This window comes from Streptomyces sp. NPDC056452 (assembly GCF_042796085.1).
In the GTDB taxonomy this organism is placed as follows: Bacteria; Actinomycetota; Actinomycetes; order Streptomycetales; family Streptomycetaceae; genus Streptomyces.
Genome location: NZ_JBHTRI010000012.1, coordinates 58,592 through 172,144, shown reverse-complemented (window position 1 = coordinate 172,144; position 113,553 = coordinate 58,592). Strand labels below are relative to the sequence as shown.

The window sequence follows — 113,553 nt, the reverse complement described above, 5'->3', positions numbered from 1 at the left end:
ACGTGACGCAGCTCGGTCATGGCTGCCCGCCCGCCGGCCTCGACGGCGAGCAACGCCTCACCGGCCTGCTCGGGAGAGGTCTGCATGATCTTGCGGGCGGCGCCGGCCTGGATGATCATCACGCTGACGTTGTGCGTGACGACGTCGTGCAGTTCGCGGGCGATCCTGGCCCGCTCGCGCTCGACGGCTCGGCGCAGTGCCTCGGCCTGTTCCCGTTCGAGGGCGGAGAGCCGGGTGCGGCCCTCGTCGGTTCGGAGTTTCCAGGTACGGAGGCCAACGGCGGCCACCGCCATCGGGACCAGGATCAGCAGGGCGATGTACTCGTTGGGGACGATCGGTGTCACCGAGTTCCCCGAGGTGCCGACCAGAACGACGGACACGGGCAGCGCCGCCAGGGTTGCCACCCGGTACGGGCTGTACACGGCGGCGCTGTAGACGGCGATGACGAACGCGTAGAAGGTCAGCCGCAGGACACTCTGCGGTGTCGCCAGTGTCGCGGCCGTCACGACGCACAGTACGGCGAGCGGGAAACGGCGGCGCAGCACCAGGGCACCCGAGGCGATGGCCGCGAGGGTCACCATGAAGGCCATGCCGGCGGGGCCGTTCGGGCGCGGCACGACGCGCTCCACACCGGGTGCGATCTCCCGCACCACGACGTTGTCGGCGTTGTCGATGCCGTAGTAGACCGTGGCGATTCCGAGCGTCAGCGCCACCAGCACGTCGAACTGCCAGGCGCGCACGGTGAGCCGCGGCGGCGGTCCGCCGGGAAGCCTGGCCTCGCGGACCGTCTGACGCGCGGCGACCCGCAGCCGCTCCAGCGTCGTACGTACGTTCATCACCGGCTCATTGTCGCCGCCGCCCGCCCTTTCGGAGTCCGCCTCAGTGGTCGTTCCCGGCGCCTCGCCTACATCGGGCGCCTACATCGCAGGGATGACGCTTCGGCAGATCATCCCGGTGCGGTACGGCAAAGGGTCCGGGCGGGCGACGCGCAGGGGCCGGGCGCGCTCCTAGCGTCCGAGGAGTCCGATGCCCGTATCGAAGGAGCCCCTCCATGACCACGCCGGTGATCGAACTACGCGGGGTGAGCCGCCGCTACGACGACGGTCCGCCCGCTCTGCACGAGGTGTCGTTGACCGTGCAGCCGGGCGAGGCCGTCGCGATCCTCGGTCCATCCGGCAGCGGGAAGTCCACGCTCCTCAATCTGATCGCGGGGCTCGACCGGCCCGACACGGGAACCGTCACCGTGGACTCCGTACGGGTGGACCGCCTGGGCGAGGCAGGATCGGCGCTCTACCGGCGGTCGAAGGTCGGCATGGTCTTCCAGTTCTTCAACCTGCTCGACGATCTGACGGTCACCGACAATGTCGTCCTGCCCGCGCGGCTCGCGGGCATGGCACGTGGGGAGGCGGATCGCCGGGCGGCGGAACTCCTGGAAACCCTCGGCATCGACCGGCACGCCCGCGCCTACCCAGGGCGGCTGTCCGGGGGTGAGCGGCAGCGCGTCGCGGTGGCCAGGGCTCTGATGAACCGGCCCCCGCTGCTCCTGGCGGACGAGCCGACCGGGGCCCTGGACACGGCAGCCGGACAGGACGTCAGCAGGCTGCTCACCGACCTCAATGCCGAGGGCCAGACCCTCCTCGTGGTCACTCACGACCCGGCTCTGGCCCGATCCTGCACGAACCGTACGGTCCGCATTGCCGACGGCCGGGTCACCGAGGACGTCCGCTCGCACGCCGTCGCCCGGGAGGCCGTCCGATGAGCGCGCTCGGCAAGGTGGTGCGCTCGGGGGTGGGACGACGCCGGGTACAGACGCTGGTGATCGGGCTCGCCACGATGATGGCGGTGGCCGCGTCCGTCCTCGGCGGGTCACTCCTGGTGGTGTCCGGCGCGCCCTTCGACGATGCCTTCGCGCGGCAGAACGGCGCGCACCTGTCCGTACAGTTCGACGCCGACAAGGTGAGTGGTGGGCAGCTGTCGAAGTCCAAGGAGGCCGAAGGGGTGAGCGGCGCAGCGGGGCCGTTCCGCACGGCGACGGTCACCCCGCGGGCGGGTCTGTCCGGCCCCGGCTGGCCGATGACGGTGGTCGGCCGGGGCGATCCCGGCCGGGACGTCGACGAGGTGACGCTGCTCGACGGGCGGTGGCCCACCCGCCCCGGCGAGATCGTCCTGTCCGCCGGAGCCGCGCTCATCCCGACCATGGGCATGAAGGTTGCGTTCCCCGCGCTGCCGGGCGACCCGACGCTGACGGTGGTCGGTCTGGCCCGCTCGATCACACAGACCGCCGACGCCTGGGTGGTCCCGGCCCAGATGCCGGCACTCACGTCGCCCGGCAGCGGCGGCTACCAGATGCTCTACCGCTTCACAGAAGCCGGCACCGCGGCACAGATCACCGCAGGCGGCACGGCGGTGGCGGAAACCCTCCCTTCGGGAGCGGCCGTCGGCGAGCAGTCCTGGCTCACCGTCAAGGAGGGTGCCGAGCGCGACACCGCCCTCTACGTCCCGTTCCTCATCGCGTTCGGCGCTCTGGGCCTGGTCATGTCGGTACTCACCGTGGGCAATGTCGTCGCATCGGCTGTCGGCACGGGAACGCGCCGCATCGGCATCCTCAAGGCCGTCGGCTTCACCCCGGCCCAGGTCGTGCGGGCCTACGTGGCCCAGGCGCTGGTCCCGGCCGTGGCCGGCACGGCACTCGGCGTCCTGGCCGGCCACCTGCTCGCCGTCCCCGTACTCGCCGAGACCGGGGAGGCCTACGGCGCCTCCTCGCCGGCCATCGCCCCCTGGGTCGACCTGACCGTGATCGCAGGGGTCATCGGCCTCGTGGCGGCGACCGCGTGGGTGAGTGCCTGGAGGGCCGGCCGGCTGCGCTCGGTCGACGCGCTCACCGTCGGGCATGGCGCGTCGACGGAGCGCGGCCGGTGGGCGGCACGCTTGGCGGGCCGGCTGCCGCTGCCCCAGCCGGTCGCCCTGGGCCTGGCCCGGCCGTTCGCGCGGCCCGCTCGCGCGCTGGCCATGGGCATGGCGGTCCTGTTCGGGACCATCGCCGTTACGTTCACCGTGGGAATGGGCGCCTCGCTCGGCGAGGTGATGAAGGCGAAGGCCCACGACGCCGCCGATGTCACCGTGGCAGCTCCCCGGCCGGGGTTCGGCCCCCAGGGCCCCGGCCTCGAGAAACAGCCGAGGACCGATCCCGCCGCGGTCGCCGCGGCCATCGAGTCCGGCGCCGGAACCGGGAAGTACTACAGCGCGGCGACCGTACGGGCGACCGTGTCAGGTCTGACCGGCCCCGTCGACGTGATCGCCTTCACCGGCGACGCCTCCTGGGGCGGTTACACGATGGTCTCGGGTCGCTGGATCGACAAGTCCGGAGAGGCCATGGTGCCCACCCAGTTCCTGGCCACCTCCGGCGTCCGGATCGGTGAGGCCGTCACCATGAACGGCCTCAGCGGTTCGGCCGAGCCGGTCACGGTCCGGATCGTGGGTGAGGTCCTTGACCCCCGTAACGACGGCATGCAGGTCTTCACCGACGCCGCGACCCTCGCGGCCGCGCATCCCGACCTGACGGAGACGAGCCATCACATCGCGGTCACGCCAGGCGTCGACGTCACCGGCTACGTCGACGCGCTGAACAAGGACCTCGCACCGCTGGGGGTCGGTGCGCGAGCAGGAGGGCTCGGCACCGGCAGCGACATGGTCGTCACGCTCAACGCGCTGTCCGCGACCCTCACGTTGATGCTCGTCGCCGTCGCAGCACTCGGTGTGCTGAACGGCGTGCTGCTCGACACCCGCGAACGCGTCCGGGAGATCGGTGTCCACAAGGCGCTCGGCATGACCCCCCGGCAGACCATCGCGATGGTCCTCACCTCGGTCTCCCTGACCGGACTTGTCGCCGGCGCTCTGGGCGTGCCGCTCGGGGTCACCCTGCACGGCTGGGTGCTCCCCGCGATGGGCGCCAGCGCGGGGCTCCGCCTCCCCGACTCAGTCATCGCCGTCTACCACGGGGCCGAACTGCTCCCGCTCGCACTCGGCGGCCTGCTCATCGCCACCCTGGGCGCGCTCCTGCCCGCCGGATGGGCCGCGAGGTCCCGAACATCTGCGGCTCTGCGCACCGAATAGGTGACCCGGCCGGATCGAGCCGCTGATGCCGGCCGGTCCGGTCCGTGGGCGGCGGTGGGCCTACCGCCGCCGTCCGTTGAGGCCATCGCGTGGAAGCACGGCGCACCTGCCCGCCGGATCACTCTCACGGGTGTGCGATAAGTTGCCCGGCATGACTGGACTCGGACCCGTCGCCTGGCCACCTGCTCCGATAAGAACCGCACGGCTCGTGCTCCGCGAGTCCGAGGCCCGGGACCGTGCGGCGTTCATCGACCTGTTCGCCTCGCAAGAGGTGCACACCTACCTCGGTGGCCCGCGACCGCGCGATGAGCTCGAACGCGCGGTACCGGAGATACCGGGGCGGCGCCACGGCCTTTTCGTGATCGATCTCGACGGAGCGATGATCGGCATGGTCGCGCTCGATCGTCGCGACGCAGAACGTCCGGGGCACATCCGTCCGGAGGCAGGGGAAGCCGAGCTCGGATACACGTTCCTGCCGGAAGCATGGGGATTCGGGTACGCCGCCGAGGCGTGCGCAGCGGCACTCGTGTGGTTCGCCGGTGCACTCCCCGGCGAGCCGGTGGTGCTCTGCACCCAGACCGCCAACGGCCGCTCGATGCGCCTCGCGGCCAAGTTGGGGTTCAGCGAGGTGGAGAGGTTCGAGGAGTACGGCGCCGAACAGTGGTTCGGCGTGTGGCCCTCAGTCACGGCGTCGGGCTGAACGTGGTGCAGGATGCGCCCGAGGGGGTTGGGAACAAGTCGGCCTTCGTAGAAGTCGGCCGGTGCCGGTGAGGCGGTGACACGCGGCGGAGACTCGAATGAGTGAGGGTCGGCGCCCCGGCCCTGTCCACGGTGTTCCCTGGTCACGCACGCGCACCGCGTAGACACGCCCGACCAGGAGGCCCCCGTGATCGACCCGGCCCAGCTGACCGACCCCGCCGTCCGCGCTTTCGTCTCCGCCGTCAACGCCGGGGACAGGGAGGCCTTCGAGGCACTTCTCGCCCCTGGCGCGACCATGTCCGACGACGGCTCGGACCGCAACCTCACTGAGTGGGCGGACAAAGAGATCTTCTCTTCCGGCGGCCACATGGCGGTCGCGTCCGAGTCCGACGGCGGTCACAGCCTGATCGTCGACTATCGAAACGACACCTGGGGCGAGATGCGTACCGCCTGGCGGTTCGATGTGACGACCGACGGCCGCATCAGCCGGTTCGAAACGGGCCAAGCCTGAGAGGGTGTCTCATGCGGCACGTTTCGCGAGCTTCTTGTAGCAGGTCAGGGCGGCCGGCTCCCAGAGTTCATCAGGAACCGGACGCTTCGATGGATCAGCACCCACGACCGGCAGTGGGCCGCGCGAACATCACGTCACGTGAGACAACCTCTAGGCCGTGATCGGTGCGGCCGACCTGGCGGCCTGCTCGATCTTCGCGCAGTAGGCTGCGCGGGCTTCCTCGTCGATCTGCTGCTCGTGTTCGGCGCGCAGCCCGGTCCGGCCGTCGAGGCTCTCGCGCAGGATGTCGGCGTGCCCGGCATGCCGGATGGACTCGCCGAGGACATGGACCATGACGGCGAACAGGTTCGTGCTGGGATAAGGCTCCGGCCACCACGGCACGTGGCCGGGGGCGTCGAGGGGTAGCTCGTTGATCGTCGCGTCCGAGTGTTCCCACGTCCGCCGGTAGAACCCGATGATCTGGTCGCGGGTCTCGTCCTCGGTCGCCCACTGATCGCTGCCGTCGGAGTCCTGCCACCGGGACAGCGGTTCCGGGGAAGGGCGGTCGAAGACCTCTCCGAAGTATCTGGCCTCGACGGTGGCCACGTGTTTGACGAGGCCGAGCAGGTTGGTCCCGGTCGCTGTCAAAGGTCGGCGGGCGTCGTATTCGGACAAGCCGTCGAGTTTCCAGAGCAGCGCCTTGCGGTCCCGCCGCAGTCTCTCGTGCAGGCTGTCCTTGGCGAATTCATCGATCATGCGGCATGAGCCTGCCATGGGCTGCTCGTGGTCTCAAGATCCCGTACGTGCACGCAACGACCGGCAGAGCCGAGGCCTGGCCATGGCCGCCGCCCTGCCCTGCCCTGCTGCAGAAACCTCGCGAAGCTTGCCACGTGGGACAACCTCCAAGAGCCAACAGGTCGGCGAGGCCCCCCGATACCGACGCGAGTGCTCACAGTCCGCCTCCACACCCGTCGAGCCGAAGCCAGGGTTCCGGACGCAGACCTGGCCCGTCGGTATCGGACCCGTACGACGACTCAGGAAGGCCGGAGGGTTCCGTTGCTGGGCGAGGTGCGGGCGAACCAGGTCCGCGTCTCGTCCGCGGTGAGGGTGCGGGTCAGTACGGCCGTGCCCGGGAGATGCGGGAAGAAGCGGTCGGCGTTCCAACTGCGCTCGTACATGGGCTCGTCGAGCACGAGCAGGCGGCGTCCCTCCACCACGGGGATGTCGTCGGGCAGCCCTTCGTTCCAGATTCGCGTGCCGTCCGGGGCGAGGAGTTCGAAGGTCCCGGTCGCAACGGTCTCGGTCCGTCCCCGGGCGGGCTCGGGGTCCGTGGCCAGACGAACGCTCTCCGCCGAAGGCGTCGTGCCGGGCACGTGTCCGCCGCCCACGAGGACATGGGCGAGCAGCGTGTGCAGCTGGAAGTTGTCCCCGATGCCGCCGATGCGCACCTCGAACCCCCTCCCGGTCGGCCCGTGCAGCACCAGGAGGGGCTCGTCGTCCAGAACCGCCAGCGCGTAGGACAGGCACTTGAGGTCGTGCCGCTCCAGGGCCTCCACGTCGCGGCAGTCCGGAAGGATCGCGGATGCGTACCGATGGCGCACCTCAGCGCTGCGGCACAGCACGGCCAGCGCGGGAGGCTGCCACTCCTCGGCCGAGCACCAGGCCAGCGCCAGCCGCGTGGCCTCGTGCGCGTCGCCGCCCAGGCGAGCCAGCAGCGCGTCGTCGATGATCTTCTGGTCCGGCTCCGGCAGTTCATCCTCGGCCCCGCCTCCGGCGGTCCAACGGCGGGCGAACTCCAGGGCGTCGAGCAGGTCCTTGTGAACGGCGCTGAGGATCGGCTCCGCGCACGCCGCCGGATCGGCCCCGCGCTCGACGCAGAATCCGGCAGCCATCGCAAGCGTCGGCCGCGGTCCTGTGGGCGGGAAGGAGGGAATCAGCGCCGCCAATCGAGGCCCGGCCGGCATCAGTTCAGCATCCGACGCCGACTGCGCAGCGCTCATCATGGCAGTAAAGGCACGGCCGGTACGGTCACCGTCGCGAGCGGCAACCGCATCCTCCAGCTCGGACACGGCGGCTGCGAGGCGCGCGCCCTTCTGCTTTCTCCTGAAGATCACCGGCACACCCTAATGTCGAAAGCGGCCGATGAGAACGGTCGGGTGCTCGGGGCTGGTCCAGAATGCTCGGATGGTCACGCTCAAGACTTCCCGCCTGCTCCTGCGCCGCTGGCGCGCGCAGGATGTTGCCCCCTTGGCCACCGTCAACGCTGACCCCGACGTCATGCGGTGGATCGGTGACGGCAGCGTCCGTGACGAACAGCAGACCCGCAGCGGGGTCGAAGCAATGGAGCGAGAGTGGGAAGTAGAGGGCTTCGGCCTGTTCGCCGTGGAGATCCGCTCCACCCGCGAGCTGGCCGGGTTCACCGGCCTTTCGGTTCCTGACTTCCTGCCGGAAGTGCTGCCGGCGGTCGAGGTCGGCTGGCGGCTGGGGCGGGCCCACTGGGGACAGGGCCTCGCCACCGAGGCCGCCGCGGCAGCGGTTCGGTTCGGGTTCGAGGACTGCGCGCTGAAACGGATCATCAGCATCGCCCAGGTGGGCAACGATGCGTCCGAACGCGTCATGGCCAAGCTGGGGATGCAACCGTTTCACGAGACCGTCGATCCAACGTGCAGGCGACGAGTACGCGTCTTCGAGCTGACGTCGGACAGATACCGCGAACAGGGTGAAGGCGGATTTCCCACCGGCTCGAGCCGCCCGGACCGGCACCGGGGGTAGGGCTAACCACAGGTAGAGCCGGTTGCGGGCACCAGTGCCCTCGCGGCCCCGGCCGAGGAAGGTGATCAAGCAAGAAAATCACTGATCCTGGGAAGGGACCCGCGTGCGCAGCGAGCGACAGCCGATCACGGTCCGAACGGCCCGGTGGTTCGCCACCCATCCCTGGCGGGCGATCGTGGGATGGGTGCTCTTCGTGGCCCTGTGCCTCGGTGCGGGCATGGCTGTGGGTACCAACAAGGGGACGTTCGAGGACTTCTGGGTCGGCGAGGCAGGGCGGGCCGAGGCAATGGCCGCGCGGAGTGGTCTCACACCCGCCCCCGAGGAGCAGGTACTCATCACAGCTCCGGCCGAGGGCGGCCGCCTCGACGAATCCGCCGCTCTCACCGCAGCGGGTGAGATCCGGCAGCGGATGGCCTCCCTGCCGTCCGTCGTACGGGTCGCCGATCCGCTGTGGGCCGGCGACGGTGGCGCGCTGCGGGTGGCCATCACCCTCCGCGGGGACAAGGAGACCGCGAAGGACGACGTCGAGGCTCTCCTCGAACAGACAGAGGCGGTGCAGGGGGCGCACAAGGAGCTGCGGATCGAGCAGACCGGCAGCGCGTCGATATCGACTGCGGTCAACGACAAGATGGGCCAGGACCTCCAGCGGACCGAGGCCATCAGTCTGCCCGTCACCTTCCTCATCCTGTTCGTCGTCTTCGGCGCAGTGCTGGCCGCCGGGATTCCGGTCGTGCTCGCCCTGACCGCTTTCGCGGGAGCCGTCGGTCTGTACAGTCTGGCGTCCTGGGTGTTCCCGGACGCGGGCGGCGCGGCGATCAGCGTGATCTTCATGCTGGGCATGGCCGTCGGCGTCGACTACTCGCTCTTCTATCTCAAACGGGCCCGCGAGGAGCGCGAACGGTCGGGCGGAAGGCTCAGCCATGTGGCTGCGGTCGAGGTGGCCGCGGCCACCTCGGGTCGGGCCGTCGTGGACTCCGGGCTCGCCGTGGTTCTCGCGCTCGGTGGTCTCTACCTGGTGGACGACGTGATCTTCTCGTCCATCGCCACCGGCGCGATCCTGGTGACGCTGGTCGCGGTGGCCGGCTCCCTGACCGTACTGCCCGCTCTGCTCGCCAGGCTGGGCCACCGCATGGACGGACGGCGGAGCCGGCGCGCGCCGGACATGGACCGGGACGGGAGCAACGGCAAGGGCAGGACCGGGGACGGAAACAAGGCGTGGACCGCCCTCCTCGGACCGGTGGTTCGCCGCCCGCTGGCCGCCCTGCTCCTCGGCACCGCAGCAACAGCAGCGCTCGCCCTGCCCGCACTGAACATGGAGCTCGGGACGGAGGGCAAGGAGACCTTCCCCGACAGTCTGGTGGCGGTGTCCACGTACGACCGGCTGACGGCCGCGTACCCGTCCCAAGGGCCCGCGCACCTCGTCCTGGTGCGGGCCGACGACCCTGCTGCCCTGCTGCGGGCACTCGCCGAACGGACCAGGGGCGACGGGCTCTTCGCCCAGGACGGAAAGCCGGAACTGACCGTGGCCGAGGACGGGCGTACGGCCATGCTGAAGGTTCCCGTTCCGTTCGCCCAGAACTCGGCGGAGGCGACGCGCTCCTTGGAGCGGCTGCGTACGGAGTTGATACCGGACACCGTGGGCAAGGCGGCAACGGGTGTGGAGGTCGCGGTCTCCGGTGAGATCGCCGGCGGGGTGGACTACGCGGCGCACCAGGAGGACCGGCTGCCCTGGGTGATCGTCTTCGTTTCGCTGACCACCCTCGCCATCATGTTCGCCGCGTTCCGCTCCGTTGTCCTGGCGGTCCTGGGCGTGCTGCTCAACCTGGCTACGGTGACGGTCTCCTGGGGTGTACTGACCCTGGTTTTCCAAGGGACCTGGGCCGAGAGTGCGCTCGGGTTCGAATCCCTCGGCTTCGTCGGATCGCGAACGCCCCTCATGGTGTTCGCGATCCTGGTGGGGCTCTCCACCGACTACCAGATCTTCGTGGTGAGCAGGATCCGGGAGGCCGTACGCAAGGGGGTGCCCACCCGGCAGGCCGTGGTCGAGGGCATTGCGGGATCCGCGAGTGTGGTCACCAGCGCGGCCGTCATCATGGTCTCGGTCTTCCTCAGCTTCCTCTTCATCGACCGGATCGAGATGAAGCAGATCGCGGTCGGCCTCACCGTCGCGGTGCTCTTCGACGCGGTGGTGCTGCGTGCGCTGGTCCTGCCGTCCGTGCTGGCGCTGCTCGGCGACCGCTCCTGGTGGCCGGAGCGGCCTGCGGCCGATCAGGAGTCCTTGGCAGACGGGCCGACACCTCGACCGCTGCCTGGTGCTGCTGCGACCTGAAGCGATCACTCGATTGGTATCGACGGAATCACCGCTTCCGCTCAGGCGTCGTAGCTTCGGCCCCGCGCGTATCGAAGGAGACCGGGCCGACAGGGCGTGCTCCCGCACGTGTGCGGTGGCCTTCGGGCCCCGCCCTGCCGGCTCTTGTCGTTTCAGATGAGGGCGGCGTGGATGCTCACGAGAGCTTCCTCGAGCGTGTCGGCAGTGTTCTCGTGGCCGGAGAATCCGTCGTCCTCGACGGGGTCGATGCTCCAGCCCCAGCCGCTCTCCGTATGGCCGTCGATCGTCGCCGCGTGGTCGCCCTTGGTGATGGTGATCGACAGGTTCCCGGCGGGGAAGGTCTCGATGTCGATGCCGGCGACGTCGCCGAGGGCGTGCTGGATGGCGGCGCGGGCTTCTTGCTCGGTGATCACGGGCTGCTCCTGAATGGTGAGAACGGCTGGGCGGCCGTCGGGGTCGGGGTCGGGGTCGGGGTCGGGGTCGGGGTCGGGGTCGGGGTCGGGGTCGGTGAGAATGTGCCGGCCCGGGTTGGGGGCGGGTGGTGCCTGCGCAGCGTGTCGCCTCAGTGCGGGACCACTCGCGCGAGCGGCATCCTGAGATCATGCGGGTGATCAGGGATCACATCGCGGAGAGACGCGCAAAGTCCGTCCATCCGGGAGATCGGCGAATGTGTCCGCCTCTCAACCAGCGGGTCGGTCGCCGACCGGCTGGGGGTGGTTCCGGATGCCCCGCCCGAACGAGAGCCGGTCCCCTTCGTAACGGAGATCGGGCTACTTATCTTCGCTGCCGACCCGTCGGAGGTCCGCGTTCGGCCGTGCCCGCACATTCGACTCACTGGGCAGCGAACGGGCCGAGCTGGGCCCACGCCGCTCGTTGAGCTTCTCCCTGCCCGACACCATTTGCAACACGGCGGATCGCCATTCATCCGCACCCGATTCGACGACCTGCCCGCTGACACGTCGCGGCATGAACAGCCCGGGTAGGGGTGCGCAGGCAGGCACAGGGTGGTGCGCGCACTCGCGGCGAATCGGACGGCACGCCGCACCGACACCCGCACCTGGGGTGCGGGGCTCGCCACCGGCGGTTCCGCGATTGTCAGCCCTATCGAGCACCCATCAACTCACCTAGGGAAAAACGCATTTGATGCACCCGCCCACCCGCACCTTGCCAGCCGGCCGCCCCACGTCCCTGGCAAGGGATACGGACCGGACACCTCGGCCGCACAGTTCCACGCAAGGGACGTGCCGACTTCGGAGGAACGATCGGCTGTGACGAGAACGGTCGCACATCCCGAACATTGTCGAGGTCACGTCACCGGCTGATGCGGCTTCCACACGGCTCTGGGCCCGGGCAGCAAACTTTGCCATGGTAATGACCCGTCAGGTGTCGCAGGCGACAGCCGACGTACGAGAAGCACGCCAGGCCCTGATCGGCCCACTCGGGTCGGCGTGCCACAACAGGAGAAATACGGGGGAATCATGTCTCTTAGCAGCCGACTCACACGCCGGGCACAGGTCACTCTCATAGGGGTCGCCGCCGGAGGTGTCGCGGTCGCAATCGCCGTCGTACCGTCGCTCGCCGACAGCGGCCCCGCGGAGCCGACGACGGCCGCCGCCCAGGAAACCGCCGACTACGGGCCCGAACCCGAGGCCGACAGCAAGCTCGTCACCCAGGTCGGCGAGATGTCGACCATGGCCACGGCCACGCTCTCGCGCGACACGATGATCAACCGGGCCCGCACCTGGCTCACCGCCAACAACGGCGGACCGGTCCCCTACAACATGGAGCGCAATTGGAAGGACGGTTACCGCCAGGACTGCTCCGGCTATGTCTCCATGACGCTCGGGCTGGGGAAGCCCGGCTTGAACACCGTCGGGCTGGCCGACTCGCGAAACGGCGTCACCACGCGGCTCAGCAGCACGAGTCAGCTCCAGAAGGGTGACCTGCTCATCGACTACAGCACCACTGACGGCGACTTCCGTCATGTGGTGATCTTCGAGAAGTGGGCCAACACGTCGCACAGCGCCTACTGGGCGTACGAACAGCGCGGTACGTACGGTACGACCCACCGGCAGCTCACGTACGGAATCGGCAGCGACAACTACGACCCCTTCCGCCCGGTCAAGCTGGGTGGGGGCGGAGGCGGTGGGCAACTGCCGTCCCCGGGTGTCTCCTGGCCGATCCTCCAGAGCGGTTCCAAGGGCGCGGACGTGCGGTCCGCCCAGCAGTTGCTGACCGCGCGGGGCTACACGGTCGAGTCCGACGGCATCTTCGGCGCGAAGACCCGCTCCGCGGTGATCAAGTTCCAGACGTCCCGGTCCCTGGCCGCTGATGGCGTCATCGGCCCGAACACGTGGTCCAAGCTGATCAGTACGGTGCAGTACGGCACGTCCGGCCAGGCGGTGAAGGCCGCCCAGACACAGCTGAACGTCTATGGCTACGGCCTCACCGTCGACGGCGGGTTCGGCTCGAAGACGAAGTCGGCAGCCCTCGCCTTCCAGAAGAACCACCGCTTGCAGGTCGACGGCGTCGTCGGCCCGGAGACGTGGCGCGCCCTGCTCGGCACCCGCTGACCCGAGCGCTCCCGGCGGCCGAACGGATGGTTCCTCCCTCTGCGCCTGCAGCGGGAAGGAACCATCCGCCCTGGCATGGACGACGGCCCGGGTTTGCCGTTGTATGCCGGACTCAGTGCGGGCGCGTCCACCGGGACGACGTTCCGGTGGACGCGGTGGCAGCTGGTGGAGGGGTCAGAGCTGGATGGGCATCGTCCAGCAGTTGGAGTTGGCCGTCTTCCCGGAGAGGCGGTCGGTCAGCCAGGAGATCGCGTCGCCCTGGTCGGTGATGAGCGGTACAAGGTGGTTGGTGAGGATCTTGTCGCCGAGGTTCGGCAGGATGATGGCGTCGTAGGTGACGTTGGCGCCCTTGTTGCACCAGTCGAGGGCGAGCTGCCGGACCTGGCCGTGGGGAACGATGTCGTCCTGGATGCCGGTGGCCAGGCGTACCGGTCCGGACGGCTTGAGCGTGCCGATGCGCTGCTTGTCCAGGGCGGCCTTCGCGCGGGGTTCGGCGGCGATGATGTCCCCCATGGACTTGCCAGTGGTAGTCCACTTGCTGCTCTTGGTGAAGCCGTAGCCGAACAGCGCGTCGCCGACGCACATGGTCGATGCGTCCGCGAGGGCGGCCTTTCCGGTGGCGCTGATGTTCGCGTCGACGACCGCGCGCAGGTCGGGGTCGGCCTGGGCGAAGCCGCTGATCGACCAGGCCAGCGCACCGGCGAGCGCGCTGCCGTCGATGCCCTTCATGACCGAGGTGAGATCCGCAGGGGGTGCGCCGGCGTAGGTTCCGGCGAGCGGGACGTCGGGCGCGTAGGAGGGCTGGAGTTCCGCGGCGGCGGCGCTGGCACCGCCGCCCTGGCTGTAGCCGTACAGGCCGGTCCTGGAAGCCGGGGTGATCGATGCGCCGGGTACGGCGCGGGCTGCACGGGCTGCGTCGAGCAGGGCGTGGGCCTGGTCGAGGCGGTTGACGTAGGTGTGCAGGCGGTCGGTGGCGCCGAGGCCGACATAGTCGGTGACGACGACTGCCGCCCCGGTGGAAAGGAGACGGTAGATCGCCAGGGCCTCGTAGCCCACGGACACGGTGTCGCCGTTGAGGGTGAGCGGGTTCTGCAGGGCGAAGGACGGGGCGCACTGGTCGCCCTGGCCCATGGTGCCCGAGGCCACCGCGACCAGGGGACGCGGGCCGGTTCCCTTCCAGGCCGCCGAGGGCTCGATGTACGCACCGGTCACGGCGACGGGCAGCCCGGCCGAGTCGGTGGACTTGTACATGAGACGGGTCGCGGTGCCCGGCATGGCGCGGCCGTCCAGGCCGGGGATGCTCAGTCCGAGCGGCATGGCCTCTGTGCGGATCAAGGCACCGTTGGCGGAGGGGAGTTCGGTCGGCGGGGTGTAGAAGGCGGGGATGGTGACCCCGCGGGAGACGACGGGTTCCGGTGCGGCGGCGGAGGCCGGTACCGCTGTCAGGCCGGCGCAGACGGTGCCGGCGGCGACAACGCCGGCCAGGAGGCGCAGTCCGGCCTTGTCGCCACGGCCGGTCGCCGGGGTGGGGGCGGCGGGGGCGGGGAGGAGGGCGGAACGGGAACGGGTTCTCTTGCGGCTCATGGTGTGCTCCTCGCTCTTCGGTCAGATGATCGTGTCGATGTCGTGCGCGGTGATCGCGTCCATGGCCCGTTCGGCCACGGCGGCGATGGTCATGGAGGGGTTGCAGGCGCCGGTCGTACCGGGGATCAGGGCGCCGTCGAGGACGTAGAGACCGCGCTGTCCCAGAACGCGGCCTTCGAGGTCGCAGACGGTGCCCATCGGGGCACCGCCCAGCGGGTGCCAGGTGCTGTTGACCAGGGCGTTGGTGTCCGTGAGGACGCCGAGGCCCTTGGACACCCTGGTCACGCGCCGATGGATGGTGCGGTGGCTGGCGGCGTCGCCGCCCAAGGGCCAGTGCAGCGACACGGAGTCGGTGGAAGCGTTGTAGCGGAACCGGCCGCGGTCGGCGCTCACCCCGAAGCCGACCAGCATGGTCGTCCGTGCGTCGATACCGAGCGGCGGGAGCGACGCCTGGATGATCGTGTTCGCCGTCCCGGGGTCGTCCCACTCCTTGCTGCCGTAGACGACCGGACCTCCCTGCTCGGCTCCGAAGTCCTCCTGGAGATTCGTCCAGGCGTAGATACGGTCGCCGTTGGTTCCCCACCCTTCGCCGAGGCCTTCGGGCAGATCAGGGATGGCGCCGGTGGCCCCGGCGCGGACCAGGAGTTTGCTGGTGTTGAGGCTGCCGGCCGCCATGACGAGGGCTCGCGTGGAGAGGATCTTCTGCTCCAGCACGGTTCCCGCGTCGTCGGTGCGGTCGACATGCACTTCCCACCGGCCGTCTGCCGCCCGCGCCACGGAGGTGACGTTGTGGTGCGTTTCGACGGTCACCTTCCCGGTCGCTTCGGCCTGTCGGAGGTAGGTCACGTCGACGGAGTGCTTGCCGCCGTTGTTGACGCCGAGCGCGCAGTCGCCGTTCGTGTAGGACGGCTGCATCTCGCCGCGCAGCTCGGCCAGGGCGTAGTCCCAGTCGATCGGCATGGGAATCTTCTCCACGCCGTACCCCGCCCGGCGGACCCGTTCGGCGAAGACCCGCGCCGCGTAGTAGTGGGGTGAGCCGACCAGTGCGTCGGGCGCGGTCGCCGCCCGGAGCATGCCCGCGACCCGCGGGTAGTGGATCTCGTTCATTCGCCGGAAGTCGAGCGCCTGGGGCAGCCAGGTGTTGAAGACAGCCTCGGAAGGCTGCAACGTCATTCCCTGGTAGACGAGGGATCCACCGCCCACCCCGGCAGCACAGACGCCCAGGATGTTCTGCCCGAGTATCGGCTCCAGGAGACCCACGTAGGGCGCGAAGTCCAGTGGTGCGCCGATCAGTTGCGCGAGCGGACGGACGGCCGCCGGGAGAGCTCCGTACCAGAGCGCACGCTTGTCGAGGCCGGACACCCGAGGGAAGGTCTCCGCGTTCGGCCCGGTGGGCCATCGCCGTCCGCGCTCCAGCACGGTCACCGGTACGCCGGCCTGAGCCAGCCGCAGCGCGGTCACGCCACCACCGAAGCCCGAACCGATGATGACCGCCCGGTGCTCCTCCCTGGCAAGTCTCACCCTGGCCGGAGCAGCCGCTGCGGGGGTTGGCGACAGGAAGCTCGCGGCTGCGAGTCCGGCAGCACCGGTGAGCAGGGCGCGTCTGCTGGCAGTGGGCATGAGCGGCTCCTTGTGTGTGGGGGGGGGCAGGTTGGTGCCGTCAGAACGATGTGGCCGACCGAGCTGCCGGGGCGGGCCGATCCTTAGCGGTCGACGACGCCTGAACGCTTCAAAGCAGCCTGTGCATGACAAGTCCCGCGCAAAACAGCACAGTTACTCGCTGGTCACTTACGGCAGCGTAGGTCTGGGTGTCACTCAGTGACAAGACGTCTGCGTACGCCACTTTTGAAGGGCTCGCTATGCTGCGGTGCTGGGACGAGAGCCGGGGGTGCGAGGGTGCACGAAGCGCCATCAGCGGTACGTGGGCAGATGATTGGGGCAGACGTCAGGCCGTCGCTCGCCGAACGACGCAAGGCCGCTCTCCGCGTCGAGATCGCCGCCGTGGCCGTCCGCCTGTTCGCCTCACACGGCGTCACCGGCACGACGGGCGAGCAGATCGCCAGGGCCGTCGGCATCTCCTCCCGCACCCTGTGGCGCCACTTCCCGACCAAGGAGAGTTGCGTACTGCCACTTCTCTCCGCAGGGCTCGAGTTCGCCATCGAACAACTGCGCCAGTGGCCGGCGGACATGGGCCTGCTGGACTTCGTCACGCGCTCCCTGCGCAGCGGCGAACTGCCCGACGTGGCCCCCGCCATCCTCGACCTGATCCGCATGACGTCCACCGACCCGGCCCTGCGCGCCGTCTGGCTCCAGGCCCACGACGACGCCCTGCCCGTCCTCGGCCAACTCCTCGCCGACCGGTCCGGCGTCAGCGCGGACGACCTACGGATCCGAGTGCACGCGGCAACCTTCAACGGCGCACTCCGGGCCGCCTCGGAGGACTTCGCCCGCCAGTACGCGGAGGAACCCGGGGCATCCGGCAGCGAAATCGCCACGTGCCTCCTCGCCGCCCTGCGCGCGGCGTCGGAGGGGCTCCCCTACTGACGACCCACCCCTGCGTCGACTCGACGTGGCCGGCGCCGGCCCGCGGTTAGGGCAGCCCGATCGGGGCGGCCTTCAGTGGGAGACCATTCAGTTCACCACAGCCCTCTTCGTCCCACCACATCCCACCTTGCGTGGTGAGGTAGGGGTGCAGCCCCCGGACGTCTCCACCTTCATGAAGCGCTTGCGCGACCGTGTGGAGAAGGCTGGCCAGATCAGGCCAGGAATCGGTGAAGTCGCCACCACCGCTGTGACCTGCCCAGCCGAGACGCCCCTCTTCAGGGCCAGGACGTTGGTCGATGACCTGCGCCGCGCCATCCGCACTCTCAGCCCAGGGAACCCAGAGAGGGTGCCACCAGGGATCATCTTCCCAAGCGCAAGGGGTCAGGCCGTCGTTCTCCGCCGCGACGTCCATGCAGGTCTGCCAATGGTCAACGATCCCGCTCACTGCGAGCGGGGACTGCTCCGGCAGGACGGTCGCCCAAGCACTCACGCCGTTGTGGCACTGCAGGGACGCAGCGAGATCACTGGGCAGTCGGGCGCCGAGGATACGTTCCGCGTGTCGAATCTCGTCCGGCGTCGCCGGCGGATTGAGAAGCGCGAAATCGGAGGCAACGTGCGTCGCCAGCCAGGCGTCGATCAGGCGCCAGGACTCCGACGGGGGCAAGATCTGCTGTGCCATGGCGCCATCCTGCCCCACACCTCCGACAACGCGGATCGAGGCCTCTCCTGCCACCGGACTGGGCCACCTGGAACCGTCGGCGTCGGACCGCCACCGTCTGCAGGGAACGAGCGCACTCGGGGCATCCGCACCCCCGACCGACGGGCGTGCCTCGCAGGGCAGCGAACTGCCGCACAGCTCATACAATCCTTCACCGGCGGAGAATTCTTGACCTCACCAAACCCGGAAAGGGACAAAATGGGAGAGAATGCCGAACAGAGGAAGGCGAGAGAAGATCGTTATCTGGAAATAGCGCACGACATGGAGTGGGGTATCCGGTACAACGACTGGCTTGACGGGACTCCCTATGGTGCACCGATCTTCACCGAAGAGGAGACGAGGGACCTCTTCCCTGACATGACGTCCGGTGAATACTTCGCGGCATTGCGCCATCTTCAAAGTATTCACCTGATCGCGCAAAATAATCAGGGCGAGTTTCGCATAATTCATAACCCCCACCCCGATGTTGACAAGAAAGAGATCTGCTGAATTGGTTGCTCAGCAGGTCAGGTGACCTCTTCATCGATCGGAGGGCGCCCTGGGCACGGAGGTCCGCAGCCGGGATGATGAGCGAGCTGGACACGGCGATCGCCCATGGGGAGTGACAGCGGATGAGAGCGTGTGTGGTCGGGGCCGGCCCCGGAGGAATCGTCACCGCCAAGGTGCTGCTGGAGAACGGCTTCGACGTCACCGTCTTCGACAAGTACCGCCAGGTAGGCGGGATCTGGTCATCAGAGGGCTGCTACGACGGGCTGGCCAACCAGTCCGCGCTCCGCCTCTTCGAGTTCGCGGACCTGCCCAACCGCTTGCACTTCGCCGGCGCGGTGGACACGCAACGCTACCTGGAGAACTACGCCGAGACCTTCGGTGTACTGGACCGTGTCCGGCCCGGGACAGAGGTGATCTCCATCCGGCCGGTGGAGGGGCCCGGGCGCGTGGGTGCGTCCGGCTGGTTCGTCGACTCCCGGCCCGCCGGGGGCAACACGGCGGACCTTCATCGCGAGACATTCGACTATGTCGTTGTCGCCAGTGGAGCTCATCACCATCCCCAACTGCCCGAGCTGCCCGGGCGTGACCTGTTCCGTGGGACCGTGCTTCACTCCAACGAGGTGCGGGCCGGGACATTCACCGGCAGGCGCGTGGTCGTCGTGGGCGGCGGAAAGTCCGCATTGGACCTGGTCACCCGTGCCGCACCCGAGGCCGCCTCGGCCACGATCGTGCAGCGCAAGGTCAACTGGATGATCCCCGAGCGGCTTCTTCTCGGTCTGGTCGGCTACAAGTGGATCCTGTTCACCCGGCTCGGTGAGGCGCTCCTGCCCCGCTACCACGATCCGGCCTGTGTCCCGCCGATCGACCGCATCGACGAGCGGGTCAAGCGGGCCCTGTGGTGGCTCATCACCCGCGACATGCTGCTTTCCACCGGGCTGTACCGGCTGCCGAGGCAACTGAGGCCCGCTCACGCTCTCCCCTTCCATCTGGCCCACGCGGGAGTGATGCCACGCGGCTACGTGCGGGCGGTTCGCCGAGGTCTGATCGCCTCCAAGGTCAGTGCCGTCGAGGCGTATACCGACAACGGGCTCCGCCTGGCGACCGGCGAGGAGGTGGCCGCGGATGTCATCGTGTTCGCCACGGGGCACCACAAATCATTCCCGTTCCTGGACCCGCACGTGCGCGTGCACGATTCCGACGGGCGGCTACGTCTCTACCGAGGCATCGTGCCACTCGGAGCCGACCGGCTGGGGTTCGTCGGCTTCCGGCAGGTCTTCAACAACATCATGGGCGTGGAACTCACCGCGCACTGGCTGACCGGTTATTTCCGGGATGCGCTGCGCACCACCCCGGGCGAGCACGAGATGCGGGAGGAAACCGAAGCTCGCCTGGCCTGGCAGGAGCAGGTGCTGCCGGGCTCCGGCGGCTACGATTTCGGCCCTTACGACATCCACTGTGCGGATGAACTCCTGCACGACATGGGGTTGCCGTCCCGCCGCGCCGGCAACCTGTTGGCCGAGTACCTGCTTCCGGGCGGAGTGGCACACCGTTACGCGGGCCTGAACGCCTCGAGCTCGGCGACATAGCCGGACGTCACCCAGCACCTTCCGAACGGTCTGAGGGCATCGCGCAAGGCCTTGACTGCCCCTGGCAGCTCCAACGACGGACCCGTCCCATCCCCGGTCGGCTAATGTCCGGGCCTGTCCACGTTCCACTTCCGAGGTAGATCCGCCTCGCAGAAAACGCAGACGAAGTCTTCCTCCCGCACGATGTTGAGCTGGCAACAGGCGAGGCAGCGCCGAAAAACCACCTCGTGGGTGAACCCGGACGGGTGTCCGATTCCGGCTGAGTCCAGCGCGTACGCGACGGCCGGCCACGAGCTGATGTCCGGGCAGTATCCGGTCGACTGGTTACTGACCTCAGCGACCACCCACTGTCCGGACTCGTCGCCCACACTCATCTCGCCGGCACCCAGAACCGTTCCACCACCAGCACACACCACGTGCTCGCTCCGACGCGGGGCAACCCGCAGCACACCAGCGGCATCGATAACGAAGGTGAAAGGCTCGGCCAGTTCCTCGAGTGTCAGAGCCGAAGCCCAGTCGTCGAAGTCTGATGCCGAGCGAATGCGCCGGCCCTCGCCCCCTGGTCGGACCAGAGCCCTCACATCAACCGGCCCCACGTACCGATACTGCCGCCCCCGCACGCTCATGCCGGTCAACCTAACCTCGCCCGAGGCCAGAGCCCGGAGAATTACGTGAGATCAGCAACGGGGAATTTCGCGGGGGCCCACACCAGCAGATGAAGCTGGAACAAGGGACCTGGGCTACAGCTGTAGGTCCGAGAGCACGAGGAGCCGAAGATGCTGGTGTCCTCGTACGCCGCGAAGAACCGCCGCCTTCTGGCCGCCCTCACCGACCGCCACGGGACCACACAACTGGTCAAACATGGTCTCCGGGCAGCTCTTCGGCGACCCCCTGGCCACCGCCATCGGCATCCCCCTCTGGGTGGCCTGCACCTCGCGGGCGGCTCAGCCCCATCCGGGTTGAGGCGACAGGCCAGCGCATTTTGCGGAACCTTTGCCTGGAGACAGCCGTTGGTCCGGTGTACGCGCGAGCGGATTCGCGACCGATGACTCAGGGAATACCGAGGTGACGTCCATGGCTATGTGGGACCGACTCAAGGACCAGGCCAAGACTCTGCAGCAGGCCCAGGGCAGCCGCGGGACAACACACGGACCGAGCCGCGGCGCCGGGTCCGGCGGTGGTCCGCGCGCCCAGTTGGTGAGTGCGCTGAAGACGCAGCTCGGTTCCCTCAAGACCGAGCTGAAGAGTGGCGCGTACCGGGACGCGAGCATGGCCATGTGTGCACTCGTCGCCGCCGCGGACGGGCGTGTGGACCCGGCCGAGCGACAGCACGTCGAGTCGATGATCCTCAGCAATGACGTACTGCAGAACTTCCCTCCGGAGCAGTTGCGCCAGCGCTTCAACAAGCATGCGGACCAGCTGACCCACAACTTCCAGCAGGGCAAGGCCGAGGCGATGCAGGACATCGCCAAGACCGCGAAGAAGCCGACCGAAGCGAGGGCGGTGATCCAGACCGGCATCGTCATCGCCGGGGCTGACGGAGATTTCTCCCATGCCGAGCACATGATCATCCGAGAGGCCTGCGCAGCGCTGGGACTGTCTCCCGCCGAGTTCCAGCTCTGAGACACCCCTCACGGCCGCTGGCTTGGCTCTGGCACCGGGTGCAATCGGGGAGTTGAGCGTCAGACAGCTCGGTCAGCATGGTTGTGGCGGGCGAGCCGGGGCGTCCGGGAGCGTTCCGGGCATCACCTCGGTCCCAGTCCGGCTCGGGGGCCCGGGTGAAGGGTCGCCGGGCAGGCTCGTGGTGGTCTGCGGGGCACACCGCGCACGGAGCAGGACTGGTGGGGCTCCCGAGGGCTCGTCGCGTCTTCCAGGTACGCGAGAGGCAGCAGGAAATGGCGCCCCGTGCGAGGAGCACCTGACGGCCGCCGCCCCTTGGACAGTTCGCGAGTTCCACCCAGGGCCCGAGGCCTTGCTCGCGTCACGTGCGCGGGCGTGTCCATGTCCCCGAACCACCCGCCGCCAAGTGGTGGGTGCAGGTACCACGAAGCCAAAGCCGGCGGGTGGCCGATCGGGGCGTCAGAGGATGAAGACGCTCCCGGCAGTCTCGGAGTGGTACGTCTTGCCCGGATAGACGAGTTCCTCCACCAGCCCCGTGCACTTCGGGCCGGAGTGCACCTCGGCGATGGCATCGGTGTGGTTGGTCACCGACGACGGGTACCAGGTGATGGAGTAGCAGCCGGACGGGTCCTTGTACTCACCACCGTTGATGATCAGCACACCTTCGGCTGCGTATGCGGAACTTGGGACGGTGAGGGCCAGCGCTGCGGCGGCCGCGAGCGCCCCCAGGGTTGTGGCCATGCGTCGCTTCATGCGCGTCGTTCCTTTCGATGCCGCGAGCCGCCTCTGCAACGCCCCGCTGTCATCACGCAAAGTATCGACAATCCAACGGCTGGTGAATATGGCAACGCCTCCCAGAAGCCGGCAAGTTGCGTACAAGCCGGACTTTGTGAGTTCGCTGCCCCTCTTGATGACCTGCTGGCTCAATCGAAGTGGCGCCCGTCGTCGGGCGCGGGAGCCGACCACCATCGCACGAGGGCACCTGGCAGCAGTGCCCACAAGTCCAGGAACAAGAACCCTGACGGCTATGGCAGCATCGGCAGTACGGAGCCGGGCCACGCCTGCCGGCACCGCCTCGTCGTTCCCTGCGCCGAATGTGCCGGCTCATGATCGAGGGCGTCGCTGCGGGACACTGACTTGGCGTCAACCCGTCTCCCATGCTTCCTTTGGAATCGATCACCTCTCGACAGGGCGAGGCCACATGGTGCACGTGCTGAGCAGTAGAACCCTCCTTCGGCCCACCGATCCCGAGCGCTCGCGGGACTTCTACGGGACGAAGCTGGGGCTCGAGGTCTACAGGGAGTTCGGCACCGGGCCCGAGCGGGGCACCGTCTACTTTCTCGGCGGTGGCTTCCTCGAGGTTTCGGGCCGCTGCGACACCCCACCGTCCCCAGGCATGGAACTGTGGCTACAGGTCGGAAACGCACAGGTGGCTTACGAGCAGCTCGCCCGGCAGGGTGTCGAGATGCTACGGCCGCCCGAAAGAGAGCCCTGGGGACTGATCGAGATGTGGGCCGCCGATCCGGACGGCGTAAAGATCTACATCGTCGAAGTGCCCAAGGATCACCCGATGCGCTACCGGCCGGGCATTTAGGCACGGGCTTTTCGGCCTGGCGCCGGCGTGTGGTGAAGGGCAGACAACGCCTGGTGAGGATGAAGCTCACTGAGCTTCTTCAGCGGTGCCGCTCCAGTGTGAGGATGGCCTTGGCGATTGACGTCATGCGGTTGGGGCTGCATCGGGACCTACGGAAGATTCGCCAGGACCTCAGCCTCGCGACACCGCGCTCGACGGGTGCTCGTGCCGCGGCCAGTGCTTGATTGAGACTCTTCTCGGGTGGGGGTGAGTTCCTGCAGGGGTCTGCGTTTGATGCCGGTCGTCAGCCATGGGCCAGCACCTTGGTAGGCGAGATCGGCCACGATGGCAACGCCCTGGCGCTCGCAAATCCGGATGATTCGGTGGGTGCGAGCGGCGGTCAGGTCGTGGGCGCGCCCCGGCAGAGCGGGCGAGAGCCACAGCAGCCGGCCGCCCGGGTCGGTGACGCCCTGCACGTTTACGCCGTGGCGCCGGTGCTTGGCGGAGCAGTCGGCCCGGCCGTCGCCGACCCGGTCGCACTCAACGAGGGTGCCGTCCAACAGGACGAAGTCCGGTTCGTTCTCCCGCCCGAGGGCCTCGCTCGTTGCGCTTCACGATCCATCACTGTGACTGAGCGCTTCATCTGCCGGTATCCACCACATGAAGCGCTCACGCGGAACCGAAACCCCTGGGGTCAGTCCTGATCTTGGGGGTACTGAGCTGCGTACCAACTGGAGTCGATGGCGGGGTTACGCAGAGCTCCCCAGAAGCGCTCGTCAGGTATCGGCGGCAGCGGAGGATTGCCCAGGTCCGCATGCAGATCCGCACGCCAGTCGACAGTGAAATGACTGCGGATTTCCGCGCTCTCGCACACGGACCTGTAGGGGGACCCCCAGATCCCGAGGGCTATCTTCTCCGCGGCCCACCTGAGAGTGACGTCTCGGCCGGTGTTGGCCTGCACGAGCACCGCGCGGAGTCGCAAAGCGAGCGGCCCGGTCCGGTCCGGCCGCGGTGGAGCCACACCGCACTCCCACGCATCCAGGGCTGACTTGACCTCCGGGTACTTGTTCAGACCCGATTCGACTGCCAGTCTGCGCACCTGCTTCCGCGCGGCCTCAACCACCTGCTCATACGGGAGGATCGCGATCAGTGCACCGAGTTCCTCATGCCCGTCCAGGTAGCTCGCGTGGAAGAGGTCGGTGGGACCGTGGGACAGGTCCAGCTCCGGCAACTTCTCATCCGGCGCGGGAAGGGGATCGTCGGCACTGCACTCCGGCCTGGGAGCCAGAGGCCCCTCCCAGAACAGCCGGCCGTTGAACGTGACGACACCACCGTCCTTGCCGCGCTCAAGCTTGCCGGCCAATTCGGCCAGATACCCACCCAGCGAGTCGGCCTGTCCGAAACTGGTGCCGGTCTCGTCGAAGAACCGCCCGATCGCACCGAAGGAGTCCCGCCCAGTACGGCAATCCACCAGGAGACCGTCCGACGTCACGTCATAGGAACCGAACTTGACGTAGCTGCGAAGCCAGTAGCCCTCGACCTCCCCGTCGATGCCTTGGTCAAAGCCACGCATGAACCCGGTATCCCCGAGGATCCCGCTCACTCCGAGCAGCCGGTCGCCCGTGCTGAACCGGAAAGCCTCAGGCCCCTCCAGCGCCCCGTTGTGTCGGAGGAGTGAAGCGACCAGGTCCGGAGGAAAGGTGACACCCAGTTCCTCTTGCGCTGCCGCGATCTCCTCGTCCCTGGCGGGCGGCCGAAGCGTGGCGAAAGTGCGGGGCGCGTGCTCGCGCAACCACGCGTCGATGCGAGTCCACGAGGCATGGACCAGGTCTGCTGTCATAGGGCCGACCCTAGAGTCAGCCACTGACAACAGCCGGATCGTCGCTCATCGGCCCTGCCCGCCGTGTTGGCGTTCTGGCCGACACATTCGAGTGAACCCTTGTCCCGGCTCACCCAGCTGCCAGCACCGAACGCTGCAGCCACCCACTCAAGGGCTCACTCGCCAAGTGAAGCGCTCAGTCACAATCACCCGATCGGTGGCCAACTCGAAGAAGCTCACTGCTCGACGGAACGCGTGACCCGACCACCCTTCGCATCAGTGCAGCCGGTAGGGGTCGCGGTGATCTGCCGACCGGAAGTGGGCTCGCAATGCGGCGGATCTCCTCTGCCGGACACGCAGCACAGCCCACGACCACGATCTGATCACCTTGAGGAACTCAGAAGGGTTCAGATTGAACAACTTTTGGCCGATCGGCTTTGTCCGGAGTGAGTGTGCACCCGAGTTGCGAAATGCGGTGCGGGAGCCAAAAGTGGTTATGACCTGCATGCGCCCGTTGAGCTGTGATTCTCCGGTGACCTCGGGCCGACACAAGCACATCCGAGGCAGAAGAGCACGTCCCGAGAGCATCTGGAGCCGTCATGGCCAAAACCTCCCGGCGACAAATCTCCCGCATCATTGGCGCGTCCTGCTTGGCTGTCACCTTTGTCCTGCCGGGTGTTTTCGCGTCCGCGGCAGCACCTGATCGCGTAGCTGGTGCCACGACCGCAACCACGCCAGAACCCCCGACGCCGAACCCCCGGACGCCGGAGACGCCCCCGCCTGGGGACACGCAGCCGAATACTCCCCCGTCTCCCGACGCGCCTCCATCTGCCGACACGTCGGCGCCGCCCGACACGTCAGCGCCGTCGGACTCGCCTCCCCCGGACACGTCGCCTCTTCCGAAAGAGCCCGGGGAGCTGAAGGCGGAGGTGGAGGCACGGATAGCCCAAGCTCCGAAGGAGGTGAAGCAGGAGGTGAAGGAGGTGCTGACCAAAATGATGAACCTCCTGGATGACCCGAAGGCGACGCCGGAGGATCGAGCCACGTACATGAACATCACGGGAGGGCTTACCTCCACACTGACAGCGATCCAGGATCCGGATGTCACGCCGGAGGACCGGGCCGCGTACATAGGGCTCGTGAAGGCGATGAATGGCGCGGTGATAGCAACCCTGGCCCCGTCGCCGCCACAGTCACATGCGTCGCAGATGCCCAAGAAGCGGGCCTTGAGGGCCGTGGGGGAGAACAGCGCGGGGCTGAGGGAATTCCACTCCCAGCAATCTGCGCCGGAGGATCCGAAGGATCGAAAGAAGATTCAGAAGAAGATCGAGGAAACCTTCAAGGCGTTTCAGACCGCCCAAGATCCGAATGCCTCACCAAAAGAGAAGAAGGACGCGCTCAGGAAGGTGAAGCAGCAGATCGAAGCCCTCAAGAGTTCCGAGTACCTGGAATTGATGAAGGAGATCAAGCGCTACAAGCCGTCGGCGACATGTGCCGAGACAGTCGAGAACCGAACCCGTCAGGTCGGTTGGTCGGACGGATCCCTCTGGGGTCTGTCGGGTTCGGCGTGCGCTGCGACGGTGGCTGCGGGTGCCAGTCAGGAAAGAACAGAGTGGCATGCACTGTTCGCCTGCGTGCAACGGAACCCGTTCTCTTCGTGTGTCGACCACGTACCCGGTGACTGACAGAGCGACGCCTGAAGCCGACTACCCCTGGTCCGGCTTCGAGGGGAACGGTCTTCGGCGTCATGTTCGCCGTCGGACACGTCCTCTCCCAGGAATCCCTCATGCGGACGACCGTGGCCTCAGCGCTGCGACGGCGGCAGCCCGAGAACTCCCTTCAGCTTCGCACCCGAGAAGCGGGCGCCGGTCACGTCCGCGCCGGTGAGGTCCGCGCCGGTCAGGTCAGCCTTGCTCAGGTTCGCGCGCGTCAGGTTCGCTCCGGTCAGGTCGGCCTCCCTCAGGTTCGCTCCTGTCAGGTCGGCCTCCTTCAGGGTCGCGTAGGGGAGACGAGCGCCAACCAGCTCCGCGCCGTTCAGACTCGCCCGGGTGAGGATTGCGTAGGTCAGGAAGGCTCCGTTCAGCTTCACGCCTGTGAGGCGCGCGTCAGCCATTTCGGCGCTGTTCAACCATGCCTCGTTCAGATTCGCGCCGGTGAGGTCCGCACCGGCCAGGAAAGCGCCCGATAAACGCGCGTCGGTCAGAATTGAGGTGCGGAGGATGGCGTTGGTCAGGTCCGCTCCGTCAAGGTTGGCACCCCTCAAATTTGCGCCGGTCAGGTCCGACTCCTGGAAATCCATCGAAGCGAACTTGCTGCCGCCCTGCGCGGACCTCAGCCCCTTCAGATCGGTACGACTCACATCGAGCCCGAATGCCTCGGCGACACCGAGCGGCCGTTTGGCCAAGACGTTCATCACCGCCTCGATATCCGTGGGGGGAACCTCTGGCGAGGTGGTCTGCTGTCTTTTGGCATCTGCCCCTGAAAGGGGGGCATGCTGCCGTACGTACGCGGTCAGGACCGAGACGACCGTGGGGTGGTCGCGGACGGAGTCCTGCATGATGCGTTCCAGACCGTAGATTCCCCCCAGGCGCACATCCACGGAATCGGATCCCAGGTTGGTGACGGCCGCGTTGAACCGGTTGGTGATCTGTCCCTGCTCACTGATACGAAGTTCCTTGCTGGCCTGCCCTACCTGCATCCAGGTGAACAGCAGCGCGGCCAGCGCAGCCAGTCCCGGCAGGCTGACCACCACCAAGCCGAACCAGTCCATGGTGCTGCGAGCCTTGGGACTGCTCGCCCGGACGTTACGTCTTGCTTTCCGACGGTGTCGCTGCGCGGCACGCCGGTGTGCAATCCGCCGGAGCTTTCCGACACCAAGATCTTTCGTCACCCTCCCCATGGCACGCCATCGAGTCGGGTCACCCATGAAGCCACACCGCCGGGGCACACGAACGGGCGCGCACAAGCCGTAACGTGCGGCCGGAACCGCGATGCACTGCGGAACCACCGGCCCTGACCGTCACGGGAGCGGGGTGCCCCTGTCGTGGCCCGCTCGCAGCCCTGGAGCGCGTCCGTGCCGCACGCCGTTCCTCAGTCGCGCCTGCGGGCCGTGACCACCAGGTACTCCCACTCCATACCGCCTTCGCCCGCCTTCTCGGCGAGGCTGTCGAGATCGGCGTCCAGCGCGGCGACACGGCCGGGGTCGTCAGCGATGTTCCGATAGGTGGCAATGGTCGGACCGTAGTTGGCCTTGAAGTACTCACGGAAGTCCGCCGGCTTCCCGAAGCGGCCGATCCGTACAGTCCGCCGGTGCGCCTCGACGTCGGTCACCCGGTCGCCGAGAAGGCCACGGACGTGTTCCTCCCGGCCCCACAGCGGCGGGGGCTGCGCGCCGGGCGGAGGTGCGGGTGCGAACGGCTTCATGGTGGCGAACATCTGGCCGATGAATCCCTCCGGAGTCCAGTTGAGCAGGCCGATCGTCCCGCCCGGGCGGCAGACACGGATCAGCTCATCGGCGCTGACCTGGTGATGCGGGGCGAACATGATCCCCACGCACGACATGACGGTGTCGAACTCTCCGTCGCGGAACGGGAGAGCTTCCGCGTCGGCCTCACGCCACTCCACCTCCGCGCCCCGCTCGGCAGCAAGCTTGCGCCCGGACTCGAGGAGCTCGGGCGTGAGATCACCGGCCACGACGCTCGCCCCTGCCAGCGCTGCCGGAATCGCGGCGTTACCGGACCCGGCCGCGATGTCCAGGACGCGCTGACCGCTGCGAATGCCGCATGCCTGGACCAGATCGGGTCCGAGGTCCGGGATGAGCTGGGTGGCCACGGCCGTGTAGTCGCCCAGGGCCCACATCTTGCGGTGTTTCGTCTTGAGTGCGCGATCGGCCTCGACTGCGTCGATTGCTTCGGTCATGACAGCTCGCCTCCGGATTCCGTGGCCCTGCGGGATCGTCCCCGCCCCCGCAGAAACAAGGCTAGGAAGGTTCGTGTGCCTGTTCCAGTACGGGATCTGTACCGGAGCCCGCTCCGCCGGTGTCCGTATCTTCGTCCCCGGTCGGTGGCCGAGCCCTCACCAGGGTCCTAGCCTGCACCTATGGGGTCTTCGTACTACCAGTTCTGCCCGGTCGCAAAAGCGATGGAGCTGCTCGACGAACGCTGGACACTGCTCATCGTGCGCGAGCTGGTGACGGGGACCGAGCACTTCAACGACCTGCGGCGGGGTGTGCCGCGGATGTCGCCCACGCTGTTGTCCAAGCGACTGCAGCAGCTCGTACGCGCCGGAATCGCGGAAAGACGGTCCGAGGGCCATCAGGTGCGCTACGTCCTGACCCCGGCGGGGCATGAGCTCCGGCCGGTGGTCGAGGCACTCAGTGTCTGGGGCATCCGGTGGATCGGTGAGCTCGGCGACGCGGATCTCGACCCCAAGTTGCTGATGTGGGACATGCACCGGCGTATCGACCACGATGTCGTCCCGGCCGGGCGCACCGTGGTCCGGTTCGTGTTCTCGGATGTGGCCGCGAACGCCCGCCACTGGTGGCTGGTGATCACCGCTGCCCAAGCCGACGTCTGCGATGTGGATCCAGGCTTCGATGTGACGGTCACTGTCTCCGCGAGCCTGCGTCACATGGTCGAGATCTGGCGCGGCGATCTGGGATGGACCGCTGCTCTGCGCTCCGGGGCCGTGGCGGTACAGGGCCCGGAGACGCTGCGCCGAGCGGTTCCCGACTGGTTCACCCTGCCGCCCTTCGCCTCCGTGCCGCGGCCTGCTGACGAACTGCCCCAGGGGTGACGTCGAGCCGTACTCAACTCTCCACGGTGCTGAGCCGAGATGACGCAGAACGCACGGTGCGACGTGGCAGCACCAACCTGCTTGTCCAACGGATCGCTCGGTCTAACCTCACCCACATGACGACCGACTGGACAGCGGAAGTGCGACGCATGGCCCGGGGGCGGCGCTTTGACGAGCTCAGCTCTCCCCTCTCGAGGCAGTGTGCCTGCCCGGCGGCGCCGTTGTCCGAAGCGGAGATCTGCGAAGCGGAGGCGGAGCTGGGCATCACCTTCCCGGATGAGTACCGCGCGTACCTGCTCCGGCAGGACGCCGGCGGCGCGGTGAACCGCCTACACCGATCCGCGGCAGGCTGGGGGTGGCAGGGGGACTCGCATACCAACTACGACCTGCTGACCAGCGCCTTCCCCCATCCCGACTCCTACCGTGCTTACGAGGACGAGCTGGACGCGCGCGAGCCGCAGGCGGAGGACTTCCCGGACCACGACGCCTACCGGGCGGCAAGTGAGCAGTGGGACGCCGAATACGAGGTGCTCCAGGAGCGCAAGACATCCGGCGCTGTATTCATCCAGGACAACGGCTGCGGCTTCTCGACCCTGCTCGTGGTCGCCGGTCCGCGCCGCGGCTCTCTGTGGTTCGACGCCAGGGCCACCTGCGACCTGATCCTGCCGATGAACCTGCGTGGTCAGCCCGTGTCGTTCACGGACTGGCTGGCCCGAAGGTCCATGGATCTGGTCGGGTGGTGAACCCTGCGGGGCCGACACCCGGCGAGGACGGTGTCGGCAGCACCGGCAACAGAACTACCGCACCCATCCACCCCTCAGGACGCTCGGGTGCTGAGGACCAGAGTCAGGATCCCGCTTGTCAGTGGCCGTTGGGATACTCGGTGGACACGGAGCACACCCAGGAGGACCCAGCCCCATGAGCGACCAGCAGCAGGCACCGACCGCCGCCGAGCTTCACGAGGTGATGCGTGAACTGCACACGGTGCAGGGGCGGGTGCAAGAAACCTATGCGCGGCTGTGGTCCGCTCCGGAGACGCACGATGTCGCCTACCAGTTGGAGGACGCGGCGGGAGACATCCGTCGGGCATGGGAGGCGCTGGAGCGCATTTCAGGCAGCTTCGTCCGCGTCTACGTCATTCCTGGAACCGAAAGCCTGTGCGGAGTTCCCTGGGGTGTCTGCCCGGACCACGGGAATACCCTCCGTGTGAGCGGCGACGGTTCCTGGTGCACGGTCGCGGGCTGCTCGCGGAAGTGGAGTCATGACAAGCTTGACGGCACGTGCTCCGAGCCCGTGAGCCACGAGGTCACGGGCGTGAGTGAAAAGCCGTTTCTGGCCTGCCCGGCACACGCGATGGACGCGGAGAAGCGGTTCCGGGGCCGCGCCGTCGCCATAGGTTCCGCCTGACTGCGACCTGAGGGATCGGCCACCGGGCCTTCCAAGCCGTGTACGGACAATGGATCTCCAGCGCGTGATCTCCACGCGTGCTCGACGGGACAGAGGTGATCATGGACGGCCGTCGACCAAGACTGGTACTCCTCTGTGGTCTTCCCGGCGCCGGGAAGACCACCGTGGCCAGGAGTCTGGAGCGCGAGCTGTCCGCCGTGCGCCTGTGCCCGGACGAGTGGCTTGCCGAGCTCGGTCTCGACCTCTTCGACGGTGAGGCTCGGGACCGCATCGAACGGCGCCTGTGGCAGCACGCCCAGGATCTGCTGGCCTCCGGAGTCGTTGTGATCTTGGAGAATGGGTTCTGGCAGCGTCCGGAACGCGATGAGAAGCGGCTCCGGGCGCGCGCGCTCGGGGCCGAGGTCGAACTGCGTTACCTCGACGTTCCGACAGCGGAACTGGAGCGGCGCATCGCTCTCCGGAACCAGGAGCCCGGCTCGGTCGTGCTGACCACCGAGCTGCTCAGAGAGTGCCTGGCTCAGTTCGAGGCCCCGACCCGGGCCGAGCTCGAGCTGTTCGATCCGCCCCTGGCCTAAGGGCTGTCCCGCAATCCCTGGTGGATCAGCGCGCGGCGTCAGATGCGGTGCATCGCAAGGCGGAGGGACGCTCGCATACTGGATGCATTCGGGCGTTCCGACAACGCGGCGAGGTGCCGTAGCTGTCGTCGTGCGCCCGCGAGGGATTGCGGGACAGCCCTTAGACGGGGTTTGCCGGTCACAACCACCCGAGACGGGGGCGCGTACGCGTGAGGGCAGGGCACGGCCGCCCCGTGGTGGCGACGGTCGGGCCCTGCCGGTCATACGACACGCTGCAGCGCGGTGATCAGCTGTAGACGCCGAACTCGTGCAGCGAGTAGCCCCAGTCCGTACCTCGTGCCTTCAGCTGGAGACGTACGTGCCGGGCGGTGGTGGGGGCGTCGATCGTGTCGATGTCCCCGTTGCCCGCCGTGGTCGTATGGATGGTGCGCCAGTTGGTGCCGTCGTCGGAGACCTGCGCGTCGTAGGACTTGGCGTAGGCGGGGTCCCAGACCAGCTGGATCTTGCGGAACGCGGTCGGCGCCCCGAGATCGACCTGGATCCACTGGGGGTCGCTCCAGTCGCTGGCCCAGCGCGTCTCCGTCTTCCCGTCCGTCGCGAGGGCGGCCGGGCACGGGCAGTCACCGTAGGACGCCTGGGAGGAGGAGGCGGTGGTGGTCTTGTTCAGCGCGACGTTGGTGCCGTCGACGGGGGGTGCGACGACCTTGACCGACTTCGTGTCGATCCCGGCGTTGCCGCGACCGTCCTCGGCTTGGATGTACACCTTCCACACGCCGAGCTTCTCGGGCGCGGTGACGGCGAAAGTGCCGTTGCCGGTGGACCGCCACTGGGCCTCGACGAGCCGCTTGTCGCCGCTGGCGTAGTTGCCGCTGAGGAAGATCTTGTAGGTCACCGGGTCGCCATCAGGGTCCCGTACGTCCGCACGGACGGTGAACTCCTTGCCCGCCGGAGCGGCGGATGCCGGCGTGACACCCATGTTGGTGATGACGGGCGGTGTGTTGTTGCCGCTGGTCGACCCGGCGTACGCCTTCTTCACCGCGTAGTACGACAGGCGCTTCAGGCCGTCGGGCAACAGGTTGAACCAGACGCCGCCGAAGTCGTGCTCCAGTCCGTAGTGGAACAGCGTGGCACCGAGCGCTACTCCCTGGTGTCCGGTGACGCAGCCCCACGCCTTGGTGTAGCCGTCGGCCTTCTGTACGTCGGTGGGCTCGTCGGGTACGCCGTTGGCGTCGTCCGGGACCTCCCACTCGCCGGCCGGTCCGCCCTCGGTGATGATGTAGGGCTTGGTGTAGCCGCCCTGCTCCCAGGCGCCGCGGACACCGCAGATGTCGCCGTAGGAGTTCATCGAGTAGAGGTCGAGGTCGGGCGCGTTGCGCTTGTAGTAGGGCCAGGCACCCGTCCACGCGTCGGTGGAGGTGACCGGGTGGTCCGCGTCGATGGAGTGGATCTTCTTGGCGACGTCGTTGACGAAGGATGTGTAGGCGTTGCGCTGGTTCTCCAGCTCGGTGCCGCTGTAGCAGTTCTGGAGGCCGAGCACCGATTCGTTGCCGACGTTCCACATCAGGACACCGGGATGGCTCTTGTAGGCCTCGACCCACTTGGCGAACTCGGTGAGCGAGTTGCTCTTGTACGCCGTGTCGGTGACGTAGTTGACGCAGCCGCCACTGCCGGGGCCGCCGCCGGGCTGGAGCCAGAAGCCGCTGACGACCCGGATGCCGTTGGCGGCCGCCTCGTCGAGCAGGGGCTTGGTCGTGCCGTCGGTACCCCAGGTCCGGATGGTGTTCACGCCCATGGACTTCAGGTCGGGCATGTAGCGGGCCGCGTCAGCGACGGACGGGCCCCAGGTGAGCCCCTTGACCTGGTAGGGCTTGCCGCCGACGGTGAGCTGCCAGTTGCCCTGCGAGCCGGTCACGGCGACCGCGCCCCCGCCGGCGGGCGGCGGACCGTCGCCGTTGCCGTAGACCTGGAACTCCCACAGCGAGTAGCCGTAACCACCGGTTCGAGCGGTACCGAGCATCCGGACGTACCGGCCGGACCCGGAGACGGCTACGTCGTCGGTGCCGCCGTCACTTCCGGTGACCGTCTTCAGGACGCGCCAGTCGGTGCCGTTGTCGGAGACCTGGAGTTCGTAGTTCTTGGCGTGCGCCGCTTCCCAGGTGAGTACGACTCGGCTCACGTCCTGCTTGCTGCCGAGGTCGACCTGGATCCACTGGGGGTCGCTCCACTGGCTGGCCCAGCGGGTGCCGGTGAGATTGCCGTCCACCGCTGCTGACGCCCCGTACGCCTCGCCCTCCTGGGACGAGGCCGTGGCAGGTCTGCCCTGGGACAGCAAGGTCTCGGCGGCCTGGGCGGGAGGGGATGCGGTGAGGGTGAGTGACGACGCGATCAGCGCGCCGAGGGCTATGAGGGGTACGCCGGCGCGGCGGCGTACCGTCGCCGGGTGTGAGAAGAGTTTTGACACATCGACTCCTGACAGGTCGGGGGTTCCGGGTGGCGGGAGGTACGTAGATCCCCGAGCCACCCGGCGTGTGGGAGGTCTGCCCGCGCGTTCCGCAGGGCGGGACATCTGACTTCTCGCGCGTGTCCGTGCGCCCCTCCGGGCCGGGTAGCGGGGATGGCCCCGGCCCGGAGGGCGTTGCGTCCGGTCCGCTCCGGTGGGACCGGGGCGGACCAGTGGGTCATCAGGGGTAGGAGACCACGGTCGACGGGATCGTCGAGGTGCCCGAGGTGGGCGACCCGGTGTCGTTGATGACGTGGTTGTAGTGGCCGTTGCCGCCGAGGGAGACCACCAGCAGGCTGTGGAACCTGACGCCGGGCTTCACAGGGGCCTTGAAGCCGTGGTCCTGACGGATCGTCGGATCGACGTTGTAGTTGGAGTAGCTGCCCATCCCCCAGCCCTCGTGGGTGTTCACGGAGTCGTCGACCCGGTAGGCGGCGTAGCCCTTGGTGTCGCCGTTCTGGATGGCGGCCTGGTTGGGTGCGTCGTACGCCTTCTCGTTCTGGTAGAAGATCGTCTTGCCCCTCTCCCCGTACCACTCGACGTCGTACTTGTTGAAGTGCTCGACGAACAGGCCGGTCGCCAGTACGTCGTCGCCGTTGACCCGTACGCCGTAGTCGGCGCGGTTGGTCTCCCAGCCCACGCCCTCACCGTGGTCGGCACGCCACACCCAGGTGTGGTCGATGATCACGTCGTCGCTGTTGACGAGGATGCTGGTCGTCGCCTTGCCGGGGCCGGCGCCACCGACGCGGACGTAGACGTCCTGGACGGTGGTGGGGTTGGCGGCGTGGTCGGCGGAGGCTCCCTGTCCGCCGATCTCCAGCAGGGTCGGCGAGTTGACCGGTCCGGCGTCGATGAGGAAGCCGGCGAGCTTCACGCCGTCGACGTCGGCGACCTTCATGGCGGTCACACCGTTGTCGGGGATGATGGTGGCGAGCCCGAGGCCCAGGACGACGGTGTCGGCCCGGTTCACGTTGATGGTCCGGTCGACGTGGTAGATGCCGGGGGTGAAGAGCAGGTTGAGCCCCTGCTCCAGGGCCGCGTTGATCGTCGCGGCGGTGGCCCCGGGCTTGACGACGTAGAACTTGCTCAGCGGGATGGACGTCCCCTGCGGGGTGCCGTTGGCCCAGGTGGTGCCGCGCGCATTGGTCCGCTTGGCCGGCGCGAAGACCTTGTACTCGTTGCCGTCCAGGTAGAGGAAGGGCTTCTCGCGCGAGGTGGGGGTCGTGTCGAGCGTGGTGTACCGGGGCTCGGGGAAGCTGTTGGCGGGAGCGCCCTCGACGCCCGAGAAGGTCATGTTCCACACACCGTTGGTCCAGCCGCCGATGCTGCTGTCGCGGGTGTACCACTGCTGCTGGGAGTAGGGGCCGACCTGGCCGTCGATCTTGCTGTCGGCGATGTAGCCGCCGCTGGCCCAGCCGTAGCCGTTCGGGGCGAGGTTCAGGTCGCCCTTCACGTGCATCCGGCGGAACGAGGCGGCCTGGGAGACGGCCCAGCGGTTGGTGCCGCTGACCGGGTTGAGGGCCAGGTTCTCGGCCGAACGCCAGAAGTTCTGGGTGGCGTTGCCGTTGAACCAGCCGGCGTCCACGGTCACATCACCGTTGAAGGTGGTGTCGTCCGGCTTCAGGCCGAGACCTGCGATCTGGGTGTAGAAGCCGATCTGCGCGTTGATGTTGCTGTACGTGCCCGGCTTGAAGAAGAAGGCATGCCGGCCGCTGCCGAACTGGGCCGACTCCTGCTCGCTGAAGACCTGGTCCAGCTTGGCCTGGATGCCCGGCGTGGACGGGTCGAAGACGTGGACGTTCGGGCCGAGGTCTCCCCCGCCGGGAATGACCGGTCCCGTACCGCCGTCGGTGCTGCCGAAGACCTTGAACTCCCAGAGTGAGTAGCCGTATCCGGTGGCGCGTGCGGTTCCGAGCATGCGGACGAAGCGCGCGGTCCCCGAGACGTCGACCGTCTCGGTGCCGCCGGCTCCGGTGGTCGTGGAGTAGGCGGTCGACCAGTCGGTGCCGTTCGAGGACACCTCGATGCGGTAGGTCTTCGCGTAGGCGGCCTCCCAGCTCAACTCGACCCGGTCGAGGGCGGCGGGGGCACCGAGGTCGACGCTCAGCCACTGGGGGTCGGAGGCAGCACTCGACCAGCGGGTGCCGGGATCACCGTCGACGGCACTGCCGGCAGGCGTGCCGTAGTGCTCCTGGCTGGATGCTGTCGCCTGCCTGCCCTGCGACAGCAGCACGGGCGCCGCGTCGGCCTCCGTGGCGGGTGTCAGAGCAAGGAGAGCGGCGGCCAATGCAGTGACCACTGCTCCGACGAGTCCCTTGCGGGCAGTTCTGGGCGGCGGTGCCGCTATGGGGTGTATGCCAACTGCGGGCATCAGGGGGCTCCTTGAAGAAACGAACCGGCGGGAGAGCGCTCTCCGGAACCTTGCCGCGCCCTACCTGCGCGGTCAAGAACCCTGACACGACTTTTCTTTTGCCTTTTATTAAGACGGGATCTTTGACGGTCTGCGGGACGGGCCGCCGTTGCCGGCCACGCCATGAGTCCGGCGCTCCGCGGTGGGCGGACGCCCCCGATCCCGTACGCAACTATGGGCTGTACGAGACGAGTACGCCCCGACACACGCGACATGGAGGTCCGCCATCCGCCTCCTGCCGGACCGGGGCCCCAGCCCGTCGCCCGGCGGGCAGCAGCGCAGTCGTCGCGCGACCGATCAGCTCCGCCTCGACGGCGGTCGCGCCGAACGGTTCACCCCTGGTTCGACCCTGGCTCGCCCCGGAACGGCCCCTGACAACGGCACCGGGCGGCCGCCAGTGCACCTAGCCTGCTGAGGCAGCCCCGGCCGGGTTCGCACATTCATGAGCACGTCTCTCACTCCCCGTTCCGTCAGGAGGACGATTCATGCTGTCCAGAGGCAGGTCCGCGCTACGGCGCGTCGCCTTACGAAGCACGGCCGTGGTCGCGTGCGCCGCTTTCGCCGGCGGTGCCGGTTTCACTGCCGCACCCATCGTGACCGCGGCGCCCATGACCGCCGGCGCTCTGCAGTGGGCCCCGTGCGACGCTCCGGGCAACCCGGGCGCCGAGTGCGCCACCCTCACGGTGCCGGTCGACTGGGCCGATCCGGACGGGCCCACGCTCGGCCTGGCCGTGGCCCGCCGCCAGGCCACCGGTCCCGGCACGCGCGTCGGCTCGATGGTCTTCGGACCCGGGGGGCCGGGCGACTCCGGCGTGGAGCGGGTGGTGGCCGGAATCAGCCGGTTCAGTCCCGAGGTCCGCCGCAGGTTCGACATCGTCAGCTTCGACCCGCGTGGCGTGGGCCGAAGCAACCCGGTGACGTGCTCCGGCGATCTGCTCGCGCAGCGGCCGTCACCGCAGCTGGCGAGCCAAGCGGACTTCGACGCCACGGTGGCCTACAACAAACGGCTCCGGGCCGACTGCCGGGCACGCACCGGCCCGGTGTTCGACCACCTGGACACCCTCCAGACGGTCCGGGACCTGGACGCCTTGCGGGCCGCAATCGGCGAGGCCGAACTGACGTTCCACGGCAGCTCGTACGGCACGCTGCTCGGGGCGGAGTACGCCGAGACCTATCCGCACCGAGTACGGGCGATGGTCCTGGAGAGCGTGATGGACCACAGTGTTGCCACCACCCGCGAATTCCTGCGGTCGGAGGCGATAGCCGCACAGGACTCGTTCGACGAGTTCGCGAAATGGTGTGCCGGTGACTCGACCTGCGTACTGCACGACCGCGACGTCCGCACGGTCTGGCACGGCCTGCTGATCCGGGCCCGACAAGGCGAGTTGGAGGACCCCGCCAAGCCGGGAACCCGCCTCTCGTCAGCGGATCTGGTCAACAAGATCGCCTTTCGGAAGTTCTACACCGCCGACTACGCAGGCCTGGCGAAGGCCATCGCCGGAATGGCGTCGAGCGGCCCACTGCCCGCCTCGCCCACCTCGGTGTCGCCGCTTCCGCCGTCGACCCCTGTCTTCTGTACGGACTGGCGCCTCCCGGTGCACGACCACCGGCAGTACGCCTCACTCGTCGACACGATGAACAGGACCGCACCCGACCTGCCCTTCCTGCTGGCGATCCAGATGACAGCGGCGTGTCTGGGCGCGCCGACCGCCAACCCGCAGGGGCCACTGGCTGCACGCGGCGCCCCGCCGATTCTGGTGTCCAACGCCCTCCACGACCCCGCCACCGGCTACCCGTGGGCAGTCTCGGTGGCCCGACAGCTCGGCCGCAGCGGCGCGCTCCTCACGTACGAGGGCAGGGGCCACGGCAGCGTCACCCGCGGACCTTGTATGGAGGACGCCGTCGACGGCTACCTGACCGACCTGGCCATGCCACCACGTGGCACGAGGTGCCCGGCCGTGGCGTCCTGAGAGAGCCGGGTTCCGGGTTGGTTCACCCGCATGCCCGGCACCAGCGGAGCCGGGCACGTCCGGGGTCCGTGGAAAACCCATGCACGCCCAGCACCACGCCGTCCGCTGGAGGACCGGTCAGCACTTCCCGCGTCCTGTCTACCGACTACGCAACAACGCGCAGACGAAGTTCTCCTCCACGGTCCGCAGCCGCTCCAGCAGTTCCGGCTTGTTCAGCTTGTTGATCTGAGTGGTGAGGGAGACCGTCAGTGACCGCTTCCCGTCCGGGGTGGCTGCGATCAACTGTGTGTAGCCGGGGAAGTTGCCCGTGTGGCCGTACACCACGCCGCAGCGGGTGGTGTACCGGAAGATGGCCAGACCGGCTTTGTTCTCTCCGGGCCCCGCGGGTTCGGATGCGCCGTTCACCCAGTTCAGCTGCTGTCGGCGTGTCCGGTCGGAGATCAGCCTTCCGCCGGCGTAGCCGCGGATGAAGGCCGTCATGTCCTTCGGCGTAGAGATGATGCCGCCCGATGCCCACACGCCCGACGCACTCAGTGCCTCGCTGACGTCCTCGGGTGGGTTCGGCGGCGTGACGTCGTAGCCGTGCATGTACGGCTCGGGAATCCGGTAGCCCTGCGGCAGGGTCGTGCTGCGCAGATCCAACGGGCGGTACACGAGCTGGGCGAGCAGTTCTTCGTAGCGGCGGCCTGTCACCGCCTCCGACATCAGCGCCACGGCGATGTTGTCGGAGTTGGAGTAGGCGTACCGGGACCCCGGACGGAAGACCAACGGCTCGTCGGCCACGAAGTCGAGCAGTCGGCGGGAGTCGAAGCGGCGACGCGGGTTCTCGGCCAGCAGGGCCAGGAACTCCGGGTCCGCGGTGTAGTCCGGGAGTCCGCTGGTGTGGTTGAGAAGCTGCCGCAGCGTGACCCGGTGCCATGCGCGCGGTAGCCGGGGAAGCACCTTCCCGATGGTGTCGTTCAGGCGCAGCTGCCCGCGGTCGACGAGCTGAAGGGAGACCGCGCCGCTGTACGCCTTCGCCGTGCTGGCGATGCGCATGTGGTCGGTGACCTCGATGGGACGGTCGGTGCCGACCTCGGCAACGCCGGCCCGGAAGACCTCGGTGCGGGACCCGCGCTTGAGGACGGCAATCGCTCCGGGCGGTCCGCCGGGCGCTGTGGTGAGTTCCTGCAACTGCCGTCGCAGTGCGCGGCCGCCGTCGGCGGGAACCTCCGCGGCGGCTTGGGCCGGGGCGTGCACCAGCCCGGCCAGGCAGGCAGCGGCCAGCAGGGCGACAAGGGGGAGGCGGGCCTGCGGGGAGCTGGGAACTGGCACGGAAGGACTCCTGACGCGTGAGCGCTGTGGGACGTCCAGCTTCACCCGCCGGTCAGGAACCTGCGCGCGGCCTTGCTCCAACCAGCCGACAGCGGGACACGGGCGGCACAGAGACTCCCACCGGCATCTCTTCCTGAGGCCGTACCGAGCACGTGGTCCGCACTCGTGTCCGCCATTTGTCCGGGGACCGGGCGCTCGGTGCCGTCGGAGGTGTCCCCGGCCGGGGCGTGTGACGGCAAGGAGGGCTCAGCGGGTGTGCGCGTCCAAGGCGTCGATGATCTGGGCCCAGAGCTCGCGGGGACGGTCGTGTCCCATGTCGGGGAGCAGGAGGAGTTGCGCTCCCGGTATCAGGTCAGCCGTGCGCCTTCCGCCGCTCGGGTCGATCAGCGTGTCGTCCAGACCGTGGATCACCAAGGTCGGCATCCGAAGCTTGCGGAGGGCGTCGGCGCGTGAGCCGGCGAGAATCATTGCCCCGAGTTGCCGCCCGGTTCCGGCTGGGTAGTAGGCGCGGTCGTAGCTTTCGGCAGCCAGCTCGCGAAGCCGTGCGGGGTTGCCGTAACGCTTGGAGGCCCACGTCAGTTCTCTGTCCGCCGCTGCGACGTACCCCTCGCGATCGGTTGGCTTCGGGCTGGAGAGCACTGCTTGGGCCTCGGCACTGGACCGGCCGTAGTCGGGCTCGCCGGTCGAGGACATCATCGACGTCAGGGTCAGCACGCGCGCCGGCTGGTTGACGGCCATCGTCTGGGCGATCATGCCGCCCATCGAGGATCCGACCACATGAGCTCGTTCGATTCCGAGCGCGGTGAGCAGGCCGAGGCCGTCGTCGGCCATGTCCGTCAGTGTGTAGGGCACCATCGCGAGGGCGGACGCGATGTCTCCCGAGCTCACGGTGCTGATCAGTCGACCCGTGTCGACGGGGTGCTCGTCGAACTTGGTGGACAGCCCGCAGTCGCGGTTGTCGTACCGGATCACGTAGCGCCCGCGCGCTGCGAGTGCACGGCAGAAGTCCTCGTGCCAGGCGATCATCTGGGCACTGAAACCCATCACGAGCAGGACAGCCGGGTCAGCTGGATCACCGAAGGTCTCGTGCTGGATCGACACTCCGGGCGCGGCTTCAATCATCGGCATGCTGGGAGTGTCCCAGCATCGCCCGTCTGCGCGCACCCGGGTATCGGCGACGCTCGACCGGCACGTGCGACAGCGGCTGGTGCAGCCCGCCAGGCCCCTTTTTCGAGGCCCGCTGTGTCCTCGGGTGCTCCAGCAGAGCTGCCAAGGACTGGGCACTGGCGGGGAACCGTGCCCAGGCCACCCGACGTCCTTGCCGGGAACGGACCCGGAACGTACAGAAGGCTCGCCCCTTGCCCGGACAGCGCGACCGACAATGCCGCCGACGAGGACGATTACGAGCCCGCGACGCGGCGTCACCGTCACGACGTCCGGCGTCCTGTGGCGGCACCGGGGAACTCTGGCCGGTGCGACGCTACCCGTCGCCCGCCTCTCTGGACTGGCCTGGCTGCTGATGGCAGCCGCGATATTCGCGCTCGCCTGGCCCGCGGCTGTTGTGGGATCTCAAATACGTCGGTTGTCACCGAGCTCTGGTCAGTTGATGTCGAACTCGTTCCCCTCAGGGTCCTTCATTCCCACGGCGTAGTGGTCGATTCCTTCCTCGTCCATGACAACCGTGATGAGGGCGCCCAAGCCCGTCAAGCGGTCGGCTTCGGCGTCCACTCGCCTCTTCCGCGTCTCGATCGGATCTGTCCGGTCGCCGCTGGCATGGATGTCGATGTGCAGCCGGTTCTTCACGGCCTTCGCGTCCGGGACCACATGGAACCAGATGGCCGGTCCACCGCCCTGCGGATCGCTGATCCGGTCCGCGCCGCCGGTCAACGCTTCTTCGGGCAGCCCCAGGTCACGGTAGTAGTCGTCCCATGTGGCGAAACCGGATGGGGGCGGTGCGAGTTCATAGCCCAGTGCGGCGGCCCAGAAGTGGGCCTGGCGGTCGGGGTCGGCGCAGTCGATCACCAGCTGGTAGCGAACGGACATCGGAATTCCTTTCTCAGCCGCACAACTCGACCCGCCATCCTGCCAGTCGCGAGACGAGAGCCACGTGCCCATGGGCGGCGAAGCCGCCAAGGAGCAGGACCTGGGGCGGCGATGGGAGCCGGTGACACCTCCGATGATCGCTTCGGTCGTGGCGCGTCGGCGGACCTTGTAGTTTCTCTGCCTTTCACTCGATCAGGGGCAGCGCGCGAGTTGACGGCGAAAGAGCTGGACAGTGCGAAGGAGTAAGAGGTTGCTCGGATAGGCACGGTGGAGGACCTCGGTTGCGGAACGGACACAGGGCATAGCGATCATGGAGTTGCGACGCTCTGTGATCAATGGGGGGACCTGTGCCCGCGCTGCCCTCATGGCTGGCTGAACCACTCTGGGACCAAATTCACGGCGCTTTTGCCCGAGCGGCCGGTGTACCACCCAGACCATCAGCTCGGCTGCCATCGCCGGCGCATCAGCGACCGGGTCATCTTCGACAAGATGCTGCAACTGCTGCGCTTCGGCTGTTCATACGAGGCGATCGCCGACACAACCTGCTCGGCCACCACGATCCGCAGCCGCCGCGGCGAGTGGATACGACTGGGCGTCTTCCCCCGGCTCAAGCAGATCGCACTGGAGTCCTACGACCGGGTCGTCGGCCTCGTCCTCGACCGGATCGCCGTCGACGGAGCGATCACCAAGGCACCTGGAGGCGGGGAGGCCGCCGGACGCTCACCGGTCGACCGCGGCAGACAGGGACCGAAACGCTCGGGCATGACGGATGGATACGGCATTCCGCTGGGCCGTGTCCTGGCCGGTGCCAACCGCCACGACTCTCCGCTGCTCGCCCCGACCCTGGACCCTCTGGAGAGCCTCGGCCCGTTGCCCGACACCATCACGGTGCACCTGGACGCCGGCTACGACTCGGACGTCACTCGCGCTCTGCTCAGCGAACACGGTCTGCATGGACGCATCGCACACAAAGGGGAGAAGGCGCCTGTTCAGGCCAGTCGGCGTTGGCACGTCGAACGCACTCACGCGTGGCAGAACGCCTTTTGCCGTCTCGCCCGGTGCTACGAGCGTCGCGTCACTGTCATTGATGCCTTCTTCGACCTCGCCGGCACAATCATCACCGTGCGCAGCCTGATCCGGGGGCCCTGGACAACTCACCGCTGGGACGAACGCCCGAACCGCCGACCGTGATCCTTCGGCCCTGCTCCAGTCACTTCGTCAGATCGGCGGAGAGGAAGGGATCAAGGAGCGCGAACAAGGCGTCGGGGCGGTCGAGGGGGATGATGTGGCCGCAGTCCTGGAGATGGTGTCCGACCAGGTCATCGGCGATGGGACGGAGTTGGTGTTCGAGCCCGGTGCCGACGGGGTGAGAGCCGACGGCCATGGTGGGCATGGTGAGCCGAGCCGTCGCGGCGGCGTCCTGGATCTGCTGTGCGCTGGTGGGCAGGGCCCGGTAATAGGAGAACGCGCAGCGAAGGGCCTCGCTCCCGGTGTACGCGTGGACGAAGGCCGCGCGGATGTCGTCGGGTACTCCTCGCCCGAGCGTCCCCGAGTCGAGGAACCAGTCGATATACGAGGCCTCGTTGCCGGCCAGGACGGTCTCGGCGAGGCCGGGGACGGCGTGGAAGCCGAACCACCACGGGGCGCCGCCCGCGACGATGTGTTCGGCTCCGGACAGGCGGCCGAGTAGTGCTTCCATCACGACCAGGCGCCGGACGAGGCCGGGTCGGCGCAGCGCGAGCAGGACGGCGGGGGCGGTACCCGCGTCTATGCCGACCACCGCTGCCGAGGGCTCGCCGAGTGCGTCGAGCAGCCCTTCGGCGTCGGCGGCGAGGGTGCCGGCGTCGTAACCCTCGACGGCACGTGCACTGGCACCAAAGCCTCGCAGGTCCGGGGCGATGACCCGGTACCGCCCGGCCAGTTGCCCCATGATCCCGCTCCAGAGTTGCCAGGTGTGCGGGAAGCCGTGCAGCAGGAGTACCGCAGGTCCGTCCCCGGCGATTGCGACGTTGAGCTGGACGCCGTTCGTCGTTATGCGATGCAGTCGGTGTACGGCAGTGGCGGGCATGATGGCTCCTCCGGCTGGTTACCATTGGTGACCTCAGAACGATAGGTAACTGTCCGGCCGCTTCCTAGACGGCACTTTCAGGGAAGGTGGTGAGCCACAGGTGACCACTCGAGGAGCCCGGGCCGCCGGTCGTGGGGTACGCGGTGATCTTTTCGATCCCTGGTGCCCTACGCGGCAGTTGCTGGACCGCATCGGTACGAAGTGGACGTCCATGGCCGTCAAGACGCTCGCCGATGCCGCACCGGACGAGGTGCGTTTCGCGGAGTTGAGACGCCGGATGCCCGGCGTCTCGCAGAAGATGCTGTCCGTGACGCTGCGAAGCCTGACCCGCGACGGGCTGGTGTCGCGCCGGGTCGAACCGACCGTGCCGCCGCGGGTCTTCTACCGACTCACCGGACTCGGGCTGTCCCTGGAAACCGCGCTTGCGGGGCTGCGAACCTGGGCGGAGGAGCACATGACCGAGATCAACCGCGCCAACGAAGCCAACGACCAAGAGGTCGATGAGGGATAGGCAGGCCGGTTCCGCGTCCAGTACTGGTGGCTCGACTACTCGATGTAGTCGGCGTCCCCGCCCTGCTACCACGTAGGAGATGGAGGGGATGTCGTCGGCGCAGTGACTGGTGACGAAGGAGCTGGTGAAAGACGACGGGGAGATGATGCTCGACGACGGCATCTCCCGGTTCTGCCCGGAGCACTCCAAGATCCTTAAGTCGCCGTCGAGGGCACCTGTCCGCGGTGCCTCTAAGCCGGTCAGGTGTCTGGGTGGGCGTCCGTCTTCAAGGCCCACGCGCTGCCCGGACAGCCTGCCGGGAACGGCGGGAAGCGGTGGCCCTTCAACTCGGTGCTCCAGTGGTGGGCCCCACCGCAGCTTCTCGTGTACGTCGCCTCGCGGAACCCCGCAACTCAGGGGCCACCGACAGGAATGAAGAATTTTATTTCGAACAAACGTCGGCGCCACCGGATACTCTCCGCTGATCATCGCCGTCGGGGAGGGGCTGGGGCTATGGGTACGGGTAGGCGAAGACTGATTGCCGTCAGTGTGGCGGTGAGCGTTTGCATCGCGCTGCTGGGTGGATGCGGAGAACGGCGCGAGACGGCCACCCGGGACCGTCCGGACGAGCTGTCCGCGCTCGGCGGGCTCTCGCAGTTGTTGTCTTTCCGGTACGTGGCCGACTCCGGCGAGGACGACACGATGAACCAGGTACTGGAGATCAACAACGTCTCGTGGTCATCACTGGCCCCAGTCCTCACGTTTGAGGCGCTCGACAAGAATCGCCGCGTCCTGCACGACGTTGAGGTGAAAACGGTCTACGGCAGCGATCGGGGCGCCCTGGTGGTCCCGCAAGGGCAGTTCTACGACGTCCTGAGGTTTTCCGGCATCGGCCAGGAGGACGTCGTGGATGTCCGTGTGACCGTCGGGAGCGTGGCCATGACTCGTCTCCCGGCCTCCCAAGGGGAGTTCGAGGTGCCTACTCAGGCCGTGGACAGCCGCGGGCGGGACATGAGCCGGTTCGAACGCTTCGCTGGGGTCAAGCTGACCAACGACAACGACTTCCCGGTCACCGTGCGAGTCGTCTACATCGTGTGGGACCAGCCGGAGGAGGGCGACACCCAGCAGGCGGTCGAAGTAACACCGGTCGGTGGCCTGACCGTCGTGCCAGCCGGCAGCACCGAGACGGTCAAGGTGACGGGGGCAGCGAAGGCGGCAGTGGCACGCAGTTCCGACGGGCCGGCCGTCAGCATCAAGACGTTCTACTCGCAGTAGGCATACGCACGAGGTCCGGCCCGGCCGGTGGCGCACCGACCGGGCCCGAGGATCACGGCTGCTTGGCCTTCTCCTTCGCGGTGGCCTCAGTACCGTTGAACAGCACCTGGCCGTCGCTTGTCTCGGCGACGACTTGTTCTTCTTCTGCCAGGCGCAGGGCATCAGGCAATTCGACCGCCCTGTCATGGCGGTGGCGAGCAGCGGCGACGAGTGCCCGGGGACAGGAGCGGACAGGACCGCGGACCGCAGCGTTCGGTCCGCCAGTCACCGGAGGCAGAGTCGGCCACTCGCCACTTCACCTGATAGCTGGTCCCGACGCCAGCCTTGTTCCTACGCGCTACGAAGCCCGCCATGGCGGAGAGTCACGCTGACTGTTCCCACCGTGTCCCCGCGGTTATCGAGAATCGGCCAGGATCGAGGTCTCTCCGCAGCTCAGAATGCCTGCCAAGGAAACGACCGGAGCCCCCGTCAGACGACTCCGCGCACGGCACGTCGGGGTCAGTCGGTGATGTACCAGTTGTTCTTGAGGTACTCCAGCGTGTAGCTGCCGAGGTCGCTCTCCGAGAAGGAGGCGGAGGACCTGACCGCCTCGACCGGCATCTCGATCTTGGCGGGCGTACGCACGGCGATGCGCTGCGGATCGACCGTCGCCGTTTTCAGGGCCGCCTTCTGCGCGGGCGAGATCATCTGGAACACCGCGGCGTACGTCGACGTGCACCGACCGAGCCCCTGGTCCTCTGCCTTCTTCGCCGCGGGTCCAGCCACTTCGCAGACCGTGTCGATGTCCTCACGGCCCAGGGCGTGGAGGTACTGCTCGTACCGCTGGATCGCGCCCTCCTCCGTCCTGGGCACAGGCTGGTCGCCGGTCGGCTCGGCCGACGGCTTCTCGGTCCGAGCGGACGCGGAGGGAGTTGCCGACGGTTCATCGGACCGCGTGGACGCGGACGGTTGCGGAGGCTTCGCGCCCGTGTCCTCCTTCGCCTCATCCGGACCGCACGCGCACGCCACCAGCGCCACACAGGTCGATACCAGCACGCTCACCATCGTCCGCGCTCTCATTCGGTCCTCTCTACGCCAGCCGACAACACGTCAAGAAGTCACGCAGGATCGGGGGGAACGGTTCCAGAGGTGGTTCAGGCGCGGCTTCGTCCGGTTCATAGGGGACCCGAGCCGAGCGAATACCGTGCCGTCGGCCACGCCCTGACGCGCTCCGGCTCGGCATCGACCTCGGCAGCCACTGAGAAGGGGCCCTGCGCTGGATCAGGACGGGGTGGGGCTTCGCCTACCGGCCCGGCCTGTGGCGGAGGCGACCGGTCTCGCCGCCGGGGGCATGCGCCGCGGGCTGGAGACCGCGCCCCGCCGTGACCTGGTGCTGAAGCGGTTGCGTCCTCCCCGTCCGTGGACGAGGAGACGCTCGGGCGTCTGTTGCTTGAAGCCGTGGTCGACGCCCAGTCGACGGGACGGGTCGGACCGCCGGGTCCATGGGTGTGCGGGCCGGTGGATACGTGCGCCGTCGTGTGAAGCTAGGGTTCCGCGACAGCACCATCGTTAACCGGAACAAGGAGCAGACGTGAGCGAGCCGGCGTCCATCGCCCTGCAGCAGAAGATCGCCCAGGAACTACAGGTCTCTGAGACCTTCGAGGCCGAGCGGGAGATCGAACGCCGGGTAGCCTTCCTCGCCGAGCGGCTGACCTCGACCGGTCTGCGCTCCCTGGTCCTCGGTATCAGTGGCGGCGTCGACTCCACCACCACCGGTCGTCTGTGCCAGCTCGCCGTCGAGCGGGCCCGCGCCGCCGGGCACGAGGCGCGGTTCTACGCGATGCGACTGCCCTACGGGACCCAGGCCGACGAGCACGACGCGCAGCTCGCGCTGTCCTTCATCCGCCCCGACCAGGTGCTGACCGTGGACATCAAGCCCGCGAGCGACGCCGCGCTCGAGGCCTCGCTGGCCGCGGGCGTGAGTTTCCGCGACGCCCACCACCAGGACTTCGTGCACGGCAACATCAAGGCCCGGCAGCGCATGATCGCCCAGTACGCGGTGGCCGGTGCGCATGACGGGCTGGTCGTGGGCACCGACCACGCCGCCGAAGCCGTCTCCGGCTTCTTCACCAAGTTCGGCGACGGCGCCGCCGACCTGGTCCCGCTGACGGGCCTGACCAAACGCCGGGTGCGCGCCGTCGCGGACACGCTGGGTGCGCCCGCCGAGCTGGTGTGGAAGCTCCCGACGGCCGACCTGGAGACCCTCGACCCGGGCAAGGCCGACGAGGACGCGCTCGGGGTCACCTACGACGACATCGACGACTTCCTGGAGGGCAAGCCGGTGGACGTGCGGGCCTTCGAAACGATCACCAGCCGCTACCGCCTCACCGACCACAAGCGCCAGCTGCCCGTAGCCCCCTGACAAGGCTGCGCTCGTCCTGGGCAGCTCCCGTCCCCGGACCTGGCCGTCTGTCGGGCGGCTCACGTACGGGTGAGGATCCCTGTCAGGCCCTCGTGCGTGACAGGTGGCCGGGGAGGTCGGTGAGCCGTTCGATGCGGAGCACCGCCTCGTCCGCCACCGGCGACGGTCCACCGGTGATGAAGTCGACGCCGCGGTCCAGCCAGATGCCGGTGAGCCCGGCGAGGGCGGCCGCGTTCACGTCGCTTTCCAGCATGTCGCCCACGTTGACCGCCTGCGCGGGGTCCGTCCGCATCCACCGGCAGGCGGCCGCGTAGGCGACGGGCTTGGCCACACCGAGCTCGGTCGGAGTCAGGACGGCTTCGAAGTAGTCCAGGAGGCCGAAGCGGGCGAGCTTGGCGCGCTGCTGCCCGGGGTCCCCGTTGGTGAGAACGGCGAGTCGCGGCCCCTGGGGGGCCGTTTCAGGTTCTCCAGGCAGGGCTGGACATCGGGATAGCACCGCCAGGAGTCCTCGAACACGGTGAGGTAGCGCTCGGCGATCCAGGCGTCCAGACGGCCAGGACTTTCCGGAACCGGCTCGCCCAGCGCCGGCAGGAAGGAACGGATCCTGCGTCGGTGGTGCTCGGCGAAGGAGCACTGACCGGCCAGGTACTCCCCCATGTGGCGCCCCTCAAGCGTCCACCACAACGTCGCCAGGTCCTCCGGTGAGGCCGTGGCGTTCGGTGCGTCCTGGACGATCTGGCCAATCGCTTCCCACACAGCGCTCCGGTGGTCGACGAGGGTGCCGTCCAGATCGAAGAAGACCATATCCGCCATGGGATGATCATCTCGTGGCTCCTGCCCCTGACGCCAGAGGTCACAGCGCCCATCGCACCCCGTCTGGCGGACCAAGCCTCCTGAAGCGCTCGATCCATCGACGACGATGACCTGGCCGTAGGCGTTCCGGAACACCCTGAATGCCTCTGGAGGGACCTGCCGGCAGACGGGTTCCGTCTCAGGAATCACAGTCGGGTGATCGAACTGGGACACTTGATCGGTGATCCAAACTGCCCCCGCGATTCGCTTCCGGTTCGGACTGACTCCTTTGGAGATGGTCGGGCCGTGGGGCCGCGAGCATCCCGTGGTGCACTGGTTCGGGCTGACCGACGGCTGGTACTGCATCGACCTCGACGGCCATGAGGTGCTGCGCTACTCCGAGCGCACTGTCCAGGAACTGCGGAAGGACAGTGACGGCGGGCAACAACACCCGTATGTGGATTACTACGTTGCCCGCCTGTGGGAGGACTTGATCGCGCTCGTGTCTGAGGCGATGGAACCGGTGCCACCGGATCTGGTGAACGTCGCGGCTGACACCTCGCCGGACTGGACGTGGCTCGACACGCTGGAGGCCGATGCCGCATTGACCTGGCACAGCGCGGGCTATCTGTACACCGGCTATCTGCGAATCGCCCCGCACGTCCGCTGCTGGCGCACCGTTGTCGATGGGGACGACTGCGTGACCGTCGCCTGGGAGCATCGGGCTGACCCGGAGGGCGTTGTCGACTTCGCCGGCCCGCAGACGGGTCGGGCGACCACGCCGACGAGCGAGTTCCTCGCGGCGGCGGCTGAACTCGACCGGGCGCTGTTGGCCGCGATGGACCAACGCATAAGCGAGCTGGAAGAGTCGGGTCCGGTGCCCGGTGTCGAGTTGGACGTGGAACAGTTGCGCCGCGAGCACCGGGATCGGGCGACGTGGCTGCAGCGTGCACGGGACCACGAGCCGGGTACGGACTGGGACGCTGTCCGGATCGGTGTGCGCACGCTCCTGGCCTCTGGGACGGCAGCGCAGGACTGAGCGGGGTAGAGGCAAGCACTCGATGCCCCCAGGTAGGGCGCCCGTGGCCCTCCAGGAGCGGCCACTGCCTGGGGCGACGCCTTCGAGGGGACGTCGATCGAGATCCGATGTCGCCGTTGAGAAAGCAGCTCTCCTGAGCCAGGCGATTCACTCGAATATCGCCGGCTCGAACGGGGCTTCTCCATGGAAGGCGGCTCATGGGGGAACCAGGCGTGACTGACAAATCCACCGACCGCTTTCGCCATGGCCTTCGAAGGTCGTTGCCTGGGGCTACATGTTGGCCAGGAAGATCGCTGAATGAATACCGGCATTGGACTGGGCGAGCATGCCAGACCACGGGATCACGAAGGGCATTGAGGAGACCTCCGAGAAGTGTTTCCGTAGAGCTCGTTCCGCAATCGCCAATGGGGCCCCATGGGCCGGCCCGACCAGGACGTGCCGGTCGGCACATCCAGGTGGGCGAGGCATGCAATTGAATGCACGTCACACCTATTGAGGCTACGGCTTCAACGTCTGCAATTTCGGTATCGAAAGGCGCTGGAGCGTTTCCGAAGACATGATCAGCCGGCTCGCCGTACGGGTGGAACAGACCGCTCTGACGGGATTTCAGTCGTACTGACCCCGAGGTCACTTCGCGCGTACGAGAGGCCGCAGCCTGTCGGCATCCGCCGGCCGGCACGGACCCGACCGTGCACCGCGCCCGGTCCTGCGGGACAGGCGCCCGGGGTCCTCCCCTACCTCGCCCGGGCCCGTCCGGGCGGATTGGCCTGGACGAGCGCGGCGCCGAGCGGGGTGAGGGTGTGCAGCACCGTGTTGGCCGCCCGCCGACTGCAGATCAGCCCGGCGTCGCGCAGCGCGGAGGTGTGCTGAGTCGCCGCCGAAGCGGAGATTCCCACAGCTCGGGCGAGTTCACCGGTGGTCGCCCCCGCCGCGGCAACACGGAGGATCGCGGCCCGGCTGCGTCCGACGACTCCGGCCAGCGCCGAGACCGTCGTCGGTGCCAGGGGCTGTTCACAGCTCGGAGCCCCCTCCAGGACCGTATAGACGACGACCGGCGGCAACGCGGGATCGGCGATGGGGACGGGCGAGCCCCAACAGAAGTACGACGGCACGAGCAGCAGCCCACGGCCTGCCAGATGCAGATCCCGGTCACCACCGTACGCATCCACGTGCAGCACCGGCGGCTCCCAGCGCATGGCCGGGCGCAGGCTCTGGAGCAGTCCGTCGATACCACCGGTGAGCAGGGCACGGACCCGCAGGCACCGGTCGGCTTCCACGCTTGCCTGGATGCGCTCGGAATGGGGCGCGATGACGGCGTCGTAGTAGGCCTGCAGCACCTGCACCAGCTCTGTACGGGTGTCCCTCTCCGTGAGGCGTGGCGTCCACGCGGGAGCCCCGCTCCCCTGACCCAGTGCTTGCACTTCATGGAGGACTTGGGAGGCCGGCGTCGACATGATCGCGTCCGCGCCGGCATCCCACCCACCGCACCCCGCAACCGGAGTGAGGAAATCCGGGAAATACGCCGCCCGGGGAAAGAGCGGCAGCAGAATGTCGCGCAGCGCCTTTTCCATCCGCTGCTCGCGGAGGCGGCTCCGGGCGATGCGGTGCCATTCGGCATAGGCCCAGCGGCCACGGCGGGTCTGGAAGCGATGCAGGCTCGAGGCAATCTCCCAGAAGGGTTCCGCCGCGGCTGCGACACGCGTACGCGCAAGATCGACGTCGGTGAAATGGATGCGGAGCATACGGATCCCCCCGTTTGACGTGCATCTTTCACGTATGGCTACACATAATCGCTGCCGCCGATCGCAGCTGACAAGCTCATGGCGCACCGCAAGTGCAATCCAACTGCCGCAGTGTCAGCGGCCCATGACTGCAGTCCCCTCAAATCCCAACAAGGAGTTCCCTGTGCGCAAGTCTGTGAATGCACTGCTCGCGACCCTCATAGCCCTGGGCGGGAGCGGCCTGGTCACGCTCACCGCGGCCACCCCGGCTGCCGCGGCCAACCCGACGTGCAACTGGAGCGCCAAGTACTCCGGGGCCTGGGTGCCCGTCTATCGCAGCTCCAGCGGCAGCCTCAACGTCAGCTGCGCACTGACTCAGGGCAACTACAACAACGTCGCCGTGGGCACACTGCAGGAGACCCTCAACCTGTGTTACGGCGAGCACCTGGTGGTGGACCAGGACTTCGGGGGCGCGACCGACGCCGCGTTGCGCCGAGCACAGGCCAAGGCCGGCACCACCGCGGACGGCGACTACGGTCCGGCGACTCGGCAGGCCATCAAGCACAAGCCGACGAGCGGCACTACGTGCGTTCGCGTCCCCTAGGCAGCAGCCGGTACTCCAGCGAGCGCCCATCGCACCGGGGGCGAGCCCTTCGTCGCCGGTGCGGGCTCGGGCATCGCAGCTGCACCCATGGGCCCGGACCTGCCGACCGACAGATGGTCATGGCCGGTCCCACGCAGCCGAAGCGGCCGGAGCACGGTGGAACACCCCGCCGTCGGTCCGGTCGCTTCGGCGTGGTCCGCCGCCCTGGGCCGAAACGACGTGGTCAGGGGGCGGGAGTGCCGGTGAGTCTTCTTTCCCAGAACACTTCGTCGCGCCATGCGCCCTCTGCGTAGAAGTGGTCGTGGGCGATGCCCCAGGAACGGAATCCGTGCTTGCGCAGGATGGCCTGGGACGCGAGGTTCTCCAGTTGGGTGTGTGCCTCCAGCCGGTGCAGGTTCAGCTCGTCCTCGGCGATCCGCAGCGCGAGGCCGACGGCACGGCTCGTGTGGCCGAGGCCCTGGTGAAGAGTGGAGACCCAGTAGCCGAGGAACCCCTTCTGGAACGGGCCGCGCAGGATCGAGCTGATGCTGACCTGCCCGATGACGGTCTCTTCGGAGACCACGACGCCGGGCCACGCGAGTCCGTCGCCGTGGGCCGCCAGGAGGGATTCGATGGCCTCGGCCTGCCCGTCGGGGGTGTAGAACTCTGCGGGCCTCGCGGGCAGCCAGCGCGCATACGCCTGCCTGTCCCGGGTGTGCAGGTCGGCGAGTGCGGGGCCGTCGGAGGGCTCGATCAAGCGAATCAGTGTGGAGCTCATGGGTGTTCCACTGTCTTGTCGGCTGCGGTGGTCGACCGGTTGCGCGGGAGCCTTACGGATGCCGCGCTCCATGATCGGCTCAAGAATACGCCGCCGTCAGCCGGTTTCTTCGGCGACGCCCGCCGGTAGACGTGCTGGTGCGCCCGGCGTGCCCGGCGTGCCCGGCGTGCCCGGTGCGCCCTGCCACCCCCGCTCCCGGAGGCTTCAGCGCGAGGTCGTCCCTGAGGTGGTCGGTGCGAGTGCGGACTGGGGGTCGCACCGCATGGGAGTACGTGTGCCGTCCGTGCCCCGCAGCGTCACCGTCACCGTGCCATCGGTGCTTTCCGCGAACGCCACCGTGCAGACGAGCTGCCGCTCGGCGGGCCGGGTGAGCCCGTCGAGCGGGGCCTTCAGGATGACGTCCACCCCGTCCTGGGTCACCTCCGTCATCGCCGGGGTGCCTGGAGCGGGCAGCGATGCCTCGTTGACCATCCCCGCGAGCTTCTCCGCCTCGTTCGGGCCGCTCAGCAGTGCGGCAATGGTCTTCTCCGTGGGGGGCCGGGCGGCCTCCCCATTGCTGTCCTGGCCCATTTCGTCCCCGGTGAATTCGCTCTCGCCGACTGTCCGGGGAACGGGCATCAGCACAGAGCCGTGGGAGAAGAACAGAAGCATCCGGACCTGACGTGCGGGGAGCACATCGATGGTCGCGGCGTCGCCGGCGGCGATGACGTCCGTCTCCTGGATGCCGCAGGCTGCGAGCGGGAGCCAGGCCGCGAGCAATGCCGCCGTGCGCAGGCGCGCCCTCATCCCACTGGCCTCTCCGTGCCGTCGGTCGACGGATCCGCCGCCCTTGCCCGTTGTCCTGCCCCGTCGCTGCGGGTTCCGTCCATGCCGTTGCCTCGTTCGTGACCGGTGGACCCGCCGAGGGGGATCTCGACCGTGAAGACGGCGCCGCCGTCCGGTCCGTTCCCGGCGCGGACTGTGCCACCGTGCAGCCGGACGTTCTCCTGGGTGATCGCCAGGCCGAGACCGCTGCCGGCCGAACGGGTACGGGCCGCGTCGGCCTTGTAGAACCGGTCGAAGATGTGGGGCAGCACCTCCGGCCTGATGCCGGACCCGCTGTCGGCGACCTCGAGGACGAGCGTGCCCGCCCCGTCGGCGGCCGTCCGTGTGCTCAGGCGGACCGTTACCGGCTCCGACCCGTGCCGCAGCGCGTTGCCGACGAGGTTGGCGACGACGACGTCGAACCGGCGCGGGTCGAGACGGGCTCGGATCCCGTCCGGCAGTTCGGTGCGTACGCGGTCGTCCCAGCGCCGGTGCAGGAGCGTCCTGCCGATGGTCTCCGCGGCGTCGACCTCGTCGGTGTTCAGCTCGGCCGCGCGTGCGTCGAAGCGGGAGATCTCCATCAGGTCCTCCACGAGGACCGCCAGCTTTCCGGTCTCCGCGCTGATCAGCCGGACGGCCTGGGCCGTGTCCGGGTCGAGGCCGTCCGCGTCCTCGTCGAGCACCTCGGTGACGGCGAGCATCCCGGCGAGCGGGGTACGCAGTTCGTGCGAGACGTCGGAGGCGAACCGGCGGGCGCGGGCCTCCGCCTGTTGCAGTTCGTCGACGGACTTCTCGAGCTGCCCCGCCGACTCGTTGAACGTACGGGCCAAATCGGCCAGTTCGTCGCTGCCCGATACCTTGATCCGCGCGTCGAGCCGGCCGCTGCCCATGGAGCGGGCCGCCCTGCGCAGCTCGCGGACCGGGCGCAGCACACTGCGCGCGGCGATCAGCGCGGGGATCAGGGCGATGGCGAGGCCGGGCAGGGCGCCGTCACGCGCGGCGGTGACCAAGGCGTCGACATTGTCCTGCTCCTCGCTCATCTGCATGACGGCGAACATGACCAGCCCGGTCGGCACGGTGCCGCCCCCGCCGGTCCTCGTCAGGACCGGCACTCCGATCGTGAGGTAGGGGACACCGTCCTTCACGACCCTCTCGAAGCTGCCGTGCGAGGTCGTCAGGGTGGTGCGGCGCAGCTCGGGCGTGATGACGGAGGAGGTGGGTCTGGTGCTCGACGAGACACGCAGCGAGCCGTACTCGGCGAAGACGATCCACGGGTGCGGCTTCGCCTTGCTCGCGAGGACGAACAGCAGCTCGCGCAGTACCACCGGATCGACGGGAAGTGAGGGTGCGAGCGTCTCCACCTGTTCGCGGAAGGACACGACCGCGGTGTCCTGGGCGCTGACGAGGACGGCGCTGCGCGCCTCGCGGTAGGTGAGTGCCGCGGTCGTCCCCGCGCTGACGGCGGCCACGAGCAGGAACGCGAGGACGAGGCGTGTGCGCAGCCCGAACGTGGCGATCCGGCGCATGCGACGCGTGCGGCCGGTGTTCACAGGGGTCCGAAGCGGTAGCCGAAGCCCCGCAGGGTCTGTATGTAGCGCGGGCTGCCGGGGGTGTCCTCGATCTTGTTGCGCAGCCTGCGGACGCAGGCGTCGACGAGGCGGGCGTCGCCGTGGTAGCTGTGCTCCCAGACGTGTTCGAGGAGTTGCTGCCGGCTGAACACCTGCTCCGGCGCGGCCGTCAGATGGAGAAGCAGCTTCATCTCGGAGGGCGCCAGGGCGATGCGTTCGCCGGACTTGGCGACGGTGAGGCCGGCGCGGTCGACGGCGAGGTCTCCGTGGAACTCGACGGCGGGACGGCCGATGTCCGGGGCCTCCATCCTGCGCAGCACTGCGCGGATGCGGGCCTCGATCACTTCGGTGCGGGCCGGTTTGACGATGTAGTCGTCGGCGCCGGCCTCGAGGCCGATGACGACGTCGAAGTCGTCGCCGCGGGCGGTGAGCATGATGATGGGCAGCTGGCTGTCCTCCCGCACGAGGCGGCAGACCTGCACACCGTTCATTCCGGGCAGCATCAGGTCCAGCAGGAGCAGGTCGGGCCGGAACTCGCGGAGTGCGGCCAGTCCGGCCTCCCCGGTGGCGGCCGTGCGGACCTCGTGGCCGCGGCGGCGCAGTCCCAGCTCGACTCCTTCGCGTACGGAGGGGTCGTCTTCGATCAGGAGCACGCGGGGCATGTGCGGGGCGTCCCTGGGGGTCGTGGTGAATGGGTCAGGAGGGTTCACGCTCTCGGAGCGCTTCACGGTTCCGGGTCTCATTGCCGTCGGCGGAGCCGGGCGACCGCGCCGGTGACGAGGGAGTCGACCTCGGCGAGGCGTAGGGGGCGGGCGAGAAGGACGAACACCGCTGCGACGGTGAGCGCGCCGGCTCCGGCGGCGACGGCGGGTCCGGCGGGGGCCGTCAGCCGGGCGGCGCCGAGGCCGAGGAGGGTGGCGGGCACGGCGGCGGCGAGCATCCCGGCCTGGGCGACGACGGTGGCGGAGCGCCACAGCCGTGGCCGGAGCAGGGCGGTGCCGGGTACCTTGCCGGGTGTCAGGCGGCGGTGCAGCACCAGTGCGGTCAGGGCCCAGCCGGCGAACAGCGCAAGCGAGTAGCCGCCTGCCATGCCGGTGACCGCCCAGCGCGCCGGCAGGAGTTGGTACGCCGCCCACGACAGCCCCGCGTTGATGCCCGCGATCATCAGGTTCAGCAGGAACGGGGTACGCGTGTCGGACAGGGCGTAGAACGAGCGGGAGAGCACGTACTGGCCGGAGAAGGCGACCAGTCCGGGGGCGAAGGCCATCAGGATCCCGGCGAGCACGGCGATGTCCTCCGGTCCTGTTCTGCCGTGCTGGAAGACCAGCGCCGTCGCGGGGTGTGCCAGGGCGAGCAACGCGCACGCGGCGGGCACTATCAGGGCTCCGCTCGTGCGCAGCGCGTATCCGGCGTCCCGCCGGACCGCCGCCGTGTCGCCGTCGGCCGCCGACCGGCTCATCCGCGGCATCAGCGCCGTCACCAGGGAGACCGTGACGATGCCGTGCGGCACCATCCACAGCGTGTACGCGTTGTTGTACGCGCTGAACCCCGCGCCCTCGATGTGCTCGGAGGCCGCGCGGGCACCGGCGGACGTGGCGAGCCGGGTGGTGACCCAGTACGCGGCCTGGTTGCTGAGCACCAGCAGCACGAGCCAGCCCGCGGACCGCAGTGGCCGGGTCAGGCCGCTGCCCCGCCAGTCGAACCGGGGCCGGAACCGGAACCCGGTGGCCCGCAGCGACGGCAGCAGGGCGAGTGCCTGGACGACGATGCCGGCCGTGGTGCCCCACCCGAGGAGGGAACGCTCCCCCGGGGTCAGCTCCCCGCCCGCACCGGTCGCCAGGTACAGGCCGAACACGGCGATGACCACGACGTTGTTGAGGACCGGCGTCCACATCATGGCGCCGAAACGGCCGCGCGCGTTGAGTACCTGCCCGAGCAGGGTGAACAGGCCGAGGAAGAAGATCTGCGGCAGGCAGTACCGGGCCAGCGCGACCGTCATCGTGTGCTGGTCCGGCGGGTAGTCCGAGTAGAACCCGACGATCGCCGGCGCCGCCCACACAGCCGCACCTGTGAGGAGGAGCAGGGCCAGTACGCACAGGGTGAGCAGCCGGTCGGTGTAGGCCGCGCCCCCGTCCGCGTGCTCCTTCGCCGCCCTGACCAGCTCCGGCAGGAAGACGGCGTTGAGGGCGCCCCCGAGCAGCAGGATGTAGACGATGGTGGGGACCGAGTTGCCCACCGCGTACCCGTCGGCGACGATCCCGAGGCCGAGTGCCGCGGCGACGACCGCGGACCGCAGGAATCCGGTGGCGCGTGAGACGACCGACCCGGCCGCCATGATCGCGCCGCTGCGCAGCGCGGACGGCTGCTTCGCCGTCGGCTCGGCTGTGGCTGTGGTACTCATCGTCGCGCCAGATAGGTCTGGAACGCGCGGTACAGCGCGTGATTGGCCGTGCCGTCCAACGGTCTCTCCCACTCCCCCAGGGTTTCGACGACCTCGCCCCCGGTGCCGAGCTTCCAGCGCAGCAGCCCGTACGGACGGTCGTCGGGGTCGAGGGTGGAGGGTACCCCGCGCATGTCGTAGACGTCGGCGCCGAGTGCCTGGGCGTCCAGCAGCATGCGCCACTGCAGGAGGTTGGAGGGCCGGACCTCACGGCGGTGGTCGGCGGAGGCGCCGGTCTGGTACCAGATCCGGCGGCCGAAGCGGATCATGGTGTGGGCAGCGAGTACCTCACCCTCGTGACGGGCGAGGTAGAGCTGCATGCGGCCCGGTTCCTCCGCGTTGAGGGCCGCGTACTGACGCTCGTAGTACTCCAGGGAGCGGCCGAGGCGGAAGCCGTCGCGTTCCTCGGTGATGCGCAGCAGCCGGTAGAACTCGGGCAGGTCCGCCGCGCTGCCGACGACCACCTCGACGCCCGACTTCTGCGCCCGGCGGACGTTGCGCCTCCACTCCTGGTTGAGCCCAGCCCACAGGTCGTCCGCCGTGCGCCCGGTGAGCGGTATCCGGAAGACGTGGCGCGGCTGCGCGTCCTCGTCGTCCTCGCCGCCGCACCGCTTCCAGCCCCGGGCCCGGAGCCGTTCCGCGACGGCTGTGCCCAGCGGATCCACCTCGCTCGCGAGGACGTCGGAGAGCCTGCGGCCGGGCCCGGTACCCGATTTGAGCCGTGCTCCGTCCCAGCGGCGGTACGCCGGCGAGGGGCCGATCCGTACGGCGAACACTCCGGACGCGCGCAGGTGTCTCAGCAGAGGGTCGAGCCAGCCGTCGATGCCCGGGTCGGCCCAGTCGGCGACCGGTCCTTCGGGCAGGTAGGCGAAGTACTTCCGGGTTCCGGGGAGTTGACGCAACAGGACGAGCGCGACGCCGGTCAGCCGGCCGGCCGCCGGGTCCGGCCCCCAGCCGACCAGCTGGGAACGCCAGCCGTCCTTGACCTGGGCCCACGAGGGGCACTGCAGGAACCCCGCGCCCAGGTCGGAGCCCGCGCCGGAGCGCAGGAACGAGCGGTACTTCTCGGCGGTGATGAGCCCCAGCGGGGTTTCCGGGCCGCGGGCAGCCGTCACGAGCAGTGCTGACACGGTGTGAGCCTCTCTGTGGGAATGCACAGGATGCTCACAGCCGTCCGTGACCGCTCCGCGCGGCGAATGTGACCGGACGATGACCGTTGTCCTGCAGTCGCCGTCACATGGCCGCAGCACCGCTCACCTGGGGTTTCCTGGTTCTACTGTCTCGGTATCCACATCCGAACCACCATGAACGGAGACTCCGTTGAGCCGTATATCTGTGCGCACCGCGGCGGTCGCGGTACTGCTGGCCCCGCTCGCTGCCTGCTCCTCCGGAACGGGCTCCGGCTCCGCTGCGGAGGACGCCAAGGGCGGCGGCACGAGCGCCGCGGAGGACCGCCCCGCGACGGTGACCGTGACGCCGAAGGGCAACGGCGTACAGGCCGGCGGCACGGTCAGGGTGACCGCGGCGGGTGGCACGCTCATCTCGGTCGGCGTCACGGACGACGAGGGGCGCGCGCTCGCCGGCAAGGTCGCCGCCGACGGGGCGACGTGGGTCTCGCTGCGCAAGGCGGCCCCCGGCACCTCCTACACGGTCACCGCCACGACGACCACGAAGGCCGGGACGAAGAGCACCGTCACATCCGTGTTCGCCACGGCCGAGGCCGACAAGGTCAACAAGGTCGACTGGCGGCCGGGCACGAAGTCGGTCGTCGGCATCGCCCAGCCGATCTCGCTTGTGTTCGACAACCCGGTCACCGACAAGGCGGCCGTCGAGCGGCAGTTGAAGCTGACCACGTCGAATCCCACCGAGGGCTCCTGGTCCTGGCTGGAGGACTGGTCCGGCCGTGACCGGATCGACTGGCGGCCCAAGGAGTACTGGCAGCCCGGCACGAAGGTCACGCTGAGCGCCGAGCTGAACGGCACGGACTCCGGTGACGGCGGCTGGTTCGTCCGCGACTACTCGACCGGCTTCACCGTCGGCGCGGGCCAGATAGTCAAGGTCGACCTCGACCGCAAGCAGCTCACCCTGGAACGGAACGGGCAGGCGGTGCGCAGCATCCCCGTCTCCGGAGGTACCCCCGGCGGCGACAGACGCTCCTGGCGCGGGACTGCCGTCCTGATGGCCAAGGAGGGCACGATCAACATGAACTCCGAGACCGTCGGCCTCGGCGACGCCTACGACAAGATGGTCGACCGCTCCATGCGGCTGACCTGGTCCGGCATGTACGCGCACGCGGCGCCGTGGAACGACAGGTGGTTCGGCAACGCGAACAAGAGCTCCGGCTGTATCGGCATGAGCGACACGAACGCCGCCTGGCTCTACGCCCAGGTCCGGCCCGGCGACCCGTTCGAGATCACCGGCAAGGACACCAAGGGCGTCGTCGCCCCGGGTAACGGCTTCGGCGACTGGAACGTGCCGTGGGCCGAGTGGCAGGCGAAGAGCGCGCTGCGCTGACACCGGTGATCTCCCTGGCGCTCACAGGTCCCATACGACGGGCAGCCCGGCCTCCGCTCCTTGGGCCGAGTAGTCGTGCACGACGTCGAGGAGTCCGGCCATCCGCGCCTGCCAGGCGATGTTGACCGGCAGCTTCTCCAGCGAGGCCAGCAGAGCGGCGTAGTCCTCGCACTCCAGGAGGTGGAAGAGGTCGGTGCCGCTGCGCCAGATCGTCCAGGAGGTGGCACCGCCGGAGCGGATCGCCGCCGTCAGTTCCTCGGGGACTTCGCGGTGCGCCGCGTCGTACTCCTCGATCCGGTCGGCGCGGACCTTGGTGTGCAGCGCGATCCTCATGACGGCTCCTCGGTCGTACGGGCGTCGGCGTCCGCGTCTGCCCGGTTCTCGCACTCCGCCACGGGTGCCGGGACGTGCTCCGGCAGCAGGCCGTCGGCCCGCAGTTCGGCCCAGAGCGCGTCGGGGACGGTCCGGGCCAGCATGTCGGCGGCGTCGTGGACCTCGTGCGCCGAGCGGGTACCGACGAGGATGCCGGCCACCGCCGGATGCCCGAAAGGGAAGCGCAGGGCGGCGGCGCGCAGGGGAACGCCGTGCCGGTCCGCGACGGCCTTCATGCGCAGCGCGCGGTCCAGGACCTCCGGAGATGCGGCCGCGTAGTCGAAGGTGGCACCCGGTCTCGGGTCTGCGAGCAGCCCCGAGTTGAAGACTCCGCCGACGACGACACTCTTGTTACGCGCGTGGGCCTCCGGGAGGAGCTCGTCGAGGCCGCCCTGGTCCAGGAGGGTGTAGCGGCCGGCACACAGCACCACGTCGACGTCGGTGTCGCGGACGAATCGGGTCAGCATCTCCGCCTGGTTCATGCCCGCACCGATCGCGCCGACCACTCCTTCGGTGCGCAGCCGCTCCAGCGCCGGATAGGCCTCCTTGAAGGCCTGCTCCTCGTGGTCGTCCGGATCATGGAGGTACACGACGTCGATCCGGTCGAGGCCGAGCCGCTCCAGGCTCGCCTCGATGCTGCGTCGTACGCCGTCGGCGCTGAAGTCCCAGACACGTCGATGGGTGGCGGGCACGGCGAAACCGTTGGCGAGGTCGTCGCCCGCCGCCGCCGTCCGCTCCAGGCGGCGGCCCACCTTGGTCGAGACGACGTACTCGTCGCGTGGCCTGATGCTCAGTGCCGCGCCGAGCCGGTGTTCGGACAGGCCGAGGCCGTAGTGCGGGGCGGTGTCGAAGTAGCGGATGCCGGTGTCCCAGGCGGCGTCGACGGCAGCCGTCGCCCGGACGTCGTCCACCGCTGTGAAGAGGTTGCCGATCGCCGCTGCCCCGAAGGCCAGTTCGGTGACGGCGATATCGCTCGTGCCGAGCGTGCTGCCTCGCATGTGCGGGCCGCCTCTCAGTTCTGGACCGGTCGAAGGCGCAGGCCCTGCATGCCCCCGTCGACGGCGAGCGAGGTTCCGGTGACGGATCCGGCGGCCGGGCTCGCCAGGTACACGATCGCGGCAGCCACTTCATCGGCCGTCACCAGGCGGCCCATGGGCTGGCGGGCGTCGAGCGCCGCCCGCTCGGCCACCGGGTCGTCGGCGGCGTCCAGGAGCCGGCCGACCCAGGGGGTGTCGGCGGTGCCCGGATTCACGCAGTTGACCCGTATCCCTTCGCGCACGTGATCGGCGGCCATGGCGAGGGTCAGGGAGAGGACCGCACCCTTGCTCGCGCTGTACAGGGCGCGCTGCGGCAGTCCGGCGGTGGCGGCGATCGAGCAGGTGTTGACGATCGCGGCCTCCGACGAGGCCCGCAGATACGGCAGGGCCGCGCGGGTGGTGCGGACGATCCCGAGCACGTTGACGTCCAGTACGCGGTGCCACTGCGCGTCGTCGTTGTCCTCGACGGTGCCGGCGGCGCCGATGCCGGCGTTGTTGACCAGGATGTCGATCCCGCCGAGATCCTCGGCGGCGGCCGCGACGGCGGTGCGTACCGCGGTGTCGTCGCCGACGTCCGCAAGGTAGCCGCGCAACGGCTTGTCGAGGGCGTCGGGGGCGAGGTCGAGCACGGCCACGCGGGCCCCGCGCTCGGCGAGCAGCCTGGCGGTTGCCAGACCGATGCCCGACGCTCCTCCGGTGACGACGGCCTTGAGCCCGATCAGCTCACTCATGCCAGGACCTCCTTCTGCACTGTATTGGGTACGGCGTTGTGTGCGGCCTGCCCGGCACCGGCTGCCGCTCGGTCGGCGGCCCAGAAGCGGCCGTCCGGGTAGCTGAACTCAGCGATCGAGTCGGTGTGCATCTCGGCCGAGAAGCCCGGGACGTCGGGAGCCCGGTAGTGCCCTTCGCGTATCTGCACGGGGGCGAGGAAGTGCTCGTGCAGATGGTCGACGAACTCGATGACCCGGTTCTCGGTCGAGCCGGACAGGGCCACGTAGTCGAACATCGACAGGTGCTGGACGAGTTCGCACAGGCCCACGCCGCCCGCGTGCGGGCAGACCGGCACGCCGAACTTCGCGGCGAGCAGCAGGATCGCAAGGTTCTCGTTGACACCGCCGACGCGTGCGGCGTCGATCTGCAGGACGTCGATGGCGCCGGCCTGGAGGAGCTGCTTGAAGATGATGCGGTTCTGGACGTGCTCGCCGGTGGCGACCTTGACGGGTGCCACGGCCTTGCGTATCGACGCATGGCCGAGCACGTCGTCGGGGCTGGTGGGTTCCTCGATCCAGTACGGGTCGAACTCGGTGAGCGCCCTGGTCCACTCGATCGCCTCGCCGACGTTCCAGCGCTGGTTGGCGTCGATGGCGATGCGGATGTCGGGACCGACGGCGGCGCGGGCCGCGCGGCAGCGGCGGACGTCGTCCGCCAGATCCGCGCCGACCTTCAGTTTGATCTGGGTGAAGCCGTCGGCGACGGCCTGCTGCGCGAGCCGCGTGAGCTTCTCGTCGGAGTAGCCGAGCCAGCCCGGCGAGGTGGTGTAGCCGGGGTATCCGCGTTCGAGCAGATCGCTCTCGCGGCCGGCGGCTCCCTCGCGGCCGCGGCGCAGCAGCGTCAGCGCGTCCTCGGGGGTCAGCGCGTCGACGATGTAGCGGAAGTCGACCTGGGAGACGAGCCATTCGGGCTCGGCGTCCGCCAGGAACCTCCACAGCGGCTTGCTCGCACGCTTGGCCGCCAGGTCCCAGACCGCGTTGACGACGGCGCCTATGGCCATGTGCATCACACCCTTCTCGGGGCCGAGCCAGCGCAGCTGGCTGTCCCCGATCAGGTCGCGGTTCAGGGATCCCGGATCGGCGCACAGTGCGTCGGCCGACCGGCCGACGATGTGCGGGCGCAGCGCGTCGATCGCGGCTACCTGGACATCGTTGCCGCGCCCGATGGTGAAGGTGAAAGCGTGGCCCTCCTGGCCGTCGCCCGCATCGGTGCGGAGCACCACATAGGCGGCGGAGTAGTCGGGGTCCGGGTTCATGGCGTCCGAGCCGTCCAGTTCCCGGGAGGTGGGGAAGCGGATGTCGTACGTGTCGACTGCGGTGATTCTTGGGGCAGTTGAGGTCACGTTCGGGCCTCTCAGGCTTGTGCGAAGGTCTGGCGCTGGCTGCCGAGGCCGTCGATGTCGAGCTCGACGGTGTCGCCGGGGCGCAGGTACGGGTTGCCGGGCAGCCCGAGGGCGACGCCCGCGGGGGTTCCGGTGTTGATGACGTCTCCCGGCTCGAGCACCATGTAGTTGCTCAGGTACGCGACGAGGTAGGCGACCTGGAAGATCATGTCGCGGGTGCTGCCGCGCTGGCGCTTCACCCCGTTGACGGTCAGCCTCAGGGCCAGATTCTGCGGGTCGTCGATCTCGTCGGCGGTGACGAGCCAGGGGCCGAGCGGGTTGAAGGTCTCGCAGGACTTCCCGAGGTCCCACTGCGGGGAGTAGTCGAGCTGGAACTCGCGCTCGGAGACGTCGTGGCTGACGGCGTACCCGGCGATGTGACCGAGTGCCTGCTGCGGGCTCTCCAGGTAGCGGGCCCGCGTGCCGATGACGACGCCGAGCTCGACCTCCCAGTCGGTCCTCGACGAGCCGCGCGGTATGAGCACCTCGTCGTACGGACCGATGACGGTGCCGGGGTCCTTCATGAAGACGACGGGCCGTCCGGGAATCTGCGCACCTGTTTCGGCTGCGTGATCGCGGTAGTTGAGGCCGACGCAGACGACCTTGCCCGGACGGGCGACAGGCGCTCCGATGCGTACGCCCTCGGCGTCCAGTGCGGGCAGCCCGCCGGACGCGAGTGCCGCGCGGGCACGGCCGATGCCGTTCGAGGCGAAGAAGGCACCGTCGATGTCCGGGGTGACGGAGGACAGGTCGAGCACCCGGCCGTCGTCGGTGCGGACGGCCGGGCGCTCTTCACCGGGAGCACCGAGACGCAGCAGTTTCACGTGTTTGTCCTTGCGATCTGGGCAGGTTGCGGGTCCACAGCGAACGAGAAGAATATTCATCGGATCTTTCTTCCCAGTCAAGCCCCAAAACGGGCCGGCCGACCGCCGGGATCCCGAGAATGACCCGATCACAGCCTCGGATCCGCCCCTCAGAACCCCACTAACCCACGCACTCCGCCCGCCGTTTGAGCGGAAGCGCCGGTGCTCGACAGCCATCGGACGTCTCTCCGTTTCCCTCCACGGCCACTGCCTGGGCAACGGTCCCGTAGGGTGAAAACCAACCACCAGTGGTGACTACACCCCACGCGCGGAACCCGGCTCCCTGCCTAGCGTGAGCACATGCCGATGCAGCCCTGGTTCTCCGATGCCAAGTTGGGCATCTTCATCCACTACGGGATCTACGCCGTCGACGGCGTTCCCGAGTCCTGGTCCTTCTACTCGGGCAAGATCCCCCACGAGCGGTACATGAAGCAGCTCGACGGCTTCACCGCCTCGAACTACGACCCGAAGGCATGGGCCGAGGTGTTCGCGAAGGCCGGAGCGAAGTACGCGGTGCTCACCGCCCGGCACCACGACGGGGTGGCTCTGTGGGACACCGGGCAGGGCGATCTGAACGTCGTGGAACACACCCCGGCCGGCCGTGACCTGATCTCCGGTTACGCGGAGGCCCTGCGGGAGCAGGGCCTCAAGGTGGGCCTGTACTACTCCCACTCGGACTGGAACCACCCCGACTACGCGAGCGTGGTGCACCCCGACCCGCCCAACGACGACGTGCGCACCAACCGCTATGTGACGCCGAAGGACGGTGTCGAGGACCCCGAGGCCTGGGCACGCTACCTCTCGTACCGCAACGCCCAGGTCGGCGAGCTCGTCGAGCGCTTCCGCCCCGACCTGCTGTGGTTCGACGGCGAGTGGGAGCGCAGCGAGGACCAGTGGAGGATGCGGGAGCTCTCCGAGGAGATCCTCGCGGGCAACCCCGACACCGTCCTCAACGCGCGCATGCTGTGCTACGGCGACTACGCCACACCCGAGCAGGGTGTTCCGCTCCGGGCCCCCGACGGGCCGTGGGAGCTGTGCCTGACGGTCAACGACTCCTGGGGCTACCAGCACCAGGACGACAACCAGAAGTCGGTCGGCCAGCTGGTGCGCTACTTCGCGGAGACCATCGGCATGGGCGGCAATCTGCTGCTCGACGTGGGCCCGCAGGAGGACGGCACCATCCCGGCCGCCCAGGTCGAGCGTCTCGAGGGCCTCGGTGGCTGGATCGACAAGCACCGCAGTGCCGTGTACGCAACGGTGGCCGGCCTGCCCGCCGGTCACCACTACGGTCCGAGCACCCTGTCCGCCGACCGCCGCACCCTGTATCTGGTCTGCTTCGACGCCCCGCGCGAAACCGTCGGACTGCGCGGTCTGCGGACGCCGGTCAAGCGCGTGAGCGTGGTCGGTACGGGAACGGAGCTGCCCCACCAGGTCATCGGCGGTCTCGGCGAAGTGCCCGGCGTCACCTGGATCGACGCCCCGGTGAGCGCCGATGTCGACGCGTACGCGACCGTTCTCGCCGTGGAACTCGACGGTGAACTGGACCTCTACCGGGGCGCGGGCCGCGACTGAGGTCAGCCGCTGCCGGCGCGGATCGCGCGCGGGGACGCGCCCAGTTCGCGCCGGCATGCCTTGTTGAAGGCCTGCAGATCGCCGATACCGACCAGGACCGCCACGGCGGGGATCGACAGCGTCGACTCCCGGAGCAGATGCCGGGCCCGTTCCATCCTGCGCCTGCGGATGTACGCCACCACCGTGCCGCCGGTTTCGGCCCGGAACAGCCGGATGAGGTGGTTGTGCGAGATCCCGGCAGCCGCGGCCACCTCGGGCACGGTCAGGGGTCCCGCCAGATGGGACTCGATGTGGGCAACGGCCGCGGCCGCCGCGGTGTGCCCCCGCTCCTCCACTCCGCCCGCGGGCGCCGCCAGACCGGCGACCCGCCACAGCGCGGCCCACACCTCGGCCGCCGCCCGGGCGGGGTTGCGCGGAGCCACCGCGACGGCCTGTTGCAGCAGGTCGGTGAGGATGAGCGTCTCGGCGCCGGCGTCCTGCATCACCGGAACGGTCAACGGGTTGCCGGACTGCGGGAGTTCGAAGTGCACGTAGAGGTGCTCGGACCGCCCGCCGTAGCGGAACTCCACGACTGCCCCGGGCGGCACCAGGCTCACCCTGCCGGGCCGGATGGCATGAGCCACACCGTCGACGGTCAGTTCGGCGGCGTACCGGTACAGGTGCAGCTGCCACAGGTCCGGAAGCCGGAAGACGTCCCGCAGGCCGGTGGTCCCGTGCACCCCGACGCCCAGGTTCGCCACCCGGGGCGGCAGGTCCAGGCAGAACTGGACGTGGGAGCCGTTCGGCTCGGTCGTACTCACCATGAAAATCTACCAGTGACGACGGGGCGACACGGTGAGCGCCGACGACTCGGCCGCATCGGTCCGTCCTGTCATCGCCCGGCCGTCCCGGGCCGGGCGACGATCCACGGGCTCCGCCCTCGCAAGGGGAGGGCCCGTGGATCAGTGCTCGTACGTCGCCGCTGGTGGTGCCGGAACGTGCGGGTCATGCCTCATTTCACTTGACGATCACCGCCCAGCGCGTGTCGCTGAGGCCTGTGCGGATGTGGAGCAGTGCGGTGCCTGCCGTCTGCGTCGCGGCGATCGTCATCGGGAGGGTGGTGTTCCAGGTGGCGCCCGGCGCCAGGGACGGCACGTTCCAGTACTGCCAGCTGCCGGAGAAGCCCGTGGTCCCGGTGAAGCTCTGCATCTGGGTGGCGGCCGTGGTGGTGGTCGACGTGTTGGTGATCGTGACCGGGATGCTGGTGGTGGTGCCGCGATTCACGATGCAGTTGCCGCTCGGCATCGTCGCCGAAGCCCTCAACGGGCCGCTGCTGCTGGTCCCGGTGATGACGCCCATCTCGTACGAGTGCTGCGATATCCAGGCGCAGGCGTTGGCGTCCCGGATGCTCGGCTCCCAGACGACGACGCCGTCCGTCTTGGCCTTCACCGCGGCGAACATGTGCGCCCAGGTGGTGCCCGGCACGAAGGTCTCGGAGGGGAAGGCGGTCGGGCTGACGTACGGGTAGATGGGGTGGCTCGGCGCCATGGCACGGTCACGGGCGACGGAGGCGTCCAGGTTGCTGTCCCAACTGGCCAGCGACTGGCCGTCGTTGAAATAGGCGCGTGGTGCGAAGCAGTTGAGCAGATTGTCCGTGTGCAGCTGCTTGATCAGGGCCTGGTTCTGGGTCAGCCAGTCGTAGCCGTAGTGGCAGATCGGCGCCTGAGGTGCGGCGTTACGGGTCCAGGTGAGGAGCTGTCGCCACAGGTTGTAGGCGTTGGTGGCCGTCTGACCGGTCGCGACCTGGGTGAGTTCGATCGCCTCGAAGTCGAGTACGACGGGCGCCGTCGCCAGGCCGCCGAACTGGTTGGCACCCATGTACTCCTTGACCTTGGCCTCGTACGTGGCCTGGCTCGGCAGCGCACCGCCGTTGGAGTAGCACCCGCCGGTGTCGCAGGTGTAGGCGAACACGTCGTACACGACCGTGGAGCGGGTGGAACCGTACTGCACCAGGTCGGGCCGGCCCGCGCCGCGCTCGTTGACGTAGACCGGGTAACTCGCGGCGTCGGCCGCCGGTGCGTCGGCCACGGCGGGGCTGCTGATCACCGGCACAGCGGCCATCAGTGCCGCCGCGAGGACCGCCAGTCTGCGCAGCAGTCCTCGGGGGCGGGGGGAAAGGGAGAGTGTGCGGCTCTGCATCGTGTCTCCTGGGGTCGGAAAGGGCACCGGCCCGCCGCCGTCCGGCGGGCCGGTGGGTTCATGCGGGCCGGGGCCCGGGCCTGTGCGACAGGGGCTACTGCCAGACGCGGATGTAGTCGACGTACATGTTCGAGCGGTGGTCGAGGGGGGCGTCGTAGATCGAGCCGGCGGCCCATTCGGCGGACTCGCTGGAGATCACCGGGAACATGGGGACCTGGCTGATCAGCTTCGGATCGGTGATGTCCCGTACGACCGCGCCGTCGTACCGGTGGACGATCCGGTCCGGCCGCCATTCGACCGCATACGTGTGGTAGCCGGTATGCAGGCCGGGGGCGTTCGCCGCCACTCCGGACGACTTGTGGTCGGCGCCGTAGCCGTCGTAGTGGATCGTGTTGGCGTAGGTGTCGTCGGCGTGGAAGCTCTCGACCACGTCGTACTCGCCGCCGTCGCGGGCCGTGCCGTCCACCCCGTTGATGCCACCGGGTGGCATCAGCCACAGGGCGCCGAACAGGTCGTTGTTGGGCGGCAGTTGGGCGCGCCATTCGACGGTTCCGTAGGTGAACTCGAACTTCCCCCGGCCCTCGATCTGGCCCGTGGCGTACTCGGTGGAGCTCAACTTCGACAGTGAGATCCACAGGTTGCCGACGTTGACGGAGTCAGGGTTGGGGTTGACCTTGACGTTCGACGGCTTCCACCAGCTGTCGAAGTACTGGCCGTCGCGGCGCATCGAGTCGACTGTGGACCACTTGGACGTGTCGAGCGAGGTGCCCAGGAACTCGTCGCTGAACACGAGCGTGCCGTGAGAGCTCCCGCCGTTGGGGCGGACGCCGGCGGGGGTGTTGGGGTCGACCACAGCTGCCGCGGCGGCCTGGGCCGGTCCGGGGGCCAGGGTCGCGGCGCAGAGAAGTGCGGCTACTGCGGCGGTGAGGCCTGCGCGGCGGGCATGGGGGGTGTGCTGCTGGCGCTTGGCCATTCTTCCGACTCCTTTGTCGTGGAATGCCTGCGTCGTCGTTGTCGGGGTTGTCGGCAACGAGTGGCGGCTCGTGCACGTGCCTTGACGTGGGGATCATGGCTGGTGCATGTCATAGCGGCGGCGTCCCGCCGCCCGGACATGCAGGGGTCCGTGGTGCGTGTCGGGCCGGGGCCCTCCCCCATGAGGCCGGAGGGAGGGTTCTGCCGGACGTTTCGGTCAGGCCTGGGCCGCTGCGTGCGCCTTGGCGTATTCGTCCGCGGCCTGGTCGCCGCCCTTGGCCTTCCAGTCCTTGATCGTCGCGTCCCAGCTGGAGAGGGGCTTGCGGCCCATGATGATCGCCTTCATGGCGTCCTCCCTGAGCAGCTGCAGCTCGTTCAGCTTGGCGTTCATGGTCTTGGAGAGCAGACCCACCGACGGGTCCGCGATGCCGACTTCGGCGATCTCGGTCTGGAAGGCGTGACGCCGCTCGACGAGGTCGGCCGCCGCCGGGACGGAGGCCGGCAGGAAGAGCACCTGCTGCGAGCAGGCCATGAAGGCGATGCCGAGGGTGTCCTTGTTGTCGCCGTTGAGCGCCATCTCGTTCAGCGCCGGGCTGCCGTCGGCGGAACGTTCGAAGTGGGTGCCCTCGACGCCGTAGGTGAGGAGCTCGTACTCCTTGGTGCCGAACGGGGCGGCCATGTAGTCGAGCACGCGCAGGAGGAGCTTGACGCGGTCCTTGGAGGCCTTCTTCAGGACGGTCGTGTAGTCGGCGCCCGGAGAGAACCAGTGTCCGGGCCGGGCTCCGTTGGACGGCTTGAACGGACGGACGGTCTCGAGCGTGAAACCGTCCTTGATGGCGACGGCGTTGCCGGTGAAGTCGACGTTGGCCCTGGACACGGTGGCCGTGATGCCGGTCTGGAAGTCGATGCCGAGCGAGGCGTCGTGCGACAGCGGGTCCGCGCGGTAGACGCCGGCCTGCTTCCACTTCGCGAGCTGCTCGAGACCCGCCCTGAACTCATCGGTCTCGATGGAGGAGTTGAACTGTCCGTCCTTCACCGACCAGGCGTTGGGCGAACCGAAGGCGGGCATGATCGAGTTGAAGCCGAACGCGCCGAGACCGGCCACGCCCATGCCCCACTGCTTGCGGCCGGAGAGCTGCTGGAGGCCCTTGGTGAAGTCGTCGACCGCGATCCCGCCGATCTCCGGCACCCAGATTCCGGCCTGCTTCAATCGCTCCATGTTCGCGGAGAGCGAGTGGCCGATACGTGCCCGCTCGACCGGTATCCGGTAGATCCTTCCGCCGATGCGACCGGCGGCCTTCCAGGCGTAGGTGGGGACGGCGGCCAGGTTGGGGTACGCCTTCACCGCGTCGCCGGAGAGGAACTCGGTGAGGTCCTGGCACTTGGCGGCGATCAGCTCGGTCGGGTTGGGCAGATTGGCCGACACGCACATGATGTCCGGCAGTTCTCCCCCGGCTACCAGCGTCGCGAACTTCTGCTGGCTCTCCATCGCGGGGATCACGACGAGGTCCAGGTCGACGCCGAGCTCCTTGTTCAGGGCCTGCCAGAGCTTGTGCTTCGCCTTCGCGGTGGGCGGAGCACCCCAGGTGATCGTCCACACCTTCACCTTGGATCCGTCGCCGGGCTTCTCCGCGACCGACTGCTTCAGCTCCTCCGGGTACGAGAAGAAGGCCGGCTGCACGCCCTTGTCACTCGGGGCGAGGTCGGGCTTCGGCGCGTCCGGCTGGGGTGTGTACGTCGGCCACGGCGCGAGCTTCTTGCCGTCGTTGGTGAGGGCGTTGCCGCCGTCGGACGTGGAGCAGGCGGAGAGCGGGACGCCCGTGGCGGCCAGCGCGGTGCCGATGCCGATCGTGCGCAGGACGGATCTGCGGGAGATGCCGGAGGACATGGGGAACCGATCCTTCATGAGGGGCCCCTGAACCGGGGCGGGTGAATCAGTGCGGAGGGTGGTGCGGAGGTGCGCTCAGCTCTTGACGGCGCCGGTCAGGACGCCCTTGGTGAAGTAGCGCTGGATGAAGGGGTAGACACACAGGATCGGCACGGTGGCCAGCACCACGACCGCCATGTTCACGGTCTGCGGGGCGAACTGGATCTGCTCGCTGACACCGCCCTGGACCGAGATCAGGGAGTTCTGGCTCTGCACCACATAGGTGCGCATCCAGGTCTGCAGCGGCCACATCGTCGCCTGGTCGGTGTAGAGGATCGCGCGGAAGAAGTCGTTCCAGTAGCCCACGGCGTAGAACAGGCCGACCACCGCGATCACCGCCTTCGACAGCGGAAGCACGATCGTGACCAGGGTGCGCAGCTCACCCGCGCCGTCGATCTTCGCCGACTCGAAGAGCTCGGCCGGGATGCCCTGGAAGAAGCCGCGCATCACGACCAGGTTGAACGCGTTGATCAGTACGGGCAGGAACAGCGCCCAGTAGGTGTTGCGCATACCCATGCCGTTGACCACGAGGAAGCTGGGGATCATGCCGGCCGGGAAGAGGAAGGTGAACAGGACGAGCAGCATGACCGGCTTGCCGCCCACGACTCCCGGCCGGGCCAGGGCGTAGGCCAGCATGATCGTGCAGACCAGGCTGAACGTCGTACCGACGACCGTGACGCCCCCGGAGACCAGCATCGCCCGGGTGATCTGCCCACCCGAGAAGATCAAGTCGTAGGCGTTGGTGGTCCACCGGTCGGGCCACAGCGCATAGCCGCCATTGGCGATCACCTGCTTGTCGGGGGCGAAACTGGTCGCCAGCACCACCCAGAACGGGACGATCACCACCAGTACCGTGAAGACCAGGGTCAGGCCCTTGACTCCCTGGGTGACCGGCCTGGGCTTCTCCATCCAGGCGGGTCGCTCGGCGCGTTGCATCACATCGGCGCTCATCAGCGGTACACCCCCTGCTCGCCCATCCGGTGAGCGATCTTGTTCGCGGTGAAGACGAGGCAGGCGCCGATGACGCCCTTGAACAGCGCGGCCGCCGCGGCCACGCCCCAGTTCTGGTCACGGATGCCGTGGTAGAAGACATAGGTGTCGATGACCTCGGCCACGTCGGGGCCGAACGCGTCGCGCTGGAGCAGGATCTGCTCGAAGCCGACCGACAGGATGTCGCCGAGTCGCAGGATCAGCAGCAGGAAGATCACCGCCCGCAGCGAAGGCAGCGTGATGTGCCAGAAGCGCCGCCAGGGACCGGCCCCGTCGAGCGCCGAGGCCTCGTAGAGCCCCTCGTCGATCTGGGCGAGCGCGGCGAGGAAGATGATGGTGCCCCAGCCGCATTCCTTCCAGATCAGCTCCATGACCATGAGCGGCTTGAACAGATCAGGGTTGCCGATGACATCGACCAGGTGGCCGTCGGAGCCGCCGAGCGTGCCGTTGATGACCCCGTCCGCGCCGATCACCTGCTGGAACAGGGCGACCACGATCACCCATGAGATGAAGTGGGGCAGATACACCACGCTCTGCACGAACCTGCGCACCCGCCCCTGCATCAGGCTGTGCAGGAGCAGTGCGAGCGCCAGCGGGACCGGGAAGTAGAACACCAACTGCACGAGGGACAGAACCACGGTATTCAGGGCCGCGTCCCAGAACGCCGCCTCACCGAACAGGGTCCGGAAGTTCGCCAATCCCACCCATGGACTGTCCACCACACCCAGGAACGGCATGTAGTCCTTGAACGCGATGACGTTCCCGAACAACGCGCCGTACTGGAAGATCAGGAAGAAGACCACCCCCGGCGCCATGAGCAACAGCAGCGCCCGGTCCCGGTGCAGCCGGTGGCGCAGCGCACTCTTCGGCCGCTCCGCCTTCCCGGGTGGCTTCGAGACGACCGCTATCGGTTGCGCCTCCGGCCCCTTCGTCGTCACCGACATGGAGATCCCCTTCTCGCTGCGCGCCCGACCGTGACCGCGCCCGGCCGGTGCGCGCCGATCGACGCGGCAGGCGCGGATCGGTCACGGGGTGGCCAGGTGGTCGGGCCATGAACTCGACCTCAGAGATCCGATGTCTCGGCGCTCCGGGCGACGCTCCGAATAGTGGCGAGCGTTCCGATCGCAGTCAAGGGGGTGGGATCGATGTTTCGATCCTTCGATCATAACGATCGAATGAACTAGCCCGTGAACCCTGCGCCACAGGATCGCCGCACGCGCAGCTCGGGCAGCAGTGCGAGGTGCCTTCGGGCGGTGGTCGGGCCGGGGCCGCCGGCTGCCTCCCGGATCCGCTGGAGGAGCAGATGCACGGCCGCCCGGCCGACTTCGTACTTCGGGGGCGCCACGGCTGTCAGCGGGAGATCCGAGAGGGCCGCCACCTCGTCGTCGTAGGCGACGACCGCCACGTCGCCGGGGACCTTGAGCTGAGGTTCCATGGCCCGCAGCTGCTGCACCAGGAGGATCGCGTCGGTGTCGCTGAGCACCAGCGCCGCGGTCACCCTCCCCTCGCTGACCGCCTCGGCCAGCTGCGCGGCGGCTGCCTCGACACGGCTCATGTCCAGGGCACCCAGGTAGAGGTCGATGGGATCGATCGGCGGCCCGGCCATTCCGATGGTCCGCAGTGCGGTCTCATATCCGTCCCGCACCTGCACACCCGTTGCGCTCGCGCCCGCGACGAGTGCGATGTTCCGGTGCCCGAGTGAAGCCAGGTGCCGGACCGCGAGGCCTGCGCCGGCGTAGTGGTCCGAGCAGACGTGGTCGAACTCGGCGGCCCGTGTTCCCGGCACCGGCCGGCGTTCGAGCAGCACGGTCGGTACGCCGAAGTCGAGGTCGGGCGCGTCCTGCTCGGTGCCGTCCGACATCCAGCCGGGAGTAAGCAGCAGCCCGGCCACTCCGGATTCGAGCAGTCGGCGCGCCTGCACCTCGTCCTGGCCGGGGACATACCCCGAGAAGCCGAGCACGAGACGGCCTCCGGCCTCCTGCACGGCCTCCCTGACACCTCGCACGATCTCGCCGAAGTAGTGCTGGGACTGGGGGACGACCAGCCCGATGGCGGGTCCCTCGCCTGCGGTGACGGGTGCGGGAGCGGCGATCGGGCTCTGCAGCGGCCCCCGCCCGGCCGGCGCGGGGGCACCCGGCCACGAGACCGCGCCGCGCACACGGTCCAGCCGCCCGGCCGACGACAGCGCCTCGACGTCGCGGCGCACGGTCACGGTGGACATGCCCAAGTGATCGGCGAGATCGGTGACGCGCAGGGTCCCGTGTTCACGCACGAGTTCAAGAATCCGCTCGTGGCGTTCGCCGACCGTGTATCGCACACCTGCTCCTGGGCTCGTAGCTGCTTCGTTGCCTGAGCAGCCTACTCCGGCGATCGATCAGCACATTTTCGAATTTTCGATCGTTCGATCTTGACGATCGAAATGCCCATCCCTACTGTCGCAGCATGACCGCGCTGACCACGGACTCGGAAGAGTCCCCACCGCCGGCCGCGGAATCCCGCCGCCGCCCCCGCGTACTGCTGGCGATGGAGCCCTCGCTCGCTCCCTCGCTCCTGAGCGAGCGGACGCGGCGCCGGCTCGCACAGGTCGCCGACTGCGACCCCGATTTCGTGGCGTACGACTTCTCCGACGCCACGGCAGTGGCCGCGCTCGGGGCGGCCGAGGTCCTGCTGACCTTCTGGGGCTGCCCCGTCCTCGACGACGAGGTTCTGGCCGCGGCGCCCCGGCTGCGCGCGGTCGTGCACGCCGCCGGGACCGTGAAGGGCCACGTCACAGCCGACTGCTGGGAACGCGGGATCACCGTGTCGTCGGCAGCCGCGGCCAACGCCCTGCCGGTGGCGGAGTACACCGTGGCCGCCGTCCTGTTCTCCAACAAGCGGATCCTGGAGGTGCGCGAGGCGTACCGCCGCGTCCGCACCGAGCACGACTGGCGTGCGGCCTTCCCCGAGGTCGGCAACTACCGCCGCACCGTCGGCATCATCGGGGCCTCGCGCATCGGCCGCCGTGTCGTCGAGCTGCTCGGTCCGTACGCGCTCGACGTCGTCGTCCACGATCCGTACCTCTCGGACGCCGAGGCCGCACACCTCGGTGTGCGCACCGTCGGACTCGACGAACTGTGCGAGACATCCGATGTCATCAGCCTGCACGCCCCGGAACTCCCCGCCACCCGCCATCTGCTCGACCGCCGCAGATTCGGACTGATGCGGGACGGAGCCACCGTCATCAACACCTCGCGCGGCTCACTCGTCGACCAGTCCTCGCTCACCGAGGAGTTGGTGGCCGGCCGGCTGCACGCGGTCATCGACGTCACCGAGCCCGAGGTGCTGCCCGCCGACTCCCCTCTCTACGACCTGCCCAACGTCCTGCTCACCCCGCACTACGCAGGCTCGTTCGGCAACGAACTGCAGCGCATGGCGGACTCCGCCGTGGAGGAGGTCGCCCGGTTCGCCGCCGGAATGCCCTTCGCCCACCCGGTCAGCCGCACGGAACTGGAGCACACGGCGTGACCATGCAGCCCTGGTTCTCCGAGGCCAAGCTCGGAATCTTCGTCCACTGGGGGATCTACGCGGTCGACGGAGTCGGCGAGTCGTGGTCGTTCTTCGGCGGGGACGTCCCGTACGAGACGTACCTGGCTCAGCTGAACGGCTTCACCGCCTCCCGCTATCGCCCCGACGACTGGGCGAAGCTCTTCCGCAAGGCCGGTGCCAGGTACGCCGTACTGACCACCAAGCACCATGACGGCGTCGCACTCTGGGACACCGCGCAGACGGACCTCTCGGTGCCCCGGCGCAGTCCGGTGGCCCGCGACCTCGTCGGCCCGTTCGCGGAAGCGCTGCGCCGGCACGACCTGCGCGTCGGTCTCTACTTCTCGCACAGCGACTGGAGCCACCCCGACTACCCGAGCGTCCGGCCGTCGAGGCTGCACAGGCCTTGGGTCGACAACCGCTATGCGATGCCCGCACCGGGCCACGAGGACCCCGAGCGCTGGGAGCGCTACCTCGAGGTGGTGCACCGCGGCCAGATACGCGAGCTGATCGAGGGCTACCGCCCGGATCTGCTGTGGTTCGACGGCGCGTGGGAGCGGGACGAACGCCAGTGGCGGATGAAGGAACTCCGTGAGGAGATATCCGCTCTGAGTCCCGGGACCGTCCTCAACGGACGCATGCTCGGCCACGGCGACTTCGCGACGGCTGAGCTCGGGGTGCCGATCAGGCGGCCCGAGGGACCCTGGGAACTCTGCTACACGATCAGCGACCTGTGGGGCTACCAGCCGCAGGACACCCGGCACAAGAGCGTGCGCGAGCTGGTGCGGGTCTTCGCCGAGACCATCGGTCACGGCGGCAACCTGCTGCTCAACACGGGCCCCAGGGAGGACGGCACGATCCGTCCCGAGCACGCGCAGCGCCTCGAAGGGCTCGGCCGGTGGATCAGCCGCAACCAGGAGGCCGTGTATCCGACGGAGGCGGGCCTGCCGTACGGGCACCACTACGGCCCGTCCATGCTCTCCAAGGACCGTCGCACGCTCTTCCTCGTCTGCTTCGACACGCCTCGCGTCTTCGTCGAACTCCGTGGACTGCACAACACCGTGAAGAGGATCTCCGTCCTCGGCACGGGCCAGGAACTCGGACACCGGGTCGTCGGCGGCTTCCCGAGCCGCCGCGTCCCCGGCGTGGTCCGCATCGAGGTGCCGACCGTCTCCGACCCGTACGCCACCGTGCTGGCCGTCGAACTCGACGGGGAGCTCGACCTGTACACGGGCAGCGGCGAGGGCTGACCCGAGATCCGGCACGGCACCGGCGTCCGCCACCGCCGCTCCTGCCCACCGCAAATGCCTCGTACCCCGCCCACGACCTCGATGGAGAGATCATGCCCAGAGCCATACCCTCCCGCGTCAGCCGGGCCGCCGTCGCCGGCGCGGCCATGGCGGGAGCACTCGCCGTGTCCCTTCCGGCGCCGCACGCCCATGCGGCCGAATCCCTGGTCGTCAACGGTGACTTCGAGCAGGTCGCGGCCGACGGCGGCATCGTCGGCTGGCCGCAGAGCGAGAACCGCGACAGCGGCCGTGCCACCGTCATCGACGGTGCGGGCCCCGACGGCAGCCGCGCCCTCGCGCTCGACCTGGGCAACGCCGCCGGCAAGGCCGCGATCGGCCAGGACATCCCGGTCACCGACAACACCGGGCTCCAGGCGTACCGGATCAGCTTCGACGAACGCGCCGTCGGCCTTTCCGGCTACGGCGGTGACCTGTGGGCCCGCGGTTTCGGCCATGACGCCCTCGTCGGCCGGATCTCCGGCACCACGGGCTGGCGCAAGGCGCATGCGGTCGTCCTGGCCCGGCCCGGGACCAAGGCGGTCAACCTGTTGCTCGCCCTCGAGCAGTCCACCGGACGGATGCTGATCGACAACGTCAGGGTCGAGCACATCGACGGCAACGCCGTCGGTGCCAGCGTCCAGCCGACCGGTGCCGTCCAGCTCTCCTGGCACTTCGCCGCGGTCGGGGGAACCCCCGCCTCCTACCAGGTGCACCGCTCCACCCGCGCGGACTTCACCCCGGGCAGCCGGACCCTGATCCGGGCGGTCCCCGATGCGTGGACCGCCGAGGACGGCTCCGGCCGGCCGGGCAGCCGCTACACGTACAAGGTCGTCGCGCTGGCCGCCGACGGCTCGACGCTGGGCACCACCGCCCCGGAGACCGTCACCATGCCGTCGGTGTTCCTCGACGAGCAGCGGATCGATGTACTGACGGCCACGGAGGGCAAGTCAGGCGCCCGCCTGGCCTGGCGACTGAAGGCGGGCAGCAAGGCACCACTGACGGTGTACGCAGGCGGCTCGGAGGTCGCCGACGGGAAGCTCCACAAGGCCCGCAAGGTCGGCACCTTCCACGCCACCACGGGCGGCGTCACACTGTCGGACAGTGCCTGCAGAGGCGCCACCGGCTTCGCCGTCACCGGCAAGGACGGCAAGGTCCTGGCCACAGCGGCCCTGGCCGGTCTGCAGCACCCCCGGATGGGAGTGACCGACGACAAGCTCGCCGACGTGCGCAGTGCCATCCGGCAGGACGGCGCTCCCAGATCCACGTACGACGGCCTGGTGAACCGCGTCGCCAAGGGCCTGCCCGCCTACAACTACCGCCCGGGCGAGGCACAGGCGTCCTGGGCGCAGGACGCAGCCCTCCTCTACCAGGTCGGCCAGGACCCGGCGTACGCGCAGACCGCCTACGACGCACTGATCGAGTCCGGTCGGACCATGCCCTTCGTCAACGGCACCGCGTACGCCGGGGCGGCAGCGCTGGAGACCGCCAACGCCGCGGCTCCGCTGGCGGCCGCCTACGACTGGGCGTACCCGGGCTGGACCCCCGCGCAGCGCACCGAGGCGCAGAAGGTACTGCAGCGCGTCGCCGCCTACCTGGAGGTCTCGTACCACCCGAACTTCGACCTGCCGGTCAAGCAGAGCAACTGGACGGCGGTGGTCCGCGGCGGAGAACTGGCGCTGCGTCTGGCGGTACGGGGCGACGGCCCGTTCGACCTGCAGGAGTACCGGATCCCGCAGCTCATCGACGCGATGGGCCGGCACCTGGACACCGCCTACTCGGAGACCGGCTGGGACCAGGAGGGCCTGGACTACTTCAGCTACGGGCTCGGCGTCGGCGGCCCCGGCGTGACCGGCTCGATCGACTCGGGCATCGGTGCGCTCAAGGCGAAGTGGCAGCGTCCGGGGTTCGCCAACCTCCTGCTGCACAGCAGCTCGCTGCAGCCGGACAAGGCCCGCCTGCAGTGGGGGGTCGGCACCTCCACGGGTGCGCTCCCCCTGCCGGGCCTGATCTTCACCCAGGTGCCCGCCGAGCAGCAGGCGGCGTGGCTGTGGCAGTACGAGAGGTCGGGCGGTGGAGGCGGAGCCTACGAACTGCTCGAATACCCGTACGGCGTCACTCCGCAGGACCCCGACGAGGCCCCCGTCGCGGTGCGTCGGGCCCTGCTCGACGACCACGGCGGCTCGTACCTGTTCCGCAACCGCTACCAGGACAAGGACGACGTCCTGGTCGGCGCGCAGAACCGCAACGACAACCACATCGGCTGGGGCGGCTTCGACACCTTCGCCCTCTCACTGGTCAGCCATGACGTGACGTGGGCGCAGCAGCCGGCCAAGAACTACGCCAAGCGGGAGCTGTTCTCCAAGCCGCTCATCGACGGCTTCCCGGAGAAGCGCAGCACGGACTCCGTCGCGGGCCGGGGCGAGACGCTCGAGTCCCGCAGCTACCCGGGGCAGGGCGGCGGCTTCGTCTCCCTCGACAGCCACCTCAACTACGAGGTGACGAAGGCACGTCGCGACCTGGCGGTGGACATGCGTCCGGCCGGCGGTGCGGACACCGTCGTCGCTGTCCACGACTCCTTCGCGAACAGTGCCTCGCACACGTACGCCTGGCAGCTCGCGCCCGAGGCAGGCACCGCGATCACCTTCGGCGAGGAGGAGTCCGGCGCACGGACTTTCCTGTTCAGGAAGGGCGACAGCTGGCTGAAGGGCTGGGTGCTGAGCCCGGAGGGCGCCGAACTGTCCACGGACAAGGGCGCGTTCAAGGTCACCCGGACGGGTGCGGAGGCCGACTTCAGGATCGTCCTCGCCGTCGGCAGGGGCACCCCGCCCACTGCCACCACGTCGGGCGGCGAACTCACCCTGGGCGCCACCACCTACGACCTGGACAACCTGCGGGACTTCGACCCTTCGCGGTAGTGGCTGCGGACGCACGCGGCGGCGAGGACCTCTCCGGTCCTCGCCGCCCGTCCTCGGAGCGAACGCATGGCGAGCGCTTCGATTCAACCGCTGCACAGCACCACACCGGCACTGCCCACACGCAGCGCCGATCCTCGGGGTGCCAGGTCAGCCGCTGCGTCGGGCAAGGCTGTAGATGAGGATCAGGACAGCCGCCGCCATCACCAACACGTGCAGCCATGCGGGAGCAGCTGAGGCGTCGGCAGCTGTGGTCGTCACGAACGGGGTCATCGCGCGCTCTCTCCTTCTCTGCGGGTGTCCGAGGTGGACTGCAGCCGGTCGGGCGGTGTCACCGTCGGCGCGTTCTCCACCCGTTGCCGATGCCTGCGACATGCAGGGCCAACAGGCCCAGGCCCAGCAGCATGACGTTCACCGAGGCGAAGACCTCGTTGGTCGCTATGTCGGCGGCGTTGATCAGAAAAGCGATGAAGAACAGCACCGCAGCAGCTATCGCCAGCATGATGTGACTCCTTCCGGTAGTTGGAACACGTGTGCCCCGGAAGGCAGGAAACAGGCCTGGGGGAAAGGCTCCCGCGAAAGAAGTCGATCCGCGCCGGTCGATATCGGGGCCGCGCAGCCCCAGCTCACCCCCCTCGCGCTCCCTGCTCACCCCTTGCTCGAGCCGAGGGAGAGTCCCGCGATGAACTGCTTCTGCAGCAGGATGTAGACCACCAGGGTCGGAATCGCCGCGATCATGGCGCCGGCCGCGATGAGGTTCTGGTTGCTCACGAACTGCCCCTGGAGATTGGCCAGCGCGGAGGTGACGGGGCGTTTGTCGCCGGACGACATCAGCGTGATGGCCCAGAAGAAGTCGTTGTAGATCCAGGTCGTCAGCAAGGTGGCCAGCGCGGCCAGGGCAGGCCGGCACAGGGGAACCGTGAGGGACCAGAAGCGGGTCCACAGGCTCGCCCCGTCCACCAGTGCGGCTTCGTACATCTCGGCGGGGACGGACTTCATGTAGTTGCTCAGCACGAAGACGCAGAACCCCAACTGGAAGGCCACGTTGATGACGACGAGGCCGAAGAGGGAGTTGTACATCAGGCCGCTGTCCGCGAGGAACGACGGCAGCGGGATCTTCAGGTACATCCGGAACAGCGGGGTGATGATCACCTGTTGGGGCAGCAGGTTCCCGGCGGTGAACAGGATGAGCAGGGCCACGTTGACCTTGATGTTCACCCTGGTCAGGACGAAGGCCGCACCAGCGGCGAGCATGAGCACGATGACGACCGCCGGCACCGTGATCAGGACCGAGTTCCAGAAGAACTGCCCCATGTTCGCCTGGGACCAGGCGTCGGTGAAGTTGCTCAGCGTCAGCTCGTGCGGCAGCGACACATACCCGTGCTTACGGGTGTCGGAGTACGGGCGAACCGCTATGTAGAGCGCGAACAGGAGGGGCAGCAGCCACAGCACGGAGGCGGTGATCAGGAAGACCTGTGCGAGAACCTGGCCCCGCGGGCGCACTGTCCGGACGTCACCGACCGGTGCTGCGGTCCTCGACAGCGTCTCGGAACTCACTGTGTTTGCTCCCTGCGGAAGGTCTGATGGAGGAAGAGACAGATCGGCACCAGGGAGATCAGCAACAGGACGACCCCGAGAGCGGATCCGAAGCCCACGCGCTGGGTCTCGCCGACGATGTTGGAGGTGACCAGGACCGACAGCAGCTCAAGTCCGTTGATGCCCTTGTTGGTGATGTAGACCAGGTCGAAGGCACGGAGTGACTCGATGCCGGTGATGACCATGATGACGATGTTGATGGGTCGCATCGCGGGGAAAATGACCCGCCAGAACGTCTGCCATGCGTTGGCGCCGTCGATGAGGGCGGCTTCCCGAAGGGTCGGGTCGACGGCCTTCAGGCCTGCGAGGTAGAGGACCATCACGTACCCCGCCTGCCGCCAGGTGGCTTCGACCAGGACGGCCCACAGGTTCAGGTCCGGGTCACCGAGCCAGTCGATGGCGTTGTTGTCTCCGGCGCGCCCGATGACGGTGTTGATCACGCCGTAGTTCTGGGAGTACATGAATTCCCAGATGATGCCGACGAGCGCCAGGGAGAGCATGACGGGCAGGAACAGAATGCTCTGGTACATGCGGCTGCCGCTGATGCCCCGGTCGATGACGACCGCGAACAGCATGCCGAGCGGGGTGGCGATCACGACGAAGACAGCGAGCCAGATGAAATTGTGCTGGACCGCCGGCCAGAATTCCGGGTAGTTCGTGGCGGCTTGGTGGTAGTTCTGGATTCCGTTGACGCAGCCGTTGTTGAGGATCGAGGGCAGGGCGGGATCACATGCCTTGGTACTCAGGTCGCCGATGCCGTTCCACCGGGTGAACGACAGCAGTACGGTGCCGAGCGCCGGCACCCACACGAAGCCCAGGCTGAGCAACAAGGGGATGCCGAGCAGAAGGGCGGCGACGGCACGGTCGCGGGAATTCGTGCTCCGTGCGCGGCGCTTCCTCCAGGCAGCCGGGGCGTCGGGCGGTATGTGGGGTCGGGGGGTGCGAGTGACAGTAGTCATCCGGTGTAGATCGCCTTCGCCTGGGACTCCGCGCTCTTCTGCAGTGACGCGATGCCGTTGGTGGCGGGGTCGTCGATGAACTTCTGGATGAGGGAGATCATGGCTGTGGCCATGGCGGGGTCGGCGTCGCGGTCCATGAACTGGGCGACGGCCTTGCACTTGCCGATCTCTGCCACGGACTTCTTCTGGATGGCGTTGTATGTGGGGACGACCAGACCCTTGGCCAGGCCGACGTCCCACTGGTCGGTCTTGAGGTACTCGGCTTCGGCCTCACCGGTGCCGATGTATTCCAGGACGGCCTTGGCCGCTGCGGGGTTCTTGGCCTTCTTGCTCAGCATGAAGCCGTCGGTCGGGGCGTCCATGTAGTCCTGGCCCCACTTCGGGTTGATCGCGGGGAAGGGGAAGAAGTCGAGGTCGTCGAGGTCTGCTTTGTCGCTGACGAACTGTGCGGCGACCTGGTTGGTTCCCTGGAACATCATTCCGGCCTTCTTCGATTCCAGGGTTTTGGCCGCGTCCTGCCAGATCCGGCCGTTGGCGCCGCTCTGCACGTACGGCATCATCTCGGCCCAGTGCTGGAAGACGTTGTGCACGCCCTGATCGGTCCACGGGATCTCGTGCTTCATCAGCTTGACGTGGTAGTCGTAGCCGTTGATCCGCATATTGAGGATGTCGAAGGTGCCGAGTGCCGGCCAGCCGTCCTTGTCGCCGAACGCGATCGGGATCAGGCCGTCGGTCTTCATCTTCTTGCACAGGGCCATGTAGGCGTCCCAGGTGGTGGGGACGGTGTAGCCGTTCTTCGCGAAGAGGCTCTTGCTGTAGAAGACGACCCAGGGGTAGTTGTAGATCGGCACGAAGTAGTGGTGGCCGTCCAGGCCGGTGGAGAGTTTCTTGGCGACGTCGTTGAAGTTGCCGCCGATCTTCTCCCACACGTCGTCGATCGGCTCGGCCAGTCCCTGGGCGGCGAAGTACTGCATGCGGTATCCGGCGAACCAGGTGAACAGGTCGTCCGGCGTGCCCTGGAGGTAGCTGGTGATGTTCTGCTGGAAAGTGTTGTGGTCAACAGTGTTGATCTTGATCTTCGTCTTGGTCGACGCCGCCGCGGAACCGGTGAGCGCCGCGAACGCGGACCTGGTCGCAGGATCGGAGTAGTTCGACCCGAAGGTCACCGTGCTCCCGGCCACCGGGCCCGACGACTTGCCGGTCTCGGGCTCCGAGTCACCGCAGGCCGATAGCACCCCTCCGGCGGCTACGGTCAGTCCGGCCGCGCCCACACCTCTGAGTAGGTTCCTGCGCGTAAAGGTGGAACGAACATCGTCATTGTTCGGGCCGACAACCGACATGATGCCTCCATGGCGTGAGTAATTGAGCCGAGGGATGACGGCGGTCGTGAATTCAGCCGGAACACATCCTGCCCGCACAGTTCCAGCCATTTCCAACAGAAGCCACCAAGTTGCAACGCAATCGATCGCAGGCGTAGTTCTACGCCCCACCTCGCCGCCAAGTCAACGCCTCCGACCGCAAAGAAGGGTGGGAGCCGAGTGCGGCCGAACGCTGACCTCAGAAGCGGCGCTCCGTGACTGGAGCCGGAGCACCACTGGACAACAAGGCGGCTTGCCCGTAACCGAGTTGACAGATCTTCCAGGTCAGCGGAGGCGACGATCGCACGTGAGGGCGAGCGAATCACGGATTGGTCGATCCATGAAAGGGCTTTCTTCATCCTGACTGTCGCGGGGCCTTCCCCTCACACGCATCGGAGAGGCCCCCGTGACAGTCAGGGACGGCGGGCCCGGTCCGGCGTTTCAGGCCCGTTCACGGCCCGTCGAACGGCGTTCGCCATCGCGCACTCGCCGCTTCCCTGTTCATTCTCGTGCAAAGCGTTGACGCTCAATCAAACACAATTCCACACTGTGGCGCACTATCCTCCCGCCGAAGGAATGCGACGCATGCTCGCAGGGAATTTCAGAACCGCGCTCCTGTTCACGTACGCGTCAGTGGTCGCTCCGGCCGCCGCCGTACTGCCCGCAAGTCCCGCCCACGCGGCGGCTGCGGCCCCGATCACCAGCTGCACGACCGCCGCCGGCCCGACCGTCGGCTCGTCGGTCTCCGCACAGATCGGCCTCGACGGCGGTGAGTTGCGATGCGCCGTGTCCGGCCAGGGAGTGGGCGTACCGAGTCCGGCCCCCATCGGCATCGAGACCGTCGCCGCAGACCTGACGAAGGATCTGGCGTGCACGGGTCGCCAGGACCGGGCAGTCACCGCCCCCAACGAGCACTGGGGGCACACCCCTCCGGCATGACCCGTCCGTACGACGGCCCAGGTGTGTCCGCCGCCCCGGGCGCCCACTCCGCCCCTTTGTCTCTCCACAAGAGAAAGTTGCGACTCGGTATGTCAAAGGGGTATCTGGCCGGAGAAAAAGCCATTACCTTCCTGATCTGAACCGGACAACAAGGACCGAGTGCCCTCCCCTCCCCCTGGGGGCAGCCGGCCTCCCGGCGCGACGGCGCGCGCCTGTGCTCCACCTTGACCCCGTCACCACACGGAGGATTCGCGTGCACAGGAGACACACCCGAGCTCTCGCGGCGTTGGCCTGCACCTTGCTCGCCGCCGCGGGCACCCTCACCGCCCAGCAGAGACCGGCCGAAGCAGCACCTGCGGCGGCCGACGAGTTCCAGCAGGTCACCCTTGCCAAAGGGGTGGCCGAGACGGGTGAGCCGATGACGCTCGCCGTCCTGCCCGACAGGTCCGTCCTGCACACTTCACGGGACGGCACCCTGCGGCTCACCGATGCGGCCGGCACCACCAAGGTCGCCGGCCGGCTCGACGTCTACTCGCACGACGAAGAGGGCCTCCAGGGCATCGGCGTCGACCCGGGCTTCACCGGCAACCGCTTCGTCTACCTCTACTACGCCCCGAAGCTCTCGACTCCCACCGGGGACGCCCCCGCGAACGGTTCAGCGGCCGACTTCACGCCGTTCGACGGCGTCAACCGGCTCTCACGTTTCGTTCTCAGGACCGACGGCACCCTGGACACCGCGTCCGAGACGAAGGTCCTCGACGTCCCCGCCAGCCGTGGTCTGTGTTGTCATGTCGGCGGCGACATCGACTTCGACGCCCAGGGCAACCTGTACCTCTCCACGGGCGACGACAGCAACCCCTTCGCCTCCGACGGGTACGCCCCCCTCGACGAACGGCCGAACCGCAACCCCGCCTACGACGCCCAGCGTTCGGCGGGCAACACCAACGACCTGCGCGGCAAGGTGCTGCGCATCAAGGTGAACGCGGCGGGCGGCTACTCCATCCCGTCGGGCAACCTGTTCGCTCCGGGAACCGCGAGGACGAGGCCCGAGATCTACGCCATGGGCTTCCGCAACCCCTTCCGGATGTCGGTGGACAAGCCCACCGGGACCGTCTACCTCGGTGACTACGGCCCGGACGCCGGCACCGCGAACGCAGGCCGCGGACCTGCCGGGCAGGTCGAGTTCAACCGGATCACCAAGGCGGGCAACTACGGCTGGCCCTACTGCGTCGGCAGGAACAGCGCCTACGTCGACTACGACTTCGCCACCTCGACGTCCGGGGCCGCCTTCTCCTGTTCGGCCCCCAGGAACACCTCGCCGAACAACACAGGCCTGACCGACCTCCCTCCGGCCCAGCCCGCCTGGATCCCCTATGACGGCGGCTCGGTTCCCGAGTTCGGCAGTGGTTCCGAGTCACCCATGGGCGGGCCCGTCTACCGCTACGACGCGGCCTCGACCTCGACGGTCAAGTTCCCCGAGCACTTCGACGGCGACTTCTTCGCCGGTGAGTTCGGCCGCAAGTGGATCAAGCGCATAGAGCAGGGCGCGGACGGCACCGTGCAGTCGATCAACGCCTTCCCCTGGCAGGGCACCCAGGTCATGGATTCGGCCTTCGGCCCGGACGGCGCGCTGTACGTCCTCGACTACGGCACCGGTTACTTCAACGGCGACGCCAACAGCGCCGTCTACCGCATCGAGTACGTCACCGGGGAACGGGCCCCGCTCGCCAAGGCGGCCGCCGACCGCACCTCCGGCAAGGCCCCCCTCACCGTGAAGTTCTCGTCCGCCGGCACCACCGACCCCGACGGCGACCCCCTCACCTACGCCTGGAAATTCGGTGACGGGGGCACCTCCACCGCGGCCGACCCCTCGCACACCTACACCACCAACGGCCGCTACACCGCGGAACTCACGGTCTCCGACGGCACCGGCAAAACCGCGAACGCCTCAGTGATCATCACCGTCGGCAACACGGCGCCCAGCGTCACCCTCGAACTGCCCACCGACGGCACCATCGTCGACATGGGCGCCGCAGTCCCCTTCAAGGTCACCGTCACCGACCCCGAGGACAGCGCGATCGACTGCTCCAGGGTCAAGGTCAACTTCATCATCGGACACGACAGCCACGGCCACCTGCAGACATCCGCCACGGGCTGTTCCGGCACCCTCAGAACCATCGCCGACGGTGAGCACGACCCCAACGCGAACATCTTCGGCGTCTGGGACGCCGAGTACACCGACGGAGGAGCGAACGGACAGCCCGCCCTGACCACCCACGACCAGAACCTCAGCCAGGGCAGCCAACGCCAGGCCGAGCACTTCGGGGACTCCGCCGGTGTCACGATCGTCGACAAGACGGCGGCACACGGAGGCAAGGCGGTCGGCTACATCGAGAACGGCGACTGGATCTCGTTCAAGCCGTACCTCCTCACCAACGCCACCAAGCTGACCGCCCGCATCGCCTCCGGTGCCGCGGGAGGCACCTTGGAGATACGCGCGGGCTCCCCCACAGGCACCTTGCTCGGGTCGGCGGCCGTCCCCGCCACCGGGGGCTGGGAATCCTTCCAGGACGTGTCCGCGAACCTCACCAACCGTCCTGCCGGCACCACCACCCTCCACCTCGTCTTCAAGGGGGGCAGCGGATCCCTCTTCGATGTCGACGACTTCACCTTCACGACCGACGGCACGCAGGCACGGACAGGCCAGATCACGGGCATCGACGGCAAGTGCGTCGATGTGGCGGCCGGAGCCAGTGCGGACGGCACGCAGATCCAGTTGTACGGCTGCAACGGAACGGCCGCCCAGCAGTGGACGGTCGGCACGGACGGGACTCTGCGCGCGCTCGGCAAATGCCTGGACATCAGCGGGGGCGGCACTGCCGACGGGACGAAGATCCAGCTGTACGGCTGCAACAACACCGGGGCCCAGAAGTGGGCGCCGCAGTCGGACGGCACCCTGAAGAACCCGGTGTCGGGCAAGTGCATGGACGCGGCCGGAGGGGCCTCCGCCGACCGTACCAAGCTCCACCTGTGGACCTGCGGTTCCGGTGCCAACCAGAAGTGGATCCTGCCATGAGCCGACGACACACGCGCCTCGCCATCTGGGCCGCGAGCGCTCTCCTGGGCGCTGCCGCCCTGCCCACGGCGGTCTCCACCGCAGCCGAACCCGAGCCCGGAGCGCCGGCCCACGTCCTCTCCCCCGCGGCGGCCGACCCGGCGTACGACGTGCTGGTCTTCTCCAGGACCGCCGGCTTCCGCCACTCCTCCATCGACGAAGGCATCACTGCCTTACGTGAGCTGGGCGCAGCCAACAACTTCACCGTCACCGCGACCGAGGACGCGGCTGCTTTCAACTCCGCCGGCCTGGCCGGCTACGAGGCTGTGGTCTTCCTCTCCACCACCGGCGACGTCCTCAACGCCTCCCAGCAGACCGCGTTCGAGGGGTACATCAACGCCGGTGGCGGCTACGTCGGCATCCACGCGGCGGCCGACACCGAGTACGACTGGACCTGGTACGGCGGTCTTGCCGGCGCTCTGTTCCGGTCCCACCCGCAGATCCAGCCGGCCACGGTGACCGTGGAGGACCGCGCTCACGACGCCACCTCCCACCTCGGCCGGACCTGGCAGCGGACCGACGAGTGGTACGACTACCGCACCAACCCGCGAACGACCGCACACGTCCTGGCATCGCTCGACGAGTCCACGTACAGCGGCGGCGCGATGGGAGGTGACCACCCGATCGCCTGGTGCAAGGACTACGAGGGCGGGCGTGCCTTCTACACAGGCGGCGGCCACACCGAGGACTCCTACACCGATCCCGCCTTCCGCCGCCATCTCCTCGGCGGCATCCGCTGGGCCGCGCGCCTGACGGAGGCCGACTGCCGACCGGAGACGGGCTACACGTCCCTCTACGGCCCCTCCGGCAGCCCGGGATGGAAGCAGGCCGGACCTGGGTCCTTCAGCGAGTCCGACGCCACTCTCACCTCCCAAGGCGGCCTCGGTCTGCTCTGGTACGAGGCCAAGGAGTACAAGGCGTACTCACTGAAGCTCGACTGGCGGCAGGCCGGTGACGACAACTCCGGCGTCTTCGTGGGCTTCCCGGCCTCCGACGACCCGTGGTCGGCCGTCGACAACGGCTACGAGATCCAGATCGACGCGACGGATTCCTCGGACCGCACCACGGGATCCGTCTACGGCTTCAAATCGGCTGACCTGCCCGCCCGCGACGCGGCGCTCAACCCGCCGGGAGAGTGGAACACCTACGAGATCCGGGTCGAGGGCGAACGCCTCCAGGTCTTCCTCAACGGCCGCAGGATCAATGACTTCACCCAGACCGATCCCGCCCGCAGCCTCCAGCAGGGCCACATCGGCCTGCAGAACCACGGCACCGGCGACGACATCTCCTTCCGCAACGTCCGCATCAAGGAACTCGGAGCCCCGACCGGCCCCCGCGAGGGTGCCGTCACCGGCATCGGTGCCAAGTGTCTCGACGTCGCGAGCGGCGCGAGTGCCGACGGAACGCAGATCCAGTTGTGGACCTGCAACCGTTCGGCAGCCCAGAAGTGGACGGTCGGTGCGGACGACACACTGCGGGCGCTGGGCAAGTGCATGGACATCAGTGGTGGCGGATCGGCCGACGGCACGAAGATCCAGCTCTACACCTGCAACGGCACCGGCGCCCAGAAGTGGGTGCCTCAGGCCACCGGCACGCTGAGGAACCCTCAGTCGGGCAAGTGCCTGGACGCGTCCGGCGCTTCCTCGGCGGACGGCACCAAGGTCCATCTCTGGTCGTGCCACACCGGCGCCAACCAGAAGTGGGTTCTGCCCTGAGCAACCCCTCGACTCCGTCGGCACCGCGGGAGGCGGCGCCGACGGAACCGGCCGCGATTCCGGGCCGGTGACGGCGGCGGGAGCGTGACGCCGAAGCGCCCCGCCGCCGTTCCTCCACGTTCCAGGGCGCCAACCACCGCAACGTCAGCCTCAACACGGTCGACAGCGCGGTGCGGATGCTCAGGCCGGGACAACTGTTCCACCGGCCCTTGAGGCGGGACCTACGGTGTCGACTCCGCGGCCCCGTCATGACTCGAGACGGAAGCGGACGCGGAGACGGGGCTGTAATAGACGGAGCGACCCTGCTTGAAGCGCTCCAGCAGCCCATTGGCGACCCCCTGCTCGAGCGTGTTGCGCACCACCGCGACCTGGGGCTTGCGCTGGGGGTGCGACTCGGTCAGGGCGGCAGCCACCTCGGCGGCAGACCTCGGTTCCCTCTGACCGGCGAGATATCCGGTGACCAACTCACGCCACGTCGGCTCGCCGGAGCCCTTGGGCGCTGCGACCTCGTTGGCGGGAACCTCCTGGACTGCCTGCGACTTCGACTCGCGTCCCTTTTTCTGCGACGCCGGCTTGCTCTTGGGGCGGCGGGCTGCGGGAACGGACGCTTCCTTGCGGTCCTTGCCCTTGGGCGCCTGCGCCTCCGGCTTTCCCGAACCGCTCAGCACATCCTGCATCTTGACCAGGACCTGCTCGCCCTCCTCCAGCTGGATGAGCTCGTCCTGCAGACGGGTCAACTCGGCACGCGCCCGGTCCTGCTCTTTCCGGTTTGCCGCAAGGTCCTCTGTGATCCGCTGCGTGTAGTCCGCGCTGATGGTGGACGTAGGAGTGTTTTCGGACATGCAGTCCTCGGCTTTCGCTGTGTCTCAAACGCCTATCAACACTGATGCTACCGACCACAGCGAGGGGAACGGCCCAGGAGATACCAATCCACCACGGAAGATGGCTTTTGCGGCGCCCGGTCACAGGGCGCCGCACCCACTGAGAGTACGGACCTTGATGCCCTACAGCTCCCGGGCGTTGGCGCGAAACTGTGCACACAACATCGACGAACCATCGCGGCAGCACGAGGCTTCCTGCCTCGCTACACGCCGTCGCCCACCTGCTCGATCAGCTCCGCGCGGATGTGAACTCGCCCTCACGGACAGGCCGTTCAACGCCTTCTCCCGCGGCGCCCGATCCATTGACGCAACCATGACGCTTGGCTAGCTTCGGAGAGCGCTCTCATGCTGAACGGCGCACCCCCCACTGCGACCAGACGTTTCAGGAGCCTCTCCATGAAGCCACCGAGAACGGCATCCATCGCTCTCCTCGCCACTCTGGCAACGTTGTCGACGCTGTTGGTCGGCGGGCTGTCGTCCACCGCCGCCGCGGCACCGACAGCAGCCGTATGCAACAAGTACTGCGACGCACGTGATCCGGGGCTGAGTCCTCAGGACCGTATCCCCGTGACTGCCACGGTCTCCTCGCGGTCGATCGCGCTGCACTTCGACGACGCCGACGCGATGGGATGGGCGTCCATAGACAACGGCGGACCGAACGACCGTGTCTGGTTGGACCGATCCATGGACGGCGGCCGGACCTGGGCGTCGGGCAGCCGTCTCGGCGATACCGCAGTGCCCGCCGGAGGACGAGGCTGGCGCACCCAGATGTACAACGTCGACGACTGGAACACCCAGGGCGTCGGCGCCCTTCGCGCCTGCGGGCAGCCGGCCGGAGGCGCCATCGCGTGCACGCCCTGGGCACGCACCACCTGGAACGCGGGCAGCAGAAGTACCGCGGCAGCCACTGCCCTGATGATGTCGTTCGACCGGGGCACCAAACTCTTCGGCGGCAACGGCTGGTGGACCGGCGCCAATGCGCTGACCGCCATCATCGACAACATCCGGATCAGCGGCATGGGCAGCTACACGTACGCAATCGCCGATACCTACGAGAAGAACCTGAACGCGCAGGGAGGGCAGTTCAGGAACGAGTACCTCGATGACACCGGGTGGTGGGGTCTGGCCTGGATCGCCGCATACGACCTGACCGGCGACCGCCGATACCTCGACACCGCGCGGGCCGACGCGGACCACATGTACGCCAACTGGAACAGCACCTGTGGTGGTGGGGTCAGGTGGAGCACGAACGGCAACTACAAGAACGCCATCACCAACGAGCTCTTCCTCCAGCTCACTTCCGCCCTGCACAACCGCATTCCGGGCGACACCCTCTACCTGGAGCGGGCGAGGAACGAATGGAGCTGGTTCCAGCAGAGCGGCATGATCAACGGTGACCGCATGATCAACGACGGTCTCAACGACTCCTGCGCCAACAACGGTCAGCCCACCTGGACGTACAACCAGGGCGTCATCCTGGGCGCGTTGACGGAGTTCCACAAAGCCACCGGCGACTCCGGCCTCCTGACGACCGCACGCGGTCTGGCCGACGCCTCCTCGGTCCGGCTCCAGACGGACGGCGTCCTGCGCGAACCCGGCGAGAGCGACAGCTGCACGGGAGACGGCCCGAGCTTCAAGGGTGCCTACGTACGCGGCCTCGGCACCCTCAACCGCCAACTGTCCGACCGCCCGTATGCCGCCGCCCTCACCCGCTGGGCGAACAGCGCCTACGACCGCAACCGCAACGCGCTCGACCAGTACGGCCCGCACTGGACCGGGGGAAGCACCACCACCGACTACGGCTGCCAGCAGAGCGTTCTGGACCTCCTCAATGCCGCTACGGGGTGAGAAAGCCGAAGAGCGGGCCCTCACGGCACTAGACTGAGACGGTGACCTCCCTGCCGGAAGACCTGCCGTCACTGATCAGCGAAGACGACCGCGACACGGCCGTGCGGCGCCTGCAGGAGGCCTACACCGAAGGGCACCTCTCGCACGAGGATCTGGACGAACGCCTCCACCAGGTGCTCACCGCCAAGACACGCAGCGAGCTCGTGTCGCCCCTGGCCTCGCTCCCGGAGGAAGAGGCGGCCACCACGTCCACGATCGCCGCCGCCGGCGGACGGATCCGGCGAAGCGGCGCATGGCGCGTACCTCGGATCCTCAAGGTCGAGTCGGCATTCGGAAGAGTGTCCCTGGACCTGTCCCGGGCGGTCATCGAGCATTCGGTCGTGGACATCGAGTTGCAGCTCGGCACCGGCAAGGCCAGGATCACGGTGCCTCGCGACGCGATCGTCGATGTGGAGGGTCTGCACACCGGGTGGAAGGACACGCACTACAAGGCCCGGCGGCGCTCCCGCCTCACCGGGCCGAGGATCCGGATCTCCGGGACCATGGGTTTCGGGCGGTTGAAGATCCGCCACGCGCGGCGCTGAGTTCCGTCCGGGGGTGGCGGCGGTCACCGCGCACGCCCCTCCGGGACCGGCTGGTCCGGCTGGTCCGGCTGGAACAGATGCGCTTCAAGATACTTTGCGCCCCGAGATCCCGACGGGACACGGGTCCCGGGTTCACGCGATCGGGTCGGCACCCCCTGAGGCCCCTTCTGTTCGGCGGATATCGGCGAGGCGATCGACGCCGAAGCCGCTGATCAGGAGGCGTTCCTTGCGGTTTCCGGTGAGGAGTTGGCTCCAGTCGACGAATCCGCCGTCGGCGACCTCCACGTACTGGTCTTCGACGCCGGCGTAGATCTTGAAGCACATGCCCGTGTAGTAGCCGCGTCCGGTCGCCCTTTCGGGGTCCTCGATCACGCTGATTCCTGGAAGAGCGGCGAGCTCACGACGTATCCGTTCGATGACCGGCCGGCTCGCGTCCTCCAGACAGGTGAGCCGGACCTGTGTGTGCTGCGCCCCGGCGGCAGCCGACGCCGCGACCGCGAACCGCAGGTGTTCGGCCAACTGCTGGTGTTCGAAGGACCGGTTGCCCGTGTCCCGGCCGGCGGTCACCAGGCCGAAGATCTGGAAGTGGGCGAGCATTCCGGGATCGCTGAAGTGCTGCGCCCGGGAAACTCTCTGACTGGCCGCCAGCCGGACCGGCCCATGTGAACGAGGATCGGCGGCCAGGGCCAGGGAACGTCGCAGGGATGCCTCGAGGGCCAAGGCGTTCGTCGGGTCAGCGGCAACCTCGCTGCCGCGAACCGTTGCGATCACCTTGCGCGGATCGACGGTCGCCACGGACGAATGAGCTGCCAGAGGCAGGACAGGCGCCAGCACGAGCATTTCGAATGCGTCGGGCAGTGCGGATATCAAGGCGTCTTCGGCACGACGAAGTGCGGCGAAGCTGGTCGGTGCCGGTGCGACGAACCGATCGCTGCGGTAGCGCCGCATCACTTCCGCAGGCGACAGCCGTTCCGCTCGGCGCCGGAACACTTCGAGCAGCAACGTGGTCAGATCACCGCCGGACACACTGTCGCTCAACAGGTCCAGCAGTTCCGGGCCGCCGAGCCGTCCCAGTACTCGCCGCAGGGCCGGGTTGGCAGAAATGTCTTGACCGGGGTCATCACGCCTCATGAGGAGCGAGTATCGACCCAAGGTTTCGGGTGTTCCAGGGGTTTTCCGGCACGCCGACGCGGTCACGCCACTTCGGTGTGCCGGGCCTGGCCACCCCGCCGAGATCGGCACCTTGAAGCCACGAGTCCACCAGTGGACCCGGGAACACCGCGAGCTACCCAGGCCGGAGCCCGACGACGGCCCAGGTGCGGCGTCCGTCGGGCCCGGTGTCCGTCCCGCATCCGGTGACCGCGGGGTGGGCGGTGATCCGGTGCAGAACGTCGTCCCCACCGTCCTCGTGACCTGAGGTCAGGGTGGCGCTGTGGGAGAGAGTGAGAATGCACGCCTGCCCGTCCTGGTCGGACAGATGGACGGTGATACGGGTTCCGGGGTCGGTGGTAGCCGCGTCGACGAGGAGTGTCACGACCGCCTCCACGGCCGTCACCGTGCCCGCGGCCGGGTGGTAGCCCCACTTCCGCAGCTGGCCGACGACCGCGACCCGGGCTTTCCCCGCAGCCCACGGTGCCGACTCCAGCACCCAGTTCGCACCCCGTCGGTTCACCATCCCCACCCCGCGCCGCCCGGACCGCGCCGGCATTCGCCCCTCCGCCAGGTCGTCAGGGGGACCCGCAGTGTCCGGGCGCGGCGGGGAGGCCGGCCGCTTCGGCGGGGGTGGGGTCCGCGGCGGATAGTCCGGTGTGTGGTCGGTGGCCGGTGTGGTCATCAGTGGCTCCCCGAGGTGTGGGCAGACGTCGCTGTCCTGACCGAATGGTAGATCCAGGCGGGTGACGGGGTGAGGCGTTCGGCGGGACGGCCGGCCGGGGTGGTGGGCGCCAGGACGGGCACCGAGCTCGGGAGGGGAGCAAGGGATCTGCCCTCTCAAGGTGACCCGGGAGTAACCTGCTGGCTTCGCCTTACGAAGGGGTCCTCACGATGCCGGTCCGGATCGAACGCCAGGAACACGTCACCACCGTCGTCCTCTCCCGACCTGAGGTCCGCAACGCGGTTGATGGTCCGACGGCGACCGAACTCGCCGACGCGTTCCGGGCGTTCGAAGCGGACGAGACTGCCCGGGTGGCGGTCCTGTGGGGCGAGGGCGGCACGTTCTGCGCGGGCGCGGACCTCAAGGCGCTCGCCACGGAACGCGGCAACCACGTCACCGAGGACGGCGACGGGCCGATGGGTCCGACGCGGATGCGACTGTCCAAGCCGGTGATCGCGGCGGTGGCAGGCCATGCCGTCGCCGGCGGTCTGGAGCTGGCACTCTGGTGCGATCTGCGGGTCGTCGAGGAGGACGCGGTCTTCGGCGTCTTCTGCCGTCGCTGGGGCGTACCGCTCATCGACGGCGGCACCGTACGTCTCCCCCGCCTCATCGGCACCAGTCGGGCGATGGACATGATCCTGACCGGCCGGCCGGTCGCGGCCCCCGAGGCGTACGGGATGGGACTCGCGAACCGTGTCGTCCCGGTGGGCCGGGCACGTGCGGAGGCCGAGGCCCTGGCCGCCTCGATCGCCGGCTTCCCGCAGGCCTGCCTCCGGGCCGACCGGAGCTCCGTCCTCGACCAGGAGGGCCTCGACGAGCAAGCCGCCCTGCAGGTCGAACTCCGCCACGGGACACGCGTGCTGGGCGACAGCATGGACGGCGCGGCGCGGTTCGCGGCCGGTGCGGGACGGCACGGGTCCTTCGGCGAACGCTGATGCGGCGCCCGGCTCCGGACCATTCGGCCACGCGACCTGCCCCCTTCGAAGGCCGGCTCCCCCTCTCCTGCGGGGCGCGGGCGATTTCGCCCGTGCCCCGGCAGGCGCCTGCTGTGCACCATCGGCCGCCTCACGGCTTCCAGCAGCTGCGGAATTCACTTGTGTATCCGCAGCTGCTGGACCGGAACGCCTCTGGCTAGGCGCTACGGAACAACGTCACACACCACGGCCGCTCCCCTCCGCCCCTGGAACGGCGGCGGCTGGGCAAGCCGAAGGCCCGCTCAGACCGTCCTGATCGCCGGGTCGGAGACGCCCGGAGCGCCGGTCTCCACGTGACCGGCGAAGCGGCGCAGGAAGGTGGCGTCGGCGTCGGAGACGACCTTGACGTCGTACCAGCGCGCGGTGGCACGCAGGTCGACCGTGTGGGAGACGGTCGCACCGGGGTTGACCTTGAAGGTCTGAGCCGCGCCACCGTACGCGTTGGTCACCGTCAGGTTGACCGCGGCCGAAGCGGAGTTGGTCATGCTGAGCGTCAGGTTGCCACTGGCCGCCACGTGACGTGCGGTGACCTCCGGGCCGGCCTTCTTCGCCGGGCCCTTCCAGGTGCGCACGAAGCCGTTCGGGCCCCAGACCGTGAGATTGATCTGGTTGCCGGTGGAACTGCTTGTGCTCCAGGTGTCCGAGAGGGTCTTGCCCGCCTCCACGGTGTAGGGCCAGGGGCCGTCCGTACGGTTGCCCGAAGTGCTGTGGAAGTGGGCGCCCAGGGTGGGGCCGCCGGCGAAGGTCAGGGTGAACTTGCCGGTGGAGACGGTGGCCCGGCCATCCACGTACGGGCTGTAGCCGAGGGCACGGGTCGGCTTGGAGCCCGCCTCCTGCTTGGGGAGGGTGCCCGTGGCCGGCGGGGTCGGGTGGTAGGAAGGGTGGCGGTCCTTGTCCGGCGGCACGTACCCGGCCGTGGAGGGCAGCGCGGCGGGGGCCGCGTCCGCACGGGCGAAGTCGAAGGCCGACGTCAGGTCCCCGCACACGGCGCGGCGCCACGGCGAGATGTTGGGCTCCTGCACCCCGAAGCGCTTCTCCATGAAGCGGATCACCGAAGTGTGGTCGAAGGTCTCGGAGCAGACGTAGCCGCCCTTGCTCCACGGCGAGACGACGATCATCGGCACGCGCGGACCGAGCCCGTAGGGGCCCGCCGCGTAACTCCCGCTGCCCTTGTACAGGTCCTTCGACACGTCTGCCGTGGACAGGCCCCAGGCGGAGGAGGTCGGCGGGTACGGCGGGACCACGTGGTCGAAGAAGCCGTCGTTCTCGTCGTAGGTGATGAACAGGGCGGTCTTCGCCCAGACTTCGGGGTTGGCCGTCAGCGCGTCCAGGACCTGCGAGATGTACCAGGCACCGAAGTTGGTCGGCCAGTTCGAGTGCTCGCTGAAAGCCTCGGGGGCGGCGATCCAGGAGACCTTCGGGAGGGTCCCGTCGACCACGTCCGCGCGCAGCCGGTCGAAGTAGCCGTCGCCCGCCTTGGCGTTCGTGCCGGTGCGGGCCTTCTCGTACAGGGCGCTGCCCGGCTGCGCATTGCGGTAGTTGTTGAAGTACAGAAGCGAGTTGTCGCCGTAGTTGCCGCGGAAGGCGTCGTTGATCCAACCCCAGGACCCGGCGGCGTTCAGGCCGTCGCCGATGTCCTGGTAGACCTTCCAGGAGACCCCGGCCGACTCCAGCCGCTCGGGGTAGGTCTTCCAGCCGTAGCCGGCCTCCTGATTGCCGAGGACCGGGCCGCCGCCGGTGCCGTCGTTGCCGGTGTGGCCCGACCAGAGGTAGTAGCGGTTGGGGTCGGTGGCTCCGATGAAGGAGCAGTGGTAGGCGTCGCACACGGTGAAGGCGTCGGCGAGGGCGTAGTGGAACGGGATGTCGTTCCGTGTCATGTGCGACATGGTCGTGGCCGTCTTCGCCGGTACCCACTTGTCGTACTTGCCGTTGTTGTAGGCCTGGTGGCCGCCGGCCCAGTCATGGTCCAGCCCCTCCAGGAACTGCATCCCGAGGTCCGCCACCTGCGGGTTGAAGGGGAGGATGTCCTTCGTCCCGTTGGACTGGTGGAAGACGGACTTGCCGTTGTCCTGGAGCACCGGCCGGGGGTCCCCGAAGCCTCGTACCCCCTTCATGGCCCCGAAGTAGTGGTCGAAGGAACGGTTCTCCTGCATCAGGACGACGACGTGCTCGATGTCCTGGATCGTTCCTGTGCTGCCCTGCGCCGGAATGGCGGCGGCCCGCGCGATGCTCTCGTTCAGCATGGCGAAGGCGGCGGTTCCTCCGGCGATCTGCAGGAACCTGCGACGGTCAAGCTCTGTCATGGGTGACGACCTCTGGGGTGATGGGGGGGTATCAGGGGCGCCCCAAGGACAGCGGTCCCGGGGTACCGGGTGGGGGTGGGTTCGTGACACCACGGCGTACACCTGGAGAACGAAAGCCTCCCCTGCGGCACGGACCTGCCCACGCCGGCGACTGGTGGGAGGGTACGGGCAAGACCTCTGCGCACAACAGGCCCCGGGAGCAGGCTCTTTGCGCAGGGATCAGTTCCCGCCACGCGTGCCCAACCCCTGCGGACCGTGGCGGTCTTCTGGTAGCCGGTGGGGCGGTTGAGGCGATCGACGCAGCGTTCGATCGGCGGTGTCGTGGGGGTGCCTCCGCAGTCCGGCGGCAACTTGTACCGACAGGGAACCACGCCCCTGGGCGGGCTCGTGTCCTGGTACGGGTGGAAGAGCAACCGGGCCGGGCTCGCGGGGGAATCATGCAGATCATCGAGGTGACCGGGTACGCCGTCCGATCTGCTGTGATCACCATGCGGCGGAAAGGGACACCACTTGAATTCGTGATCTTCCCGATGCTGCATGTGGCTTCGCCGACGTTCTACTCCCAGGTCCGGCTCAGGCTCAGGGAATGCGACCTCATAGTCATGGAGGGAATCCGGGGGCGTTCGGTCGGAGTGAGCGCGCTTACGCTTGCCTACCGGTTCGCCCCACGCCGGCGGCGCAACGGACTGCAGGAGCAGCGCGCGGAACTGCTGCTTCCCGAGGGCGCGCAGGTCATCAACCCGGATGTGACCGCGACGGAGGCGATCGCGGACCTGAAGACACTGCCGCGGGGGATGTACATGCTGCTCATGGTCGCGGCTCCCGTGATGGGCCTGGTGTTCGCGCTGCGCGGTCCGCGCGCCTTCCTCGACGAAGACCTGGTGGTCGAGGATCTGCCGTCGACGCTACGTGCGGAGCTAATGGCCGACGACCCTGTGACGCACGCGATCACGGATCGGCGCGACCAGCGGTTGCTCGACGCGCTCGGCGAGATCTGCACGGAGCGCAGCGACGAGCCGATCCGGGTGGCCGTCGTCTACGGAGCCGGCCACGTCCCGGCGATCGTTTCGGGGCTCAGGGACCGTTACGGGTACCGGCCACGTGAAGCGGAATGGGTAACCGTCCTCATCCCTGCCTAGCTCAACAGACGAAACGGTTCTGCGCGATCTTGTGAGGATGCCGCCTACAGGGTGAGCGGTCGGCCGGCGTCACGCTCGTTGCACTCGAGGCCGACGACGATGCGGTTCACGCCCACCCTGAGGCACGTCATCCGACTGCGACCTCCTCGGCCTCCTCGGCTTCCCAGCGCAGCAGGTCGCCCGGCTGACACCGGAGCACCTCGCAGAGCGCCGCGAGCGTCGCGAAGCGCACCGCCTTGGCGCGGCCGTTCTTCAGCACCGCCAGGTTGGCGGGAGTGATCCCCACGCGGTCCGCGAGCTCGCCCACGGACATCTTGCGCCTGGCCAGCATCACGTCGATGTCGACGGCGATCGGCATCAGATCACCTCGTTCAACTCGGCCTGCATCTGCGCCGCTTCGACGTCGCGCGCCACCGCCTGGGCGAGCAGCATCCTCAGCACGAGCACGATGAGCGCGACGCCCAGGATGGCCACGCCCACCCCGCCCATGATGAGGGTGACGCCCGGGTCCTCCCGCTGGCCCGGCGCATTGATGGCCGTGACCGCGAACCACAGAAGGGCAGCCGCCACGATCGCGCCGATCACGCCGTCCACGTACCGGAAGGCGGTGTGGGAGAACACCGTCCCGCGTCGCACCATCGTCACCAGCCGCCATACGCAGACCAGGGCGACCTGGGCCGACACCATGCCGAGGATGGCGATCAGGCGCAGCGGGGTAAGTGGGAGCGACCCGTCCTCCGGGTCGTTCCCACTGACCAACACCCACACCATCGATGCCTGTACGAACACCGTGCCGGCGAGCACCACCGCAAGCACGGCGCGCAGCGCACGCACTGCAAGCTTTCCCATGACCCATCCTTCCATCGAATGACGATGGTAATCTATCGAGTATCGATAGATGAAGCAAGAGTCGGATGGTTGTCAGTGGCGGCACGTACGGTCTAGGCATGGTTGATCAGTGGGCGGGGATCCGCGACCGCGTCGGCGCGTTGGGCGCTCAGCCGGCGAGCAGTGCAGTGTTCGGGTCGCTCGGACACGGGTGGGTCCTGGAGGAGCCGCTCACCGGGAACGGTCTCGCCGAGCTCGAGGAGCAGATAGGCGCAAGGCTGCCCGAGGAGTACCGGACCTTCCTCCTCCAGGTCGCCGCGGGCGGCGCCGGCCCCGCTTACGGCCTCTTCCCGGTACGGCGCGTACAGGGCCGGTGGCTCTGGGAAGGCGACGGCGCCGATCTGGCCGACCTGTCCACGATCGCCGAGCCGTTCCCCGACCAGGGTCCGGACCCGAAGGCCCTTGAGGAACTCCTCGCCCGGCGCCCCGAGGAAGAGGAGTTCGATGAGATCGAGGACTTCGACGACGCCTTCGAAGCGTGGGACGAACAGTGGGCCGCCCTCATGTTCGCGCCCGAGCGAACCGTAGGGGCAGTCCCGATCTCCCACCTGGGCTGCGCCCAGCGGGAGTGGCTGATCATCAGCGGCCGCCACCGGGGGACGATCTGGTCCGACCGCCGAGCGGACGACATCGACCTCATGCCGCTCCTGGACGACGACAGGAAACCGGTGACCTTCGCCCGCTGGTTCACCACCTGGCTGGAGCAGGCCGAGCACGTGGCACTCAAGTCGCCGTCGGACACCTGACGCCATCGATGAGGCCGCTGCGAAGGCCGCTCCCCGCGAGCGATACATGCAGCTCTGAGGCGTGCTCGATGACGTGACCCACGTCACATTCGACTCCTGTCAGCAATCGGGACGCTATCTCGTTCAAGGGGCACGCGAACGAGACAGGAGCAACGTCATGAAGCACCGCATCGTCGTCCTCGGCGCCGGATATGCCGGGGCCTTCGCCGCCGGGAACCTGGCCCGCCGGCTCTCCCCCGCCGACACCGAGATCACCGTCGTCAACGCCGAGCCCGACTTCGTTGAGCGGATGCGGCTCCACCAGCTCGCGATCGGCCAGGACCTCGCGTTCAGCAAGCTCGCCGACGTATTCGCGGGCACCGGGGTGCGGCTGCGCCTGGCGCGCGTCACCGGCGTCGACCCCGAGCACAGGACCGTCTCCGTGACCGGCGAGGACGGCGACAGCGAGCTCGCGTACGACACGCTTCTCTACGCGCTCGGCAGCTCCGTGGCCCACCATGGCGTCCCCGGCGCGGCCGAGTACAGCTTCGATGTGACCGGCCGATCCTCGGCGCTGCGTCTGCGCGAGCGCCTGGCCGGCCTCGGCCAGGGCGGCACCGTGCTGGTCGTCGGTGAGGGGCTGACCGGCATCGAGACGGCCACCGAGTTCGCCGAGTCCCGGCCCGACCTCTCGGTCGCGCTGGCCGCCCGCGGCGAGCTGGGCGCCTGGCTCACCCCCAAGGCCCGCCGCCACCTGCGCCAGGCCTTCGACCGGCTCGGCGTCACCGTCCACGAGCACACCAGCATCGAAGCCGTCGAACCGGCACGGGCGATCGTTGCCGACGGCACGTCCATCCCGGCCGACGTGACCGTATGGTCGGCCGGGTTCGCCGTGCACCCCATCGCGGCCGCCAGCGGTCTGGAGGTCGCCGAGACCGGTCAGATCGTCGTCGACCGCACCATGCGCTCGGTCTCGCACCCGGACGTCTACGCCGCCGGTGACTGCGCCTACGCGATCGGCGAGAACGGCCGGCCGCTCCCGATGTCCTGCGCCTCGGCCGGTTTCACCAACATGCAGGCGACCGCCGCGATCATCGCGCGCCTGACAGGCGGCAAGGTCCCGACCACCGGGCTGAAGTACTACGGCAACCACATCAGCCTCGGCCGCCGGGACGCCATCTTCCAGATGGTGGACGGCGACGTCCGGTCGAAGTCCTGGTATCTGGGCGGCCGGACCGCCGCGCGGCTCAAGTCGGGCGTACTCAAGGGCGCCGGGTGGGGAATCGCCCACCCGACCTTCGGCATGCCGAAGCGCAGGCGCCGCGTGGCCACCGCGCCTGACCGGGCCGGCGTGAGGGCCGCCGCATAGGCTTCTCCGTATGGACAGAGCAGCCATTGACACGTTCGAGGCCAGCCGGGGCCGGCTGGCCTCGCTCGCGTACCGTCTGCTCGGCTCGGCCGCCGACGCCGAGGACGCCGTGCAGGACACGTTCCTTCGCTGGCAGGCTGCAGATCATGATCGGGTCGAGGTGCCGGAAGCGTGGCTCACCAAGGTCGTCACCAATCTCAGCCTCGACCGGCTCCGCTCGGCGCAGGCGCGCCACGAGCGTACGGCCGGTGCCTGGCTGCCCGAGCCGCTCCTCGACGGCGACCCGATGCTCGGCCCGGCCGACACCTTCGAGCAGCGCGAATCGGTGTCCTTGGCCGTACTGACCCTCTTGGAGCGCCTCTCGCCTGTCGAGCGGGCCGTCTACGTCCTGCGTGAGGCCTTCTCGTACAGCCACGCCGAGATCGCCGGGATCCTCGACATCACCAAGTCCGCGAGCCAGCAACATGTGCACCGGGCCCGCATCCGGGTCGCTGCAGAGCGCCCCCGCGGCGGCGAGGCCGACCCCGCGTCCGCTCGCCGGGTCGTCGAGGAATTCCTCGTCGCAGCCACGTCGGGGCGCACCGAACGGCTGGTGGCTCTGCTCACCGATGACGTCACAGCGGTCTCGGACGGCGCCGGCCTGAGCAAGCGGCTGTTGCGGTACACGACGCGCGAGCGGGTCGCCTCCTTCGTGCGGGCCGGCTTCAAGCCCACGCCGGCGAAGCGGCGGCTGGCCGGCGGCTCGCCATCGATGTACATCGCGCTGGTCAACGGCTCCCAGGCCGTCCTGGCCGTGGTCGACGACCGGGTCGTGGGTGCCGTGGCGTTCGACGTGAGGGACGGCAAGGTCGCGTCCCTGCGCGGCATCGCCGCCGCGGACCGGCTCGGGCGCCTCAACGAGGTCTGGCGGCAGCACGAACCCGACGCGCCGGTCATCAACGCGTGGTGACCGGCGCGACCGGACTCCAGTGGCCCCGATGCCAACTATCGGCCGCACGCGGACTCCCCCGGCCACCGGTCGCTCGGAGTCACAGCTGTTGAGACCGGCCGGGCCAAACAGCCACGAGATCAGGGAAGTCGGCAAAAGACGGGCCCGGAACCGTGTCTTGGACCGGCTGGCCGTTCAGCCAGTAAATTCGGGAGGTGTCGCTCTCGGTGTCGAGTAGACAGCACACTCCGCCGATGGCGGCGGTGAGGCCGGTGAACACAGCTCTGACACCTGCGGACCGCTCGAACAGCCGGCTCATCCCCGAGGTGGCAGCGTTGAACGTCAGCGACGCGAAGTCGGGGTGCGGCGCGGGCGCGAACCGCACCGTGAGGTAGACGTATCCAATCTCAACTCTCCCCAACTCGTCGGTTTCGGGGTCAGGGTCCTCGCAGAACTGGCGCACCGCGTCGTCGACGCCGAACATGATGGAGGTGTCGAGTTCAAGGTTGCCGCCTGCCGAGCAGTCCACCGGCTCACTCTTGAAGTTGGACGTGAACGGGACGACGACCCGCTCACCACCGGGCATGGTCACCGCGAGCGGCGCCACTCGATCCGTTGACGGCGCCAGCTCTGTGACCTCGAGCAGCGCCTTGGCGACGTTCTGGACAGGTACATAGATCTCGTAGCTGTAGGAAAGCCCCATGGACTCCACCCCTTGTCCGTCGAACTGGATCTTCCCTTGACCTGCCCGTACATCTTCGGGGCCTGTGCATTGTCCGGGAGGTACGCAGGATCCGGCGAGCGAATTTCCCTCCGGGCGCGCGCTCGGAGTTGGGGGGTGGGGACACGGCAAAATACCTCCAGTCCCGAGCTGGCTGCCGGGGCCTGTGCGACCCACCCCCCATTGCCGCGAGTCCCTGACGACCTCCGTCCGGCCCATGACACCGCACCGTAGTCCGAGCCACTGACAATGCGGCTGGTCCGCAGCTGTGCCGGCCACGGCGAAGCGGCGGCCTTCCCCTCAGTGCCGACCGCCGCCTCGGGCGGGACCCCCATGCAGCGGGCCTGAACCACGCCTTGCCATCTCCACTGCCCGCCCGCCTGGCGATCGGCGAGCGCCCGCGATGCGCCGCCTATCCGACTGACCAGCCCTCATGGTTGGCCCACCTCTCAGCTGCGGCCATCAGGACCTCCGTGGCAGGAGCCTTGATCTGGCCGTAGTCCATCAAGTCCGGTGCGCTCAAAGCCAGTCGCTGCTTGAACGCGCCCCAGGCCCGACGAGCCGGCTCGTCCGCTCGCAGAAAATCCCGGAACAGCAACGCATAACGCGTGTTGGAGCCGGCGGCCTCCCGGAGATGCACATTGCACGAACGGGCCCCTGCCGGCGGGGCGAAGACGAGTTTGGAGCACCGCTTGCCACCAGAAACCTCGACACGGTTCCACTGCTCGGGCCGACACCGGAAGCCGATCCCCTCAAGCAGCGGAATCTGCCGTGACTCATCGATCGACCTCACCCGCACCTGCACATCGATGCAGTCCTTGGCCGCCAGCCCGGGAACCGACGTCGATCCGATGTGATCGATCGCAACAGCAAGCTCGCCTGCCGCGCCCCACAACAACTCGGCAAGATCCGCAAACTCCTCAGGCCACTCCGGCCTGTACGCGACAACGACTACCCGATTGCGCTCATCGGCGAACGGCATGGTCGTCACGCTACCGACAATCCGCTCTTCGACATCCGAACCTCTCACCCCATGAGTGCTCTGACCGGAAAGGTTCGCCGGGTTGGCGGTGGGAACGGTTGGCGGTGGGAACGGTTGGCTGTGCGACGACGTCCGTTGCCACGCATGTGAGCGATCGTGGCTGTCACCGCTGCTTGCCTCGAAGCCGCCCGCGTGCGCCACGGCCACACCGCCGATGGGGCTGCTTCCTGACGCGTCTTGGAAAAAGTTGCGGATCACTGTCGATCCGGCCACGTCCCGTTCGACGTCATGATGTGCGGCGCCTCGCCACACGATGACGCGACAGGACCTGACGAGGAAACACGTGGACCAACTACTGAGAGTCATGAACTTCAACGTCTCGCATGACGGAATCGGTGCCGGTGAGCACCAGAGTCTCGAGCAGCCGTTCGGCCTCGACCGTCCCGAGAGGCTGTTTGCCTGGGCAGGGGCCACGGCCAGCTGGCCCATGCGTATGGATCCCGGCGGGAGCCGAGGGCTCGACGACTACTTCACCCGGGACTTCACACACAACATCGGCGCCGAGATCATGGGCCGCAACAAGTTCAGTCCCCAGCGCGGACCCTGGCAGGACGATGAGTGGCGCGGCTGGTGGGGGGAGGAGCCCCCGTTCCGCACTCCGGTGTTCGTCATGACCCACCACGGGCGTCCGTCGTTCACGCTCTCCGACACCACGTTCCACTTCGTCAACGGCGACCCGGCGGCGGTCCTCGAACAGGCGCGGGAAGCGGCGCAGGGCAAAGACGTCCGACTCGGCGGCGGGGTCACCACCATCCGGCAGTTCCTTGATGCTGACCTCGTCGACACCATGCATGTGGCGGTCTCGCCGGTAAAGCTCGGGTCAGGACTACGGCTCTGGGAGTCCCCCGATGAGCTGCTCAACCGCTTCCACATGGAGGTCGTTCCCAGCCCGAGCGGCGTGACGCACCACCTCTTCTGGCGAAGGTGATGTAGGAGCCCACTCACGTTCAGGCTGCCCCTGCGAGGGGGCGTCCGCCCCAGCGGATGCCCCCCTCACTTCGGATGCGGGCACGTTCCTTGCGTTTGGGGGGGGAACACGTCGGGGTGGCGGGCGATGGCGGTGCGCCGGCTCAGGTAACGGTGCAGGGCCTGGTCTGTGTGGGCAGCCCGGCGAACCTATGCGGTCGAGCCACGGTGAGTGACCTACCGGCATGTGCTCTCGACGCCTCGGCAGCTCGCTCTGCCGTTCGGCGTAGCCAATGAAGGCATTCGAAGATCCTTGATGAAGGACATCCCCTACGAAACCCGAGAGGTCCAAGGGGGCAGCTTCCCACCTCTCCGGCTCGAAAGAGTGCTCAGTCGATGCAGAACTCGTTGCCCTCGATGTCCAGCATCGGTATGCACGCATCGTTGCCGTCATACAGCGTGCACACGTGTACCGCGCCGAGCGGGATCAGGCGCGCGCATTCGGCCTCCAGTGCGGCCAGGCGCTCTTCACCGACGAGCCCGGTCCCGACCCGCACGTCAAGATGCACCCGGTTCTTGACGACCTTCCCTTCGGGGACACGCTGGAAGTACAGTCGCGGGCCCACCCCCGAGGGGTCGCTGCAGGCGAACCAGGAATCCCGCTCCTCAGGCGGCTGCGAGCTGTTGAAGTCGTCCCACGTGGCAAAACCCTCCGGGGGCGGCGGTACGACGTACCCCAACACCTCGCACCAGAAGCGAGCGAGACGCTCAGGTTCTGCGCAGTCGAAGGTGACTTGGAACTTCTTGATCGCCGACATCGGCGCACCCTATCAAGCGGACGCTGCCCCCCTGTTCTCAAGATGAATCCACGTGCCGACCGCCGTCCTTCCACCAACGACCAGCTCCAGGAAACCCCTTGGAGGTCGCTTCACTTGGTGGTTTTTGAGTCTTCGGCAGTCGAGACGAGTAGAGCCAGCTGATGCAGGCGCTGGTAGTAGCGGAGACCCTCTGGTTCGTTGAGCATCGGCAGGATCTGCTCCAGGTCTGCGATGCAGTCGCAGAGGATCCCGAGGCGCTCAGTGTCGAGAGCCCCGCCCTGGTTCAACCACACGGACACGCACCCGGCAATGCTTGCGTCGAGCAGGACCAAATCGGCGCCTGCCAGTTCCGCTCCACGTAGCTCGGCAGGGAATCGCTCGCCCAGGTGCTCCTGCCACAGGCGGGCAACGGCGGCTTCAGGCCCCGTAGTTCTCTTCACGTGGCGCATCTCCTCCGGACTCCCCTGACGGGTGCTGTCGGTTACTTTGGTCCGCATGCAGCCTCCCGGGTCGCCTGCGACGTGGCGGAGGCTGGAACAGATGGGCGGGATCCCCCGCACGAGCGTTTGCAGTGCCTGGCTGTCGTCACACGGTCCGGACCCCACCCACACCCTCGCCAAAGTTCGGTCAGAGCCTGTGCCTCAGTCGTGGTGGCTGCCCGAGCCACCGTCCGACCAGCCACCCGAGTCCAGGTAGTGGCCGAGCCCTTGGTCGCCGGTGGTCACCTCGGAGTAGAGGTTGACGAGCTCGCTGGCGAGCTGGCCCGTGGGCAGGAAGGTCTGTGCGGCAGGAGCCCCTGCGTCTCCCTCGCCGAACGGGGCAGCGCCCTGTGTGGAGGCGAGGAGGGCAGCGCCGGTCGCGGTACGGGCGGCCAGGCGACGACGTGCTGCGGCTCCCCGTACACCCGGGTACACGGCAGGGGCGATGTCCGCCACCCGGACCAGGACAGCCAGCGCGAGGTCGTGCGGGTCGGCGGGCGGCGTCCCGGGGCGCGAGCGGGTCACCGCGTCGAGACGGTCCAGGACGCCTCGGCGGCGGGGCACATCGACGGAAAGGATGTCGTGCCGGGTACGTCCGGCCGCGTCGCGTCGGCGGCGGGACCTCAGGGCCCTCTGGTCCTCCAGCCGGGAGAGGTATTCGGTGGTGAGGGACCGCGGCGTCAGGCGCAGCCAGTCGTGGAGGGAGGGCGGTGGGACGGTCCGGCCGAGGCCGAGCAGGACGTTGTTGAGGCGGCGGTCCTCGACCGGGGCGGGGTCGAGGATCTCGATCCGGCGGGCGCCGAAGACGATCCGGCCGGCCAAGCAGAGGTCGGCCAGCTCCGCGGCACTCAGGGCGATCCGCAGCCGGCTCTCGGACCGGATCCGCGGATGTCGTCGACCGGTCCCCATCGCGAGTAGCAGTAGTTCGTCCCCCATGGTCATGCGGGTCACACTAAGCCTGGAGTTACTGCGGACGGGAGGCTTCCGGGACTGCTTCCCCTGGACCCGGGTGCCGCCCTTCCGCAACGTCAAGACCTCTGTGTCCGCTGTGCAATTCGGTGGGCGAGGGCTTTCAGCCTCAGCATGATCGGGGTGATCGGTGTGCCGTCAGGCAGGGCCCGAGGGCCCTACCTGTTCCCTCGATTCCCGGGTGGCCATCCGATGACGTCTTCCGCTCCGACATTGCGCAGGGACGCTCCCTCGAACCGGGCGCCGGTGATGTCGGTCAGCCCGAACGGAGGCATACCGGTGTTCACGCTTCCGAACCTGGCGTCGGTCAGATCGGTGTCGCGCAGGTCAGCACCGCGCAGGTCGCATCCCGCCAGGCCGACCTCGCGCAACGAGGCACCGCGCAGGTCTGCGCCGCTGAAGTCACAGAACTTGAACCAGCACCCGTCCAGCGTGGCGTGGCGCAGGTCTGCCCCGGTGAACGAGCAGCGGGTGAACCGCAGTCGAGACGTGCGAGCGGAAGCAAGGTTCTGGCCGGTGAAGTCCTCACCGTTCACAGCCACGTACCTGGGCAGCGCGGCAAGTCGTTGTCTCGCGGTCAGCGGCGTGGTCATGTGCGCCAGCGTGTCAGCCGAGTCGGTGGCTGTCGCCCGGATTTCCGGGCAGGTCGCAGTGCGTCACGCGGCAACGGCGGCTTCGGTCGGGATCGTCGCCAGAGGGACCCAAGGTCCCTCCGGCCGCGAGGTGTCGGGCCGCAAGCTCCACAAGCCCTCCCGGGGCGGGCCCGTCGCGATTACGAAGGGACCTGCCTCTATGGTGGACCGATGGCGTCGATCAAGCAGGTCCAAATCACCTTCGACTGCGCAAGCCCCGAGCGCGTCGCTCGCTTCTGGTGCGAGGTGTTGGGGTACGTCGCACCGCCGCCCCCGGAGGGCTTTGCCACGTGGGACGACTTCAACAGCTCGCAGCCGCCTGAGGAGCGGGATTCCTGGTTCGCCTGCAGCGACCCCTCGGGTGTGGGCCCGCGACTGTACTTCCAGCGTGTCCCCGAAGGGAAGGTCGTCAAGAACCGGGTGCATCTTGACGTGCGGGTCGGGACCGGGCTCGCCGGTGAAGAGCGCCTGGCCGCACTGGAGGCCGAATGCGCGCGCCTGATCCCGCTCGGCGCGGTACGCGTGCGACTGCTGGCTGCCGACGAAGACAACGAGTCGTGCCTCGTGATGCAGGACGTCGAGGGCAACGAGTTCTGCCTCGACTGATGAGCCGCGCATGAGACACCTTCCAGGTCGACCGGTGCGGTTGGCCGTCCGGGGGTCACCATCGCGCGGCGCGCCAACCGATCTGTTCAGGCCGCCGACGGTGCACTCTCATGCACCTGCGTACCCGGGGTGCCTCCGCAAGAGGTTGCCTAGTTGGCGAGTTCGGCCTTACGCGCGTCGAAGTGCTCATCGCGCTCGGCGTCGTCGTGTCCACTTCTACAATCCACAGGCATCCGGAGGGCTGCATTCCGGGTCTGTCAAGGTGATGCGCACCATACTCCGAGCACCTCAGGCCGGGCGTGCACGATCATGATCGCCATGGACACTCGTTTCCTCGGAATCCCTGATCTGGTCGATACCCCGCCCGTGGCGGTCGTGGTCGACGTCATGCGTGCTTTCACCGTGGCTGCCTGGGCCTTCGCCCAGGGCGCGGAAAAGATCGTTCTTGCTGAGTCGCTGGACGAGGCCGTGGCCCTCAAGGCCCGCCACCCGGACTGGGTGGCGATCAAGGACGGTCCGTCCGCGCCCGGGTTCGACGCCGTCAACTCGCCCGGCATGCTGCGGTCCATCGACCTTGGCGGGCGGACCGTTGTGCAGAAGACCACGGCAGGGACGGTCGGTGCCCTTGCGGTCAAGGAGGCGTCGCTGGTGCTGTGCGCCAGCTTCGTGGTGGCGGAGGCAACGGCTCAGCTCTTGCGGACGCGCAAGAACGACAGTGTCACGTTCGTGGTCACCGGCGAAGACGGACAAGCCGATGAAGACCTGGCGTGCGCTCAGTACATCGCCCGGAGAGCCGCTGAGGCCGGGACGGATGCTGCTGAGTTCCTTCACCGCGCTGCTACGTCGCGCGCCGCGGTCGAGCTGGCGGAGGGTGTGCGTCAAGGAGTCCACCCCGACGACGTCGAGCTCTGTCTTGAACTCGACCGGTTCCCCTTTGCCATGGTGGCGACCCTGGAGGCCTCGCTCATGGTCCTGCGCCCACACGCGATGTCTTCACAGCCCTAGGCCTGTCGCCCTCACGGAAAGAGTGAGCCACTACTCGTGGCGTGTTGGCGGAGCGGGGCGCGGCTGGGGGCCCACCCGTCAGGGCTGCCGGATGTGCCTGTTTCCGCAGCCGCCCGGAAGCCACCGGTGCAATCGGCAGGGGAAGGGCAGGAGCGGTGCTGCTTCATGCCGATCCTCCAGGGATCACCGCGTGGAACCCGAGAACTCGTGAAGGCCCACCGCCAGTCGTCCCTGAGGACTGGAACGCCCGCGTCGCGGCAGAGCTGGTCATGCAGCTGCAGATCGAGACGCATCGCGTCGCGGCGTGAGCAGTGTCGTGGTCGCAATTCCTGCGGCCAGCAGAAGCAGGGCGGCGGTGGCGGCGATCGGGGAGGTCGCTTCATGCAGAGGCCAGGTCCAGAAGAAGGGGCGCCCACCGGGACCCAGGCCGATGAGTGCACAGACGACGGGCACGAGGGCCACGGTCAGTGGGCCGTACATGTGACCGGCGAGGTATTGGACGATGAGCCCGGTACCCAGGTATCCGAGGAAGTTCCTTGCCGCGGCAAGGGATAGGGAGGAGTCAGCCGCATAGGCAGCGCCGAGGCCCATGGTGGTGGCCAGGAAGGCAGCTGCTGTCAGCATGCCTGCCTGGTATCGGGCTACGGGGCGGACCGCGGTGGTGTCGTAGACGCGAGGGACCCGGTTGAGCGCGTGCAGAGTGAGCGCCGCGGGAATGGCGGGGAGTACAAGGGGCACGGGGATTCCGGCACTCATGCCCGCGAGGAGGGAGGGGATGGGCAGGGTGGAGCCGCCGAGGAGCGGTGTCAGCAGCATGGTGGCGATCACGACTGCTGCGGTGAGGGGTGTGGCGTGTGCGCGGTGCCACCAGTTCACGATGTGGCTGCCTTGGTGTAGGAGGCGGGGGCAAGGTCGGGCAGTACGGCGCAGTCGTGGACGGAGCGCATGTTGCGTTCGTACCAGGCGTGCTGGGCTTGTGTGGGCAGGGCGCGAATCTGCTCGGCGAGAGTGATCGCTTCGTGGGGCCAGCGCTGGGCGAGGTCGCTCTTGGGGACGCCGCCGGTGAGGGAGAGCCAGGCGTATATGGCGATCACGGCTTCGTCACCGGGGTAGGCGGCGCCTTGGCGCAGGGCGCACGGGGGAGCTTCGTTGGGGAGTGGGCTGGTGGCGATGTTCGATGCGACGTTGGTCTTGTCGGGTTGGGGGTCCCCGAACTCGACCTGGCGGGCCGGCGTGACGCCGACGGTTGCCAGTTGAGCGGTGATCTCGTCGGCCCAGTGGCTGATGTCTGCTCGTCGGGTGTTCTGCTCGGGCCACAGGCAGATCTGCGGGCTCTGTCCTGAGCAGGTGCGCAGTGCGGTGTCGCGGGCCTGGGTGCCCTGGAAGTCCAGGGGAACGGCGAGGACGAGCGCCACGGCGGTGGCCGCGGTGAAGCCAGCCAGTGCAAGCAGGGGGCGCCAGAGGCGATGGCGGAGTGCTGAGCCGAGGACGACGGCCGTCACGATCGCGAGGGAGAAGGTGACGGTGGCTGCCAGGCTGCGGATGGAGGGTTCCTGGTCGAGGCCGCAACACTCGGTGACGCCTTGTCCGTTGAGGTGGCGCAGCCAGGGCAGATCGCCCATGGCAGCCGGCCAGAACCCCCACAGGTATCCGAAGATCAGCATGGTGGCGGCGCCGAGGAGTCTCGGCAGGCGAGCGCCGACGAACCAGCCCAGGGCGATATGGGCCAGGACCACGCTGTAGGAGGCAGCGAGGATCGCCGGGTTCGGGAGGCCGGGAGTGGACGCCACCGATGTCACGATGACGGCGAAGGGGGCGATCATCGCGATCAGACCGAGTACGGCGACGGGGCCGAGGTGCAGGACCGCCACGCTGAGCGGCCCGCGGGCCGGGGCGAGTCCGGTGATTCCACCCTGTTTGATCCGGGCTGCTTCCCAGGCTGCTCCAGCCCCGCACGCGGCGTTGATGAAGCCGACGACGATGGTGGTCTGGGAGCTGATGGAAGGCCAGTAGGCGATGGTGGACTCGGTGTTCTGGGCGCTGAACCACACCAGGACGGGAACCAGGACCAGGGCGGACCACGCAGCGGGGCCCGAGCGCAGAAGTGTCGAGATGCGCACGGTTCAGACCTCCCCTCGGACCAGGCCGCGGTAGGCACTTTCCGCACGCCGCTCGTACGGGGTACCGGCGGGGGCGGTGGCGAAGAAGTCGCTCGTCGGCCCTCGGAACACTGGCCTGCCACGGTCGAAGACGATGACGGTTTCGTAGATGTCGGCGAGATCGTCGGTCTGGTGCGTGGAGACGATGAAGTGCACCGAGCTGCTCAGTTCGGCCAGCAGATCCCGAAAGACACCGCGCTGGACAGGATCGAGGCCCGCGGTCGGCTCATCCAGGAGAACGATCTCGGCCTGGTGCACCAGCGTCTGCGCGATACCCAGGCGGCGGAGTTGGCCTCCGGAAAGCTCATGGCTCTTGCGCTCGCCCAGTTCCGTGAGGCGGACCCTTTCCAGCGCTGCGGCCGAACGGTCCCAGGCGTCGCGCTTGGACAGGCCTTTCAACCAGCCCACGTACGCGGCCTGTTCCCGGACCGTCAGGGCCGGGATGGCCTTCACCTCCTGTGGCAACCAGCCCACCTTCTGCCGGAAGGCCCGGCGATCTCTCCGCCGCACGCTGTCCAGGCGCCCCAGCGTGATGCGCCCCGAAACGGGAGTGAGGGAAGAGGCTCCCAGAGAGAGCAGTGTCGACTTCCCTGCCCCGTTCGGGCCGAGCAGAACTGTGCAACCTCGTGGGAGGTCCATCGTCAGGCTGTCGAGCACAGGAGTACCGGCCCGGTAGGCAAAGGAACAGTCCGTGTAGTGCAGTGGCACGCAAACCCCAGGTGAGTGATGACTACAGGCCCAGACGGGGGTGTGGGGGGGGTGGGGGGGGACCCCAAACCCCACCACCCCCCACCCGGGGCGAAACGCCCCGGGGGCGGGGGGTGCCGGGGGTTGGGGGCCC

At 68.4% G+C, this 113,553-nt stretch carries 100 protein-coding genes and 3 pseudogenes (1 of these 103 running past the window's edge); 42 read left to right on the top strand and 61 right to left on the bottom strand.

Features of this window, described 5'->3' with window-relative positions; genetic code table 11:
- Window positions 1-836, bottom strand: the 5' portion of a protein-coding gene (locus ACFQ6X_RS14860) for a sensor histidine kinase (protein ID WP_383181291.1). The gene continues 475 nt to the left of window position 1, outside the view; the window shows 836 of its 1,311 coding nt (coding positions 1-836); its start codon is at window positions 834-836; its stop codon lies beyond the left edge, outside the window.
- Between the two features lie 215 nt (window positions 837-1,051).
- Here ACFQ6X_RS14860 and ACFQ6X_RS14855 point away from each other — a divergent pair, with 215 nt between their 5' ends.
- The 4 genes from ACFQ6X_RS14855 to ACFQ6X_RS14840 all read left to right on the top strand — a co-directional run bounded on the left by ACFQ6X_RS14855 (window position 1,052) and on the right by ACFQ6X_RS14840 (window position 5,323).
- Entirely contained in the window at window positions 1,052-1,759 is a 708-nt protein-coding gene (locus tag ACFQ6X_RS14855; protein ID WP_383181288.1) for an ABC transporter ATP-binding protein, read from the top strand.
- Entirely contained in the window at window positions 1,756-4,113 is a 2,358-nt protein-coding gene (locus tag ACFQ6X_RS14850; protein ID WP_383181285.1) for an ABC transporter permease, read from the top strand. Before ACFQ6X_RS14855 ends, ACFQ6X_RS14850 begins: the two co-directional genes overlap by 4 nt.
- A 151-nt stretch (window positions 4,114-4,264) precedes the next feature.
- The gene (locus tag ACFQ6X_RS14845; RefSeq protein ID WP_383181282.1) at window positions 4,265-4,813 is read left to right on the top strand and encodes a GNAT family N-acetyltransferase; all 549 of its coding nucleotides are present in this window, start codon (window positions 4,265-4,267) and stop codon (window positions 4,811-4,813) included.
- A 186-nt stretch (window positions 4,814-4,999) separates the two neighbouring features.
- Complete coding sequence (locus ACFQ6X_RS14840; RefSeq protein ID WP_383181279.1) at window positions 5,000-5,323, top strand: nuclear transport factor 2 family protein; 324 nt, start codon at window positions 5,000-5,002, stop codon at window positions 5,321-5,323.
- Window positions 5,324-5,473: 150 nt separating this feature from the next.
- Here the strand turns inward: ACFQ6X_RS14840 and ACFQ6X_RS14835 are convergent, their stop codons facing one another.
- On the bottom strand, window positions 5,474-6,058 hold the full coding sequence (locus ACFQ6X_RS14835) for a DinB family protein (RefSeq protein ID WP_383181277.1): 585 nt from the start codon (window positions 6,056-6,058) through the stop codon (window positions 5,474-5,476).
- Window positions 6,059-6,336: 278 nt separating this feature from the next.
- Window positions 6,337-7,194, bottom strand: a complete 858-nt coding sequence (locus ACFQ6X_RS14830; protein WP_383181274.1) for a hypothetical protein — start codon at window positions 7,192-7,194, stop codon at window positions 6,337-6,339.
- Window positions 7,195-7,486: 292 nt separating this feature from the next.
- Between ACFQ6X_RS14830 and ACFQ6X_RS14825 the strand changes: the two genes are divergently transcribed.
- Entirely contained in the window at window positions 7,487-8,074 is a 588-nt protein-coding gene (locus tag ACFQ6X_RS14825; RefSeq protein WP_383181271.1) for a GNAT family N-acetyltransferase, read from the top strand.
- A gap of 103 nt (window positions 8,075-8,177) precedes the next feature.
- A complete protein-coding gene (locus ACFQ6X_RS14820) occupies window positions 8,178-10,403 on the top strand; it encodes an MMPL family transporter (RefSeq protein ID WP_383181268.1) in 2,226 nt (741 codons plus the stop codon).
- Between the two features lie 152 nt (window positions 10,404-10,555).
- Here the strand turns inward: ACFQ6X_RS14820 and ACFQ6X_RS14815 are convergent, their stop codons facing one another.
- A complete protein-coding gene (locus tag ACFQ6X_RS14815; RefSeq protein WP_383181265.1) occupies window positions 10,556-10,816 on the bottom strand; it encodes a hypothetical protein in 261 nt (86 codons plus the stop codon).
- A gap of 1,065 nt (window positions 10,817-11,881) precedes the next feature.
- Between ACFQ6X_RS14815 and ACFQ6X_RS14810 the strand changes: the two genes are divergently transcribed.
- Window positions 11,882-12,976, top strand: a complete 1,095-nt coding sequence (locus tag ACFQ6X_RS14810; RefSeq protein WP_383181262.1) for a peptidoglycan-binding protein — start codon at window positions 11,882-11,884, stop codon at window positions 12,974-12,976.
- Between the two features lie 174 nt (window positions 12,977-13,150).
- On the opposite strand, the gene ACFQ6X_RS14805 is transcribed toward ACFQ6X_RS14810, so the two are convergent.
- Both ACFQ6X_RS14805 and ACFQ6X_RS14800 read right to left on the bottom strand, forming a co-directional pair.
- The gene (locus ACFQ6X_RS14805; protein WP_383181260.1) at window positions 13,151-14,560 is read right to left on the bottom strand and encodes a lipase family protein; all 1,410 of its coding nucleotides are present in this window, start codon (window positions 14,558-14,560) and stop codon (window positions 13,151-13,153) included.
- A gap of 21 nt (window positions 14,561-14,581) precedes the next feature.
- A complete protein-coding gene (locus tag ACFQ6X_RS14800; RefSeq protein ID WP_383181257.1) occupies window positions 14,582-16,180 on the bottom strand; it encodes a GMC oxidoreductase in 1,599 nt (532 codons plus the stop codon).
- 309 nt (window positions 16,181-16,489) lie between these two features.
- On the opposite strand from ACFQ6X_RS14800, the gene ACFQ6X_RS14795 reads away from it, so the two are divergent.
- A complete protein-coding gene (locus ACFQ6X_RS14795; protein ID WP_383181254.1) occupies window positions 16,490-17,104 on the top strand; it encodes a TetR family transcriptional regulator in 615 nt (204 codons plus the stop codon).
- 46 nt (window positions 17,105-17,150) lie between these two features.
- Here the strand turns inward: ACFQ6X_RS14795 and ACFQ6X_RS14790 are convergent, their stop codons facing one another.
- Window positions 17,151-17,783, bottom strand: coding sequence for an SMI1/KNR4 family protein (locus ACFQ6X_RS14790; RefSeq protein WP_383181251.1), 633 nt, complete (start codon window positions 17,781-17,783; stop codon window positions 17,151-17,153).
- 237 nt (window positions 17,784-18,020) lie between these two features.
- On the opposite strand from ACFQ6X_RS14790, the gene ACFQ6X_RS14785 reads away from it, so the two are divergent.
- Window positions 18,021-18,311 (top strand): hypothetical protein, encoded by a 291-nt coding sequence (locus ACFQ6X_RS14785; protein WP_383181248.1) that lies wholly within the window; start codon window positions 18,021-18,023, stop codon window positions 18,309-18,311.
- A 122-nt stretch (window positions 18,312-18,433) separates the two neighbouring features.
- Complete coding sequence (locus tag ACFQ6X_RS14780) at window positions 18,434-19,897, top strand: flavin-containing monooxygenase (RefSeq protein WP_383181245.1); 1,464 nt, start codon at window positions 18,434-18,436, stop codon at window positions 19,895-19,897.
- Between the two features lie 101 nt (window positions 19,898-19,998).
- Here ACFQ6X_RS14780 and ACFQ6X_RS14775 read toward each other — a convergent pair whose 3' ends face one another.
- On the bottom strand, window positions 19,999-20,523 hold the full coding sequence (locus ACFQ6X_RS14775) for a hypothetical protein (RefSeq protein WP_383181242.1): 525 nt from the start codon (window positions 20,521-20,523) through the stop codon (window positions 19,999-20,001).
- A 448-nt stretch (window positions 20,524-20,971) separates the two neighbouring features.
- Here ACFQ6X_RS14775 and ACFQ6X_RS14770 point away from each other — a divergent pair, with 448 nt between their 5' ends.
- A complete protein-coding gene (locus ACFQ6X_RS14770; protein ID WP_383181239.1) occupies window positions 20,972-21,520 on the top strand; it encodes a tellurite resistance TerB family protein in 549 nt (182 codons plus the stop codon).
- A 456-nt stretch (window positions 21,521-21,976) separates the two neighbouring features.
- On the opposite strand, the gene ACFQ6X_RS14765 is transcribed toward ACFQ6X_RS14770, so the two are convergent.
- Window positions 21,977-22,270 (bottom strand): hypothetical protein, encoded by a 294-nt coding sequence (locus ACFQ6X_RS14765; RefSeq protein ID WP_383181236.1) that lies wholly within the window; start codon window positions 22,268-22,270, stop codon window positions 21,977-21,979.
- Between the two features lie 448 nt (window positions 22,271-22,718).
- On the opposite strand from ACFQ6X_RS14765, the gene ACFQ6X_RS14760 reads away from it, so the two are divergent.
- A complete protein-coding gene (locus ACFQ6X_RS14760; protein ID WP_383181233.1) occupies window positions 22,719-23,111 on the top strand; it encodes a VOC family protein in 393 nt (130 codons plus the stop codon).
- A 79-nt stretch (window positions 23,112-23,190) separates the two neighbouring features.
- On the opposite strand, the pseudogene ACFQ6X_RS14755 reads toward ACFQ6X_RS14760, so the two are convergent.
- Window positions 23,191-23,677: pseudogene (locus tag ACFQ6X_RS14755) on the bottom strand (transposase family protein); the annotation flags it as partial.
- 107 nt (window positions 23,678-23,784) lie between these two features.
- Entirely contained in the window at window positions 23,785-24,930 is a 1,146-nt protein-coding gene (locus ACFQ6X_RS14750) for an SMI1/KNR4 family protein (protein WP_383181230.1), read from the bottom strand.
- A gap of 941 nt (window positions 24,931-25,871) precedes the next feature.
- Here ACFQ6X_RS14750 and ACFQ6X_RS14745 point away from each other — a divergent pair.
- Window positions 25,872-26,594 carry a hypothetical protein gene (locus tag ACFQ6X_RS14745; RefSeq protein ID WP_383181227.1) on the top strand — a complete coding sequence of 241 codons (723 nt, stop codon included), beginning with the start codon at window positions 25,872-25,874 and terminating at the stop codon, window positions 26,592-26,594.
- 119 nt (window positions 26,595-26,713) lie between these two features.
- On the opposite strand, the gene ACFQ6X_RS14740 is transcribed toward ACFQ6X_RS14745, so the two are convergent.
- Both ACFQ6X_RS14740 and ACFQ6X_RS14735 read right to left on the bottom strand, forming a co-directional pair.
- Window positions 26,714-27,679, bottom strand: a complete 966-nt coding sequence (locus ACFQ6X_RS14740) for a pentapeptide repeat-containing protein (RefSeq protein ID WP_383181224.1) — start codon at window positions 27,677-27,679, stop codon at window positions 26,714-26,716.
- A gap of 320 nt (window positions 27,680-27,999) precedes the next feature.
- Entirely contained in the window at window positions 28,000-28,827 is an 828-nt protein-coding gene (locus ACFQ6X_RS14735; RefSeq protein WP_383181221.1) for a class I SAM-dependent methyltransferase, read from the bottom strand.
- Between the two features lie 180 nt (window positions 28,828-29,007).
- On the opposite strand from ACFQ6X_RS14735, the gene ACFQ6X_RS14730 reads away from it, so the two are divergent.
- From ACFQ6X_RS14730 to ACFQ6X_RS14715, 4 genes are all read left to right on the top strand, one after another.
- The gene (locus ACFQ6X_RS14730) at window positions 29,008-29,703 is read left to right on the top strand and encodes a winged helix-turn-helix transcriptional regulator (RefSeq protein WP_383181218.1); all 696 of its coding nucleotides are present in this window, start codon (window positions 29,008-29,010) and stop codon (window positions 29,701-29,703) included.
- Window positions 29,704-29,819: 116 nt separating this feature from the next.
- Window positions 29,820-30,446: an SMI1/KNR4 family protein gene (locus tag ACFQ6X_RS14725; protein WP_383181215.1), complete on the top strand. Its 627-nt coding sequence runs from the start codon at window positions 29,820-29,822 to the stop codon at window positions 30,444-30,446.
- Between the two features lie 175 nt (window positions 30,447-30,621).
- Window positions 30,622-31,110, top strand: coding sequence for a hypothetical protein (locus tag ACFQ6X_RS14720; protein ID WP_383181212.1), 489 nt, complete (start codon window positions 30,622-30,624; stop codon window positions 31,108-31,110).
- Between the two features lie 77 nt (window positions 31,111-31,187).
- The gene (locus ACFQ6X_RS14715) at window positions 31,188-31,685 is read left to right on the top strand and encodes an AAA family ATPase (RefSeq protein WP_383181210.1); all 498 of its coding nucleotides are present in this window, start codon (window positions 31,188-31,190) and stop codon (window positions 31,683-31,685) included.
- A gap of 286 nt (window positions 31,686-31,971) precedes the next feature.
- On the opposite strand, the gene ACFQ6X_RS14710 is transcribed toward ACFQ6X_RS14715, so the two are convergent.
- Window positions 31,972-34,146, bottom strand: coding sequence for a discoidin domain-containing protein (locus ACFQ6X_RS14710; protein WP_383181207.1), 2,175 nt, complete (start codon window positions 34,144-34,146; stop codon window positions 31,972-31,974).
- A gap of 220 nt (window positions 34,147-34,366) precedes the next feature.
- Window positions 34,367-36,556, bottom strand: a complete 2,190-nt coding sequence (locus ACFQ6X_RS14705) for a discoidin domain-containing protein (protein ID WP_383181204.1) — start codon at window positions 36,554-36,556, stop codon at window positions 34,367-34,369.
- Between the two features lie 647 nt (window positions 36,557-37,203).
- Between ACFQ6X_RS14705 and ACFQ6X_RS14700 the strand changes: the two genes are divergently transcribed.
- On the top strand, window positions 37,204-38,565 hold the full coding sequence (locus ACFQ6X_RS14700) for an alpha/beta hydrolase (RefSeq protein ID WP_383181201.1): 1,362 nt from the start codon (window positions 37,204-37,206) through the stop codon (window positions 38,563-38,565).
- 138 nt (window positions 38,566-38,703) lie between these two features.
- Here the strand turns inward: ACFQ6X_RS14700 and ACFQ6X_RS14695 are convergent, their stop codons facing one another.
- The 3 genes from ACFQ6X_RS14695 to ACFQ6X_RS14685 all read right to left on the bottom strand — a co-directional run bounded on the left by ACFQ6X_RS14695 (window position 38,704) and on the right by ACFQ6X_RS14685 (window position 41,922).
- A complete protein-coding gene (locus tag ACFQ6X_RS14695; RefSeq protein WP_383181198.1) occupies window positions 38,704-39,879 on the bottom strand; it encodes a serine hydrolase domain-containing protein in 1,176 nt (391 codons plus the stop codon).
- A gap of 246 nt (window positions 39,880-40,125) precedes the next feature.
- A complete protein-coding gene (locus ACFQ6X_RS14690) occupies window positions 40,126-41,007 on the bottom strand; it encodes an alpha/beta fold hydrolase (RefSeq protein WP_383181196.1) in 882 nt (293 codons plus the stop codon).
- 471 nt (window positions 41,008-41,478) lie between these two features.
- Window positions 41,479-41,922 carry a VOC family protein gene (locus ACFQ6X_RS14685; protein ID WP_383181193.1) on the bottom strand — a complete coding sequence of 148 codons (444 nt, stop codon included), beginning with the start codon at window positions 41,920-41,922 and terminating at the stop codon, window positions 41,479-41,481.
- A 347-nt stretch (window positions 41,923-42,269) separates the two neighbouring features.
- On the opposite strand from ACFQ6X_RS14685, the pseudogene ACFQ6X_RS14680 reads away from it, so the two are divergent.
- Window positions 42,270-43,113, top strand: a pseudogene (locus tag ACFQ6X_RS14680) (IS5 family transposase).
- A 19-nt stretch (window positions 43,114-43,132) separates the two neighbouring features.
- Here the strand turns inward: ACFQ6X_RS14680 and ACFQ6X_RS14675 are convergent.
- A complete protein-coding gene (locus tag ACFQ6X_RS14675) occupies window positions 43,133-43,990 on the bottom strand; it encodes an alpha/beta fold hydrolase (protein WP_383181190.1) in 858 nt (285 codons plus the stop codon).
- Window positions 43,991-44,090: 100 nt separating this feature from the next.
- On the opposite strand from ACFQ6X_RS14675, the gene ACFQ6X_RS14670 reads away from it, so the two are divergent.
- Both ACFQ6X_RS14670 and ACFQ6X_RS14665 read left to right on the top strand, forming a co-directional pair.
- Entirely contained in the window at window positions 44,091-44,501 is a 411-nt protein-coding gene (locus tag ACFQ6X_RS14670; RefSeq protein ID WP_383181187.1) for a winged helix-turn-helix transcriptional regulator, read from the top strand.
- Between the two features lie 528 nt (window positions 44,502-45,029).
- Entirely contained in the window at window positions 45,030-45,755 is a 726-nt protein-coding gene (locus ACFQ6X_RS14665; RefSeq protein ID WP_383181184.1) for a hypothetical protein, read from the top strand.
- A 498-nt stretch (window positions 45,756-46,253) separates the two neighbouring features.
- On the opposite strand, the gene ACFQ6X_RS14660 is transcribed toward ACFQ6X_RS14665, so the two are convergent.
- Complete coding sequence (locus ACFQ6X_RS14660; RefSeq protein WP_383181181.1) at window positions 46,254-46,790, bottom strand: hypothetical protein; 537 nt, start codon at window positions 46,788-46,790, stop codon at window positions 46,254-46,256.
- Window positions 46,791-47,325: 535 nt separating this feature from the next.
- Here ACFQ6X_RS14660 and nadE point away from each other — a divergent pair.
- Window positions 47,326-48,156, top strand: a complete 831-nt coding sequence (gene nadE / locus ACFQ6X_RS14655; RefSeq protein WP_383181178.1) for an ammonia-dependent NAD(+) synthetase — start codon at window positions 47,326-47,328, stop codon at window positions 48,154-48,156.
- 82 nt (window positions 48,157-48,238) lie between these two features.
- Here the strand turns inward: nadE and ACFQ6X_RS14650 are convergent, their stop codons facing one another.
- Window positions 48,239-48,652 carry an HAD family hydrolase gene (locus tag ACFQ6X_RS14650; protein WP_383181175.1) on the bottom strand — a complete coding sequence of 138 codons (414 nt, stop codon included), beginning with the start codon at window positions 48,650-48,652 and terminating at the stop codon, window positions 48,239-48,241.
- A pseudogene (locus ACFQ6X_RS14645) lies at window positions 48,622-48,960 on the bottom strand (HAD family hydrolase); the annotation flags it as partial. The gene ACFQ6X_RS14650 and the pseudogene ACFQ6X_RS14645, both read right to left, overlap by 31 nt.
- 229 nt (window positions 48,961-49,189) lie before the next feature.
- Here ACFQ6X_RS14645 and ACFQ6X_RS14640 point away from each other — a divergent pair.
- Window positions 49,190-49,987, top strand: coding sequence for a DUF5984 family protein (locus ACFQ6X_RS14640; protein WP_383181172.1), 798 nt, complete (start codon window positions 49,190-49,192; stop codon window positions 49,985-49,987).
- Between the two features lie 734 nt (window positions 49,988-50,721).
- Here the strand turns inward: ACFQ6X_RS14640 and ACFQ6X_RS14635 are convergent.
- A complete protein-coding gene (locus tag ACFQ6X_RS14635) occupies window positions 50,722-51,729 on the bottom strand; it encodes an ArsR/SmtB family transcription factor (RefSeq protein WP_383181169.1) in 1,008 nt (335 codons plus the stop codon).
- 163 nt (window positions 51,730-51,892) lie between these two features.
- Between ACFQ6X_RS14635 and ACFQ6X_RS14630 the strand changes: the two genes are divergently transcribed.
- Window positions 51,893-52,312 carry a peptidoglycan-binding protein gene (locus ACFQ6X_RS14630; RefSeq protein WP_383181166.1) on the top strand — a complete coding sequence of 140 codons (420 nt, stop codon included), beginning with the start codon at window positions 51,893-51,895 and terminating at the stop codon, window positions 52,310-52,312.
- Window positions 52,313-52,535: 223 nt separating this feature from the next.
- On the opposite strand, the gene ACFQ6X_RS14625 is transcribed toward ACFQ6X_RS14630, so the two are convergent.
- From ACFQ6X_RS14625 to ACFQ6X_RS14600, 6 genes are all read right to left on the bottom strand, one after another.
- The gene (locus ACFQ6X_RS14625; RefSeq protein WP_383181163.1) at window positions 52,536-53,048 is read right to left on the bottom strand and encodes a GNAT family N-acetyltransferase; all 513 of its coding nucleotides are present in this window, start codon (window positions 53,046-53,048) and stop codon (window positions 52,536-52,538) included.
- A gap of 225 nt (window positions 53,049-53,273) precedes the next feature.
- Window positions 53,274-53,855: a hypothetical protein gene (locus tag ACFQ6X_RS14620; RefSeq protein ID WP_383181161.1), complete on the bottom strand. Its 582-nt coding sequence runs from the start codon at window positions 53,853-53,855 to the stop codon at window positions 53,274-53,276.
- Window positions 53,852-55,399, bottom strand: a complete 1,548-nt coding sequence (locus tag ACFQ6X_RS14615; RefSeq protein ID WP_383181397.1) for a sensor histidine kinase — start codon at window positions 55,397-55,399, stop codon at window positions 53,852-53,854. The genes ACFQ6X_RS14620 and ACFQ6X_RS14615 overlap by 4 nt, the downstream gene beginning before the upstream one ends.
- A 20-nt stretch (window positions 55,400-55,419) precedes the next feature.
- A complete protein-coding gene (locus tag ACFQ6X_RS14610; RefSeq protein ID WP_383181158.1) occupies window positions 55,420-56,103 on the bottom strand; it encodes a response regulator in 684 nt (227 codons plus the stop codon).
- A 77-nt stretch (window positions 56,104-56,180) separates the two neighbouring features.
- Window positions 56,181-57,842, bottom strand: coding sequence for a murein biosynthesis integral membrane protein MurJ (murJ, locus tag ACFQ6X_RS14605; protein WP_383181155.1), 1,662 nt, complete (start codon window positions 57,840-57,842; stop codon window positions 56,181-56,183).
- Window positions 57,839-59,011, bottom strand: a complete 1,173-nt coding sequence (locus tag ACFQ6X_RS14600; protein ID WP_383181152.1) for a lipid II:glycine glycyltransferase FemX — start codon at window positions 59,009-59,011, stop codon at window positions 57,839-57,841. The genes murJ and ACFQ6X_RS14600 overlap by 4 nt, the downstream gene beginning before the upstream one ends.
- 190 nt (window positions 59,012-59,201) lie before the next feature.
- Between ACFQ6X_RS14600 and ACFQ6X_RS14595 the strand changes: the two genes are divergently transcribed.
- Window positions 59,202-60,395 carry an Ig-like domain-containing protein gene (locus ACFQ6X_RS14595; RefSeq protein ID WP_383181149.1) on the top strand — a complete coding sequence of 398 codons (1,194 nt, stop codon included), beginning with the start codon at window positions 59,202-59,204 and terminating at the stop codon, window positions 60,393-60,395.
- Window positions 60,396-60,416: 21 nt separating this feature from the next.
- Here ACFQ6X_RS14595 and ACFQ6X_RS14590 read toward each other — a convergent pair whose 3' ends face one another.
- From ACFQ6X_RS14590 to ACFQ6X_RS14570, 5 genes are read right to left on the bottom strand one after another with little or no spacing between them, the layout of a single operon-like run.
- Entirely contained in the window at window positions 60,417-60,728 is a 312-nt protein-coding gene (locus ACFQ6X_RS14590; RefSeq protein ID WP_383181146.1) for an L-rhamnose mutarotase, read from the bottom strand.
- Window positions 60,725-61,765 (bottom strand): aldo/keto reductase, encoded by a 1,041-nt coding sequence (locus ACFQ6X_RS14585; protein ID WP_383181143.1) that lies wholly within the window; start codon window positions 61,763-61,765, stop codon window positions 60,725-60,727. The genes ACFQ6X_RS14590 and ACFQ6X_RS14585 overlap by 4 nt, the downstream gene beginning before the upstream one ends.
- 14 nt (window positions 61,766-61,779) lie before the next feature.
- Entirely contained in the window at window positions 61,780-62,535 is a 756-nt protein-coding gene (locus ACFQ6X_RS14580) for an SDR family NAD(P)-dependent oxidoreductase (protein WP_383181140.1), read from the bottom strand.
- The gene (locus ACFQ6X_RS14575) at window positions 62,532-63,917 is read right to left on the bottom strand and encodes an L-fuconate dehydratase (protein ID WP_383181137.1); all 1,386 of its coding nucleotides are present in this window, start codon (window positions 63,915-63,917) and stop codon (window positions 62,532-62,534) included. The genes ACFQ6X_RS14580 and ACFQ6X_RS14575 overlap by 4 nt, the downstream gene beginning before the upstream one ends.
- An 11-nt stretch (window positions 63,918-63,928) precedes the next feature.
- Complete coding sequence (locus tag ACFQ6X_RS14570; protein ID WP_383181134.1) at window positions 63,929-64,780, bottom strand: fumarylacetoacetate hydrolase family protein; 852 nt, start codon at window positions 64,778-64,780, stop codon at window positions 63,929-63,931.
- Window positions 64,781-65,119: 339 nt separating this feature from the next.
- On the opposite strand from ACFQ6X_RS14570, the gene ACFQ6X_RS14565 reads away from it, so the two are divergent.
- On the top strand, window positions 65,120-66,391 hold the full coding sequence (locus ACFQ6X_RS14565) for an alpha-L-fucosidase (RefSeq protein WP_383181131.1): 1,272 nt from the start codon (window positions 65,120-65,122) through the stop codon (window positions 66,389-66,391).
- 2 nt (window positions 66,392-66,393) lie between these two features.
- Here the strand turns inward: ACFQ6X_RS14565 and ACFQ6X_RS14560 are convergent, their stop codons facing one another.
- From ACFQ6X_RS14560 to ACFQ6X_RS14530, 7 genes are all read right to left on the bottom strand, one after another.
- Window positions 66,394-67,191 carry an AraC family transcriptional regulator gene (locus tag ACFQ6X_RS14560; protein ID WP_383181128.1) on the bottom strand — a complete coding sequence of 266 codons (798 nt, stop codon included), beginning with the start codon at window positions 67,189-67,191 and terminating at the stop codon, window positions 66,394-66,396.
- A gap of 196 nt (window positions 67,192-67,387) precedes the next feature.
- Window positions 67,388-68,569, bottom strand: a complete 1,182-nt coding sequence (locus ACFQ6X_RS14555; protein ID WP_383181125.1) for a hypothetical protein — start codon at window positions 68,567-68,569, stop codon at window positions 67,388-67,390.
- 94 nt (window positions 68,570-68,663) lie between these two features.
- Window positions 68,664-69,542 (bottom strand): family 16 glycosylhydrolase, encoded by an 879-nt coding sequence (locus tag ACFQ6X_RS14550; protein WP_383181122.1) that lies wholly within the window; start codon window positions 69,540-69,542, stop codon window positions 68,664-68,666.
- A gap of 216 nt (window positions 69,543-69,758) precedes the next feature.
- Complete coding sequence (locus ACFQ6X_RS14545) at window positions 69,759-71,429, bottom strand: sugar ABC transporter substrate-binding protein (protein ID WP_383181119.1); 1,671 nt, start codon at window positions 71,427-71,429, stop codon at window positions 69,759-69,761.
- 75 nt (window positions 71,430-71,504) lie between these two features.
- Window positions 71,505-72,419 (bottom strand): carbohydrate ABC transporter permease, encoded by a 915-nt coding sequence (locus ACFQ6X_RS14540; protein WP_383181116.1) that lies wholly within the window; start codon window positions 72,417-72,419, stop codon window positions 71,505-71,507.
- The gene (locus tag ACFQ6X_RS14535; protein WP_383181113.1) at window positions 72,419-73,402 is read right to left on the bottom strand and encodes an ABC transporter permease; all 984 of its coding nucleotides are present in this window, start codon (window positions 73,400-73,402) and stop codon (window positions 72,419-72,421) included. Before ACFQ6X_RS14535 ends, ACFQ6X_RS14540 begins: the two co-directional genes overlap by 1 nt.
- 236 nt (window positions 73,403-73,638) lie before the next feature.
- Window positions 73,639-74,775, bottom strand: coding sequence for a substrate-binding domain-containing protein (locus tag ACFQ6X_RS14530; protein ID WP_383181110.1), 1,137 nt, complete (start codon window positions 74,773-74,775; stop codon window positions 73,639-73,641).
- A 206-nt stretch (window positions 74,776-74,981) separates the two neighbouring features.
- Here ACFQ6X_RS14530 and ACFQ6X_RS14525 point away from each other — a divergent pair, with 206 nt between their 5' ends.
- The 3 genes from ACFQ6X_RS14525 (at window position 74,982) to ACFQ6X_RS14515 (ending at window position 80,184) form a co-directional block, all read left to right on the top strand.
- Window positions 74,982-75,962 carry a hydroxyacid dehydrogenase gene (locus ACFQ6X_RS14525; RefSeq protein ID WP_383181394.1) on the top strand — a complete coding sequence of 327 codons (981 nt, stop codon included), beginning with the start codon at window positions 74,982-74,984 and terminating at the stop codon, window positions 75,960-75,962.
- Window positions 75,959-77,230 carry an alpha-L-fucosidase gene (locus ACFQ6X_RS14520; protein WP_383181107.1) on the top strand — a complete coding sequence of 424 codons (1,272 nt, stop codon included), beginning with the start codon at window positions 75,959-75,961 and terminating at the stop codon, window positions 77,228-77,230. The genes ACFQ6X_RS14525 and ACFQ6X_RS14520 overlap by 4 nt, the downstream gene beginning before the upstream one ends.
- Window positions 77,231-77,322: 92 nt before the next feature.
- Window positions 77,323-80,184 (top strand): hypothetical protein, encoded by a 2,862-nt coding sequence (locus tag ACFQ6X_RS14515; protein WP_383181104.1) that lies wholly within the window; start codon window positions 77,323-77,325, stop codon window positions 80,182-80,184.
- A gap of 147 nt (window positions 80,185-80,331) precedes the next feature.
- Here ACFQ6X_RS14515 and ACFQ6X_RS14510 read toward each other — a convergent pair whose 3' ends face one another.
- The 5 genes from ACFQ6X_RS14510 to ACFQ6X_RS14490 all read right to left on the bottom strand — a co-directional run bounded on the left by ACFQ6X_RS14510 (window position 80,332) and on the right by ACFQ6X_RS14490 (window position 84,076).
- Window positions 80,332-80,454, bottom strand: a complete 123-nt coding sequence (locus tag ACFQ6X_RS14510) for a hypothetical protein (RefSeq protein WP_383181101.1) — start codon at window positions 80,452-80,454, stop codon at window positions 80,332-80,334.
- A gap of 58 nt (window positions 80,455-80,512) precedes the next feature.
- Window positions 80,513-80,683: a hypothetical protein gene (locus ACFQ6X_RS14505; RefSeq protein ID WP_351181839.1), complete on the bottom strand. Its 171-nt coding sequence runs from the start codon at window positions 80,681-80,683 to the stop codon at window positions 80,513-80,515.
- A 146-nt stretch (window positions 80,684-80,829) separates the two neighbouring features.
- Window positions 80,830-81,738: a carbohydrate ABC transporter permease gene (locus ACFQ6X_RS14500; protein WP_383181098.1), complete on the bottom strand. Its 909-nt coding sequence runs from the start codon at window positions 81,736-81,738 to the stop codon at window positions 80,830-80,832.
- Window positions 81,735-82,736: a carbohydrate ABC transporter permease gene (locus tag ACFQ6X_RS14495; protein WP_383181095.1), complete on the bottom strand. Its 1,002-nt coding sequence runs from the start codon at window positions 82,734-82,736 to the stop codon at window positions 81,735-81,737. Before ACFQ6X_RS14495 ends, ACFQ6X_RS14500 begins: the two co-directional genes overlap by 4 nt.
- Window positions 82,733-84,076 (bottom strand): ABC transporter substrate-binding protein, encoded by a 1,344-nt coding sequence (locus ACFQ6X_RS14490; RefSeq protein WP_383181092.1) that lies wholly within the window; start codon window positions 84,074-84,076, stop codon window positions 82,733-82,735. The genes ACFQ6X_RS14495 and ACFQ6X_RS14490 overlap by 4 nt, the downstream gene beginning before the upstream one ends.
- A gap of 603 nt (window positions 84,077-84,679) precedes the next feature.
- On the opposite strand from ACFQ6X_RS14490, the gene ACFQ6X_RS14485 reads away from it, so the two are divergent.
- From ACFQ6X_RS14485 to ACFQ6X_RS14475, 3 genes are all read left to right on the top strand, one after another.
- Entirely contained in the window at window positions 84,680-85,033 is a 354-nt protein-coding gene (locus ACFQ6X_RS14485) for a hypothetical protein (protein WP_383181089.1), read from the top strand.
- A 253-nt stretch (window positions 85,034-85,286) separates the two neighbouring features.
- On the top strand, window positions 85,287-88,109 hold the full coding sequence (locus ACFQ6X_RS14480; RefSeq protein WP_383181086.1) for a carbohydrate-binding protein: 2,823 nt from the start codon (window positions 85,287-85,289) through the stop codon (window positions 88,107-88,109).
- Entirely contained in the window at window positions 88,106-89,863 is a 1,758-nt protein-coding gene (locus ACFQ6X_RS14475) for a ThuA domain-containing protein (protein ID WP_383181083.1), read from the top strand. Before ACFQ6X_RS14480 ends, ACFQ6X_RS14475 begins: the two co-directional genes overlap by 4 nt.
- 221 nt (window positions 89,864-90,084) lie before the next feature.
- Here ACFQ6X_RS14475 and ACFQ6X_RS14470 read toward each other — a convergent pair whose 3' ends face one another.
- Window positions 90,085-90,705 (bottom strand): hypothetical protein, encoded by a 621-nt coding sequence (locus tag ACFQ6X_RS14470; RefSeq protein ID WP_383181080.1) that lies wholly within the window; start codon window positions 90,703-90,705, stop codon window positions 90,085-90,087.
- A 435-nt stretch (window positions 90,706-91,140) separates the two neighbouring features.
- Between ACFQ6X_RS14470 and ACFQ6X_RS14465 the strand changes: the two genes are divergently transcribed.
- Both ACFQ6X_RS14465 and ACFQ6X_RS14460 read left to right on the top strand, forming a co-directional pair.
- Window positions 91,141-92,592 carry a glycoside hydrolase family 76 protein gene (locus tag ACFQ6X_RS14465; protein WP_383181077.1) on the top strand — a complete coding sequence of 484 codons (1,452 nt, stop codon included), beginning with the start codon at window positions 91,141-91,143 and terminating at the stop codon, window positions 92,590-92,592.
- A 41-nt stretch (window positions 92,593-92,633) separates the two neighbouring features.
- Entirely contained in the window at window positions 92,634-93,176 is a 543-nt protein-coding gene (locus tag ACFQ6X_RS14460; protein WP_383181074.1) for a DUF1707 domain-containing protein, read from the top strand.
- Window positions 93,177-93,308: 132 nt separating this feature from the next.
- Here the strand turns inward: ACFQ6X_RS14460 and ACFQ6X_RS14455 are convergent, their stop codons facing one another.
- A complete protein-coding gene (locus tag ACFQ6X_RS14455; protein ID WP_383181072.1) occupies window positions 93,309-94,307 on the bottom strand; it encodes a hypothetical protein in 999 nt (332 codons plus the stop codon).
- Between the two features lie 154 nt (window positions 94,308-94,461).
- A complete protein-coding gene (locus ACFQ6X_RS14450) occupies window positions 94,462-94,848 on the bottom strand; it encodes a hypothetical protein (protein WP_383181069.1) in 387 nt (128 codons plus the stop codon).
- 371 nt (window positions 94,849-95,219) lie between these two features.
- On the opposite strand from ACFQ6X_RS14450, the gene ACFQ6X_RS14445 reads away from it, so the two are divergent.
- Window positions 95,220-95,984 (top strand): crotonase/enoyl-CoA hydratase family protein, encoded by a 765-nt coding sequence (locus tag ACFQ6X_RS14445; RefSeq protein ID WP_383181066.1) that lies wholly within the window; start codon window positions 95,220-95,222, stop codon window positions 95,982-95,984.
- Window positions 95,985-96,265: 281 nt separating this feature from the next.
- On the opposite strand, the gene ACFQ6X_RS14440 is transcribed toward ACFQ6X_RS14445, so the two are convergent.
- On the bottom strand, window positions 96,266-98,326 hold the full coding sequence (locus ACFQ6X_RS14440) for a phosphocholine-specific phospholipase C (protein WP_383181063.1): 2,061 nt from the start codon (window positions 98,324-98,326) through the stop codon (window positions 96,266-96,268).
- Between the two features lie 437 nt (window positions 98,327-98,763).
- Between ACFQ6X_RS14440 and ACFQ6X_RS14435 the strand changes: the two genes are divergently transcribed.
- Window positions 98,764-99,465 (top strand): hypothetical protein, encoded by a 702-nt coding sequence (locus tag ACFQ6X_RS14435; RefSeq protein WP_383181060.1) that lies wholly within the window; start codon window positions 98,764-98,766, stop codon window positions 99,463-99,465.
- 127 nt (window positions 99,466-99,592) lie between these two features.
- Here the strand turns inward: ACFQ6X_RS14435 and ACFQ6X_RS14430 are convergent, their stop codons facing one another.
- Together ACFQ6X_RS14430 and ACFQ6X_RS14425 are read right to left on the bottom strand one after the other, a co-directional pair.
- Window positions 99,593-99,823, bottom strand: coding sequence for a helix-turn-helix domain-containing protein (locus tag ACFQ6X_RS14430; protein WP_383181057.1), 231 nt, complete (start codon window positions 99,821-99,823; stop codon window positions 99,593-99,595).
- Window positions 99,823-100,314, bottom strand: coding sequence for a DUF2975 domain-containing protein (locus ACFQ6X_RS14425; protein WP_383181054.1), 492 nt, complete (start codon window positions 100,312-100,314; stop codon window positions 99,823-99,825). The genes ACFQ6X_RS14430 and ACFQ6X_RS14425 overlap by 1 nt, the downstream gene beginning before the upstream one ends.
- A 98-nt stretch (window positions 100,315-100,412) precedes the next feature.
- Here ACFQ6X_RS14425 and ACFQ6X_RS14420 point away from each other — a divergent pair, with 98 nt between their 5' ends.
- The 3 genes from ACFQ6X_RS14420 (at window position 100,413) to ACFQ6X_RS14410 (ending at window position 103,396) form a co-directional block, all read left to right on the top strand.
- A complete protein-coding gene (locus tag ACFQ6X_RS14420) occupies window positions 100,413-101,099 on the top strand; it encodes an SMI1/KNR4 family protein (protein ID WP_383181051.1) in 687 nt (228 codons plus the stop codon).
- Between the two features lie 157 nt (window positions 101,100-101,256).
- Window positions 101,257-102,447 carry an NAD(P)/FAD-dependent oxidoreductase gene (locus ACFQ6X_RS14415; RefSeq protein WP_383181048.1) on the top strand — a complete coding sequence of 397 codons (1,191 nt, stop codon included), beginning with the start codon at window positions 101,257-101,259 and terminating at the stop codon, window positions 102,445-102,447.
- 10 nt (window positions 102,448-102,457) lie between these two features.
- Complete coding sequence (locus ACFQ6X_RS14410) at window positions 102,458-103,396, top strand: sigma-70 family RNA polymerase sigma factor (RefSeq protein ID WP_383181045.1); 939 nt, start codon at window positions 102,458-102,460, stop codon at window positions 103,394-103,396.
- A 79-nt stretch (window positions 103,397-103,475) separates the two neighbouring features.
- Here ACFQ6X_RS14410 and ACFQ6X_RS14405 read toward each other — a convergent pair whose 3' ends face one another.
- A complete protein-coding gene (locus tag ACFQ6X_RS14405; protein WP_383181042.1) occupies window positions 103,476-104,078 on the bottom strand; it encodes a hypothetical protein in 603 nt (200 codons plus the stop codon).
- A 430-nt stretch (window positions 104,079-104,508) separates the two neighbouring features.
- Entirely contained in the window at window positions 104,509-105,351 is an 843-nt protein-coding gene (locus ACFQ6X_RS14400) for a GrpB family protein (protein WP_383181039.1), read from the bottom strand.
- A 70-nt stretch (window positions 105,352-105,421) separates the two neighbouring features.
- On the opposite strand from ACFQ6X_RS14400, the gene ACFQ6X_RS14395 reads away from it, so the two are divergent.
- The gene (locus ACFQ6X_RS14395) at window positions 105,422-106,066 is read left to right on the top strand and encodes a dihydrofolate reductase family protein (RefSeq protein WP_383181036.1); all 645 of its coding nucleotides are present in this window, start codon (window positions 105,422-105,424) and stop codon (window positions 106,064-106,066) included.
- Between the two features lie 367 nt (window positions 106,067-106,433).
- Here ACFQ6X_RS14395 and ACFQ6X_RS14390 read toward each other — a convergent pair whose 3' ends face one another.
- The 4 genes from ACFQ6X_RS14390 to ACFQ6X_RS14375 form a co-directional block, all read right to left on the bottom strand.
- Window positions 106,434-106,862, bottom strand: coding sequence for a VOC family protein (locus ACFQ6X_RS14390; RefSeq protein WP_383181033.1), 429 nt, complete (start codon window positions 106,860-106,862; stop codon window positions 106,434-106,436).
- Between the two features lie 110 nt (window positions 106,863-106,972).
- Window positions 106,973-107,359 (bottom strand): hypothetical protein, encoded by a 387-nt coding sequence (locus ACFQ6X_RS14385; RefSeq protein WP_383181030.1) that lies wholly within the window; start codon window positions 107,357-107,359, stop codon window positions 106,973-106,975.
- 144 nt (window positions 107,360-107,503) lie between these two features.
- The gene (locus ACFQ6X_RS14380; RefSeq protein WP_383181027.1) at window positions 107,504-108,283 is read right to left on the bottom strand and encodes a GPP34 family phosphoprotein; all 780 of its coding nucleotides are present in this window, start codon (window positions 108,281-108,283) and stop codon (window positions 107,504-107,506) included.
- Between the two features lie 185 nt (window positions 108,284-108,468).
- On the bottom strand, window positions 108,469-108,903 hold the full coding sequence (locus ACFQ6X_RS14375) for a pentapeptide repeat-containing protein (RefSeq protein WP_383181024.1): 435 nt from the start codon (window positions 108,901-108,903) through the stop codon (window positions 108,469-108,471).
- Window positions 108,904-109,113: 210 nt separating this feature from the next.
- On the opposite strand from ACFQ6X_RS14375, the gene ACFQ6X_RS14370 reads away from it, so the two are divergent.
- Window positions 109,114-109,548 (top strand): VOC family protein, encoded by a 435-nt coding sequence (locus ACFQ6X_RS14370; RefSeq protein WP_383181021.1) that lies wholly within the window; start codon window positions 109,114-109,116, stop codon window positions 109,546-109,548.
- Between the two features lie 318 nt (window positions 109,549-109,866).
- Entirely contained in the window at window positions 109,867-110,553 is a 687-nt protein-coding gene (locus ACFQ6X_RS14365; RefSeq protein ID WP_383181018.1) for a 2-phosphosulfolactate phosphatase, read from the top strand.
- 267 nt (window positions 110,554-110,820) lie between these two features.
- Here ACFQ6X_RS14365 and ACFQ6X_RS14360 read toward each other — a convergent pair whose 3' ends face one another.
- From ACFQ6X_RS14360 to ACFQ6X_RS14350, 3 genes are read right to left on the bottom strand one after another with little or no spacing between them, the layout of a single operon-like run.
- Window positions 110,821-111,429: a hypothetical protein gene (locus tag ACFQ6X_RS14360; RefSeq protein ID WP_383181016.1), complete on the bottom strand. Its 609-nt coding sequence runs from the start codon at window positions 111,427-111,429 to the stop codon at window positions 110,821-110,823.
- A complete protein-coding gene (locus ACFQ6X_RS14355) occupies window positions 111,426-112,673 on the bottom strand; it encodes a hypothetical protein (protein WP_383181013.1) in 1,248 nt (415 codons plus the stop codon). Before ACFQ6X_RS14355 ends, ACFQ6X_RS14360 begins: the two co-directional genes overlap by 4 nt.
- A 3-nt stretch (window positions 112,674-112,676) precedes the next feature.
- On the bottom strand, window positions 112,677-113,351 hold the full coding sequence (locus tag ACFQ6X_RS14350) for an ATP-binding cassette domain-containing protein (RefSeq protein ID WP_383181010.1): 675 nt from the start codon (window positions 113,349-113,351) through the stop codon (window positions 112,677-112,679).
- Window positions 113,352-113,553: the final 202 nt, after the last annotated feature.

Bases quoted from the DNA above. Each gene is read 5' to 3' on its own strand.
- ACFQ6X_RS14845 (WP_383181282.1), top strand. From the start codon at position 4,265: ATGACTGGACTCGGACCCGTCGCCTGGCCACCTGCTCCGATAAGAACC.
- ACFQ6X_RS14390 (WP_383181033.1), bottom strand. From the start codon at position 106,862: ATGTCGGCGATCAAGAAGTTCCAAGTCACCTTCGACTGCGCAGAACCT.
- ACFQ6X_RS14635 (WP_383181169.1), bottom strand. From the start codon at position 51,729: ATGCTCCGCATCCATTTCACCGACGTCGATCTTGCGCGTACGCGTGTC.
- ACFQ6X_RS14765 (WP_383181236.1), bottom strand. From the start codon at position 22,270: ATGAAGCGACGCATGGCCACAACCCTGGGGGCGCTCGCGGCCGCCGCA.
- ACFQ6X_RS14440 (WP_383181063.1), bottom strand. From the start codon at position 98,326: ATGACAGAGCTTGACCGTCGCAGGTTCCTGCAGATCGCCGGAGGAACC.
- ACFQ6X_RS14370 (WP_383181021.1), top strand. From the start codon at position 109,114: ATGGCGTCGATCAAGCAGGTCCAAATCACCTTCGACTGCGCAAGCCCC.
- ACFQ6X_RS14415 (WP_383181048.1), top strand. From the start codon at position 101,257: ATGAAGCACCGCATCGTCGTCCTCGGCGCCGGATATGCCGGGGCCTTC.
- ACFQ6X_RS14620 (WP_383181161.1), bottom strand. From the start codon at position 53,855: ATGAGGGCGCGCCTGCGCACGGCGGCATTGCTCGCGGCCTGGCTCCCG.
- ACFQ6X_RS14550 (WP_383181122.1), bottom strand. From the start codon at position 69,542: ATGGCCAAGCGCCAGCAGCACACCCCCCATGCCCGCCGCGCAGGCCTC.
- ACFQ6X_RS14825 (WP_383181271.1), top strand. From the start codon at position 7,487: ATGGTCACGCTCAAGACTTCCCGCCTGCTCCTGCGCCGCTGGCGCGCG.
- ACFQ6X_RS14505 (WP_351181839.1), bottom strand. From the start codon at position 80,683: ATGCTGGCGATAGCTGCTGCGGTGCTGTTCTTCATCGCTTTTCTGATC.
- ACFQ6X_RS14735 (WP_383181221.1), bottom strand. From the start codon at position 28,827: ATGACCGAAGCAATCGACGCAGTCGAGGCCGATCGCGCACTCAAGACG.
- murJ (WP_383181155.1), bottom strand. From the start codon at position 57,842: ATGAGTACCACAGCCACAGCCGAGCCGACGGCGAAGCAGCCGTCCGCG.
- ACFQ6X_RS14705 (WP_383181204.1), bottom strand. From the start codon at position 36,556: ATGCCCGCAGTTGGCATACACCCCATAGCGGCACCGCCGCCCAGAACT.
- ACFQ6X_RS14610 (WP_383181158.1), bottom strand. From the start codon at position 56,103: ATGCCCCGCGTGCTCCTGATCGAAGACGACCCCTCCGTACGCGAAGGA.
- ACFQ6X_RS14830 (WP_383181274.1), bottom strand. From the start codon at position 7,194: ATGGCTGCCGGATTCTGCGTCGAGCGCGGGGCCGATCCGGCGGCGTGC.
- ACFQ6X_RS14725 (WP_383181215.1), top strand. From the start codon at position 29,820: ATGACGACCGACTGGACAGCGGAAGTGCGACGCATGGCCCGGGGGCGG.
- ACFQ6X_RS14780 (WP_383181245.1), top strand. From the start codon at position 18,434: ATGAGAGCGTGTGTGGTCGGGGCCGGCCCCGGAGGAATCGTCACCGCC.
- ACFQ6X_RS14555 (WP_383181125.1), bottom strand. From the start codon at position 68,569: ATGCAGAGCCGCACACTCTCCCTTTCCCCCCGCCCCCGAGGACTGCTG.
- ACFQ6X_RS14685 (WP_383181193.1), bottom strand. From the start codon at position 41,922: ATGTCCGTTCGCTACCAGCTGGTGATCGACTGCGCCGACCCCGACCGC.
- ACFQ6X_RS14770 (WP_383181239.1), top strand. From the start codon at position 20,972: ATGGCTATGTGGGACCGACTCAAGGACCAGGCCAAGACTCTGCAGCAG.
- ACFQ6X_RS14750 (WP_383181230.1), bottom strand. From the start codon at position 24,930: ATGACAGCAGACCTGGTCCATGCCTCGTGGACTCGCATCGACGCGTGG.
- ACFQ6X_RS14445 (WP_383181066.1), top strand. From the start codon at position 95,220: ATGCCGGTCCGGATCGAACGCCAGGAACACGTCACCACCGTCGTCCTC.
- ACFQ6X_RS14730 (WP_383181218.1), top strand. From the start codon at position 29,008: ATGGGGTCTTCGTACTACCAGTTCTGCCCGGTCGCAAAAGCGATGGAG.
- ACFQ6X_RS14850 (WP_383181285.1), top strand. From the start codon at position 1,756: ATGAGCGCGCTCGGCAAGGTGGTGCGCTCGGGGGTGGGACGACGCCGG.
- ACFQ6X_RS14800 (WP_383181257.1), bottom strand. From the start codon at position 16,180: ATGCCCACTGCCAGCAGACGCGCCCTGCTCACCGGTGCTGCCGGACTC.
- ACFQ6X_RS14760 (WP_383181233.1), top strand. From the start codon at position 22,719: ATGGTGCACGTGCTGAGCAGTAGAACCCTCCTTCGGCCCACCGATCCC.
- ACFQ6X_RS14350 (WP_383181010.1), bottom strand. From the start codon at position 113,351: ATGGACCTCCCACGAGGTTGCACAGTTCTGCTCGGCCCGAACGGGGCA.
- ACFQ6X_RS14485 (WP_383181089.1), top strand. From the start codon at position 84,680: ATGCTCGCAGGGAATTTCAGAACCGCGCTCCTGTTCACGTACGCGTCA.
- ACFQ6X_RS14495 (WP_383181095.1), bottom strand. From the start codon at position 82,736: ATGACTACTGTCACTCGCACCCCCCGACCCCACATACCGCCCGACGCC.
- ACFQ6X_RS14380 (WP_383181027.1), bottom strand. From the start codon at position 108,283: ATGACCATGGGGGACGAACTACTGCTACTCGCGATGGGGACCGGTCGA.
- ACFQ6X_RS14855 (WP_383181288.1), top strand. From the start codon at position 1,052: ATGACCACGCCGGTGATCGAACTACGCGGGGTGAGCCGCCGCTACGAC.
- ACFQ6X_RS14785 (WP_383181248.1), top strand. From the start codon at position 18,021: ATGGGAGAGAATGCCGAACAGAGGAAGGCGAGAGAAGATCGTTATCTG.
- ACFQ6X_RS14470 (WP_383181080.1), bottom strand. From the start codon at position 90,705: ATGTCCGAAAACACTCCTACGTCCACCATCAGCGCGGACTACACGCAG.
- ACFQ6X_RS14425 (WP_383181054.1), bottom strand. From the start codon at position 100,314: ATGGGAAAGCTTGCAGTGCGTGCGCTGCGCGCCGTGCTTGCGGTGGTG.
- ACFQ6X_RS14410 (WP_383181045.1), top strand. From the start codon at position 102,458: ATGGACAGAGCAGCCATTGACACGTTCGAGGCCAGCCGGGGCCGGCTG.
- ACFQ6X_RS14420 (WP_383181051.1), top strand. From the start codon at position 100,413: ATGGTTGATCAGTGGGCGGGGATCCGCGACCGCGTCGGCGCGTTGGGC.
- ACFQ6X_RS14540 (WP_383181116.1), bottom strand. From the start codon at position 72,419: ATGAGCGCCGATGTGATGCAACGCGCCGAGCGACCCGCCTGGATGGAG.
- ACFQ6X_RS14585 (WP_383181143.1), bottom strand. From the start codon at position 61,765: ATGCGAGGCAGCACGCTCGGCACGAGCGATATCGCCGTCACCGAACTG.
- ACFQ6X_RS14615 (WP_383181397.1), bottom strand. From the start codon at position 55,399: ATGCGCCGGATCGCCACGTTCGGGCTGCGCACACGCCTCGTCCTCGCG.
- ACFQ6X_RS14565 (WP_383181131.1), top strand. From the start codon at position 65,120: ATGCCGATGCAGCCCTGGTTCTCCGATGCCAAGTTGGGCATCTTCATC.
- ACFQ6X_RS14740 (WP_383181224.1), bottom strand. From the start codon at position 27,679: ATGGACTGGTTCGGCTTGGTGGTGGTCAGCCTGCCGGGACTGGCTGCG.
- ACFQ6X_RS14435 (WP_383181060.1), top strand. From the start codon at position 98,764: ATGCAGATCATCGAGGTGACCGGGTACGCCGTCCGATCTGCTGTGATC.
- ACFQ6X_RS14805 (WP_383181260.1), bottom strand. From the start codon at position 14,560: ATGAGCCGCAAGAGAACCCGTTCCCGTTCCGCCCTCCTCCCCGCCCCC.
- ACFQ6X_RS14385 (WP_383181030.1), bottom strand. From the start codon at position 107,359: ATGCGGACCAAAGTAACCGACAGCACCCGTCAGGGGAGTCCGGAGGAG.
- ACFQ6X_RS14545 (WP_383181119.1), bottom strand. From the start codon at position 71,429: ATGTCCTCCGGCATCTCCCGCAGATCCGTCCTGCGCACGATCGGCATC.
- ACFQ6X_RS14675 (WP_383181190.1), bottom strand. From the start codon at position 43,990: ATGCCCGCCACTGCCGTACACCGACTGCATCGCATAACGACGAACGGC.
- ACFQ6X_RS14510 (WP_383181101.1), bottom strand. From the start codon at position 80,454: ATGACCCCGTTCGTGACGACCACAGCTGCCGACGCCTCAGCTGCTCCC.
- ACFQ6X_RS14700 (WP_383181201.1), top strand. From the start codon at position 37,204: ATGACCGCCGGCGCTCTGCAGTGGGCCCCGTGCGACGCTCCGGGCAAC.
- ACFQ6X_RS14525 (WP_383181394.1), top strand. From the start codon at position 74,982: ATGGAGCCCTCGCTCGCTCCCTCGCTCCTGAGCGAGCGGACGCGGCGC.
- ACFQ6X_RS14590 (WP_383181146.1), bottom strand. From the start codon at position 60,728: ATGAGGATCGCGCTGCACACCAAGGTCCGCGCCGACCGGATCGAGGAG.
- ACFQ6X_RS14775 (WP_383181242.1), bottom strand. From the start codon at position 20,523: ATGAGCGTGCGGGGGCGGCAGTATCGGTACGTGGGGCCGGTTGATGTG.
- ACFQ6X_RS14455 (WP_383181072.1), bottom strand. From the start codon at position 94,307: ATGAGGCGTGATGACCCCGGTCAAGACATTTCTGCCAACCCGGCCCTG.
- ACFQ6X_RS14795 (WP_383181254.1), top strand. From the start codon at position 16,490: ATGATTGGGGCAGACGTCAGGCCGTCGCTCGCCGAACGACGCAAGGCC.
- ACFQ6X_RS14720 (WP_383181212.1), top strand. From the start codon at position 30,622: ATGAGCGACCAGCAGCAGGCACCGACCGCCGCCGAGCTTCACGAGGTG.
- ACFQ6X_RS14365 (WP_383181018.1), top strand. From the start codon at position 109,867: ATGGACACTCGTTTCCTCGGAATCCCTGATCTGGTCGATACCCCGCCC.
- ACFQ6X_RS14475 (WP_383181083.1), top strand. From the start codon at position 88,106: ATGAGCCGACGACACACGCGCCTCGCCATCTGGGCCGCGAGCGCTCTC.
- ACFQ6X_RS14690 (WP_383181196.1), bottom strand. From the start codon at position 41,007: ATGCCGATGATTGAAGCCGCGCCCGGAGTGTCGATCCAGCACGAGACC.
- ACFQ6X_RS14430 (WP_383181057.1), bottom strand. From the start codon at position 99,823: ATGCCGATCGCCGTCGACATCGACGTGATGCTGGCCAGGCGCAAGATG.
- ACFQ6X_RS14790 (WP_383181251.1), bottom strand. From the start codon at position 17,783: ATGGCACAGCAGATCTTGCCCCCGTCGGAGTCCTGGCGCCTGATCGAC.
- ACFQ6X_RS14465 (WP_383181077.1), top strand. From the start codon at position 91,141: ATGAAGCCACCGAGAACGGCATCCATCGCTCTCCTCGCCACTCTGGCA.
- ACFQ6X_RS14580 (WP_383181140.1), bottom strand. From the start codon at position 62,535: ATGAGTGAGCTGATCGGGCTCAAGGCCGTCGTCACCGGAGGAGCGTCG.
- ACFQ6X_RS14535 (WP_383181113.1), bottom strand. From the start codon at position 73,402: ATGTCGGTGACGACGAAGGGGCCGGAGGCGCAACCGATAGCGGTCGTC.
- ACFQ6X_RS14810 (WP_383181262.1), top strand. From the start codon at position 11,882: ATGTCTCTTAGCAGCCGACTCACACGCCGGGCACAGGTCACTCTCATA.
- ACFQ6X_RS14515 (WP_383181104.1), top strand. From the start codon at position 77,323: ATGCCCAGAGCCATACCCTCCCGCGTCAGCCGGGCCGCCGTCGCCGGC.
- ACFQ6X_RS14375 (WP_383181024.1), bottom strand. From the start codon at position 108,903: ATGACCACGCCGCTGACCGCGAGACAACGACTTGCCGCGCTGCCCAGG.
- ACFQ6X_RS14405 (WP_383181042.1), bottom strand. From the start codon at position 104,078: ATGGGGCTTTCCTACAGCTACGAGATCTATGTACCTGTCCAGAACGTC.
- ACFQ6X_RS14490 (WP_383181092.1), bottom strand. From the start codon at position 84,076: ATGTCGGTTGTCGGCCCGAACAATGACGATGTTCGTTCCACCTTTACG.
- ACFQ6X_RS14835 (WP_383181277.1), bottom strand. From the start codon at position 6,058: ATGATCGATGAATTCGCCAAGGACAGCCTGCACGAGAGACTGCGGCGG.